The following is a 112,717-nucleotide window of genomic DNA, read 5'->3' as shown; positions in this document are numbered from 1 at the left end:
TCCTGCGCTGGCGGAAATTGCCAGCCTGCTGGCCGCCGCACGCAGCGCCGGCACCGCCATCGTTCACGTCAAGCACCTGGGTATCCCTGGCGGCCTGCTCGATCCCAGCGGCCCGCGCGGCCGTCACCTGCCGGAAGTCGCACCGCTACCGGGCGAGATCGTGGTGGAGAAACGCCTGCCCAACGCCTTCGCCGGTACCGAGCTGCATGACCGCCTGCAGGCGCTGGGGCACCTCGACCTGATCGTATGCGGCTTCATGACCCACTCCAGCGTCAGCACCACGGTTCGTGCCGCCAAGGACTATGGTTATCGCTGCACCATCGTCGATGCTGCCTGCGCCACCCGCGATCTGCCAACCCCAGATGGTGAGGTGATCACCGCAGCGGAGGTGCATCGCATCGAGATGATCGCCCTGGCCGACAACTTCGCCACTCGTGTGCCACAAGCCAAATCGCTGATCTGACGTTCATCACAACAACGGCCGAAGGTGCGGAACCCCAAACAGACTCACCGGTCATACCGCCGATAACCAAAAGGAAATCGGAATGAAGCTGTCCGACGATTTCGACGCACGCCGCCTGCGTCCACGCCAGTCCGGGAACTGGCGTTTACGCCTGGGCGCAGCCCTGGGAGCGCTGCTGGCTGCCTTCGGCATTCTGCTGTCGATGGCGGGTATCGCTTCGCTAGCCGGACGTGCTCCGGTGCTCGGCACGCTCGGCGACTCCAACGGCGAAGCCATCGCCCTGCTCTCGATCGGCCTCGTGCTGCTCTGGCTTGGCATCGTCTTCTGGCGGCGCTGCCGCAGACGCCTGCGCCGACCAAGCGACCTGAGCCTGTCGCCTCATCTGATGAAAAAGCGCGACTGAAAGGCCATAAGCAAGGGTAAAAATAGCCAGGAGCCTTCACCGTCGCGCAGCGACGGCCCGCAGGGTGGCCGGCAGGGGCTGCAGGCCATAAAATACCCGCCTGTTTCGCGGAGCCACCGATGCAAGACGACGACCTTTCCCTGTTCCAGGCCGAGCTGCGCGGCGTCAAGCCGCTCAAGCACGACCGCGCCGACACCGGCAAACCCAAGACCGACCGCAAGCAGTTCACCACCCTGCGCCAAGCTGCGACCATCAGCCAGGGCGAGATCAAGGTGGACGGGCTGTCCGACCAGTTCGTCATCGACGTCGGCGCCGAAGACCCGCTGTACTGGGCCGGCAACGGCGTGCAGGATGGCCAGATGCGCAAGCTCAAGCTCGGCCAAATTGCCTTCGAGGGCAGCCTCGACCTGCACGGCATGAGCGTCGAGAAAGCGCGCGACACCCTGTGGGAGTTTCTCGCCGAAGCCACCAAGCTGGAGATTCGCTGCGTGCGCGTCACCCACGGCAAGGCGGTGCGCATGGATGGCCGCAAACCGATGATCAAGAGCCACGTCAACACCTGGCTGCGCCAGCACCCACAGGTACTGGGCTTCACCTCCTGCCTGGCCAAGCACGGCGGCACTGGTGCGGTGTACATCATCCTCAAACGCACCATGATGGATGGTCGCGACGAATAAGCGCAGACCTGGCGCACTTGTCAGGCCGACATCGGCGCCCTACCCTGCCGCCCACTCGATACCCAACAGGATTTTCCATGTCCCTGGAACAACACTACACCGCAATCCTTGGCCAGCTTGGTGAGGACGTTTCCCGCGAAGGCCTGCTGGACACGCCCAAGCGCGCCGCCAAGGCCATGCAGTATCTCTGCCGCGGCTATCAGCAGACGCTGGAAGAAGTCACCAATGGCGCGCTGTTCAGCTCCGACAACAGCGAAATGGTGCTGGTGAAGAACATCGAGCTGTACTCGCTGTGCGAGCACCACCTGCTGCCGTTCATCGGCAAGGCGCATGTCGCCTACATTCCCAACGGCAAGGTGCTGGGGCTGTCCAAGGTGGCGCGCATCGTCGACATGTTCGCCCGTCGCCTGCAGATCCAGGAAAACCTCAGCCGGCAGATCGCCGAGGCGGTCGAGCAGGTAACCGGCGCCCTCGGCGTGGCGGTGGTCATCGAGGCCCAGCACATGTGCATGATGATGCGCGGCGTAGAGAAGCAGAACTCCTCCATGGTCACCTCGGTGATGCTCGGCGAATTCCGCAACAACCCGGCGACTCGTGGCGAGTTTCTTAATCTGATTCGCTAACAGGCCGTTGAAAAACTACCTGCTGAGCCAAGCCCATCGACGACGGCCGTTCACTGCAGCGAACGGCCGTCGCTATTTTTAGGAGTGAAAACCATGTTGCTCAAAGCCCTTCGTATCGGCCTGGGCCAGATCGTCGTGTTCGCCGATTGGATCAGCCGTCCGCGCAAACTCAAACGCAGCCCAGAGGCCCAGGCCGAAGTGCAACGCGCCACGTCCGACCTGGCGCTGTACCAGTTCCACGCCTGCCCGTTCTGCGTCAAGGTACGGCGCAGCCTGCATCGTCTGAACCTGCCGGTGGAATTGCGCGACGCCAAGAACGATGCCGGGCATCGTCAAGCGCTGGAGCAGCAAGGCGGCCGCATCAAGGTGCCCTGCCTGCGTATCGAGGAGAACGGCCAGAGCACCTGGCTGTATGAATCGAAGGCTATCATCGCCTACCTGGATCAGCGCTTCGCGGGCTGAACTGCATCCAGACGGGCGTAGGAGTGGACTGCGGTGCGCGCGGCGCATCCTACGCGAGGTGCGCCGCGACGGGTATTACTGCTGCAGTTCCTGCTCGGTGAACAGGCCGTCGAACAGCATCGAGGTCAGGTAGCGTTCGCCGGAGTCCGGGAGGATCACCACGATGGTCTTGCCCTGCATTTCCGGCTTCTCGGCCAACCGCACCGCCGCTACCATCGCCGCGCCGCAGGAAATGCCGCAGAGGATGCCTTCCTCGCGCATCAGGCGCAGGGCCATGGCCTTGGAGTCCTCATCGGCCACTTGCTCGACCTGATCGACGATGGAGAGATCGAGGTTCTTCGGTACGAAGCCTGCACCGATACCCTGGATCTTGTGCGGCGCCGGCTTGACCTCATCACCAGCAAGGGTCTGGCTGATCACCGGAGAGCTCACCGGCTCCACCGCCACCGAGAGAATCGGCTTGCCCTGGGTCTTCTTGATGTAGCGCGAGACACCCGTGATGGTACCGCCGGTGCCGACGCCGGCCACCAGCACATCGATGGCGCCTTCAGTGTCGCGCCAGATTTCCGGGCCGGTGGTCTTTTCATGAATGGCCGGATTGGCCGGGTTCTCGAACTGCTGCGGCAGGTAATAGTCCGGGTTGGCGGCAGCCAGTTCGCTGGCCTTTTCGATAGCGCCTTTCATGCCCTTGGCCGGCTCGGTCAGCACCAGTTCGGCACCAAGCGCCTTGAGCACCTTGCGTCGCTCCAGACTCATCGAGGCCGGCATGGTCAGCACCAGCTTGTAGCCGCGTGCGGCGGCGACGAAGGCCAGACCGATGCCGGTGTTACCGGAAGTCGGCTCGACGATGGTCATGCCCGGCTTGAGCACACCGCGCTCCTCGGCATCCCAGATCATGTTGGCGCCGATACGGCACTTGACCGAGTAAGCCGGGTTGCGGCCTTCGATCTTGGCCAGGATGGTCACGCCTTTCGGCCCCAGACGATTGATCATCACCAGCGGCGTGTTGCCGATGGCTTGGGAGTTGTCAGCGAAAATGCGGCTCATGGTGTATCGGTTCCTTGTCATGAGGGAGCCAGTCAGCCTATGCCTGATCCCCCTATGCGTCCAGCATCGATAGGTCGAACTATGCTCTGGCCAGCACAGTCCACTGACCAGGATCAAGCCTGACGGATACGCCCAATGAAACGCCGCTACAGTCTGCCGCTATGGATCTGCCTCAGCCTGCTCGCCCTGTTGCTGCTACTGCACATTGCCCTGCCCTACGTGATCCGCGACTACCTCAACGACAAGCTCGCCGACATGGGCGACTACCGTGGCCAGATCGAGGATGTCGACCTGGCCCTGTGGCGCGGCGCCTACCGCATCAATGGGCTGAGCATCGTCAAGGATGAACGCAATGTGCCGGTGCCTTTCGTCAACGCGCCGCGGATCGACATCGCGCTAAGCGGGGCCGACCTCTGGCGCAAGCGCGCCGTGGTGGCCAAAGTGGTATTCGAGAAACCCGAAGTGAACTTCGTCGACGGTGAAGGAAGCGACGATAGCCAGACCGGTGAAGGCGTGGACTGGCGCGAGCAATTGAACAAGCTGCTGCCGATCACCCTCAATGAAGTGCGCGTAATCGACGGTACGCTGGGCTTCTACAATTTCAACGCCTCACCACCGGTGAAGATCCAGGCCAACGCCATCGAAGCCAGTCTCTACAACCTGACCAACGTGGCCGATGAGCAAGGTAATCGCGTTGCCCGTTTCGAAGGCACCGCCCAACTGCTCGGCCATGCGCCGCTGGAGGCCTCGGCGGTATTCGATCCCTTCCACAACTTCGAAGATTTCGAGTTCCGCGTACGCGCCACCAACATCCAGCTGCCCCGGCTCAACGACCTGGCCAATGCCTACGGCAAGTTCGACTTCAAGAGCGGCAATGGCGATCTGGTGGTCGAAGCATCTGCCGAGGACGCCCAGCTCAGCGGCTATATCAAGCCGCTGCTGCGCAATGTCGAAGTATTCGACTGGCAGCAGGATGTGGAGAACCAGGACAAGGGTTTCTTCCGCTCGATATGGGAAGCCCTGGTTGGCGGCAGCGAGAAACTGCTGAAGAACCAGCGTCAGGATCAGATCGCCACCCGTGTTGAGCTCAGCGGCAGCACGCGACAGCAGAACATCAGTGCCTTCCAGGCCTTCATCGGCATCCTGCGCAACGGCTTCGTCGAGGCCTTCACACCTCGCTACGAACGGCCGCCCCCTCAGCAAGACGGTCGTTAGCGTGTAGTCGAGATCAGCAGTGACCGCCCATTCAGTGACTGAATACTGCGTCTGCGTTCACAGCCACCGGAGCGGCGCGTTATAGTCGCGGTCTGAATTTCTGCTGCGGGTCGGCCCCGCGCGTTACCGTTCCGAGGATTTTCCGATGAAGTTCGAAGGCACCCAGTCCTACGTCGCCACCGACGACCTCAAGCTCGCGGTAAACGCCGCCATCACCCTGCAGCGCCCGCTGCTGGTCAAGGGTGAGCCGGGCACCGGCAAGACCATGCTCGCCGAGCAGTTGGCCGATGCCTTCGACGCCCGCCTGATCACCTGGCACATCAAGTCCACCACCAAGGCGCACCAGGGCCTCTACGAATACGATGCGGTCAGTCGCCTGCGCGACTCGCAGCTCGACTCCGACAAGGTTCACGACGTTCGCAACTACATCAAGAAAGGCAAGCTGTGGGAGGCGTTCGAGTCGGACGAGCGTGTGATCCTGCTGATCGACGAAATCGACAAGGCCGATATCGAGTTCCCCAACGACCTGTTGCAGGAACTCGACAAGATGGAGTTCTACGTTTACGAGACCAACGAGACGATCAAGGCCAAGCAGCGCCCGATCATCATCATCACCTCGAACAACGAAAAGGAACTGCCGGACGCCTTCCTGCGCCGCTGCTTCTTCCACTACATCGCCTTCCCGGATCGCGACACGCTGAAGAAGATCGTCGACGTGCACTACCCCAACATCAGCGGCGAACTGGTGGCCGAAGCGCTGGATGTGTTCTTCGACGTGCGCAAGGTGCCGGGCCTGAAGAAGAAGCCCTCGACCAGCGAACTGGTGGACTGGCTCAAGCTGCTGATGGCCGACAATATCGGCGAAGCCGTACTGCGCGAGCGCGACCCGACCAAGGCCATCCCGCCGCTGGCTGGCGCCCTGGTGAAGAACGAACAGGACGTGATGCTGCTCGAGCGCCTGGCCTTCATGGCACGCCGCGCCTCGCGCTGAAAATCGGGCTGCTGCGCGTCGGCCATGCTGCGTTGGAATCAGGTTCGAAATGCTCATGTACAAAAGTACACTCCGCTTCCTCACCTGATTCCGCCTTGCCTGGCTCTAGCCCGCAATCCCTTGCACCGAGTGATCGAAGAGCCGTTCCCCGGCAATAGGCTCTAGCGCAACGCTCCAGAGCCAATCAATAAACGAGGCCGCAGCCATGCTGCTTAACCTGTTCAACGAAATGCGCGCGGCCAAGGTGCCGGTGTCGGTACGCGAGCTGCTCGACCTGATCAACGCGCTCAAGCACAACGTCGTGTTCGCCGACATGGACGAATTCTATTACCTGGCGCGCGCGATCCTGGTGAAGGACGAACGTCACTTCGACAAGTTCGACCGGGCCTTCGGCGCCTACTTCAAGGGCCTGGAAAACCTCAACGAACACATCGAGGCGATGATCCCCGAGGAATGGCTGCGCAAGGAATTCGAGCGCCTGCTGAGCGACGAGGAGAAAGCGCAGATCCAGAGTCTCGGCGGCCTGGACAAGCTGATCGAGGAGTTCAAGAAGCGCCTCGAGGAGCAGAAGGAAAAGCACGCCGGCGGCAACAAGTGGATCGGCACCGGCGGCACCAGCCCGTTCGGCTCAGGCGGCTACAACCCGGAAGGCATTCGCGTCGGCGATGCCGGCAAGCGCCAGGGCAAGGCTGCCAAGGTATGGGATCAGCGCGAGTACAAGAACCTCGATGACCAGGTCGAGCTGGGCACCCGCAACATCAAGGTGGCGCTGCGCCGCCTGCGCAAGTTCGCCCGCCAGGGCGCTGCCGAAGAGCTCGATCTGGACGGCACCATCGACCACACGGCCAAAGACGGTGGCCTGCTCAACATCCAGATGCGCCCGGAACGACGCAACACGGTCAAGCTGCTGCTGTTGCTGGATATCGGCGGCTCGATGGATGCCCACGTCAAGGTCTGCGAAGAGCTGTTCAGTGCCTGCAAGACCGAGTTCAAGCATCTTGAATATTTCTACTTCCACAACTTCATCTACGAGAGCGTGTGGAAGAACAACATGCGCCGCACCAGCGAGCGCACCTCGACGATGGATCTGCTGCACAAGTACGGCGCCGACTACAAGGTAGTGTTCGTCGGTGACGCGGCCATGGCGCCCTACGAGATCACCCAGGCCGGTGGCAGCGTCGAACACTGGAACGAGGAAGCCGGCCACGTCTGGATGAAACGCTTCACCGAGAAATTCAAGAAGATCATCTGGATCAACCCCTACCCCAAGGACACCTGGAACTACACCGCCTCCACCGGCCTGGTGCGAGAGCTGATGGAAGAGCGCATGTACCCGCTGACCCTGCAGGGACTGGAAGATGGCATGAAGTACCTGTCCAAGTAGGGCATCGAGCCGCAACGAAAAACGCCGCGAAACCTGCAAGGGGTTCGCGGCGTTTTTGTAGCCCGGATACAATCCGGGAGCGCTTGTGAGGCTGGGCCCCGGATTGCATCCGGGCTACGGGTTTTCAGCGCTTGTCCGCATCATCAGGCTTGTTCAGATCCATCACCGTCTGTGCTGGAGCCTGCACCGGCTCCTGCGGCGGAGTCTCGACTGCTGCGGCCGCCACCGGCTCGCTCACAGGCTCGGACACGCTGTCCTTCTTGCGCAGGCCAATACGCTTGAACAGCCATCCGCCCACTACCACCGGGATGAACCAGAACTTCTTCAGCAGTACCAGCAGCATGGCCAGCAGGCCGGTCTTGGCGGCCACCTTGCCAGCGACCAGTGCACCCAGGCCATAAGCGGCGACGGTATCCAGATCCGGGTCGAACTCGGCATAACGCTGCCCCGGGTTGAAGTCGGTCGCCGCCAGCACGGCCGGTACGCTGGCCTCGATTTCAGCCAGTTGATCCATATTGGCGACGAAATTCAGCACCAGCACACCCTTACGGCCAAGCACACGGATGTTGTAGTTCAGGGTGTTGACCTCGCTGTCGCCGAACTTCAGCTCCTTGGCCCAGTGCAGTTTCTTGCCCGCAGCATCGTAGTGCGGTGCGGCGGCCCAGCCGACCAGCTCGACGGCCTCATAGCCGTTTTCCTCACGCCAGGTGTTGGCCTCGCGCATGTCGGCCTGCATGTCCTTGAGCATATCGCTGTAATCGATATCCGCGGCATCCTCGTCGGAGACATAGCCGCTGTCTTCGTACTCGACGGTCACGCCCCAGGATTCGTCGGCCAGTGGCGACACACCAGCCGGCAGGATCATGCCCAGCGGCGGAACATCATCCGGCGGGTTGCCCCAGCCGTCGACGAGCAGACGCTGGGCATTCTCGCCATCGAGAAAAACCAGCGAATCGGGAAGATTGAGGGTGGCCAGGTCATTGCCCAGAACGATGCGCCCGGTCTTGAACTCCAGGCTGGCAACGAATTCTTCGGGGCTGATCCACTGCGCCGACTCATCGGTCTCGACACTTTCCTCGGTGACCACAGCGTTTTCTGGCTCGGTCTCGGGGTTGGCATAGGCGGCGGACGTGAATGGCAGGACAGCAGCCAGCGCGGCTGCCAGGATCGAATCCTTGATCGACATGGAAACTCCAGTAATACGAGGGGTAAATGTAACGTCCTATTACATTAACACGCCCCGCCTCGCATTCAGGCGAACTAGCGCAACTTTTTGCGGGCTGCCATGCACGGAAGGCCACTCTGCGGGCCGTCGCTCCTCGGGCTCAAAGACTTCTCCCGGAAGCTTTTTGCCTTCAGCGCCAGTGTCGCTGCTGCGCTCGCCGGGTTTGCCCAGCCCCGAACATCCAGCTGAACAGCAGCACCAGCAGCTCCGCCAACCAGGCCAGCAGCACGGCGCAGATCACACCCCAGAGAATCGCATCCGGGGTGAACAGCACCTGATAGCGGTACGCCTGCAGGGTTTCGCTGAACAGGTCATGATCGGCGCCCGTCGCCAGATGCCAGGCCTGGGCGTACCAGGGCCCCTGCATGGCCAGCCATTCGCGTTCCAGCAAGGCTGCACGCTGCACCAGATGGCCGACACTGCTGGCATCGCTGCGCATCACCGGATCGTCGCTGACACGGTAATGCGCCACCAGGGCGTCCATATCGCCCTTGAAGAACTTCTGCGCGGTGTCCTGAAAGCCTTTGAGGCTCTGCTGCGACTCCAGGCGATGGGCCTCGACTCGCTTGGCATAGTCATCGATGAAACCCGGCACCTGCACACCGAGCAGCAACCCGAAGGCGAACAACGTCAAACGCAGATAGCTTCTCAGCATGAAGTCAGGCCTTGCCGTGAGTGATGCATTCGCCGCGGCGCCACAGACGCCATTCGCCTGGCTGGTACAGCGACCATTGTTCGTTATCGGTCAACGGCTCGGTAGCGATGACCGTCACCACATCATTGGGTGTGGTTTCCGATTGGAAGTCCACCTTAAGATCGGCGTCCTTGAGCTGCGCCGGGCCGAACGGCGCACGGCGAGTGATGTGCGCCAGCTTGCTCGAGCAGAAACTGAACAACCAGTCGCCATCGCTGAGCAGGCAGTTGAATACGCCGAGCTGGCGGTATGCCGCACACGCGGCGACCAGCACTGGCAGCAGCATTTCCACCGAGACCGGTTCGGGAAAGGCGCGGCGCACCCGGTTGAGCAAGTCGCAGAACGCCGCCTCACTGTCGGTATCACCCACTGGCCGATAGAAGCTGGTCGAGCCCTGCAGCCCAGCCAGTTGGCCGTTATGCGCGAAACACCAGTTGCGCCCCCACAGCTCACGCGTGAAGGGATGGGTGTTGACCAGGCAAACCTTGCCGACGTTGGCCTGACGAATATGACCGATCACTACCTCGCTCTTGATCGGATAGCGCTGCACCAGTTGCGCTACCTCGGACTCGCTGCTCGCCCGCGGATCCTGAAACACGCGCAGGCCACGGCCTTCGTAGAAACCGATACCCCAACCATCGCGATGCGGGCCCGTACGGCCACCACGCTGCATCAGCCCGGTGAAACTGAAAACGATATCGGTGGGGACGTTGGCGCTCATGCCGAGCAATTCGCACATCGGGTCAAATCTCCTTGCTGAGCACAAGACGCAGTTGCTCGGCTTCGGCCTGCAGACGCGCCTCGATTCGCTTGCGGCCCAGTGGCAGAAAACGCACCAGCAAACGCCAGAGCAAGGCTGGCAGATCACCGGGGCGCCGTGGAATCAGGTGCAGATGCAAGTGTGGTACATGCTGGTTGGAATCAGGGCCATCGTTGATCACCAGGTTGATGCCTTCACGACCATAGCCGGCAGTGCGCAAGGCCGCGGTGACTCTGTAGGACAGGGCCAGCAGGCGGTCTCGCACGCCTGCGGGCAGATCCTTGAGAAACGGCGCGTGGGCACGGCTGACGATCAGGACATGTGCAGGGCGCATGGGAAAGATATCCAGCAGGACGATGAAATCATCATCCTGATACAGCTGATGCGCCGGTAATTGGCCGGCGGCAATGGCACAGAACACACAAGTCATGAGGCCTCCATCCGTGATGGCCATCATGCTGAACGGCTAAGCGAATGGCTGCAAGGGGTCAGAGACGCGGTTCGACCCGGCCACCACGTTCGTAGCGGTGCTCCAGACGCTCATCGCCCTGCTCCATCAGCTCACGCAGGGTTCGCGGGTCTTCGTCTTCGGCCACGGGTTGCTCCTGCCGGCCCTGCCACCAACGCTCGATGGGCCAGCGGATGGCGACGAATACCAGATAGACGGCGAAAGCGATCAGGCAATAGAGGGTCAGATCTGCCACCGCCCGCCAGGCGTTGTTGCCCACTTTGAGCAGTACGTCCATGGCCGTGACCGCGATGGACGGCGCGAACAGGTCACGCGACGGATCGACGATGGTCGGACTCAGCAGCAACACCGCGACCAGCACCCGCAGCGGCTCGCGCAGGTAGCGCCACATCCAGCGGGTCATGCGCATCCATACCAGCAGGCAGCCCAGCGCGGCGACGCCGTAGGCGGCCCAGGCCAGGAGGTAGTCGTTTTCGTTCATCATAAGCAGGTGCCGGCATGGCAGGTCTGGCAAAGGGGCGCTTATGATAGCGGCTTTTACTCGGCTCGGCGCCCCTGCCGGGCACTTCTGAAAACCTGGCCGATCCCATGCGCGCGAGTTTCAACGCAGCGATGCCCATGCCGGTTGTTTTTCGAACGTGCCCCGAGCGCCGCCCACCCGCTTTGGAGTTGCGCCATGACCTCTGCCCCCCTCGCCCGCCAGGAAGCCGGTAACGATCCCTATCACTGGCTGGAAAACCGCGACACCGACGAAGTGCTGGCGTATCTGCAGGCGGAAAATGCGTATCTGGATGCCGTGCTGGAACCGCAGCAGGCACTGCGCGAGAAACTCTTCGAAGAGATCAAGGGGCGCATCCGCGAAACCGATCTGTCGCTGCCCACGCCCTGGGGCGATTACCTGTACTACCAGCGCACCACGGCTGGCGACGAGTACCCACGCCATTACCGCTGCCGTCGCCCGTCAGACGGCACCCTGGAGGTCGACGCCGCCAGCGAAAACCTGCTGCTCGACCCCAACGCACTGGCGGACGGCGGCTTCCTGGCCATCGGCGCCTTCAGCATCAGCCCCGATCAGCGGCGCCTGGCATACAGCCTCGACACCAGTGGCGACGAAATCTACCGCCTGTTCGTCAAGGAGCTGGAGGATGACTCGATCAGCGAGCTGCCCTTCGATGACTGCGACGGCAGCATGACCTGGGCGGGCGACAGCCAGACGCTGTTCTTCACCGAACTGGACGACACCCACCGCCCATGCAAGCTGCATCGTCACCGCCTGGGCACACAGGTCGCCGACCTGGTATTCGAGGAAGCCGACGGTCGCTTCTTCCTGCATTGCTACCGCTCCAGCTCCGAACGCCAGCTGATCCTGCAACTGGGCAGCAAGACCACCAGCGAAGTCTGGGTGCTCGATGCAGAGCAGCCGCAGGGCGATTTCATCTGCCTGGCGCCACGCGAAGAGAATCACGAATACGATGCCGACCACGGCATGCTGGACGGTCAATGGTGCTGGCTGATCCGCAGCAACCAGAGCGGCATCAATTTCGCCCTTTACCGCGCAAGCGAAGCGAACCCACAGCGCGCGCACTGGCAGCAGATCCGCGCCCATGATCCGCAGATCATGCTCGAAGGCGCCACCCTCAACCAGCGCGCCATCGTACTCGCACTGCGCGAGGGCGGACTGCCGGTGCTGGAAGTACAACCGCAGTGCGCTGCCAGCTATCGCGTGCAACTACCGGATGCCGCGTACAGCCTCTATGTACAGGACAGCCTGGAGTTTCACAGCGATGTGATTCGCCTGCGCTACGAAGCCCTCGGCCGTCCGGCGCAGGTACGCCAGCTGGAGCTGGCCACAGGTGCACAGCGAGTGCTCAAGCAGACGCCGGTAGAAGGCCCGTTCGACGCGGATGCCTACGAAAGCCGTCGCCTGTGGGCGACCGCGGCCGATGGCACGCAGGTGCCGATCAGCCTGGTGGCGCGCCGCGAGGTATTCGCTGCAAGCACACCGGCACCGCTCTATCTCTATGGCTACGGGGCTTATGGCGAAAGCCTCGATCCATGGTTCTCCCACGCGCGCCTGAGCCTGCTGGAGCGCGGTTTCATCTTCGCCATCGCCCATGTCCGCGGCGGCGGCGAAATGGGCGAGGCCTGGTACCGGGCCGGCAAGCTGGAGCACAAGCAGAACACCTTCGATGACTTCATCGCCTGCGCTGAATGCCTGATCGATGCAGGATTGACCCGCCCGGCGCAGCTGGCGATCAGCGGTGGCAGCGCCGGTGGCCTGCTGATCGGCGCGGTCGTCAACCAGCGGCCAGAGCTGTTCGCCGCGGCGATTGCCGAAGTGCCCTTCGTCGACGTGCTCAACACCATGCTCAACCCGGATCTACCGCTGACGGTCACCGAATACGACGAATGGGGCGATCCGAACCAGAGCGAAGTGTTCCAACGCATCAAGGCCTATGCCCCCTACGAGAACGTGCGCGCGCAAGCCTATCCGGCGATCCTGGCAGTGGCCGGCTACAACGACAGTCGAGTGCAGTACTGGGAAGCCGCCAAATGGGCCGCCAAGTTGCGCGCGAACAAGACCGATGACAACCTGCTGCTGCTCAAGACCGACCTCGGCGCCGGCCACGGTGGTATGAGCGGGCGTTATCAGGGCATCAAGGACGTGGCGCTGGAGTACGCGTTTGTACTCCGCGTACTGGGGATTACCGCCGCAGCGTGACGGGCAGACTGGCAAGCAGCCTGCGCTCGGTCAATCCTGCTTACGCTGTCCATCCAGCCCCTGGCTGTTGCGGCGCAGCTGTTGATCCAGTTGCGGAATCGGCTGATCGCCAGTGGATTTCGGCGCAGCCCCAGGGGGCGTTTGTCCCTGGGGCGGTGGCAAGAGGGGCGCCGATCCCTGGCGCTTGATCGTATTGGGCGTGGACGGCTGGCCGTAAGGCTGTGGCGTCGCAGTGCCCGGCGCACCCGCTCCAGGCGTGGACGGCATACGCATCGGCTCCTGAGCCCAGGCCAGACCGCCAAGGCTGGAGGCCAGCATCATCATGGCGAACAGAGGGAAGCGCATGACATATCTCCTGTGCAGCTGGCTTTCGTTCTATTCTGGCAACATATCCAGCCAAGCGTTCACCTTCAGATAACAGGTTCTGTCATGAGCACCAGCAACAACCGCTACTACCTGTCCGCCCAGGCCGAAGAAGGCTACCGGCAGAAAGCGCTGAAAATGTACCCCCATGTCTGCGGCCGCTGCGCCCGCGAGTTCTCTGGCAAGCGCCTGAGCGAACTGACCGTGCATCATCGCGACCACAACCACCACAACAACCCGGCGGATGGTTCCAACTGGGAGCTGCTGTGCCTGTTCTGTCATGACAACGAACACTCGCGCTACACCGACCAGCAGTATTTCGCCGAAGGCTCCACGGCCAGCCCCCAGTCCGCCAAATCGACCTACAAGGCCTTTGGCGATCTGGCCAGCCTGCTGAAAAAGGACTAGGGCCCGGCAGTCAGCACCGTATAATCGGATCTTTTGCGAGTGCCACCGTGGCCAACAAGAGATACGCCTGCATCGGCCTGTTCAATCCGAAATCGCCGGAAAATGTCGGTTCCATCATGCGTGCGGCGGGCTGCTATGGCGTCAGCTCGGTGTTCTACACCGGCACCCGCTATGACCGCGCCAAGGATTTCATCACCGATACCAAGAAGGTTCACCAGGATATCCCGCTGATCAACATCGATGATCTGCGCAAGATCCTGCCGCTGGGCTGCACACCGGTGGCGGTGGAGCTGGTCGATGACGCCCGCGCCCTGCCCGCCTACACCCATCCCGACCGGGCGCTGTACATCTTCGGCCCGGAAGACGGCTCGCTGCAGCAGGAGATACTCGACTGGTGTGGCGGTGAAGTGGTGTACATCCCGACCCAGGGCTGCATGAACCTTGCAGCCACAGTCAATGTGGTGCTCTATGACCGCTTGGCCAAAGGTAACAACACCCGCTCCGGCCCCTTGTTCTGACTCGAACCGCGGGATAGGGCCGGAACGGTAATGCTCAACGCAACAACCGCGTATCCAGCGTCTTCGACGGCCCACCGATGACGTTCTCGGTGATGTCGATGAAGTCCTTGGTGCTGACCCTGTCCAGGCGCATCAGGCCACGGGTGACGTCGTCCAACGACATGTTCCCCTTCTCCTTGGTCTTCTGGCGAATCTCCCGATCCAGCTCCTGCAACAGCAACACGGCCCGCGCGGTAACGGGGCCACTGGCGTTGTCGGTACGCAGACTGTTGACCGGTTTGCTCCAGCGAATCAGTTGTTCGCGAATCTTCTGATAGCGATCCTCGCTGATCCCCCCCGCACGGCGCATCAACTCGATGGCGTAGTACTCGGCCAGCCCCTCGGCGATCCAGTCACTGCGGTCGCGCCCATAGATGCGGCCGAACACATGCACCAGCTCATGCACCAGCGAACTGGTGCCGTTCTCGCTCACCAGCGGTCGATCCGCGTGCATGAAATAGGAGTTGGACGCAGACAGGCCGCCGCGCCACATCGGATCCCCGGCCCCAACAATCAGCAGCTTATCCGGATCACGCGGGAACACCTGCTGCATCTGCGGCCAGACAAAAGTAAGGAAAGTCATCACGTCCATACGCCGCATGCCCTCGCCCACCGGCGCGGAAATGGCGACCTCGGTGTCGCCCAGACGGGTGCGACGGGTACCCAGTTTGCCAGCGAGCATCCAGCCGGTAGGACGGTCGAACTTGCGCTGCGGGTTGTCGATGCGGAATCGATTATTGCCGATACGCGGCCAGCCGGTTTCCACGCTCTTCCAGCCCTTGGGCAGTTCGAACTGCAGACGCGCCACCAGATCGGTCTTGTCCACCTGGTCGAGCACGGCGGCCGGCACCAGGTCATCTCCACGGAACAACGCCCAATCCGGGGTCATACGGGCGTCAAAACGCCCCGGCTTGCGCTCATGATCGATCTGCACGCGGTAGCTCAACGTGCTCTTGCCCTTGGCTGGCTGCCACTTGCCACGCCCCGGCGCTTCCTCCGACCACTGGCCGTCAGCCTTGAAGTCGCTGTAACGGCCCTGCTCACCCAGGTTGAAGTCCAGACTACGGATTCGCTCGCCTTTTTCCACGGTGATGCTGACCTCGGCCTGAGCGCTCTCCGGCAGGAAGCGCACCTGATAATCCAGATCGACCTTCTGCGTTGCCGCCCAGGTCGGCAGGCTAAGGCTCAATAACAGTAGAGACGAGTACAGAGGCAAACGAGACAAAGGCAGCATGCAGGGCTCCTGATGCGAATGGGCAATTGGCCATAAGACAGCCGCGCTACGGTGCAATTCCGTGGCTGAGCGAGAGAATTGCCACGAAGCCGTGGCGTGAATCAACCCGCGCGAAAAATCAAATGCTCTTCCCAGTCGTCCTCGGCCACGCTGTTCTCACTGAGCATACGCCCGGACTGGGAGATGCGCTCGGCGTGCACGGCGTCTGGGTCGCCACAGACCAGGTGATGCCAGGACGGTAGATCCTTACCCTCGCTGACCAGACGATAGGCGCAGGTCGGCGGCAGCCATTGGAACTGATCGGCCTGCGCTGGCGTGAGCTGGATGCAATCGGGCACGTGCTGGAAACGGTTGGCGTAGTCGCTGCAACGACAGCTGTTGAGATCGAGCAGCTTGCAGGCGATACGCGTGTAATACACGGCGCCATCGTCCTCGTCTTCAAGCTTCTGCAGGCAGCACAGCCCACAGCCGTCGCACAGCGATTCCCACTCCTGCTGATCGAGCTGAGCGAGCGTCTTGTGTTTCCAGAAAGGTTCGACTTGAGCGGCCATGGAGAGAAGTATGGACTCGACGGAGAAAAAGCGCGGCAGTCTAGCCTGAGCGATCAACGCGGCCAAGCTGGCAACGCTGCAATGAAAAAGCCCGATGCGCAGGCATCGGGCTTTTCGGTGTCCCCGCGATCAGCGGTTGGCGGAGCTGCGCCCCGGTTTCTTCTTGGTCTGCAACAGGTGCGAGAACACTGCGTGCAGGTCGTCCGAGGCGCTTTCCTCGTCCAGGTTCAGCTTGCTGTCGATGTGATCCATGTGATGCATCATCAGCTGTACCGCACGCTCGGCGTCACGGGCCTCGATGGCATCGATCAGCTGGTTGTGCTCGTCGTAGGAGCAGTGGGAACGGCTGCCGCTTTCATACTGGGCGATGATCAACGAGGTCTGCGACACCAGGCTGCGCTGGAAACTCACCAGCGGCGCGTTACGCGCGGCCTCGGCCAGCTTGAGGTGGAACTCGCCGGAAAGACGGATACCGGCGCCGCGGTCACCGCGGGAGAAGCTGTCCTGCTCGTCACGCACCATCTGGCGTAACTCGGCCAGTTGCTCGGCGGTGGCATGCTGCACCGCCAGCTCGGTGATGGCGCGCTCGACCAGGCGACGCGCATAGAAGATCTGCCGGGCTTCATCGACGCTGGGGCTGGCCACCACGGCTCCCCGATTCGGGCGCAGCAGTACAACGCCCTCGTGAGCCAGGCGCGAGAGTGCACGGCGGATGATTGTGCGGCTGACGCCGAAGATCTCACCCAGCGCTTCTTCGCTCAACTTGGTGCCAGGCGCCAGGCGCTGCTCGAGAATGGCATCGAAGATGTGGGCATATACGACATCATCCTGAGTCCCGCTACGGCTGCTTTTGCCAGTACGCGGCTGCTTCTTGAGGGGCTGCAATTGATCGTTCATTCTGGCTCGCGTCAATGAGAGTCGCCGACACTGCGACTCTACTGTGTTCTACCCGGTAGCTGACAAGCTCCGGGAGGAAAAACCTCGGAAAAAATTGGGTTAATTGTACACAAACTAATCACGCACTACACCTGTAGTTGTCTGACATCGTAGCTGAGACTGCAAAAACCTCCTCACTGAACCCAGTCATCATTCAAACCCTTTCCTTATATAAGCAGTACTTCTCAGGCCATTAGTAGATAAACGCCTCGAACGCCCCATCTGAAGCGTGCTCCAGCGCTTTTCCTGGCACTCGCACGAAAATCCAGCATCTATCTGTTTTAAAAGCATTTTTAATAAAAACTGAGCAGCGATTGTCGTCAAATCCACGCATTTCCGTGGCAAGAATCGCCCAAAGTTCGATTTCCGCAACAGTGAAAACATTAATTGCATTTTTTGTATACAACAGCATAATCGCGCTCGAGTGACTTCTTGACCGCTCGGTCAACAACTTAGCCAGGAAGCACCGCAAAAACACCGCCTGCCTCAGAGAGCCATTGTCCTTGCGCAACGCTCTGGGCGGTACACAACAAGAGAGATGAGGAGTACCCGCTGTGGAAAGCGTCAAACAAGAACAACACGCGACTCAACTGGAAAGAGCCGGCCTACTCGACCGCCTCTTCAAATTGACCGAGCACCGCACCACCATCAAGACCGAGCTGCTGGCCGGCCTGACGACCTTCGTCACCATGGCCTACATCATCTTCGTCAACCCCAACATCATGGCCAGCGCCGGTATCGACCACGGAGCGGCTTTCGTCGCTACCTGCCTCGCCGCGGCTGTCGCCAGCATCCTCATGGGCCTATACGCCAACTGGCCGGTGGGCCTGGCTCCGGGCATGGGGCTCAACGCATTCTTCACCTACACCGTCGTCGGCGAGATGGGTTACAGCTGGGAAGTGGCACTGGGCGCGGTGTTCATCGCCGGCTTGCTGTTCATGATTCTCAGCCTGTCGCGCATTCGCGAGTGGTTGCTCAACAGCATCCCCACCAGCCTGCGCTTCGCCATGGGTGCGGGGGTCGGTCTGTTCCTCGGCCTGATCGGCCTGAAGACGGCAGGTATCGTCGTCGATAGCCCGGCTACCCTGCTGACCATGGGTTCCTTCCAGCAACCTGCCACCCTGCTGGCAGCAGTCTGCTTCCTGGCCATCTGCGTGCTCAGCCACCGCAATGTGTTCGGCGCCATCCTCATCAGCATGCTCGGTGTCACCGCTATCGGCTGGGCACTGGGCCTGGTGGAGTATGGTGGCGTGATCTCGATGCCACCGAGCCTAGAACCCACCTTCCTGGCGCTCGACATCACCGGCGCGCTGGAGGTGGGCATGATCAGCGTGATCCTGGCCTTCCTCTTCGTGAACATGTTCGACACCGCCGGCACCCTGATGGGCGTCGCCCATCGCGCCAACCTGGTGGATGAGAATGGCCATATCAAGGATCTGTCCAAGGCGCTGAAGGTGGACAGCACCGCAGGTGCATTCGGCGCAGTGGTGGGTTGCCCGCCGGTGACCAGCTACGTCGAGAGCGCTTCGGGCGTTGCCGCAGGCGGCCGCACCGGCCTGACCGCGGTGACCGTTGGCGTGCTGTTCCTGGTGGCGATGTTCTTCGCCCCGCTGGCCGGCATGATCCCCGCGTACGCCACCGCTGGCGCGCTGATCTACGTGGCGATGCTGATGATGAGCGGCATGGCGCACATCGACTGGAAGGATCACACCGATACCATCCCAGCCATCGTCACCGTGGTGATGATGCCGCTGACCTTCTCCATCGCCAATGGTATCGCCCTGGGCTTCCTCACCTACGCCACGCTGAAGCTGCTGACCGGTCAGCGCGACAAGGTATCGCTGAGCCTGTACCTGCTGTGCATCATCTTCATCGCCAAATTCGCCTTCCTCTGACGGCAAGCTGCATGCGCTGATCGAGACCCCGGCCACGTGCCGGGGTTTTCGTTTACCCCATCAACGCCAGACAGAAGAGCCACTTGAATGCAATCCGCAGCCATGTTGCCGCCCCGCCCCGGATTGCATCCGGGTTACGTCGACGTATATCGGTAGGGTGCGCCATGCGCCCCGAGTCCGCACGCAGCACCATGGGATTCATCCAACCCGGTGTGCGCGGCGCACCCTACATACCCATGCCTAGCTCTTGGCCAACGGACATTTACCGACCCACTCCCCTAATTGCATCTGGGCTGCGCCAACGTTCGTCGGTAGGGTGCGCCATGCGCACCGAGTCGGCACGCGACACCATGGGATTCATCCAACATGGTGCGCGCGGTGCCCCCTACGGCACCTGACATCGGGGGTGTCGCTCACCCATACGGCAACCTCGGGCAGGACTTGGCCCTGGCAAAAACATCCGCATAAAAAAGCCCGCAGTGTGAGCGGGCATAGGGACTCAAACGAGTCTGAGGGTGACAAGCATTCGTCTGGCGGGCAGCGCCGCCGTCGCGTCAGCTACCTCGATAGGTGGAGTAGCTGTAGGGGGAAATCAGTAGCGGTACGTGGTAGTGCTCCTGCTCGGCATCGATGCCAAAACGCAGTACCACCACATCGAGAAAAGCCGGTTCCGGCAGGCTGACACCGCGAGCACGGTAGTAGTCGCCAGCGTGGAAATGCAGTTGATAGACACCGCTGCGGTAGTCATCGCCCTGCAATACCGGCGCATCGCAACGGCCATCGTGGTTGGTCGCAACGGTGTTGATCAGCTCCAGCTGCGCGCCTTCGACGCGATACAGCTCGACCTTGATGCCACTCCCCGGACAACCGTGCGCAGCATCCAGTACATGTGTAGTCAAACGTCCCATGGCTCTCGGGCATCCGTCACGGCCAACGGCCTGCGAATACCGCACCTCCTCTGCTCTGTTGAAATCGGCTCGTCGCAGTGCTCCAACGCTTTGGCAGGATAGCACGCGAGGCGAATATAAAACATTTAATGATAAAATTGTACACAATAAAACCGACAAAGATCATGGCAATGGCTCCACCTTCACCAATCCGAACTACTCCGCAGCACAACAGACAAGCCTGTAGAACGCCATATAGCTGACCAATCAGGCAAGTTTCTTGCTTGACTCAGCACGGAAGAGAATGACGAAATTCAGATTTACAAACGACAACTAATTTTGTATACAATTAGCCATCCAGGTCGCGCAGCCATCGATTTCAGGACGCGCAAAGACCGCAACATTCCAGACAGGAAGACTGCAGTGAACGCTGATTACCCACGTGACTTGATCGGCTACGGCGCAAACCCACCTCATCCGCACTGGCCGGACGATGCCCGCGTCGCCTTGTCCTTCGTGCTCAATTACGAAGAAGGCGGTGAGCGCAACATTCTCCATGGCGACAAGGAGTCCGAAGCGTTTCTGTCCGAGATGGTCGCCGCTCAGCCACTGCAGGGCCAGCGCAACCTGTGCATGGAGTCGCTCTACGAATACGGCAGCCGCGCCGGTGTCTGGCGCCTGCTCAACCTGTTCAAGCAGCACGACATTCCGCTGACCGTCTTCGCCGTGGCCATGGCCGCGCAGCGTCATCCCGAGGTGATTCGCGAAATGGTCGCTGCCGGCCACGAGATCTGCAGCCACGGCTACCGCTGGATCGATTACCAGAACACCGACGAAGCCACCGAGCGCGAACACATGCTCGAGGCCATCCGCATCCTCACCGAGCTGACCGGCGAGCGTCCTCTGGGCTGGTACACCGGCCGCCTGGGTCCGAACACCCGACGCATCGTGCGCGAGGAAGGCGGTTTTCTCTACGATTCCGACACCTATGACGACGATCTGCCCTATTGGGATCCGGCCAGCACGCCGGAAAAACCGCATCTGGTGATCCCCTACACCCTGGATACCAACGACATGCGCTTCACCCAGGTGCAGGGCTTCAACAAGGGCGACGACTTCTTCGAATACCTCAAGGACGCCTTCGACGTGCTCTACGCCGAGGGTGAAGCTGGCGCGCCGAAGATGCTATCGATTGGCATGCACTGCCGCCTGCTCGGCCGCCCCGCTCGCCTGGCCTCGCTGGCGCGCTTCCTCGAATACGTGAAGAGCCACGACAAGGTCTGGTGCGCCCGCCGCGTCGACATTGCCAAGCACTGGCACGCCACTCACCCCTTCCGCGCGACCGAATGACAAGAGAGCCGCCCATGAGCCGTTTCCAGACCCTGACGCCCTCCCAACTGAGCCGTGACGCGTTCGTCGCTGCCTTCGCCGATATCTACGAGCACTCGCCGTGGGTCGCCGAAAAAGCCTACGACCTCGGCCTGGACAGCTCCATCGATGAAATCGAGACGCTGCAGCAGCGCATGGCCGACATCCTCCTGTCTGCCAGCCATGATGCGCAGTTGGCACTGATCAATGCGCACCCGGATCTGGCCGGCAAGGCTGCCGTGCGTGGAGAGTTGACGGCCTCCAGCACCGCCGAACAATCAGGCGCCGGTATCCACGAATGCACTGCCCAAGAGTTCGCCCGCTTCACCGAACTCAACGATGCCTACAAGGCCAAGTTCGGCTTCCCCTTCATCAAGGCGGTCAAGGGCAGCAATCGCCACCAGATCCTGGCAGCCTTCGAAGAACGCATTCACAACACGCCGGAGCAGGAATTCCAGACCGCCCTGGCCGAGATCAACAAGATCGCGATGTTCCGCCTGCAGCAACTGTAAGCGCTGCAACCTCCCCTCTCTAACAGAACAAGTAGAACAGCCATGCGTAGCCTGACCATCGAGCCCCTGAGCAAAGAAGCCTTCGCACCCTTCGGTGACGTGATCGAAACCGAAAACAGCGAGTTCTTCATGATCAACAACGGTTCCACCCGCCGCTATCACAAGCTGGCCACCGTGGAGACCGCACAGCCGGAGGACAAGGCCATCATCAGCATCTTCAGCGCCGAATCGCTGCAGATGCCGTTGACCATCCGCATGCTGGAACGCCATCCGCTGGGCAGCCAGGCTTTCATCCCGCTGCTCGGCAACCCCTTTCTGATCGTGGTCGCGCCAGTTGGCGATGTACCTGTATCAGGTTCCGTCCGTGCCTTCCTCAGCAATGGCAGGCAGGGCGTCAATTACCATCGCGGCGTCTGGCACCACCCGGTGCTGACGATCGAAAAGCGGGATGACTTCCTGGTGGTTGATCGCAGTGGTTCCGGCAACAACTGCGATGAGCATTTCTTCAATGAGGACGAGCTTCTTCTCCTCGAACCCCACCAATAAGAGAAGCCCGGGGCTGGCGTGCCTCCCCCGGGAAAGAGGTACAGATCGTGGAAGCACATTTCACCGAATGGCTAAACCTGGGCATCCGCTGGATCCATATGATCACCGGCATCGCCTGGATCGGCGCATCCTTCTATTTCGTCTGGCTGGAAAACAACCTCAACCGTAGCAACCCACGCGAGGGCCTGTCGGGCGACCTCTGGGCGATTCACGGCGGCGGCATCTACCACCTGGAAAAGTACAAGCTGGCTCCGCCGAAAATGCCGGAGAACCTGCACTGGTTCAAATGGGAGGCCTACTTCACCTGGCTGTCGGGCGTCGCTCTGTTGCTGGTGGTGTACTACCTCAACCCCAGCCTTTACCTGATCAAGCCAGGCGTCGAACTGGCCCCCGCCATGGGTATCGCCATTGGCCTGGGCTCGATGCTCGCCGGTTACGTGATCTATCACTTTCTCTGCGACTCGCCACTGGGCAAGCGCCCCGCCCTGCTCGGCGCCGTGCTGTTCGTGCTGATCATCGCCGCGGCGTATGGCTTCAGCCTGATCTTCAGCGGCCGCGCGGCCTACATTCATGTCGGCGCCATCATCGGCACGATCATGGTCGGCAACGTGTTCTTCACCATCATGCCGGCCCAGCGTGCGCTGGTTAAGGCGATCGAGACCAACACCACGCCCGATCCGCTGCTGCCGGCCAAGGGCCTGCTGCGCTCGCGCCACAACAACTACTTCACCCTGCCGGTGCTGTTCATCATGATCAGCAACCACTTCCCGAGCACCTATGGCAGCCAGTACAACTGGCTGATCCTGGCGGGTATCGCGATCCTGGCGGTGCTGGTGCGTCACTACTTCAACACGCGCCACGACAGCAACAAGTTCGTCTGGACACTGCCAGCCGCTGCACTGGGCATGATCTGCCTGGCTTATGTCACCTCCCCGACAAGCCGTGCACCAGCGGTTATTCCGGTCGCTGCTGTGGAACAGCCGGCCAGCACAGACACAGCCCAGGTCGAAGCGAACAATGAAGCGACCCCGACCGAGCCCGTGGCCAGTGAGGCTGCAGCCCCTGCAGCAGGCAATGCTGATTTCGCCAAGGTGGAAAGCGTGATCCATGAGCGCTGCACCGTGTGCCACTCGGTCACCCCGAGCAGCCCGATGTTCAGCGCCCCGCCCGCCGGTTTCATGCTCGACACCCCCGAGCAGATGAAGGCCCAGGCCGCGAAGATTCATGCGCAGACCGTGGCCAGCCAGATCATGCCGCTGGGCAACATCACCCAGATGACCCAGGACGAACGCGACCTGATCGGTAGCTGGATCGCCAAAGGCGCTCAGATCAACTGATTGCCACACATGCCGCGCCCCACGAAGGCGCGGCATCTTTTTACAAGGACGGCACACGGATGCCGTCAAAAGCCGCCGGCAGTGCGAACTGACCGGCGGCTTGTTTTTTGTGCACAATCCTTAAATAAATTGTTTTTAACCCTGTTACCAAGTTGTTATAGTCGCCACATCTTGACCGAGTGGACAGGTTTCATTCGCTCAGGGCAGAGGTGCCGTGAAGCCTCGTGTAAGCCCATGACCGTATAAAAACAAATGGCAGGCTATGACATGACTACCGACCGCAACGCCCCAGCTACGCCCAGCGTCCGCAACGAACTGATCTATCAACTGGACGACACTCCCGCCTTCCTCCCCGCTGTGTTCGCCGCGCTGCAGCATGTGCTGGCCAGCTTCGTCGCCATCATCACTCCTACCCTGATCGTCGGCAGTGTGCTCGGCCTCGGCGCTCACGTGCCCTATCTGGTCAGCATGGCGCTGTTCGTCTCAGGCCTCGGCACCTTCGTCCAGGCCAAGCGCATCGGCCCGGTCGGCTCCGGCCTGCTCTGCCTGCAGGGCACCAGCTTCGGTTTTCTCAGCGTGATCCTCAGCGCCGGTTTCATCGTCAAGGGCCGTGGTGGCAGCGAGGAGGAGATTCTCTCGACCATCTTCGGCGTGTGCTTCTGCGCCGCCTTCGTCGAGATTTTCTTCAGTCAGTTCATTGGCAAGCTGCGCATGGTGATCACTCCGGTGGTCACCGGCACCATCATCTGCCTGATGGGTTTGTCACTGATCAAGGTCGGCATGACCGACTTCGCCGGCGGCTACGGCGCCGAGGATCTGGGCGCGCTGCACCACCTAGCGCTTGGCGCCCTGGTATTGCTGACCATCGTCGTACTCAACCGCTCCTCGTCGCAGATGCTGCGTCTGTCTGCTGTCATCGTCGCCCTGACGCTGGGCTTCGCCGTGGCCTGGCTGACCGGTCGAGTGGATTTCAGCGAGATGGCCGAGGTGCCGCTGATCAGCGTGCCGCAGCCGTTCAAGTACGGCTTCAGCTTCGACCTGGTGGCGTTCATTCCGATTGCGGTGATCTTCCTCATCACCCCGCTGGAAACCGCGGGCGACCTGACCGCCAACTCGATCATCTCCAAGCAACCGGTCAAAGGCCCGCTGTACATGCGCCGAATCAAGTCCGGAGTGCTGGCCGATGGCTGCAACTCGGCGATGGCGGCGATGTTCAACAGCCTGCCGATGACCACTTTCAGCCAGAACAACGGGGTGATTCAGCTCACTGGCGTGGCCAGCCGCCATGTCGCGCTATACATCGCTGCGATCCTCGTTCTGCTTGGGCTGTTTCCCATGGTCGGTGCGGTGCTGCAACTGATGCCCAAACCGGTATTGGGCGGCGCCACCCTGATCATGTTCGGCACCGTGGCTGTGGCCGGCATCAAGATCCTCACCGAGGCGGGCCTGCATCGACGCAACATGCTCATCGTCTCCATTTCCCTCGGCCTGGGGCTCGGCGTGGCAGCAGTGCCCGAGGCACTGGCGCAGATGCCGGAGATGCTACGCAATATCCTCGGCTCGCCGATTGCCATCGGCGCCTTCAGCGCCATCGCGTTGAACGTGTTCCTGCCGGAAGAACCCGTGGCCGAGGATGACTACGACCCCGAGGCGCACCTGCACACCGTGCTGCAGAACCGCCAGGACGACGCCAACGACGACCGCCTGAATACCCTCAGCCGCGACCTCGCCCCAGCGCCACGCTCGAACTGACCCGGTCTTAACCGAACACTCCCGGCGGCATGCCGCCGGGAACAGACGCCTGCACCTCAACAACAAGGAAAATCCATGAAACTCAAGCATCTGCCTCACTGCCTGGCCCTCGCCTGCGGGCTTGGCGCCGCCCAGCAAAGCCTCGCCGGCGACCTGCTTTTCTGGCAGGACAACAGCCTGTCGTACCTGTATGGCGAGAACTTCCAGCGCATGAACTTCAATGGCGAGGAACAGCGTACCCAGACCACCTTCACCTTCGAGCACGCCAGCGGCTGGGCCTGGGGCGATATCTTCTACTTCCTCGACTACATTCGTGCCGACAACGTGCAGACCCGCGGCAGCTTCGATAACGGTAGCTTCCGCCAGCACGACAAGGACTCCTTTTACTACATGGAGTTTTCCCCACGCGTGAGCCTGAGCTGGCTGACCGGGCAGAAGTTGGCCGCCGGCCCGATCAAGGACGTCTTCGCCGCCTTCACCTACGAGAAAGGCAATGGCGGCCCGGGCCCGGAGAACTACCTGTACGGCATCGGCCTGGACTGGGACGTACCCGGCTTCACCTTCTTCAAGACCAACCTGTACCAGGTGAAGATCAACAACCACACCTTCTTCGCCGACGCGGGCAACAACGGCTACGCCACCCAGCTGACCGTCAGCGCGGCATACCCGTTCAGCATCGGTGATCAGGACTTTCTGGTCGACGGTTTCGTCGACTGGCGCTCGCCGTCTCGCGATGCCGGCACCCAGACCTCGGTAGGTTCCTCGATCCAGGTCAAGTGGGATGCGGGCAAGGCGCTGTTCGGCAAGGAGCGCCAGCTCTATGTCGGCACCGAAGTGAACATGTGGCGCGCCAAATATGGGGTCAAGCCAGTGGACGGCTCGGACGATCGCTTCGACCAGACCGCCGTACAGGCCCTGGTCAAGTACCACTTCTGATCACGCATCACGAATCTCTGCGTGACGTCGGATAGGGACGTCATGCCGAGCAAGGGGCAATGACGGTTTCGTCATTGCCCCTTTTCTTTGGATTCACACCTCGGCAGGCGCCCCGACCCAAGTCGTGATAACGCCCCAGACGAGTGCGCAACGCGTCGTGACGGTGCAGAAGTTCGTCACGACAAGCATGAATTTGACCTAAAGGTCAATATTTTGCACCCAATAAAACAACATTTTTGTATCCAAAACGGCATTCAACCATGTTCAAGACACGATTTTATGTGTACAAAGCCAACAGGCTCCTATCCAGATCACTGTTGAAAAAGCTGTATACACAGATTCATTCAACAATCGTCGACAACTTGGAATGGAACCTGCAGACAAATCTCTTCACAGGCTTAGCGGCCACACAACAACATTCGAGAGCTGTCCATGTCCAACGCCGAAGACTTCCACATCAAGCACATCGACCCCTCGTTGCATAACGAGGATCTCGCGCCACTCGCCCCGGAGAAACGCAAATGGGGCTGGTTCGAAATCTTCAACGTCTGGACCAACGACATCCAGAGCCTGTTCGGCTACACCCTGGCCGCCACCCTGTTCATCTCCTACGGCCTCAATGGCTGGGCGGTACTGGCCGGCATCGTGCTGTCGGGCTTCATCGTCATGGGGTTGGTGCAGTTGACGGGCAAGCCGAGCGTCAAGTACGGCATTCCGTTCCCGGTCATGGCCCGCTCGAGCATGGGAGTGCGCGGCGCCAACTTCCCCGCCGTAGTACGCGGCATCGTGGCGATCTTCTGGTACGGTGTGCAGACCTACTTCGCCTCCACGGCGGTAGCGCTGCTGATCACCGCCCTTGCCGGCCCGGGTTCGGAGGCCAAGTTCCTTGGCCTGACCGCCGTAGGCTGGATTTCCTACATCATCGTCTGCGTGTTCCAGGTCGCCTTGTTCATGCGCGGCATCGACTGGGTGGCCAAGTTCCTCAACTTCGCAGGCCCGGTGGTGTACCTGGTGATGATCGCGCTGATGGGCATGATCTGGTACAAGGCCGGCCCGGATCTGCTCGGCGAACTGGGCAACATCTTCCGTGGCACCGGTGAATATGCTGGCGGCCCCATTGCAGCCTTCTTCGCTGTGGTCGGCACCATGGTCGCCTACTTCGCTGCCGTGGTGATCAATTACGGCGACTTCTCGCGCTTCGTGAAAAGCCACAAGCACATGACTGCCGGTAACTTCTTCGGTCTACCGGTCAGCCTGACCTTCTTCTCCATCATCGCCCTGATCATCACCGCCGGCACCGTGGTGGTGTTTGGCGAAACCCTGACCAACCCGACCGAGATCGTCGCCCGCGTCGACAACCTGGCTCTGACCATCATCGCCGCGCTGACCTTCTTCGTCGCCACGGTGAGCATCAACCTGGTGGCCAACTTCATCCCGCCAGCCTACGACATCGCCAACCTGGCACCGGGCCGCATCAGCGCTCGTACCGGCGGCATGATCACCGCAGCCATCGCCTTCTTCATCGGTGCACTGTGGGTGTCGTTCATCAGCAACATGGGCATCGCCGCCTTCGTCGATACGCTGGGTGCGATCCTGGCGCCGCTGTACGGCATCATGGTTGCCGACTACTACCTGATTCGCCGCCAACACCTGAACGTGCAGCACCTGTTCAGTGCCGAACCGGGCTCGACCTACTACTTCAACGGCGGCTGGAACCGCAAGGCGATGATCGCCTTCGGCGTGGCCTCGGTGTTCTCGGTCGCCTCGGTGTGGATGCCAGGCCTAAGCCAACTGGCTGGCTACGGCTGGATTCTCGGCGCCCTGCTCGGCGCTGCCCTGCACTATGGCCTAATGCGCAACCACGCCAGTGCCTTGCAGCGCGCCAACGCCGCTGCCTGATCGGGTCAATCGCTAGTCGAAACCGGCGCCCTGGCGCCGGTTTTGGCTTTCTGGCGTTCAAGAAAATCCACCTTCCAGCGCTCCACGCCGATGTATTCACTGTCCAGATTGGCCTCTACCCCGTGCCTGGCCTTCAGCGCTGCCACCAGCTGCGCGCGCTCGCCAAGGAAGCGGTCGAAGCGTGCCAGCACCTCGGGATAAGCGCTGCTCGACAGGTGGAAAGTGCCGCGGGTATGCGGCAGCGTCGGGTCGAATACCAGAGCGCCTGGCCGGGCGCGGATGTTGTCGAGGTAATAGGTCGCCACCACCACGTTGAAGTAGGCGCCATCACTTTCCTTCCTCAGCGTCTGACGAATCATCTGCCGCAGATCCTCGCTGTAGCGCGGCTGCACTGCTCCGCTGGCGATGCGTTCCTCGTAGCCATGGGGCGTCCAGCCCTGCACCAGCGCCAGACGGCGAATGTTCTCCGGCGCCTGGCCCTGGCGATCGGGTGCCACCAACACACCATCCACGTAGTCGACCACTGCCTGGCTGTAATGCAGCGTCATGCCTGCCTTCTGCGTCTGCGCCCAGAGCGGGCTGTCCGGGTACTTGAAGTCGATCTCACCACGCTGCAGCGCCGGCAACAACTGATCGACCGGCAGAGCCTTGTAACTCAGGCTCAGACCACTGTCGGCCGCGAAGGCATCGAGCAGCTCACGGGCGAAACCCTGATAGCGGCCCTGGGCATCGAGGCTGTAATGCGGCGCGAATGACAGAGCCTCGACACCGACTACTAGCGTCTGGGCGCTGGCCAGCGGAGTCAGCAAAACGGCAGATAACAGACACAGTCGAGCCTGCTGCATACGAGCACTTCCTTTTATTGTTGTATGGATACGCGGGGGATCAGCCGCCGGTCATGCTCATGAAGCGCACCACCTGCACCTGCTCATCAGTAGCGAAGTGATGCCGCTCGGGCTTGAGGCGTAGCGCGCCGATCAGCGCCTGACGCAAACGCTCGTCGTCGCCGGGATGAGCGCGTAGCAGACGCTTGAGATCCAGCGCATCGTCATGACCGAGACAGAGCACCAGCTTGCCCTCGGCAGTGACTCGCACCCGGTTGCAGTCACCACAGAAGTTGTGGCTGTGCGGCGAGATGAAACCGATCTGGGTCTGCGTACCGGCCACCTGCCAATAGCGTGACGGCCCGCCGGTGACCTTGCTGCTGCGCACCAGCGCATGTCGCTGCTCGATGCGCTGACGCACCTCATCGCTGGAGCAGAAGGTCAGTTGCCGCTCGTGGCTGACCACGCTGCCCAGCGGCATCTCCTCGATGAAGCTGATGTCCAGCCCACGTTCGATGGCGAACTCGACCAGATCGAGCACCTCGTCATCGTTGCGACCGCTCTGCACCACGCTGTTGAGCTTGATTCGTTCGAAACCGGCGGCGCGCGCCGCCTCGATGCCGGCCAGCACCTGATCGAGCTTGTCGCGCCGGGTGAAGACAGCGAAGCGCTCGCGTTGCAGAGAATCCAGGCTGATATTCAGACGCCGCACGCCTGCCGCGCGTAGGGGCACTGCCATCTCTGCCAGTTGCGAGCCGTTGGTGGTAATCGCCAGATCCTCCAACTCCTCGCGGCCGCCCAGGCGCTGCAGCAGGCTCAGCAGGTTCTTGCGCACCAGCGGCTCCCCTCCGGTGATGCGGATGCGTCGTACACCCAGCCCGATGAAGGCATCGGCCACGGCGTAAAGTTCTTCCAGACTGAGAATCTGCTGACGCGGCGCGAACTGCATGTCTTCGCTCATGCAGTAGGTGCAGCGGAAATCGCAGCGGTCGGTCACCGACAAACGCAGGTAGGTGATGCGCCGGCCGAACGGGTCGACGAGCTGATGGGGATTCACGGCAGGTCTCCTGGAGCGTCGCGCGCCAAGACTTTTTTGTCATGGATAAGGCTGCGAAGGATAAAAACAGAAAAGCATTTTTTTGTATACATAAATCTGACCTCAAGGTCAGATAGACGCTGTGCAGCCCGTGGCCACTGGCTTGAGCCCCGCGCGAAGCCGGTGCTACCATGCCCGACCGCCGCCCGGCGGCCGAGAAAAACACAGGGCCTTATGACCAGCATACGCGAGCGTAACAAAGAGCTCATTCTCCGCGCAGCCAGCGAAGAGTTCGCCGACAAGGGCTTCGCCGCCACCAAGACCAGTGACATTGCGGCCAAGGCAGGCCTGCCCAAGCCCAACGTCTACTACTACTTCAAGTCCAAGGAAAACCTCTACCGCGAGGTACTGGAAAGCATCATCGAGCCTCTGCTGGCCGCCTCTTCACCCTTCAACCAGCCGGGCCACCCGAGCGACGTGCTGACCGCCTACATCCGCTCGAAAATTCGCATCTCCCGCGAGCTGCCGCACGCCTCCAAGGTGTTCGCCAGCGAGATCATGCACGGCGCGCCGCACCTGTCTCCAGAGCAAACCGAGCAGCTCAATGCCCAGGCCAAGCACAACATCGCCTGCATCCAGCGCTGGGTCGATCAGGGCCTGATGGCGAAAGTCGACCCGCACCACCTGCTGTTCAGCATCTGGGCCGCGACCCAAACCTACGCCGACTTCGACTGGCAGATTTCCATCGTAACCGGCAAGGCCACCCTCGACGACGCCGACTACGAAGCCGCCGCACAGACCATCATCCGCCTGGTGCTCAAAGGCTGCGAAGTCAGTCCAGCGCCGTCGACCGCGTCCGAACTGGTGACCAGCGCCTAACTCGAACCCACGGCATATGCCGAACCCGTAGGGTGCGCCATGCGCACCGAGTTTACGACGCGGACGTTCGGGAAGCCCGGTGACCAGCGCCTAAACGCCGACGCCTAGTCGGGGCGATTCGGTAGGGTGCGCCGCGCTCACCACGGTCAAGGGCCGTTTCGGAGATCGCAGGACAGTTCGCTGGTTACCGACCCACCCGCCCTGGTGGATGCAAAAAGCGACATCCCCCCTACCCCGACTCAAAGGCGGCGAAGTCAGCCGGTGCGCACGGCGCACCCTACCCCCACGATACCCTACGCCCCCGCGTCGGCCTGCAAGCCCAATGACTCCAGTGCACTGACTGCACACTGCTCGTCGATGTCCGAGGTATCACCGGTGATGCCGACAGCACCGATCACATCGCCGCGCTCGTCGCGAATCAACACGCCACCCGGCGCAGGCACCAGGCTGCCCTGAGCCAGGTTGTTGACCGCCCCGATGAATGCCGGGCGCTGCAGCGCATCGCTAGCGATCAGTCGCGAGCCCTTGCCCAGTGCCAACGCACCCCAGGCCTTGCCGATGGCGATCTGCGGACGCAACAGACTGGCACCGTCCTCACGTTGCAGACTGATCAGATGGCCGCCGGCATCCAGCACCGCGACGGTCAGCGGCGCGGCAGATCGGTCACGCCCCGCAGCCAGGGCATTGAGTGTGATGTTCAGGGCGATGTTCAGGTTAAGACTACTCACAGAGGCGATCTCCAAAACTGCAGAAAAGGCATCCACGCACACAAGTGCGCGGCATCAGAAAACGCCCTATGAAATAGCCGAACAGAAAGCGGATTACAATCATTGATCACAATTAAAATAAATTTTGTGCACAAAAAATAAAATCAAATAACTCAATCAAAGTATCGAATAAACACTCAGGCGTTGCGTGCCTCCCAGTAGCCCGGGGTGTTGTAGATACCCTTCAGATAATCGATGAAGAAGCGCACCTTGGCCGGCAGATAGCGCTGCTGCGGGTACACCGCCTGAATGTCGTAGGCCGGCAGTGCGTATTCGTCGAGCACCGTCACCAGCTCACCGGCCTTGAGCTCGGCCTGGATCTCCCAAGTGGAGCGCCAGCCAATCCCCAGCCCCTGCTTGACCCAGTTGTAGAGCAGTTCACCATCGTTGCAGTCGAGGTTGCCGGCGACCTTCACCGCCACCTGCCGACCTTCACGCAGGAACGTCCAGCCGCGCTGCTGGCCGCCCTGCATGTTGAACGCCAGACAGTTGTGCCGCACCAGGTCGTCCGGTGTGCGCGGCACGCCATACAGCTCGAAATAGCGCGGTGCCCCGCAGACCACGCGGCGATTGGGAAACAGCTTGATCGCCACGTAGTTGGGGTCGGTGACCTCACCGATACGGATGCCCATGTCGTAGCCCTGACGCACCAGATCGACCACGCTGTCGGTGAAGTTGAATGACAGCTTGAGGTCGGGGTAGCGCGCCAGAAACGCCGGCGCATGGGGCGCGATATGGCGCCGGCCGAACGCCGCCGGCGCAGAAACCACCAGATGCCCACGCACCGATTTGCCGCCGCGAGCGACGCTGGCATCCGCCTCGTCGAAGTCCTTGAGCAGGCTGCGGGCACGCTCCAGGTACTGCTCGCCAAGGTCGGTCAGTTGCAGCCCGCGCGTGGAGCGATGCATCAGCTTGACGCCCAGGTGTTGCTCCAACGCATCCAGCCGCCGGCCCATCACCACAGGCGTTACACCTTCACTGAGAGCGGCCGAGGCGAAGCTGCCGTTGTCGGCCACCAGAACGAAACTACGGATAAGGGTATGACGATCCATTCGATACTCCAGATATCGACAGAACTGAAGTATCCATCAATTCCCCCGCTTTCGCCCAGCCGTCATCCTCACCTCAACAGAAAAACAACCGACTCGAGAGGAATGGCCATGGCCAGAATGAGAGCAATCGAGGCCGCCGTACTGGTGATGCGCCGTGAAGGCGTTGATACCGCATTCGGCGTCCCCGGCGCTGCCATCAACCCCCTGTATGCCGCACTGAAGAAACTCGGTGGCATCGATCACGTCCTGGCCCGTCACGTCGAAGGCGCTTCGCACATGGCCGAGGGTTACACCCGCACCAACGCCGGCAACATCGGCGTGTGCATCGGCACCTCCGGCCCTGCCGGCACCGACATGGTCACCGGCCTGTACTCGGCGTCCGCCGACTCCATTCCGATTCTGTGCATCACCGGGCAGGCACCACGTGCGCGTATGCACAAGGAAGATTTCCAGGCCGTCGACATCACCAGCATCGTTGGCCCGGTCACCAAGTGGGCGACCACCGTGATGGAGCCTGGCCAGGTGCCGCGCGCATTCCAACGCGCCTTCCATGAAATGCGCAGCGGCCGTCCCGGCCCGGTGCTGATCGACCTGCCGTTCGACGTGCAGATGGCCGAAATCGAATTCGACATCGACGCCTACGAGCCGCTGCCAGTAGCCAAGCCGACCACCTCCCGCGTTCAAGCGGAGAAAGCCATCGCCCTGCTCAACGACGCCGAGCGCCCGCTGCTGGTCGCCGGTGGTGGCATCTTCAATGCCGATGCTGCAGACAAGCTGGTCGAGTTCGCCGAACTGACCGGCGTGCCGGTAGTGCCGACGCTGATGGGCTGGGGCGCGATTCCCGATGATCACAGGCTGATGGTCGGCATGGTCGGCCTGCAGACCTCGCATCGCTACGGCAACGCCACCCTGCTCGCCTCCGACCTGGTGTTCGGCATCGGCAACCGCTGGGCCAACCGCCACACCGGTTCGGTGGACGTGTACACCGAAGGCCGCAAGTTCATCCACGTAGATATCGAACCGACGCAGATCGGCCGCGTGTTCAACCCGGATCTGGGCATCGCCTCCGACGCTAGCAGCGCGCTGGATGCGTTCCTTGAGGTAGCCCGTGAATGGAAAGCCGCCGGCAAACTGAAAGACCGCAGCGCCTGGGTCGAAGCCTGCCGCGAACGCAAGCGCACCCTGCAGCGCAAGACCCACTTCGACAACGTGCCGGCCAAGCCGCAGCGCGTGTACGAGGAAATGAACGAAGCCTTTGGCAAGGACACCTGCTACGTCAGCACCATCGGTTTGTCGCAGATCGCCGGCGCGCAGTTCCTGCACGTGTACAAGCCGCGCCACTGGATCAACTGCGGCCAGGCCGGTCCGCTGGGCTGGACCATCCCGGCCGCCCTCGGCGTGGTCAAGGCCGACCCGCAGCGCCAGGTCGTGGCGCTGTCCGGCGACTACGACTTCCAGTTCATGATCGAAGAGCTGGCCGTCGGCGCTCAGTTCAACCTGCCGTACATCCACGTGCTGGTGAACAACGCCTACCTGGGCCTGATCCGCCAGGCGCAGCGCGGCTTCGACATCGATTACTGCGTGCAACTGGCGTTCGAGAACATCAACGCAGAGGAGCTGGGCGGTTACGGCGTCGACCACGTCGCCGTGGTCGAGGGCCTGGGTTGCAAGGCGATCCGCGTGTTCGACCCGAACGAGCTGCAGAACGCCTTCGCCGAAGCCAAGCGCCTGATGGCCGAGCATCGCGTGCCGGTGGTGGTCGAGATCATCCTGGAGCGTGTCACCAACATCTCCATGGGCACCGAGATCAACGCCATCAACGAGTTCGAGGAACTGGCCGAGCGCGGCGTCGACGCCCCGACCGCCATCGCCCTGCTGGATTGACCCGTAGGGTGCGCCGCGCGTACCGCTGGTGCGCACGGCGCACCCTACCTCGGCGACGTAGCCCGGATGCAATCCGGGAAATACCGCAACACCCCGGATTGCATCCGGGCTACGACAAATAGGAGCGACACCATGCCCCGTTTTGCTGCCAACCTGTCCATGCTGTTCACCGAGGTGGACTTCCTGGATCGTTTCGCCGCCGCTGCCGACGCCGGTTTCAGCGGTGTGGAATACCTCTTCCCCTATGACTTCGCGGCAGAAAAGATCAAGGCCCGCCTCGACGCCAACAAACTGGAACAGGTGCTGTTCAACCTGCCGGCCGGCGACTGGGCCAAGGGCGAACGCGGCATCGCCTGCCACCCGGATCGCGTCGAGGAGTTCCGTGCCGGCGTCGACAAGGCCATCGCCTACGCCAAGGTGCTGGGCAACAAGCAGATCAACTGCCTGGCCGGCATCCGCCCGCAGGACGCGGACTGCGCCAGCGTGGAAAAGACCTTCGTCGACAACCTGCGCTATGCCGCCGACAAGCTGGCCGGCGCCGGTATCCGCCTGGTCATGGAAGCCATCAACACCCGCGACATTCCCGGCTTCTACCTGAACAACACCAAGCAGGCATTGGAGATCCGCGACAAGGTCGGCAGCACCAACCTGTACCTGCAGTACGACATCTATCACATGCAGATCATGGAAGGTGACCTGGCCCGCACGGTTGAAAGCAACCTGGCCGCCATCAATCACGTACAGCTGGCAGACAACCCGGGCCGCAACGAGCCGGGCACTGGCGAGATCAACTACCGCTTCCTTTTCGAGCACCTGGATCGCATCGGCTACCAGGGTTGGATCGGCTGTGAATACAAGCCGGCAACCACCACCGCTGCCGGCCTCGGCTGGATGAAAAGCCACAACGCAATCTGACGGACTGCACCCATCCGTAGGAGCGGGTTCACCCGCGAAGCAGGCACCGCGCTGCATGGCACCGGCCTCGCCGGTGTTCGCGGATCAATCCGCTCCTACAGGCTCACCACCTACATCGAGGTTATCTCTCATGGCTAAAATCGGATTCATCGGCACCGGCATCATGGGCAAACCCATGGCGCAGAACCTGCAGAAAGCCGGCCACACCCTGTTCCTCTCCGAGCACCACGACCCGGCTCCGGCCGACCTGCTTGCAGCCGGCGCCATCGCCCTGGCCAACCCGCAGGAAGTCGCCCAGGAAGCCGAATTCATCATCGTCATGGTGCCGGATACCCCACAAGTCGAAGACGTGCTGTTCCGCGCTGATGGCGTTGCCGCTGGCGTTGGCGCCGGCAAAGTGGTGATCGACATGAGTTCGATCTCCCCCACCGCCACCAAGGCCTTCGCCGACAAGATCAAGGCCACCGGCGCCGCCTACCTGGACGCACCGGTGTCCGGCGGTGAAGTCGGGGCCAAGGCCGCGACCCTGTCGATCATGGTCGGTGGTTGCCCGAACGCCTTCGAGCGCGCCCTGCCGCTGTTCCAGGCCATGGGCAAGAACATCACCCGTGTCGGCGGCAATGGTGACGGCCAGACGGCCAAGGTGGCCAACCAGATCATCGTCGCGCTGAACATCCAGGCAGTGGCCGAAGCCCTGCTGTTCGCCGCCAGGAACGGCGCCGATCCAGCCAAGGTGCGTGAAGCGCTGATGGGCGGTTTCGCCGGTTCGAAGATTCTCGAAGTACATGGCGAGCGCATGATCAAGGGCACCTTCGACCCGGGCTTCCGCATCAGCCTGCACCAGAAGGATCTCAACCTGGCGCTGTCCGGCGCGCGCGAGCTGGGCCTGAACCTGCCCAACACCGCCAATGCCCAGCAGGTCTTCAGCACCTGCGCAGCCCTCGGCGGCAGCGGCTGGGATCATTCGGCTCTGATCAAGGGCCTGGAGCATATGGCCAACTTCAATATCCGCGGCGAGTAACAGAGCACCCTCTCCCCCGGCCCCTCTCCCGCACGCGGGAGAGGGGAGCAACAGCGCGGCACCGATCTCAAGCCTGCGCTGCGAACAGTCCCCTCTCCCACTTGTGGGAGAGGGCTAGGGAGAGGGGCTTTGCTTCTGGCCCACCCTTTCGACCTTCCTGGCAGGAGGTGTCACGGCCCGATTGCCAGGTTGGTCGATTCCACTCCCCAGGCGCTGCACGCGGCGCCTGCGGACTGGAATCGATCCGCAAGAGAACATCACCATGACCTTCGATCCGCAACGCCTGCTGCGCGACCTGTTCGCCAGCGCCATCGCTGCTGCCCATCCACGCCAGGTGCTGGCCGACCACCTGCCTGCCGACCGCAGCGGCCGCGTCATCGTCATCGGCGCCGGCAAAGCCGCCGCGGCCATGGCCGAGGTGATCGAGCAACAGTGGCAAGGCGAAGTCAGCGGCCTGGTGGTGACACGCTACGAACACGGCGCCGACTGCAGGAAGATCGAAGTGGTGGAAGCCGCCCACCCGGTGCCGGACGACGCCGGCGAGCGTGTCGCCCGCCGCGTGCTTGAGCTGGTGTCGAACCTCAGCGAAGACGACCGGGTGATCTTCCTCCTCTCCGGCGGCGGCTCCTCGCTGCTGGCATTGCCGGCGGAAGGCATCGGCCTCAAGGACAAGCAAGCGATCAACAAGGCCCTGCTCAAATCCGGCGCCACCATCGGCGAGATGAACTGCGTGCGCAAGCACCTCTCGGCGATCAAGGGCGGCCGCCTGGCCAAGGCCTGCTGGCCGGCCACCGTCTACACCTACGCCATCTCCGACGTGCCCGGTGACGAAGCCACGGTGATCGCCTCCGGCCCCACCGTAGGCGACCCGACCACCTCGGCCGACGCCCTGGCGATTCTCGCCCGCTATGAAATCGACATCCCGGCCAACGTGCGCAGCTGGCTGCAAGACCCACGCTCGGAAACGGTCAAGCCGGGCGACCCGGTGCTCGCCCGCAGCCATTTCCAATTGATCGCCACACCGCAGCAATCACTCGACGCCGCCGCGGCCAAGGCAGAAGCGGCCGGTTTGCCGGTGCTGATTCTCGGCGACCTGGAAGGCGAAGCACGTGACGTCGCCAAGGTACATGCCGGCATTGCCCGCCAGGTGCAGTTGCATGGCCAGCCGATCAAACCGCCATGCGTGATCCTCTCCGGCGGCGAAACCACCGTCACCGTGCGCGGCAAAGGCCGTGGCGGGCGCAACGCCGAATTCCTTCTCAGTCTCACCGAAAGCCTCAAGGGCCTGCCTGGCGTCTATGCGCTGGCCGGCGACACCGACGGCATCGACGGCTCCGAAGACAACGCCGGCGCCATCATGACGCCCTACAGCTACGCCCGTGCCGGCATCAAGGGCCTGAGCGCCCGCGACGAACTGGACGACAACAACGGCTATGGCTACTTCGCCGCCCTCGACGAGCTGATCGTCACCGGGCCGACTCGTACCAACGTCAACGACTTCCGCGCCATTCTGATTCTCGAGAACCCTACCCAATGAACGCCGACAAGAAAGTGAAAATCCTCGCCACCCTCGGGCCGGCGATTCGCGACGCCGCACACATCCGCCAACTGGTGGAAGCCGGGGTCAACCTGTTCCGCCTCAACTTCAGCCACGGCGAACACGCCGACCATGCCCAGCGCTATCAATGGGTGCGCGAGGTGGAGCGTGAACTGAACCAGCCAATCGGCATCCTCATGGATCTGCAGGGGCCGAAGCTGCGCGTGGGCCGCTTCGCCGAAGGCAAGGTGCAACTGGTCAATGGCCAGAGCCTGCGCCTGGATCTGGACGCCACGCCCAGCGACGCCAGCCGGGTCAATCTGCCCCATCCGGAAATCATCGAGGCCCTGCAACCGGGCATGAGCCTGCTGCTCGACGACGGTCGCCTGCGCCTGAAAGTGACCGCCAAGCAGAATGATGCAGTGATCACCGAAGTGATCGCCGGTGGCGAACTGTCCGACCGCAAGGGCGTCAACGTGCCCGAAGCGGTGCTGCAACTGTCGCCGCTGACCGAGAAGGATCGCCGTGACCTGACCTTCGGCCTGGAGCTGGGCGTGGACTGGGTGGCGCTGTCGTTCGTGCAGCGCCCCGAGGACATCGTCGAAGCACGCGAGCTGATCGGCGGTAAAGCCTTTCTCATGGCCAAGATCGAGAAACCTTCGGCGGTGGCCCACCTGGAAGAAATCGCCAAACTGTGCGACGCCATCATGGTCGCCCGTGGCGACCTGGGCGTGGAGGTGCCGGCTGAAAATGTGCCGCGTATCCAGAAGGACATCGTGCGCACCTGCCGCCAACTGGGCCGCCCGGTGGTCGTGGCCACGCAAATGCTCGAATCCATGCGTTTTTCCCCGGCACCGACCCGCGCCGAGGTCACTGACGTGGCCAACGCCGTGGCCGAAGGCGCCGATGCGGTGATGCTGTCTGCCGAAACCGCCTCCGGCGACTACCCGCTGGAAACCGTGCAGATGATGAGCAAGATCATCCGCCAGGTGGAAAACGGCCCGGACTACCAGAGCCAACTCGACGTCGGTCGCCCGCAGGCCGAGGCCACCGCCAGCGACGCCATCAGCTGCGCCATTCGCCGTATCAGCTCGATCCTGCCGGTGGCCGCGCTGGTCAACTACAGCGAATCCGGTGCCAGCAGCCTGCGCGCCTCGCGCGAGCGACCCAAGGCGCCGATCTTGAGCCTGACGCCGAGCCTGACCACCGCGCGGCGCCTGACCGTGGCCTGGGGCATCTACTCGGTGGTCAACGAGCGCCTGCGCAAGGTCGAGGAAGTCACCAGCACCGCGCTGGAAATCGCCCAGGCCCAGGGTATGGCCAAGCGTGGCGAAACCGTGGTGATCACCGCTGGCGAACCTTTCGGCCAACCCGGCAGCACCAACAGCCTGAGGATCGAAACGCTGCATTGAGCCGACAATTCTCAACGCAATGAAAGAACCGTAGCCCGGATGAAATCCGGAGGAATGCTCGGTTCCTGATTCCCGGATTTCATCCGGGCTACGCATAAAGCCAACGTAGGATGTCGCGGGGCCGCCTAGGTCATGCGCACCTTATATGGCAAAGCGGTTGTGGTGCGCACGGCGCACCTACGTAACGCCTCCAAGCGACACGGACAGCTCCCCTCTCCCGCTTGCGGGAGAGGGGCTGGGGGAGAGGGCCCTCTTGGCACAGACATCATGCCTCCACTACCAACCTCACACCCTGCCCTGCAAAGCCTGCGCGCCCTGCTCTGCGGCTTCGCCCAAATCTTCCTGCAGCAACACCCCGGCTGCGGCCTGCTGGTGCTGCTGGCGATCCTCATCGGCGCCCCTGATCTGCTGGTCGGCGCCCTGCTCGGCGGTCTGACCTCGATGCTGATCGCACGACGTTGCGGCTACCCGTCAGCGGACATCGCCATCGGCCTGTACGGCTACAACGGTATCCTGCTCGGCCTGCTGCTCAGCCTGAAACTGCCGTGGACACCGCTGTTGCCGCTGCTGATCATCACCAGCGCAGCCCTTTCCAGCCTGCTGCTGGCACCCTGGATGCAGCGCATGCGCAAGCATGGCTGGCTGCCCGCGCTCACCTTTCCCTTCGTACTCCTCGGTTGGCTGTTGCTGACTCTGGTCGCCCAGTTGGAGCTGCCACTCGCAACGCCAGCCAGCGCGCCAGGTGCACCGGAACTGAGCGCCCTGCAGTTGATGCTCGCCGTGCTACGTGGCCTGGGCCAAGTGATCTTTCTCGACTCAGCACTGGCTGGTCTTTGCCTGCTGCTCGGCCTGCTGCTGGCCGATTGGCGCTCAGCCCTGTGGGCCGCACTGGGCTCCAGCAGCGCCTCGGCCCTGGCCCTGTTCTATGGCTGGCCCAGCGATAGCGCACTGGCCGGCCTCTACGGCTACAACGCCACTCTCGCCGCCATCGCCCTGGCGCAGACCCACCGCTGCCCACTGGTACCGGTCTTCGGCATCCTCCTCGCGCTACTGCTGCAGCCGGGCTTCAGCACCATTGGCATGCCCGCCCTGACCATGCCATTCATATTGGCCTGCTGGCTGATCCGCGCCGGTGCTCACAGCTGGCGGCGCGCCGTGCACGACAGCACCCCGACGAATTGAATCTGTCACATAGTCGTCACTCCACTGTCATCCCCGTGCCCTAGCGTCCCTGCGCATCCAAAGCAGGAGCTACCGTGATGCATGACAATCAGTTGACCGATCTCGAATGCCTGACCCTTTCCCGTCGCCGCTTCATCGGTGCGGGCGCCCTGACCGGTGCCGCGCTGTTTCTCGGCGGCGGCCTGCTGGGCCGCAGCGCCCTGGCCGAGGCAATCGCCCCCATCAGCGCTAGCCCGTTGCTGGGATTCGCCAACATCGCGGCGTCCAGCGCCGACACCATCACCCTGCCGCCCGGCTACTCGTTCAGCACGCTGATCAGCTGGGGCCAGCCGCTGCACGCCAGCGGCCCGGCCTTCAAGGGCGATGGCAGCAACAACGCCGCCGAGCAACTGCTGCAGTTCGGCGACAACACCGACGGCATGAGTTTCTTCCCCTGGCCAGGTGACGCGGATCGCGCGCTGCTGGCGATCAACAACGAGTACGTCAACTACCGCTACCTGCTGCCGCACGGCGAACTGCCGAAATCCGCCGAGGACGTGCGCAAGGCGCAGAACGCCGAGGGCGTGACGGTGATCGAAGTGCGCCGGCACAACGGTGCCTGGAGTTTCGTTCAGGGCTCGCCCTACAACCGCCGTATCCACGCCAACCTGCCCATCGAGGTCAGCGGCCCGGCGCGTGGCCATGACCTGCTCAAGACCCAGGCCGACCCGGCCGGTATCGAGGTGCTCGGTACCTTCCAGAACTGCTCCAGCGGCCAGACCCCATGGGGCACCTACCTGACCTGCGAAGAGAACTTCAGCGACTGCTTCGGCAGCAACGACGCCAACCTGCAGTTCAGCCCCGACCAGAAGCGCTTCAGCGTGGTACACGCCAGCGTCGACAACCAGTGGCACCGCTTCGATCCCCGCTTCGACCTGGCCAAGACTCCGAACGAGTTGCATCGCCACGGCTGGATCGTCGAGATCGACCCGTTCGACCCCACGTCCAAACCGATCAAACGCACCGCCCTGGGCCGCTTCAAACACGAGAACGCCGCGCTCACCACCACCCGCGACGGCCGCGTGGTGGTGTACATGGGCGACGACGAGCGTGGCGAATTCATCTACAAATTCATCACCCGCGACCGCCTGAACCGCAGCGATGCCAAGGCCAACCGGCATATCCTCGACCACGGCACCCTCTACGTGGCGCAGTTCGATGGGGGTAACGGCGACACCGACCAACCGCGCGGCCAGGGCCGCTGGATCGAACTCAGCGCCGGCAAGAACGGCCTGACCGCCGAGAACGGCTTCGCCAACCAGGCCGAGGTAGTGATTCGCGCTCGACAGGCCGGCAGCCAGGTCGGTGCCACGCGCATGGATCGCCCCGAGTGGATCACCGTCAGCCCGCAGGATGGCCAGGTCTATTGCACCCTGACCAACAACAGCAAACGCGGCGAGGACGGCCAGCCCGTCGGCGGCCCCAACCCGCGCGCCAACAACCTCTACGGGCAGATCCTGCGCTGGCGTGAGGCGGCCGATGACGCGGCGGCCGACACCTTCGCCTGGGATCTGTTCGTGGTCGCCGGCAACCCGGTGGTACATGCCGGCAAACCCGAAGCCGGCAGCCACGCGATCAACGCCGACAACATGTTCAACAGCCCGGACGGCGTCGGTTTCGATGGCGGCGGCCGACTGTGGATTCAGACCGACGGCAAGTACAGCAACGAGGGCGACTATGCCGGCATGGGCAACAACCAGATGCTCTGCGCCGACCCGCATAGCGGCGAGATTCGCCGCTTCATGGTCGGCCCGGTGGGCTGTGAAATCACCGGCCTGGCCTTTTCGCCGGACTTCCGGACGATGTTCATCGGCATCCAGCATCCCGGCGAAACGGGTGGCTCGTCCTTCCCCGACCACCAGCCCGGCGTACACCCGCGCTCGACAGTGGTGAGCATCACCCGCGACGATGGTGGCGTTATCGGCGCCTGAGGCGGATCTTGCATCATCGGGTTGAACGCCTGTACACGCGTTCAACCCGAAGCAGGCCCAGAGGGTATGATCTGGGCCGAATCATTCCCGCACGGCCAGCATGAACATGCCGCTCACTGAACTCCCCAACCTTCCCTGGCAAACCGCATGACTGCGGGTTGGCAGGGGCGTTTGTGGCTGGCCAAGGACTATTGCCTGCTCGACGGCTGTGCGGGCGATACCCACACGCACGCGCATTACGCCCACCAGTTGATGCTGGCCCACGACGGCGAGCTACGCCTGATGGTCGATGGCCAGCCACTACAGGGCCGACGCCTGCTGGTACCCTCGATGCAGCCGCATGCCTTCATCAAGCCGGGCCAGCCGATGCTGGCGTTGTACGCCGAACCCCTGGCGTTCCAATTGGCGCAACTGCAGGGCTGGCAAATCGAAGCGCCAGCAACGCCGCAGGCACTCATCGAGCAATTGCAGCACTGGCCGAGGCCAGCACTGGATCGCCGGGTTAAACAGGCGCTGCTCGGCATCGATGCACTGTTGCTAGAAAAGATCGATGCCCTCGACCTGGCGAGCCAGGTTCGCTTGTCGCTCAGCCAACTGGAGCGCCTGTTCGGTGATCAGGTCGGTCTCTCCATCCGTCGACTGGTGCTTTGGCGGCGCCTGCGCCTGGCGCTAGCCATGGTGCTGCGGGGCAGCAGCCTCACCGACGCTGCCCATGCGGCGAACTTCGCCGACTCGGCACACTTCTCTCGCACGGTGCGCAGCCTGTTCGGCATCCAGGCGCGGACGCTGCACAACCTGCAGCTACAGCTGATCGACTGAGCGGCGCAAACCGAGCGGCAGAACGGGCGCAGCGACATGCCCGGCGCGATCAACGAAGGGCTCAGCCAACTGCGCCAGATAATCGTCCGGGTAGTCCGGCTGGCTACCGATCCCGAGATCATCACTGGCCACCTGGTAATCGGCGTGAAAGGCCGTGCCCAGCAAACGATCCCAGAAACTGAAGAACAGCGCGAAGTTCACATCCCCAGCCCGGCCATAACGCAGGTGGTGGAAACGGTGCACGGGTGCCCAAGCAAACAAGTGGCGCAACGGGCCGATCCGCATGTCGACATTGCTGTGCTGCAACAGCAGTTGCACGCCGATGGCGAATGCCAGTACGCCTGCAATATCCACCGGCATACCCAGCAGTATCAGCGGCAGCGTGCCGGCCAGTGCTTCCAGTCCCTGATGCAGCGGGTGCTTCATCAATCCGTTGAAGCCATACATGCGCCGCACCGAGTGATGCACGGCGTGCAGGCGCCAGAGCCAGGCACTGCGGTGGCTGAGCCAGTGCATCAGAGTGATGCCAAGGTCGGCGACAACGATCGCCATCAGCACCTGCAACCAGAACGGCCAGGTATGTGGCCAGAGCTCTAGGGCGGGCAGCAGCGTTGCGAGCAGCGGGATGCTCAGTACGCCCAGGATGTTCAGTGTTTCGTTGACCAGTGCATGCCAGCGGTCACGCCATGCATCGTGGTGCGGCTGGTTCCATTCGGGTTGATAAGGCACCTGCGCCTCGGCCAGCGCAGACAGGCCGATGGCCAGCAACAGCAGAACCGGCAGGCACCACAGGCCCAGGTGCCAGTAGCCCACCAGGCAGATCGCCAGGGCGCTCAGGCCGAGGCTGAAACAGGGGGCGTAGAGATAACGAAGCAGTGCAGCACGCATGGTGTTCTCCTCAATGATCGGAGCACACAGCCTGCCGCCATGAGTACCCTTGGAGCTTGAACAAACCACGCATCCTTGAAGCCGGTCATACCGAAGGCAGCCGCTGCCCGCTATAGTCGCGGCGACCGCTTGAAGGCTGCCACCAAGGGACGACACATACATGAAAGGATGGATGCTGGGCCTGAGCCTGCAACTGCTGGCCGCACCGCTGCTGGCCGATGAAGTGATGACTGTGATCGGGCCAGTGGAGCAGATCGAAGTCCTCGAGATTGGCCAGGGCCCCAACACGGCCGTGGACAGCTGCAAGGACTACAGCGTGAGCGCGGAGGAAGTCGCCGATTTCCTGAGCAACGCCATCGTCATCACCAACCGCCAGGAACACGACTGGTACCTCTACGGCCCCTGTTACGCCACTGGCACACTGACCAGCCGCTACGGCCAATGGCAATGGCTGCTGCGCAACATGGGCACGGGCTGGCTGACGGCGGTTACCGGCGAAACCTTCGTGCTCGGTGATCCTCGGGAGGAATCGTCGCTGGAGGGGGACTAGGCGGAAAGATGACCAGGGCAGGATCCCTAGCCCAAGGCATCCAACCGACTTCGACCACTGACAGGTCTCAGGGCCAATCACAAAATGGACAGCGCTTCTGGTCGCCAAACTAGATGGCCTCGCCCCTACAAACACATGATCGCCGCACTTTCTCCCATTAAACGAACAACGGCGCCCAAGGCGCCGTTGAATGAAGCAGGCAGAGCAGAGCCCTCAGCGGTTCTGATACTGACGAAACAACCCAGGCGGAATCCCCGAGCTGTCCGTCTCCTGCCAAGGCCCTGCCGGCCGTGGCGACCAGCTCCAGCCGCCATCGAAGCGATAGAAGATACGCTCGCGGTAGTACAGATCGCGCGCACCTTCGACCACGTAGACACCCAACGCCGGGTTCCAGTGGCTCTTGACCCCAGGCGGCGGTGCGTAGCGCGGGTGCGAGGGTTGCTGTGCCGGTGGCAGCTCACCGACTGGCGCGCTCGGCTGTTGCAGGACACAGCCGCTGAGGCCGAGCCCAAGCACGCAGAGCAGCGCCAGGCGCTTCATTGGGCTTGCCCGTCGCGGCTGTCGATCAGCAGCGCCTGGGTGTCACGGGCAATGTTGGAGACCGGGCCGCTCTGGCCGATCCACTCGCCCTTGGTAGCGTTGCCTTCGCGAGAAACGCGGGCCACCAGTTGTACCTGGTCGAAACGAGACAGTTTGAGCTCGGGCATCATCGCATCCACATCGGAAAGGCTGATCTGGGTCGGCAGGTCAGAGACCTTCAGTCGTTTGACCGCCAACGGCATCGGCGGACCACTGAGGGCGCGAGCGAAGACGAAGACGGCATCGTCAGGCTGCACCTGGGCCTGCACTTCAGGCGTCAGCGACACACTCACCTCCAGCGCATGGACCTTGGCAGTCGGTTCGGCTGCAGCACTCGGGCTCTCGCCTTCGCCAATCTGCTGACGGGCACGCTCGATACCACTGGCAATCGCCATGCGCGATGGGTCCTGCTCCGGCAGCACGGCAACCAGGCGCTCCCAGTAGCGTACGGCATCGGCATAGCGCTGGCTTTCATAGGCCGCGATACCGAGCAGGCCGAGGCTGGTGACCTCTTCAGGATCTGCCTTGAGCGCCTCGTCGGTCAACGCCTGCAGCTCGCCGCTCCATTGTTTGTCGCGGGCGAAATACAGGGCCTGAGCCCACTGACCGAGCAACTCCGGCGCACGACCAGCCAGGTTCACCGCCTGCTCGAAGGCCTTGGCCGCGTCGTTCGCACGCTCCTGAGCCATGTAGGTACGGCCGAGGAAGTACCAGGCTTCGGCCGACTCGGGCTGATCCTTGACGGTCTGTTCCAGACGCGCGGTCATCTCTTCGATGCTCTGCGGTTGCTGAGCAGCCATTTGACGCGTCATCTCGACCTGATCGATGGCACCCCAGTGCAGGTACAGCGCAACGCCCAGCACCGGCACCAGCAATGCCGATACCAATGGAATCTTGCCACCGAGCACGCTGCTGCGGCGCTGCACGCCCTCGGTGTCATCCAGCAGCTCGCGAGCGGCCTCGGCGCGGCCGGCTTCGAGCTGGGCGTCATCGAGCACGCCAGCCTGGCGTTGGGTTTCCAGCTCCTGCAGACGTTCCTGATAAAGCGTGACGTTGAGTGCGGTGCGGTCTTCTTCAGCCTGCAGCTTGCGAATACGCAGCACCGGAATCAGCAGAAATGCCAGGGCAGTCAGCAACAGCAGCCCGGCGGGCAACCAGAAATCGATCATCGGTCTTTCTTGTCCTGAGAGGCTTGGTCGAGCAACGCGGCGAGGCGCTGTTGCTCATCAGCGGAGAGGCCTGCGGCCGAACGGCTTTTCTGCTGCCCGCGGCGGCGCAGCAGAATCACGCCAAGCACGCCGAAGCCGATCACCAGCAGGCCGGCCGGGCCGTACCAGAGCAGCAGCGTGCGACTGGTCAGCGGTGGCTTGTAGAGCACGAAGTCGCCATAGCGCGAGACCAGGAAATCGATGATTTCCTCGTTGCTCTTGCCCTCTTCCAGCATGCGGTAGATTTCGCCGCGCAGATCCATGGCAATCGGCGCATCGGAGTCGGCGATGTTCTGGTTCTGGCATTTCGGGCAGCGCAGCTCTTCGACCAGGTTGCGATAACGCTGGCGCTCAGCCTCGTTGGCGAACTCGAAGGTATCGATGGCGGCATGAGCGCTGGCCAGCAGACCGAGCGCCAGGCCGACGGAAATCAGCAGGCGCTTCATGGCTGAGCCTCGTCGACCAGTTCCTGATAGACCGGCGCCAGTTTTTCACGCCAGATACGCTCGTCGATGGCTCCGACGTACTTGTGGCGGATGATGCCCTTGGCGTCTATGAAGAAGGTTTCCGGTGCACCGTATACACCCAGGTCGAGACCGAGGCTGCCCTTGGCGTCCTCGATATTGAGCTGGTAGGGATTGTGCAGATCACGCAGCCATTTCTGCGCCGGCTCACGCTGATCCTTGTAGTTGATACCGTGGATCACCACACCGGCTTCGGCCAGCTTGTTCAGCACCGGGTGTTCGTGACGGCAGGCCGGGCACCAGGTGGCCCAGACGTTGACCAGGGCCGGCTTGCCCTTGAGGTCGTCCTGGGTCAGGGTGCGCTCGGGGTTGTCCAGCGCCGGCAGGCTGAAGGCCGGGAACGGCTTGCCGATCAACGCCGAGGGCAGCTCCGACGGATCGAGGAACAAGCCGCGGTAGAGAAATACCGCGATGCTGAGAAAGGCCAGCAGCGGCAAAAGCAGCAGCAAACGTCTCATGCGTTGGCCTCCTGCAAGCCCAGAGCATCACGCACGCGGGTTCTGACCTTGATCCGGTAGCGCTTGTCGGCTGCAGCGAGGAAGCCGCCGAAGGCCATCAGCAAGCCGCCGAGCCAGATCCAACGGACGAAGGGCTTGATGTGAATGCGCACGGCCCAGGCACCCTGCTCCAGCGGCTCACCCAGGGCGACGAACAGGTCACGGGTGAAACCGGCATCGATGCCTGCCTCGGTCATGGTCGACTGCTGCACGGTGTACAGGCGCTTCTCCGGATGCAGCACCTTGATCTGGCGCTCACCGTCGAAGATCCGCACCGTGCCCTTGTCGGAGATGAAGTTGGGGCCTTCATGATGCACCGCGCCCTCGAACTGGAAGCGATAACCAGCCAGTTCTACCGAGTCACCCGGCGCCATGCGCAGGTCGCGCTCGTAGCTGCCCAGGCTGGTCAGCACCACACCCAGAGCGCACACGGCAAAGCCCAGGTGCGCCATCTGCATGCCCCAGTAACTGCGAGTCAGGCTCGGCAGGCCCTTGATCAAGCCCTTGTGGCGCGTCTTGTCGAGGATGTCGCGCACACCCGCCAGCACCACCCAGAAGGCCAGCAGACAGACCGCCAGCACCGCCCAGTGGAAGTCGCCGTGAACGAAGGTGGCGATCAGCGCCAGTACCACGCTGGCCACCAGCACCGGGGCCAGCATGCGGCCCAGCCAGTTCAGCGGCGTGTCCTTCCAGCGCACGATGACGCCGACCGCGATCACCGCCATCAGCAGCGCCATCAACGGCAGGAACAAGGCATTGAAGTAAGGCGGGCCGACAGAGAGCTTGGCGCCGGTCAGGGCATCGAGCACCAGCGGGTAGAGCGTGCCGAGCAGGATCATCGCAGCCGCCACGATGAGCACGATGTTGTTGACCAGCAGCAACGTCTCACGCGACCACAGACCGAAACCGACCTGGCTCTTGACCACAGGCGCGCGCAGGGCGAACAGCGCCAGCGAACCACCGACCACCACCAGCAGGAAGGCGAGGATGAACACGCCGCGCTCCGGATCGGTTGCGAAGGCGTGTACCGAGGTCAAGACGCCAGAACGAACCAGGAAGGTGCCCAGCAGACTGAGGGAGAACGCTGCGATGGCCAGCAGCACCGTCCAGCTCTTGAACACGCCACGCTTCTCGGTCACCGCCAGCGAGTGAATCAACGCGGTACCCACCAGCCAGGGCATGAAGGAGGCGTTCTCCACCGGATCCCAGAACCACCAGCCGCCCCAACCCAGCTCGTAATAGGCCCACCAGGAACCCAGGGCGATACCGATGCCGAGGAAGGCCCAGGCAATGATCGTCCACGGACGCGACCAGCGTGCCCAAGCGGCGTCGAGCTTGCCGCCCAGCAGCGCGGCGATGGCGAAGGCGAAGGCCACCGAGAAGCCGACATACCCCATGTACAACATCGGCGGATGCACGATCAGGCCGAAGTCCTGCAGCAGCGGGTTGAGGTCACGACCGTCGACAGGCGAGTTCGGCAGCAGACGCTCGAAGGGGTTGGAGGTGACGATCAGAAACAGCAGGAAGCCGACGCTGATCATGCCCATCACCGCCAGCACGCGGGCGAGCATCTCTTCCGGCAGGTGGCGCGAGAAGATCGCCACAGCAAAGGTCCAGCCCGCCAGGATCAGCGCCCACAACAACAGGGAGCCTTCGTGCGCGCCCCATACGGCGCTGAACTTGTAATACCAGGGCAGCGCCGTGTTGGAGTTGTTGGCCACGTAGGCGACGGAAAAATCGTCGACCATGAAGGCATAGGTCAGGCACAGAAAGGAGAACAGCAGGAAGGCGAATTGCCCCCATGCCGCCGGCTGCGCCAGGCTCATCCACTGGTGGTCGCCACGCCAGGCGCCGATCAGTGGCAGGGTCGCCTGCACCAGGCACAGGCACAACGCCAGGATCATCGCCAGATGGCCGAGCTCGGGAATCATTGCGCGCTCTCCTGCTGATAGCCCTGCTTGGCGGCCTTGGCCTCATCGTGCTTCTGCATCATTCCGCTCTTTTCCAGCGCCTGCATGACTTCAGGCGGCATGTAGTTCTCGTCGTGCTTGGCCAGTACCTCGTCGGCCACCAGCACGCCCTCTTCGTTGACCCGGCCCAGGGCGACGATGCCCTGCCCTTCACGGAACAGATCCGGCAGGATGCCCTGATAGCGAATGGTCACACCGTGCGCGCCATCGGTGACGATGAAGTCCACTTCCAACGAATCGGCCGAACGCTTCACCGAGCCCTCCTCCACCAAACCGCCAGCGCGGATACGCGTATCGACCGGCGCCTCACCATTGGCGATCTGGCTTGGGGTGTAGAACAGGTTGATGTTCTCCTGCAATGCGGTCAGCGCCAGCGCTACGGCGATACTGACGCCGCAGAGGATGGCCAGGACGATGTACAGACGTTTCTTGCGAACCGGATTCACTTCGACTTCTCCCGGCGCAAACGACGCGCCTCGTCTTGCAGGTAACGGCGGCGCGCCAGGATCGGCAACGCCACATTCAACGCCAGGATCGCCAGGCTGATGCCGTAGGCGCTCCAGACGTAGGGGCCATGGGTGCCCATGGCAAGGAACTCGGCAAAGGACGAGAAACTCATGCTTTGCCCTCCACCAGGTTCTGCACTTCGGCTTTCACCCAGCTGCTGCGCGATTCACGCTTGAGCACTTCCAGGCGCATGCGATAGAGCAGCACAGCGCCAAAGAAACAGTAGAAACCCAACACCGCGAGCAGCAGCGGCAGCCACATCTCGACGGGCATCGCGGGCTTCTCGGTGACCTTGAAAGTGGCGGTCTGGTGCAACGAGTTCCACCACTCCACCGAGTACTTGATGATCGGGATATTCACCACGCCGACAATAGCCAGCACGGCGCAGGCCTTGGCGGCACTGTCGCGGTTGCTGATGGCGTTGCCCAGGGCGATGACACCGAAGTAGAGGAACAGCAGGATCAGCATCGAAGTCAGGCGCGCGTCCCAGACCCAGTAGGTGCCCCAGGTCGGCTTGCCCCAGATGGCGCCGGTGAGCAGTGCGATGGCAGTCATCCAGGCGCCGATGGGCGCGGCTTGCTGCAGCGCAACGTCGGCCAGTTTCATCTTCCACACCAGGCCGACCAGACCGGCAATGGCCAACGTGACGTAGATGGACTGAGCGAGAAAGGCCGCAGGAACGTGGATGTAGATGATGCGAAAGCTGTTGCCCTGCTGGTAGTCCGGCGGCGCGAAAGCCAGCCCCCAGACCAGCCCAACGGCGATCAGCAATACGGCAGCGATGCTGAGCCAGGGCAGCCAGCGGCCGCTCATCTCATAGAACCACTTGGGCGAACCCCATTTGTGAAACCACGTCCAGTTCATGCTCGACTCATTATTCAGGCCTGATCCGGCGGCTATCCGGTCAGATGTCAGTCACGGTTCGTTCTTATTCGCCGACGCTGATGGTCAGACCGGCGGCAATCGCAAAAGGTGTCAGGGTCACCGCCAAGGCGGTGAGGCTGGCCAGCCACAACAGATGACCGGTCGCCGGCAGTCCTTGCAGGGCCGCCTGCAACGCCCCGCTGCCCAAGATCAGCACCGGGATGTACAGCGGCAGAATCAGCAGCGCCAGCAGCAGGCCGCCGCGCTTGAGGCCCACGGTGAGCGCCGCGCCCACCGCGCCGAGCAGGCTCAGCACCGGGGTGCCAAGCAGCAGGGAAATCAGCAGAACCGGCAGGCAACGCCCTGGCAAACCGAGCATCAGCGCCAGCAAGGGCGCCAGCAAAACCAGCGCCAGCCCACTGAACAGCCAGTGTGCCAGCACCTTGGCCAACACCAGAAGAGGCAGGGGGTGCGACGAAAGGACCCACTGCTCGAGCGAGCCGTCCTCGAAATCACTGCGGAAAAGCCCGTCCAGCGAGAGCAGCACGGCCAAAAGCGCCGCTACCCAGACCAGGCCCGGAGAAAGGGTTTGCAACAATTGCGTCTCCGGCCCCACCGCCAATGGAAACAGGGCGATGACGATGGCGAAGAACACCAGGGGGTTGGCCAGATCGGACGGGCGGCGCGCCAACAGGCGCATCTCGCGCGACAGCAGCTGAGTGAAGACGTTACTCATGCGGCGTGTTGCCCCAGATCCAGGTCGCGATAGGTCACCGGCTTGTGCTGCAGGCTGTGGTGAGTGGTCAGCACCACCACACCACCGCGTTCGCAGTGCCCGGCCAAGTGCGCTTCGAGTTGCGCCACACCGCTCTTGTCCAAAGCGGTGAAGGGTTCATCGAGCACCCACAGCGGCGGCGTATCGGCAAGGTACAGGCGCGCCAGGGCCACGCGGCGCTGCTGGCCAGCAGACAGGGTGTGACAGGGAACGTCCTCAAAACCACGCAGACCGACCGCCTCAAGCGCCTGCCAGATCGCCTCGCGGCTGGAAGGACGGTGCAGCGCGCAGAGCCAGGCCAGATTCTCTTCGGCAGTCAGCAGGCCCTTGATGCCGGCGGCATGACCGATCCACAGCAGGTTGCGCGCTAGCTCACTGCGTTGCTCGGACAAGGCCTTGCCCTGCAGCAGGATATCGCCGGCGGTCGGCTGGCGCAGACCGGCAATCAGGCGCAGCAGGCTGGTCTTGCCGCTGCCATTGGGCCCACTGATCTGCAGCATGTCGCCAGCGTCGAGGCGAAACGCCAACTGCTCGAAAAGCATGCGCCAATCCCGCTCACAGCTGAGCGCCACGGCTTCTAGAAGGGGAACGGGACGGGTCATCGATACCTGGCAGGGTTAAAGTCGACGGTGCTCCGGCCGCTATACTGACGCATGCCGGAGGTACTATGCGCAGCGGGGCGGCATTATACATGGCGCGCCACTGTCCCCGCAGTCAGCATTTTCGACAGGGTGTGAATCGCGTAGGGTGCGCAGTATGTAACGCCAGCCGACGCACGGCGCCCCCTACGGCACCTTCGATGGACGGAGCCTATACGAGAGCCCATGAGCGAAATCAGCAGCCCACGCCCGCTTCCCCCTTCGGCGCCGGTCATCCGCAGTACGGCGACGGCCGCCGATATGGCCGTGCGCCTGCTGCAACCGCTGGAAGGCATGCTGGCCGCCGGTGAAAGTGCCAAGGCCGAAGTGATCGCCGTACGCGAGCAAGCGCAGAGCTTTCAATTGCTGCTCAAGCTGACGCTGGAGGGCGGCCGCCAGGCGACCGTGCAGGCGGACAGCTCGCGGCCGCTGGCGCAGGGCACTGCCCTGACCGTTACTGCACTGTCTGACACGCGCCTGAGCGTGCTGCTGCAACCCGGTGGCGACAAGGCCCTGACCAAGCTCGACCTGCAGCAACTACCACCCGGCACGCTGGTACAGGGCAAGGTCATCAGCAATGCCCCGATGCCTGCGCAGAATGCACAAACGATCTATCGCCTGGTGGTCAACCTGCTCAACACACCGCTGGCCGGCAACAAGCTGGCCATCGACAGCCCCCTGAACCTGCCGCTCGGCAGCCTGCTCAGCGCCCAGGTACAAGGCAGCCAGAGCCTCGCCTTTCTACCGCTCAGCGGCCGCCTCGATCAGTTGGTTCTAGGCCAGCAACTGGCCGCCCAGCAAAACCGCCAGGCCTCGCTGGAAGGCTTGTTCAAAGGCTTGCAAGGACTGGCCGGTACTGACGACGCGCTGCGCGGCAGTATCGACAAGCTGCTCGGCGCCCTCCCCGACAGCAGCCAACTCAGCACCGCCAAGGGCCTGGCGCAGGCGCTCGAAGGCAGTGGCCTACTGCTTGAGGCCAAACTGCTACAAGGCCAGACCAGTGGCCTGGCGCAGGATCTCAAAGCCAACCTGCTGCGCCTGATCGCGCAACTGGCCCCACAACTGCCCGGCGGCGCCGGCACCCTGAGCGGCCTGCAGAACGCCCTCAGCCAGAATCTGCCGAACCTGGCCAGGCAACTACTCGGCGTCAACGCCAACGGTACGGCCCGCCAGCAGGCACTAACCTTTCCCCTGCCCTCACGACTGCTGCAGAACATGGACGGTGAGGCCGACCTGGAAACCCTGCTCAAGCTCGCCGCTGCTGCCATATCCAGGCTGCAGACCCACCAGCTATCGAGCCTGGCGCAGACTCAGGTAGACGCCAACGGCAACCTGCTGACCACCTGGCAGCTTGAGCTGCCGATGCGCCATCAACAGGAAGTGATTCCGCTGCAGATCAAGCTGCAGCGCGAGGAACAGAACGCCAAGGGCGAGAAGAACGAACCCAAGGAAACCCTCTGGCGAATCGACCTGGCCTTCGATCTGGATCACCTGGGCCCGCTGCAGGTTCGTGCCCAGCTACTGCGCGGCAGCCTCTCCAGCCAGCTGTGGGCCGAGCGCGCCGATACCGCATCGCTGATCAGCGCCGAGCTGGGCAACCTGCGTGAGCGCCTGCAGTCTGCTGGCTTGGAGGTAGGCGAGTTGGCCTGCAGTCAGGGCATGCCGCCCCAGGGGCCGAAGACCTCGCTGGAACAACGCTGGGTGGACGAAACCGCATGAGCCGTAAAGCGCCCCCCGAAGCTCGCCAGGCCATCGCCCTCAATTACGACGGGCAGAGTGCGCCGATACTCAGCGCCAAGGGCGATGACGAGCTGGCCGAGGCCATCCTCGCCATCGCCCGCGAGTACGAAGTGCCAATCTATGAAAATGCCGAACTGGTACGCCTGCTGGCGCGCCTGGAACTGGGCGACGCGATTCCCGAATCATTGTATCGCTGCATCGCCGAAATCATTGCCTTCGCCTGGTACCTGCAAGGCAAGGCGCCCGAGGGTTTCACTCCCGGGGAAGAAGCCGAGCGCGACGTCACGCCGCCGCTGCCTCGCCTAAGCGGGCCAACTCGCTGAAGTAGGGAAAAGATGCGGTTGAACTATTGCGTCTTGGGCCGATGCAAGCGACTGATCAGCTCGGCTTCGGCCGTGCTCAGGCCGCAGGACTGGGTGAGGTCATCGACGCTGGCGCCCATCCCCACCAGCCGGGCAGCCTGAGTGAAGGACAGGCTGTCCGGATCACGCTGCTCGATCTGGCTGACCTTGTCAGGTAGCGGCGCCACCACCCGGCGCAACTCGTGCAGTTCCTCGCCCATGCGAATGCTGCCAGTCAGGTAGGCATCCAGGCGCTTGCTGAGTTCGCGGATCCGACTGTCACGCACTGCATCGCGCTTGGCCTGCTCCGCCAGCATGCGCTGCTGATTGCGATACAGGCCGTTGCAGACGATGCCCAGTGCCACGCATAGCAGCACCACGAAGGCCAGGGCCGCAGCAAGCATGGCAAACTCGGACATGGCTCAGATGCTCTCCAGCTCCGACCATTCTTCCTCGGACATCATCTTGTCCAACTCGACCAGGATCAACAGCTCGCCGTTCTTGTTGCACACGCCCTGGATGAACTTGGCCGACTCGTCGTTGCCGACATTCGGCGCGGTCTCGATCTCGGACTGACGCAGGTAGACCACTTCGGCCACGCTATCGACCAGGATGCCGACCACCTGCTTGTCCGCCTCGATGATGACGATGCGAGTGTTATCGGTGACCGGCGCAGAACCCAGGCCGAAACGCTGGCGGGTATCGATCACGGTGACCACGTTGCCACGCAGGTTGATGATGCCCAACACGTAGCTCGGCGCACCCGGCACCGGGGCAATCTCGGTGTAGCGCAGCACTTCCTGCACCTGCATCACGTTGATGCCATAGGTTTCGTTATCCAGGCGAAAGGTCACCCACTGCAGAATCGGATCTTCGGCACCTTGTGCAGAACTTTTCTTCATGTCCCTAGCCTCGTCAAAAACCGCTCAGTGCGGCATGCGCGGGTCGACCCGCTTGTCATCAACTATAGAGCCCGCTGACGCAGGCTCACCAATTCTCAATGCAGTTTTCCTGCGGCCAGGCGTTTGGCACCACCGCTGGCGATCAACTCGGCCAAGGCCGCGACGTCGAGCAGTGCGCACATATGCTCGATCACCGTGCCCGCCAGCCAGGGCCGCTGGGTCCGCTGACTGCGCCACTTGACCTCACTCGGATCAAGGCGAATCGAGCGGCTGACCTGATGCACGGCCAGCCCCCACTCGTAGCCTTGTACCGAAATCACGTACTGCAAGCCATCGCGAAAATCATCGCGATAGCGATCAGGCATCACCCAGCGCGCGGTATCCAGCACTTTCAGGTTGCCGGCCTGGCTCGGCAGGATGCCGAGGAACCATTCCGGCTGGCCGAACAACGGCGTCAGCTCCTGTCCTTCCAGCGGATAGATCGACCCCAGGCAGATCAGCGGTACCGCCAGGGTCAACCCGGCGACATCGAACAACAGGCATTCGAACGGCTCTTCAGCCCAGGTCGGCCGCCCATCCGCCAGAACACCAGCAGGTTGCGTGGCGAAATCCACCACAGCGGCAACCACAGGGGGCGCGATGTCCTCGACGGCAGGCGCTTGCACCGGCGCAAGCAACTCGACTGGCGCGACCTCCACTGCTGCGAGCACCGGTGGTTCGACGATCTCGGCAAACGCGACGGGCTCGATCAGACGCGCATCGCGCACCTGCTCCTCGAGCACCGCAGCCTCGAACTCGTCGAGACTGACGGACATCTCCAACTCGGCAGCAGCCTCCTGCAGCAGACCATCTAGGTATGACTGCAAGGCCAGCTGGGAACGCGTGGCTGTGGCGAGGTTACGACTCATGACTGAAACCCGGAATGGAAAGCTTCATAGCCTATCGGCCGCAGCACGGCCCGACTTGAGCACAGTTCAACACAGACGTTCATTTCAGGCTACCTGCGCCGCTGGCTGATGAGTCAGCAGGTGTTTGAGCAGGGCACGATAGGCGATCACGCCGCGGCTATTGGCGTCGAACTGGGATGGCGTGCGGCCGGCGCGACTGGCATCACGCAAGCGCGTATCGACCGGAATGTACGCCGGCCACAGATGCTCGGGATAGGTATTGCGCAGCACGCGCAAGGTGCTCATGGACGCCTGGGTACGGCGATCGAACAGCGTTGGCACGATAGTGTAGGGCAAGGCCTGCTTGCGCGAACGATTGATCATCGCCAGGGTGCTGATCATGCGCTCCAGGCCCTTGACCGCCAGGAACTCGGTCTGTACGGGGATAACCAACTGCTGGCTGGCCGCCAGGGCATTGACCATCAGCACGCCGAGCAAGGGCGGACTGTCGATAACGGCGTGATCGAAATCGCCCCACAGCTGCGCCAGGCTCTTGGCGATCACCAAGCCCAGGCCGTTCTGCCCAGGTGATTGGCGCTCGAGCGTGGCCAGCGCGGTGCTCGATGGCAACAGGGAAATACTTTCATGGCTAGTGCTGTGTAGCAACTGCTTGGGCAAGCCTTGCGGCACATTGCCTTGGTGCAGAAACAGGTCGAAGCAACTGTGCTCCAGCGCATCGGGATCATGGCCGAAATAACTGGTCATCGATCCATGCGGATCGAGGTCGACCACGACCACACGTTTGCCCGCATCGGCCAACAGGCCTGCCAGGGCGATGGAGGTGGTGGTCTTGCCGACCCCACCTTTCTGATTGGCTACTGCCCAGACTTTCATGTTCTCTCATCCTCCCGGCAAGAGGCGCTCAGGCCGAGAATGGCTGTCGCACGCACGCAGCAGGCGACTGGGATTTGACGGCTCACGACTGTGGAACCCCCGACGCAGACGCCGGTGCAGGTTGCGTGCCAGCCTCGGACTGCTGAGTCGCAGCGCTGCCATCACTACGGCGGGTTTCGAGGTTGCGCGAAATCACCAGCACCACCCGGCGATTGCGCCCCCTACCCTCCGCCGTGGCATTGTCGGCCACCGGCTGGAACTCACCGTAACCGACAGCCGCCAAACGCGAAGGGTCGACGCCATCCATAGCCAGCATACGCACGATGCTCGCCGCGCGCGCCGAAGACAACTCCCAGTTGGTTGGGTACTGGGCGGTCTGAATCGGCAGGTTGTCAGTGAAGCCTTCGACTTTTACCGGATTCTGATACGGTGCCAGAATCTTGGCGACCTTCTCGATAATGTCGAATGCCTGATTGTTCGGAATGGCGTCGCCGCTGGGAAACAGCAGACTCGAGCTCAGCTCGATCTCGATCCACATCTCGTTGCCGCGTAGGGTCAACTGGTCGCTCTGGATCAACTCGCCGAACACTTCGCGCACACTGGAGGCAATGCTCTGCAAGGTGGCGTCCGAGCTGGGATCGTCCAGTGCGGTGTTGTCGGGCTCGCTGGTGCGTGGCCGCTCTTCACCCACCGGAATGGGCTTGATCGCGCGGTCAGGCTGGTTGAATACGCCTGTCAGCGACTCCGAGAGGATCTTGTACTTGCCTTCGTTGATCGAGGAGATCGAATACATCACCACGAAGAAGGCGAACAGCAGCGTGATGAAATCGGCGTAGGAAACCAGCCAACGCTCATGGTTCTCATGTTCTTCCTGGTGCCGCCTGCGTGCCATGCCATTCCTCCATCAGTCCATGAAGCCTTGCAGCTTCAGTTCGATGGAGCGCGGGTTCTCACCCTCGGCGATGGACAGGATGCCCTCCAGCAACATCTCGCGATAGCGCGACTGGCGCAACGCAATGGACTTGAGCTTGTTGCCGATCGGCAACAGCAACAGGTTGGCGAAGCCGACGCCATAGATGGTGGCGACGAAGGCCACGGCGATACCGCTGCCGAGCATGCTCGGGTCAGCCAGGTTACCCATCACGTGGATCAGGCCCATTACCGCACCGATGATGCCGATGGTCGGCGCGTAGCCGCCCATGCTCTCGAATACCTTGGCCGCCTGGATATCGCGTGCTTCCTGGGTGTAAAGATCGACCTCCAGGATGCTGCGAATGGATTCCGGCTCGGCACCGTCGACCAGCAATTGCAGGCCCTTGCGCGCATAGGGATCGGGCTCGGCATCGGCCACCGACTCGAGGCCGAGCAGACCTTCCTTGCGCGCCACCATGCTCCAGCCAACGACCCGGTTGATGCCACCCACCAGGTCTATGCGCGGCGGAAAGAAGATCCAGCGCACGATACCCATGGCGCGCTTGAACACGCTGACGGGTGCCTGCAGGAACGCCGCGCCCAAGGTGCCGCCGATAACGATCAGGGCCGCCGGGCCATTGAGCAGAGCCCCGGCGTTGCCACCTTCCAGATAGTTGCCACCCAGTATCGCGACGAACGCCAGGATGACGCCGATTAGGCTCAATACATCCATGCAGACACGCTCGACTCAGCCTTCATCATTGGCAGGCCTCGGTCAGATGCCGACCGATGTCATCCAGGCTGTAGATCGCATCGGCGAGGCTGGCCTTGACCACGGCCATCGGCATGCCATAGATCACGCAACTGGCTTCATCCTGCGCCCAGACCTGGCTGCCACCCTGCTTGAGCAGACGCGCACCTTCACGGCCATCGGCACCCATGCCGGTCAGTACCACGGCCAGTACCTTGTCGCCATAGGACTTGGCCGCCGAACCGAAGGTGATATCCACGCAAGGCTTGTAGTTGAGGCGCTCGTCGCCCGGCAGAATCTTCACCACGCCACGGGCATCGACCATCATCTGCTTGCCGCCAGGAGCCAGCAGCGCCAGGCCAGGGCGTAGTACATCGCCATCCTCGGCTTCCTTGACCTGGATGCGGCAGAGCTTGTCCAGGCGCTCGGCAAAGGCCTTGGTGAAAGCTGCCGGCATATGCTGGATCAACACCAGCGGTGCCGGGAAATTGGCCGGCAATTGCGTCAGTACACGTTGCAGTGCCACCGGGCCGCCGGTGGAGGTACCAATGGCCACCAGTTTGTAAGACTTGCGCTTGGGCGCAGCCGAACTCGGCGCGGCACTGGAAGTGCTTGGAGTCGGTGCAGTACGCGGCGTGACGGCGGGCGTGGCCGGACGTACTGGAGCAACAGCAGGACGACTAGTCGGCGCCGCTGCCGGACTGGCCGCAGTCGGCGCTACTGCGGCCGAGCTGAAACGGCGATTGCTGCGCGCGATGGTATGCACCTTCTCGCACAGCATCTGCTTGACCTTCTCGGGATTGCGCGAGATGTCCTCGAAATTCTTCGGCAGGAAGTCCACTGCCCCGGCATCCAGCGCATCGAGGGTGACACGAGCGCCTTCATGAGTCAGCGAGGAAAACATCAATACTGGCGTCGGGCAGCGCTGCATGATGTTTCGTACCGCAGTGATGCCGTCCATCATCGGCATCTCGTAATCCATGGTAATCACGTCGGGCTTGAGCGCCAACGCCTGATCGATGGCTTCCCGCCCATTGGTGGCTGTGCCCACGACCTGAATACTGGGGTCAGCAGACAGAATTTCCGAAACGCGCCGGCGGAAAAAACCGGAGTCGTCCACCACCAGAACCTTAACTGCCATACACACTCCTAGCCAGCGCAGGCCTCGCCTGCGCCGCAACCATCAGAAACGCCGAGCATAGCGCTTGAGCATGCTCGGTACGTCGAGAATCAACGCGATGCGTCCATCACCAGTGATCGTGGCGCCGGACATCCCGGGCGTGCCCTGAAGCATCTTGCCCAGTGGCTTGATTACCACTTCTTCCTGACCGACCAATTGATCGACGACAAAGCCGATGCGTTGGCTGCCGACGGTAAGGATCACCACATGCCCCTCGCGCTGTCCTTCGTGGAAAGCCTGCGGCACCAGCCAGCGCTTGAGATAGAACAGTGGCAGCGCCTTGTCACGCACGATCACCACTTCCTGGCCATCGACCACGTTGGTACGCGACAGGTCGAGGTGGAAGATTTCGTTGACGTTGACCAGCGGGAAAGCAAAGGCCTGATTCTCCAGCATCACCATCAGCGTCGGCATGATCGCCAGGGTCAATGGCACCTTGATGATGATTTTCGAGCCCTGGCCCTTCTGCGAGAACACGTTGACCGTGCCGTTGAGCTGAGAAATCTTGGTTTTCACCACATCCATGCCAACGCCACGGCCGGACACATCGGAAATCTCGGTCTTGGTCGAGAAGCCCGGAGCGAAGATCAGGTTGTAGCACTCGAATTCGTTCAGACGGTCGGCCGCGTCCTTGTCCAGCAGGCCTTTTTCGACGGCCTTGGCGCGCAGCACGTCGGCATCCATGCCTTTGCCATCGTCGGTGATCGACAGCAGGATGTGATCGCCCTCCTGCTCGGCGGACAGCACCACACGGCCCGCGCGAGCCTTGCCAGCCTTCTCGCGCTCTTCCGGGGTTTCCACACCGTGGTCGACGGCATTACGTACCAAGTGCACCAGTGGGTCGGCGAGCGCCTCGACCAGGTTCTTGTCGAGATCGGTTTCTTCACCCACCAGCTCGAGGTTGATTTCCTTCTTCAGGCTGCGCGCCAAATCGCGCACGAGGCGAGGGAAGCGACCGAAGACCTTCTTGATCGGCTGCATACGGGTCTTCATCACCGACGTCTGCAGATCCGCAGTCACCACGTCGAGGTTCGACACGGCCTTGGACATGGCCTCGTCGCCGCTGTTGAGCCCCAGGCGTACCAGGCGGTTACGCACCAGCACCAACTCGCCGACCATATTCATGATCTCGTCGAGGCGCGCGGTATCGACGCGCACGGTGGTCTCCGCCTCGCTCGCAGGCGCTGCCGCTTTGTCCACGGCCGGTGCTGGAGCAGCCGGGGTACGCGCAGCGGCAGGCTCGGCCTTGGCGGCGGGCTTGGGCGGAGCGACCTTGGCTGCAGCAGGCTTGGCTACCGCAGCAGGTGCCGGCGCCGGCTCGCTCGGAGGAACGAATTTGCCTTTGCCATGCAGCTGATCGAGCAGGGATTCGAACTCGTCATCGGTAATATCGTCACTGACCGGCGCAGCAGCTTCGGCAGTCGCGGCGACTGGAGCGGCCACTTCAGGTGCAGCGGAAAACTGGCCCTTGCCGTGCAACTGATCGAGCAGAGCCTCGAATTCGTCGTCGGTAATATCGTCCCCAGTCGGAGCTGCGGCCGGTACAGCCGCGACGGCAACGTCAGCCGAAGCCTCGACCGTGCCGGTGAACTGCCCCTTGCCATGCAACTGATCGAGCAGAGACTCGAACTCGTCGTCGGTAATTTCATCACCAGCCGCGACGTTTTCGCTTGCCGGCGCATCGCCCAGGGCATCGAGCAGTTGCTCGAACTCACTGTCGGTGATATCGCCAGGAGCGGCAGCCACAGCAACCGGCTCGGGCGCTGCTACAGGCTCAGGCTCACGTGCAGGAGCTGGAGCAGGAGCCGAATCGGCACCCGCCGGCTCAGCCAGGCGCGCCAATGCAGCCAGCAGCTCAGGAGAGGCAGGTGTCGGCTCGCGGCGCTCACGCACCTCGCCGAACATGCCATTGACAGCATCAAGAGCCTCGAGCACCACATCCATCAATTCCGAATCGACGCGACGCTCACCCTTGCGCAGGATGTCGAAGACGTTTTCGGCGATATGGCAGCACTCCACCAACTCATTGAGCTGGAGGAAGCCCGCTCCGCCCTTGACGGTATGGAAACCGCGAAAGATGGCGTTGAGCAGGTTCATGTCGTCCGGTCGGCTTTCCAGCTCGACTAATTGTTCGGACAACTGTTCGAGAATCTCGCCGGCCTCTACCAGGAAATCCTGGAGGATCTCTTCATCGGCGCCGAAGCTCATATTGTGTGCTCCTTAGAACCCTAGGCTGGACAGCAGGTCGTCGACATCGTCCTGGCTGGAGGCAACGTCATCACGCTTATCGGCATGAATCTGCGGACCTTCACCCCGCGATGGCTCTTTTAATTTTTCCTGTTCGGCGCGCAGCACTTCGTGATCGTGCTGAATACCGGCAAAACGGTCGACCTGACTGGCCATCAACATCAGCTTGAGCAGGTTGCTTTCCACCTCGGTCACCAGTTGGGTGACACGTTTGATCACTTGGCCAGTCAGATCCTGGTAGTCCTGCGCCAGCAAAATGTCGTTGAGATGGCTGGAGAGCTTGTTGCCATCACGCTCGCTGCGAGCGAGGAACAGTTCGATACGCTTGGCCAACTCACGAAAGCCATCGGCGCCCATTTCACGACGCATGAAACGGCCCCACTCAACGCTCAGACTCTGCGCCTCATCGCTCAGGTCATTGACCAGCGGCGCGCTCTGCTCCACCAGATCCATGGTGCGGTTGGCAGCCTTCTCGGTCATGGTGACCACATAATTCAGGCGTTCGGTGGCATCGGCGATCTGCGACAGCTCCTGGGCATGCGGCATACGCGGATCAAGCTGGAAATTGACAATGGCATTGTGCAGCTCACGGGTCAGCTTGCCGACCTCGTGATACAGGCCACGATCACGAACCTTGTTGAGCTCATTAATCAGTTGTACCGCGGCGCCGAAGTTGCCTTGTTCGAGGCTATCGACCAGATCGCGGGCGTTGCTTTTCAGGGTCGACTCAAGGTCACCCAGCGTGGAGTCATCGTGTTCCATAGCACCCTCGCGGCCGACATCAGCCGTTGACCCGCTCGAAGATCTTCTCGATCTTTTCCTTCAGCACCTGGGCAGTGAAGGGTTTGACCACATAGCCGTTCACACCGGCTTGGGCCGCCTCGATGATCTGATCGCGCTTGGCTTCGGCCGTCACCATCAACACCGGCAGGTGCTTCAGACGTTCGTCGGCGCGCACGGCACGTAGCAGGTCGATGCCGGTCATACCGGGCATGTTCCAGTCGGTCACCAGAAAGTCGAAGCTGCCGCTTTGCAGCATCGGCAGCGCCGAGGTGCCATCGTCGGCTTCTGCGGTGTTGGTGAAACCCAAATCCCGCAAGAGGTTCTTGATGATCCGTCGCATCGTCGAGAAATCGTCAACGATGAGGATTTTCATGTTCTTGTCCAAGTCGACCTCCGTACAGTCCCAAACGTATTGCGCTCGCAACCACGTCCTTTAATCATGAAACCGTTAACAGGCCGTTTAAGCCTGCGAATACGCTGTTCAGCCAGCGCGCCATTCACTTAGCCGCGAACGCAGACGCGCTGCGCACTGGCTATGCAACTGGCTGACGCGTGACTCGCTAACCCCCAGCACTTCGCCGATTTCTTTCAAGTTCAGTTCTTCGTCGTAATACAGCGCCAGCACGAGACGTTCACGCTCCGGCAAACCAGCGATGGCATCGGCCAAAGCCGCCTGGAAGCGTTCGTCTTCGAGGTCCCGCGAAGGTTCGAGGTGGGTGTGCCCGGCGTCTTCGTGCAACCCGCCATGCTCGCCGTCCTGCAACAGGTCGTCGAAGCTGAACAGGCGGCTGCCCAAAGTGTCGCCAAGAATGCCGTAGTAATCCTCCAGACTCAATTGGAGTTCGGCCGCAACTTCGTGATCTTTAGCGTCACGCCCCGTTCTGGCTTCAACAACACGAATCGCATCGCTGACCATACGGCTGTTGCGGTGTACCGAACGCGGCGCCCAATCCCCCTTGCGCACCTCATCGAGCATGGCACCACGAATACGGATACCGGCGAAGGTTTCGAAGCTGGCACCCTTGCTGGAGTCGTATTTGCGCGAGGCTTCGAGCAGGCCGATCATGCCGGCCTGGATCAGGTCATCGACCTGCACGCTGGCCGGCAGACGGGCCAATAAGTGATAGGCAATCCGCTTGACCAGCGGCGCATAGCGTTCGATCAGCTGATGCTGGGAATCCTGCGCCTGAGCCTTGTTGTACATACGAAGTCCAGAGGCTGCTGTCATACGGCCGAGTCTGCAGTCGGTTGATGCACCAGACGCTCGACGAAAAATTCCAGATGGCCACGGGGATTGGCCGGCAACGGCCAGGTGTCGACCTTCTGAGCTATCGCCTTGAACGCCAGGGCGCACTTGGATCGTGGGAAGGCTTCATAGACGGCACGCTGCTTCTGCACGGCTTTACGCACACACTCATCGTAGGGCACGGCACCGACATACTGCAGGGCGACATCGAGGAAACGATCCGTCACCTTGGTCAGCTTAGCAAAGAGATTGCGCCCTTCCTGCGGGCTGTGGGCCATGTTGGCCAACACGCGGAAGCGGCTGATACCGTGGTCACGATTGAGCAATTTGATCAGCGCGTAGGCGTCGGTGATCGAGGTCGGCTCATCGCACACCACTACGAGAATTTCCTGCGCCGCGCGAACGAAGCTGACCACCGCATCGCCAATACCGGCCGCAGTATCGATCACCAGTACGTCCAGGTTTTCGCTGATATCGCTGAATGCCTGGATCAGGCCGGCGTGCTGCATCGGCGTAAGACTGACCATGCTCTGCGTACCGGACGCCGCCGGCACGATACGGATGCCGCCCGGCCCCTGCAGCAGCACGTCACGCAGATCGCATTCACCTGCGATCACATCGGCCAGGGTGCGCTTGGGCGTCAGGCCCAACAGAACGTCGACGTTGGCCAGGCCAAGGTCAGCGTCCATCAGCATCACCCGACGGCCGAGATCGGCCAGGGCCATGGACAGATTGACCGACACGTTGGTCTTGCCGACGCCACCCTTGCCGCCAGTCACCGCAATCACCTGTACGGGATGCATACCCATGTTATTTCTACACCTTGTCTAACTTCGACTTGGCCATTTGGCCGTTCACTCCCGCCAACCACGCGGGAGGATGCACTGTTCTCGTCGCTTCAGCCGGCACGTGCCGGACTGTGGTATAGCCCGGCGAACATCTGCGCCATGGCATCTTCGCTCGGCTCCTCGGCGGCCTGCAAACCTACCGCGCGACTGACCAGTTGATGACTGCGCGGCACCTGCAGATCGTCCGGAATACGCGGCCCGTCCGTGACATAGGCTACCGGCAGATGCTGGCCTATAGCCAGACCTAAAACCTCGCCCAGGCTCGCCGCCTCGTCCAGTTTCGTCAGTATGCAGCCTGCCAGTCCACAACGCTTGTAACTATGGTAGGCCGCCTTGAGCACTTGGCTCTGACTTGTTGCAGCCAGAACCAGATAATTTTTCGCATTGATACGCGCCGAAGCCAGGCTTTCCAGTTGCAGACGCAGTGCGGGATCGTTACCCGGCAGGCCCGCAGTATCGACGAGCACCACACGCTTTTTCGCCAGCGGAGTCAGCGCCTGCAGCAACGACTGACCAGGATCGACCTGAGTCACCGATACCCCCAGGATACGCCCCAGGGTCTTGAGTTGCTCCTGCGCGCCAATACGGTAACTGTCCATGCTCACCAGAGCGACCTGCTGCGCGCCGTACTTAAGCACGTAACGCGCGGCCAGCTTGGCTAGGGTGGTGGTCTTGCCCATGCCAGCCGGGCCGACCAAGGCAATCACCCCGCCCTCCTCCAGCGGTTCTACCTTCGGCGTTCTGATCGCGTGGGCCAGGTGCGCCAGCAGCATGCGCCAGGCCTGACGCGGCTCGGCCACGCCTGCCACCTTGCTCAGCAGCGCCTGCGACAGCTCGGCAGACAGGCCCATGCGCTGCAGGCGACGCCACAGATTGGCTTGTTGCGGACGACGATTTTGCAGTTGGCCCCAGGCAATGGAGCCCAGTTGCACTTCGATCAGCTCACGCAGGCCGTGCAGCTCGAAACGCATGGCATCCAGCGCTCGGGGGTCGACAGCCGGCGTAGCAGGCACTGCGGCCTCGACCGGGCGCTGCGGCTTGACCGGAGTGGCCGGCAGCTCGGGGGCCAGCAGAGATTCGTTGGCGAACAGCTGACGATCCTTGCCGGCGTCCTGCTCGGCACGGGTGGCGAGCTCGGCCTGGGCACTGGCGATGCGCGCCTGGGTCTTGCGCAGCTCGGCCTCCAGCGCCGGGTTCGGGCGCACCGGAGCCGGCGTCACCTGATAGTCCAGCGCGGCAGTCAGCTCGACACCACCGGCCACGCGGCGGTTGCCGATGATCGCAGCATCGGCACCCAGCTCGTCACGCACCAGTTTCATGGCGGTTCGCATATCGGCGGCGAAGAAGCGTTTGACCTGCATGACCCTTTACCTCAGTTCTGGCCCACAGTGGCGACTATGGTGACCTGCTTGTTGTCCGGAATTTCCTGGTAGGCCAACACGTGCATGCTGGATACCGCCAACCGCGCGAAGCGCGACAGCATCGCCCGGATCGGGCCGGCCACCAGCAGAATCACCGGCTTGCCGAGCATTTCCTGGCGCTGCGCCGCTTCCACCAGGGAACGCTGCAGCTTCTCGGCCATGCCCGGTTCCAGGAGGATGCCATCCTCACTGCCCTGACCGGCCTTCTGCAGACTATTGAGCAATATCTGTTCCAACCTCGGTTCGAGGGTGATCACAGGCAGCTCCGGCTCTAGTCCCACAATGCTTTGCACGATTGCGCGGGCCAACGACACACGTACGGCAGCGACCATAGCGGCGGGATCTTGACTCTTCGGCGCCACGTTGGCGATGGCTTCGGCGATGGTGCGGATATCGCGCACCGGCACCTGCTCCTGCAACAGCGCTTGCAACACCTTGAGCAGGGTCGACAGCGACACCAGCCCCGGCACCAGCTCCTCGGCCAGCTTCGGCGAACTCTTGGCCAGCAATTGCATGAGCTGCTGCACTTCCTCATGCCCGAGCAGCTCGTGAGCGTGCTTGTGCAGGATCTGGTTGAGATGAGTGGCAACCACGGTACTGGCATCGACCACGGTATAACCGAGCGACTGCGCCTGATCACGCTGAGTGGGGTCGATCCATACGGCTTCCAGGCCGAACGCCGGATCCTTGGCGGCGATGCCATTGAGGGGACCAAACACCTGCCCGGGGTTGATCGCCAATTCACGATCCGGGTAGACCTCGGCTTCGGCCACGCTGACACCCATCAGCGTCAAACGGTAGGCGTTGGGCGCCAGGTCGAGGTTATCGCGGATGTGCACCGAAGGCATGAGAAAGCCCATCTCCTGCGACAGCTTCTTGCGTACGCCCTTGATCCGCGCCAGCAATTGCCCGCCCTGATTGCGATCGACCAGCGGGATCAGGCGATAGCCAACTTCCAGGCCGACCATGTCCACAGGCATGACGTCGTCCCAACCCAGCTCTTTGACCTCCTGCGCCTTCTGCGCCGGAATCAGCTCCTGTTGACGCTGCACCTCCTGCTGCTCGGCCTCCTGAGCCCTGCGCTTCTTGTTGGCGATCCAGTAAGCGCCACCGGCAGCGATCAGGCCCAGGCCAATGAAGGAGACATGCGGCATACCCGGCACCAGGCCCATGACGATCAGGATGATCGCCGCCACAGCCAGCGCACGCGGCGAAGCGAACATCTGCCGGTTGACCTGCTGACCCATGTCTTCGGAACTGGATACGCGGGTGACCATGATGGCTGCGGCGGTGGACAGCAGCAGCGAGGGAATCTGCGCCACCAGGCCGTCACCGATCACCAGCAGTGCGTAGATCTTGCTCGCGTCGGCAAAGCTCAGGCCATGCTGCAGCATGCCGATGGCCATACCGCCGATCAGGGTGACGAACATGATCAGCAGGCCGGCGATGGCATCGCCGCGAACGAATTTGCTGGCACCGTCCATCGAACCGTAGAAGTCCGCTTCCTGAGCGACTTCGGAGCGACGCTTCTTGGCTTCGGCCTGGTCGATCAGACCGGCGTTCAGATCCGCGTCGATGGCCATCTGCTTACCGGGCATGGCATCGAGGGTGAAACGCGCGCTGACTTCGGAAATCCGCCCGGCACCCTTGGTGACCACCACGAAGTTGATGATCACCAGGATGGCGAAGACCACCACGCCGACCACGTAGTTACCGCCAATCACCACCTCGCCGAAGGCCTGGATCACCTTGCCCGCGGCGTGCGGGCCTTCCTGACCGTGCAGCAGTACGACACGCGTGGAGGCGACGTTGAGCGCCAGGCGCAGCAAGGTGGCGACCAGCAGGATGGTGGGGAATACGGCAAAGTCCAACGGGCGCAGCGCATAGACCGCGACCAACAGTACGACGATGGACAAGGCGATGTTGAACGTGAACAGGGTGTCGAGCAGCAGCGGCGGCACCGGCAGCGTGACCATGCCCAGCAGCGCCAGCAACAGCAGCGGGATACCCAGACTGCCCTGGCGCAGGCCGGCCAGGTTGCCACGAGCGTCCCCGATGATTTGCGAGCGGTTGATGTTGAATGCCACGTGACTACCCCAGCCAATTCAATCTTTTGACGCAGAGCTGCGCCTTACAGGGGTAATGGCAAGAAGCGTTCCAGAAACGCCGGCGCAAACGAAAACAGCGCCACGCTGATTATGAGCTCCGCAGGGCGTACCGGGCGGCGATCCGTCCGCGAAGCAGTACGCCGCTGGATTTGTGCCGCGCCCAAACACGGCGGACTGTTCGCTGGCGCTCCTGAGTCAGCCCTACGAGCGGCCAGCGGCCCGATCCGCCCTACGAATCGCGACGCAAATCCGGCGGAATCGGCAGATCGGGCAGTGGCGCTGGCCGCTTGCCCTTGCCGGCGCGGTACTGGCGCAACTGGTAGACGTAGGCCAGCACTTGCGCCACGGCGAGATACAGACCGGCAGGAATCTCCTGTTCGAGTTCCGTGGAGTAGTACACCGCCCGAGCCAGAGCCGGCGACTCCAGCACCATGACCTGGTGCTCCTGAGCGATCTCGCGAATCTTCAGCGCCAGGAAATCGCCACCCTTGGCCAACAGCACCGGCGCGCCGCCATTGTCCGGGTCATACTTGAGCGCCACGGCAAAGTGGGTCGGGTTGGTGATGACCACATCAGCCTGGGGCACGGCCTGCATCATGCGGCGCTCGGCCATCTCACGTTGCAGCTGACGAATACGCCCTTTGACCTCCGGTTTGCCCTCGGTGTCCTTGTACTCGTCACGCACTTCCTGCTTGGTCATCTTGAGCTTGTTCTTGTGGCTCCACAGCTGGAACGGCACGTCCACCGCCGCGATCAGGATCAGCCCGCACGACAGCCACAGCGCGCTCCAGCCCACCACCTGCAAGCTATGCAGGATGGCGGGCTCCACCGGCTCATTGGCGATGGAGAGCAGATCGTCCTGATCCATCGATAGCACCAGCAAGGCCACGGCGAGGATCACCAGAAACTTGGCCAGGGCCTTGAGCAGTTCCACCAGCGCCTGCACCGAGAACATCCGCTTGAGTCCGGCCAGCGGATTCATGCGACTGCCCTTGGGCTGCAACGCCTCGACCGAGAACAACCAGCCGCCCAAGACGATGGGGCCGGCGATGGAGGCGATCAACAGGGCGATGAGGAACGGCAACATGGCCTGCAAGGCATGCTTGCCGGACGCAAGCAGGTACAGCGCCATGCTGCCTTCGTTCATCAGCACGTCACGTGACAGGCTGAAGTTGCCGCGCATCAGATCGAGCATGGCGTCCCCCATCTGCGCGCCGAAGATCATCAGCGCGATGGTGCCGGTCAGGGTCACCGCCAGGGTATTGAGCTCCTTGGAGCGAGCGATCTGGCCTTTTTTCCGCGACTCTTCGAGCCGCTTACCAGTGGGTTCCTCGCTCTTGTCGGCGCCGCTTTCGCTCTCGGCCATAGCTACCTCGTCCGGGCGAATTCGCCCAGTTGCTGCAAGGCTTCACTGGCCAACCCCTGGAACAGGTTGCCGAAGTCGGAAAGCCCCACCCAGAAGATCACCAGGCCCAGGGCCAGGGTCAGGGGGAAGCCGATGGAAAAGATGTTCAGCTGCGGCGCAGCGCGGGTCATCACACCGAAGGCCAGGTTGATCACCAACAGCGCAGTGACCATTGGCAGGGTCAACAACAGCCCTGCGCCGATCACCCAACTCAGCTTGCCTGCCAGCTCCCAGTAGTGGTTGACCATCAGGCCCTGCCCGGAGGGCAAAGCGACGAAGCTCTCAGCGAGAATCTCCAGCGCCACCAAGTGGCCATTGATGGCCAGAAACAGCAAGGTCACCAGCATCAGCATGAACTGGCCAAGCACTGGAACGGAGACACCGTTGGTTGGGTCGACCATGGAAGCGAAACCCAGGCCCATCTGCATCGCAATGATTTGTCCAGCCACGGCGAACAGGTGGAAAAACAGCTGCAGAATGAAACCGAACATGGCGCCAATCAGCACCTGCTCGAGGATCAGCAACAGGCTACGCAGGCTCAGCGCATCCACTTGCGACATGGGCGGCAGGGTGGGCACCAGCACGACGCTGATGGCCAGAGCCAGGTACAGCCGCACACGGGTCGGCACCAGTTGGGTGCCGATGATCGGCATCACCATCAACATCGCGGCGATACGGAACAACGGCAGCAGAAACTGGCCGACCCAGCCACTGATCTGCTCGTTGCTCAATTCCAGCATCGCGCCCTGCCCCTCAACCTATGAGGTACGGAATGTTCTGAATCAGCGTCTGGGTGTACTCCATCAGCTGACTCACCAGCCAGGGGCCGGCCCAGATCAGGGTGATCAGCATCACCATCAGGCGCGGCAGGAAGCTCAGGGTCTGTTCGTTGATCTGCGTGGCGGCCTGGAACATGGCGACCACCAGGCCCACTAGCAGGCTCGGCACCACCGCCAGGCCGACGATCAGTACGATCAGCCAGAGCGCTTCGCGAAACAGGTCAACTGCCACCTCGGGAGTCATCGTGAGCCTCGCTATATCGTGCCGAAACTGGCGGCCAGGGTGCCCATGATCAGCGCCCAGCCGTCGACCAATACAAACAGCATGATCTTGAACGGCAAGGAAATGATCAGGGGCGAGAGCATCATCATGCCCATCGCCATGAGGATACTGGCGACCACCATGTCGATGATCAGAAACGGGATGAAGATCATGAAGCCGATCTGGAACGCCGTCTTCAGCTCCGAGGTGACGAAGGCCGGCACCAGGATGGTCAAGGGTACGTCTTCGACACCCGCCAGGTCAGTGCGCTTGGACAGGCGCACGAACAGCGCCAGATCGCTCTCACGGGTCTGCGCCAGCATGAAGTCGCGAATGGGCACCTCGGCCCGCTTCAAGGCCTCCTGCGCGACGATCTCCTCGTTGAGGTACGGCTGCAGCGCACTGGTATTAATCCGATCGAAGATCGGCGCCATGATGAACATGGTCAGGAACAGGGCAAGGCCGACCAGAATCTGGTTCGACGGCGTCTGCTGCAGGCCCAGAGCCTGACGCAGGATGGAAAAGACGATGATGATCCGGGTAAAGCTGGTCATCAGCATGACGAACGCCGGAATGAAGCTCAGCGCGGTCATGATCAGCAGAATCTGCAGGCTGACCGAATATTCCTGCTGGCCTTCTGCGTCCGTCGACAAAGTGATGGCTGGTATCGACAACGGGCTATTGCCCTGCTGGATCAGCGAACTGCCTGTCGGTGGATCTTCGGCAAAAGCCAGTGAAGCGGCCAGGCTGAGCAGCACCACCAGCAACAAACGCAGCATCAGGATTTGTCCTTCTGATCCTTGCCCAGCAGCTCCATCAGGCGCTGGGCGAACTCCGGCGTGGCCGGTTCGGCATCAGCCAGGTGCACCGGCTCCTTGAGCACGTGCAGCGGCGTGATGCGTCCGGCGGACAGGCCCAGCAGAATTTGCTCGTTGCCCACCTGCACCAGCACCAGGCGATCACGCGGGCCGAGCGCCTGGGTCGAGAGCAGCTTGATCACCTGCCCGCCCCGCGGGTTCAGTTGCTGAACACGACGCAGCAGCCAGGCCAACAGGAAGATCAGGCCGATTACCAGCAACAGGCCAAGCAGCAGTTGACCGAGCTGGCCGGCGATGTCGCTGCCCGCCATCGGCGTGGCTGCCTTGCCGACAGGTTCGGCGGCCAGTACGGCACCAGGCAGCGCCAGCAGCAATGCGAGAAGTCGAGCCATGATCAGCGCAGCTTCTTGATACGTTCGCTGGGGCTGATCACGTCGGTGAGACGGATGCCGAACTTCTCGTTGACCACCACCACTTCACCATGGGCGATCAGCGTGCCATTGACCAGCACATCGAGTGGCTCACCAGCCAGGCGATCCAGTTCGATCACCGAGCCCTGATTGAGCTGCAACAGGTTGCGGATGGTGATATCGGTGTTGCCCACTTCCATGGAAATGGATACCGGAATGTCCAGAATCACATCCAGATTGGGCCCTTCCAGATTCACGGGTAGGCTCATGGCAGGCGGTGCGCTGCCGAACTCTTCCATCGGCGCTCGCGGCGCCGCAGGTGCTGCAGGCTGAGCAGCGCTCTGCCCGGCCAGCATGGCATCGATATCGTCCTGGTCGGCATCGCCCGCCTCGGCCAGCGCAGCTGCCCACTCATCGGCCAGTGCCTGCTCCTCGGGGGAGGTGTTTTCTTCATCTGCCATCGTCTTTCCTCGCCTGGCTTCAGCTATTCGTTCGCATCGGGCCCAATGGCCCTCTTGGAGTTACCAGCGCCTCAGCGCTGGCGTTCGATCGGTTCGAGCACTTGCAGGGCCAGATTGCCCTTATGGGCGCCCAGCTTGACCTTGAAAGTCGGTACGCCATTGGCGCGCATGACCACGTTCTCCGGCAACTCGACCGGAATCACGTCGCCCGGCTGCATGTGCAGGATGTCACGTAGCTTCAACTGCCGACGCGCCACGGTGGCGCCCAGCGGTACGCTGACGTCGAGGATGTCCTCACGCAGCGCCTTGATCCAACGCTCGTCCTGATCGTCGACGTCGGACTGGAAACCGGCATCGAGCATCTCGCGGATCGGCTCGATCATCGAGTAGGGCATGGTGATGTGCAGGTCACCACCGCCACCATCCAATTCGATGTGGAAGGTGGACACCACCACCACTTCGCTGGGGCTGACGATATTGGCCAGCGCCGGGTTGACCTCGGAGTTGACGTACTCGAAGTTGATGTCCATCACCGCATGCCAGGCTTCGCGCAGGTCGACGAAGGCCTGGTCGAGCACCATGCGCACCACGCGCAGTTCGGTCGGAGTGAATTCGCGGCCTTCGATCTTGGCATGGCGCCCATCGCCGCCGAAGAAGTTGTCCACCAGCTTGAACACCAGCTTGGCGTCGAGGATGAACAGGCCGGTGCCACGCAGCGGCTTCATCTTCACCAGGTTGAGACTGGTCGGTACGTAGAGCGAGTGAACGTACTCGCCGAACTTCATGACCTGCACGCCGCCGACCGCCACGTCAGCCGACCGGCGCAGCAGGTTGAACATGCTGATGCGGGTGTAACGGGCAAAACGCTCGTTGATCATCTCCAGGGTCGGCATGCGCCCACGGACGATACGATCCTGGCTGGTCAGGTCATATTGCTTGACGCTACCGGGTTCCGCGGCGTCTTCGGTCTCAACCAGGCCGTCATCGACGCCATGCAACAGCGCATCGATCTCGTCCTGGGAAAGCAGATCCTGCACGGCCATGTTCAGCTCCCGGCTACTGCAAAACGAAGTTGGTGAAGAGCACCTGCTCGACCACGGTGCTGCCGGTTTCCGTCTGAGCCAGTTCCTGCACGCTGGCCAATGCCTGCTGCAGGAGCATCTCCTTGCCCAAAGGTGTCTGCAGGGCTGCGAAATCCTGGCCGGACAGCAACATCACCAGACGGTTACGCAGCACCGGCATGTGAACCTTGAGTTTCTCCATGCCGGCGGCATCGCGACTCATCAGCGCCATGCTCACCTGCAGGTAGCGGGTACGGTTCTGGTAATTGAAATTGACCACGAAGGCCGGCTGCAGATCCTGGTAGATCGCGGGCTGCCGCACTGGTGTCGTGCTGGCCGCTTCTGCCGGCTTGGCCTCCTCGCTCTTGTCACCCTTGCTGAGAATGAACCAGGTACCGCCAATGGACAGACCTATAGCCAGGAGCAAGCCCACGACGATGAGGATGATGAGCTTGAGTTTGCTCTTGCCGGCCGGCTGCCCGTCGGCGGCCGGTGCTGCTTCTTTCTTAGCCATGCCAATAATCCGTCACTGCCTACGTTCTTTCCGCTTTCAAAGGGTTAAGAGCAAGTGTTATGCCAGCATATGAGCAGGCTTGTCTAACTCTGGGCTGCGGATTTAACAGGGCCGCGCCCTTGCTGTCACCCAAAATGCATTCGCCCAGGCGGCCTATCGACCACCCGGGCGAATGCAAGTCTAGCGGAGTAACGCCGACCAGCGGAGATCGAGCGCTTTCTGTGCGCCTCAGTCCTCACCAGGCAGCCGAAGTGGGTGGCACGTCAATCACCCACACCACAGTGCCTCAGGCGTAGTAGTCGACAAGACCACGTCCCGAGCTCAGGTGCTCGCTGCGAACCTCCTGATGTACACCTGGCAACGCCTCGTCGGCAACCAGGCGCCCGTCAGCAGAACCCGCCCCACCACGACCGCCCTCACCTTGCCCCTGTCCCTGCCAGCCACGATTGAGCGACTGATCAGAAACATTGGCGTCGGCCAGGTTCATCCCCTGCTGAGCGAACAGCTCGCGCAGCCGATGCATCTGCCCCTCCAGCGCTTCACGCACACCGGCGTTGGGACTGGCGAAGGTCACCTGAGCCTGATCCTGGGACAGGTTCACCCGTACCTCAAGGCGTCCCAGTTCTGCCGGATCAAGCTGGATCTCGGCCGACTTGAGGTTCTGGCTGGACAACCACATGACGCGATCAACCACCGCCTCGCTCCAGCCCCCCTGATGCATGGGCACCGGCTGGCCCGGCACCAACGGCAAGCGAGGTGCCGCCGTGGTCTGCTGATTGAGCGCCTGGGTCAACGCGTTGAGCTTGCTGACGAACTGGTCGGGGCGAGTGGGTTGCACGCTGTCCTTGAGACTTTCCAGCGCGTCCTTGGCCAAGTCATCGAGTGGCAACTCCAGGCTCACCTCGTCGCTGGCCTTGGTCTTCTCCTCACCCTTGCCCATGGCCGCCATCGCAGCCGCGAAGTCGGTGCTGTTCGCGCGCGAATTCTTGCTCACGCTCTCCTGGGCCACCTGCGCCTTGCTGTCCTCTTCCGGCAGCTGCTTGAGCATGGCCATAGGGTCGAGTGAGTCGTCCTCCAGCACTGGCTCCGGCTCATCCGTCACGTTGTTGGCAAGGCCACTGATGATCAGTGCTGGCGCCTCCAGAGCATCCTCGGTAGGCGGCGCCTCCTCAGGCTGCGTCTGAATCCCCCCCAGCGCCATGGCCAGCAGCGGATCGATGGCTTCAGGGGCCTGCTCATCGCTCGGCAAGGAATTGCCGGAGGCGGCAACATCCGCCTCTTCGGCGGCAGCGCCGGGGGAGTCGGTAGCGGGCTTTGCCGGCTCCTGATTGCTTTGTGCAGAGCCATTGGCGCGCTCGCCAGGTTTGCTCTGGCGCTCTTTGGCATACACCTCGGCAAAGCTCGAAGCCCCGTTCTTGCTGGGCTCTGGCGCTTTGGCGGGTGGCTGCGCTTTGCTCTTCACCTCAGGCGTGGCCTGCAGGCGTAGGTCGGGCAACGCGGACATGGACGCTCTCCGTCTATTGGGTCGTGACGGTATCAGAGCAAAGGATGGGCCAAGTCGAGCAGAGGGCACCTCTAAAAACTACCTGCGTTGCCATCGCGGCGTTAAAAACATGCTCAAAATGCTCATTTACAGCACGTAAACTCCGCTTTTTCGCCTGTTTTTGCCTTGCGCTGGCTGCCTCGCCTACGTTTTTAGAGGCGCCCCCAGAATACCTATAACGAAGGTCAGACGCGGTAACGCTGGCGCTCGGATTTGAACAGGATGCGGACGATGGCGAACTCGCGCTCGATCTGCTCGATCAACGCTGGCGCCAGCTCCAGGGTCTCACGTCGTCCGGCATCCTCAAGCTGCTTGCACAGGCCGGCGAGCATCACCGCTCCCATGTTACTGCAACTGCCCTTGAAGCTGTGCGCGGCCAGGCGCAGTCCCTGCGCGTCACCTTCAGCTTCGGCCTGATGCAGAAGACGCAGGCGCTCTTCAGAATCGGCTACGAAGGTATCGAGCAGAATGGGGTATTCGTCTTCCATGACGTCCTGCAGGGCAGCCAGGACGGCATCGTCGAGATGGATATCGGACACCGAGAAACTCCCTGAACGACAACGATGTCTGCTCTGGCTTCAGCACGAGTAACGCCGCTGAGCCTGATACAGAACCTGCATATTATGCCTCAGCGGCCCAACAAAACTCCACGCTGACGCCCTGCCCGTCAGGCCAGCCCTGGAATCCATCGCTGAGTTCACGCACCAGCGTCAGGCCACGACCACACAGCGCTTCATCCTGAGACGTGAGGATGGTTGCCGGATCGAACCCCGGGCCACTGTCCTCGACCCGTACGATCAGACGACCACCACCCGCCTCCGGCAGCAACTGCAAATGGAAACGTACATAACCATCGCTCAACGCCGCCAGACGCAGGCGCCGTTCTCGATAGTACTCGGCAAAACCGCTGGAATCCTGTTTGAGCGACGAGTCCAGGCCCATCACGCCATGCTCCAGCGCATTGGAGTAAAGCTCGGCCAGCACCGTGTAGAGTTCTCCACCACGCGGTCTGAGCGCCTGTACATCCAGCAGTAATTGCAGCAGGAACGGCAAGGGATTGAAGTGACGCAGACTCTGCGCACGAAATTCGAAACTCGCCGACCAGTCCAGCGGACTGCTGTGGCCGCTATCGGCGAAGGCCAGCGGCCGGGGATGCTCGTCGTCCTCGGCGAGGCCGACCTGAAGCATGCTGACGTCGTCCTGTTGCTCACCACGAAACGCCACCAACGCCTGCTGGATTTCCTCGAACAGGGCCTGAGGCTGGCGATTGGCATCGAGCAAGGCCAGTAACCGAGCTTCACCAAACAACTCACCCTGTTGATTGCTGGCCTCCAGCACGCCATCACTGAGCAGAAAGATGCGATCACCCGGTGTCAACGGATAGATTTCGCAACGGTCGCTGAACGCTGCGGGCTCAAGAATGCCCAGCGGCAAGTGACGCGATACCAGCGCCTGGCGAGGTCGCCCGTCGCCGTGCAACAGGTGCCCGTCGGGCAGCCCGCCGTTCCACACCTCCAGCAACCCGCGCTTGCTGCTGATATTGAGCAAGGTGGCGCAGCAGAACACACCTACCGGCAGGATGCGTTTGAGCTTGGCGTTGATCTCGCGAAGAATTTCGGCCAGGGCATGGCCCTTGGCAGTCATGCCGTAGAACACCTCGGCCAGCGGCATGGCACCAATTGCCGCTGGCAGGCCATGACCGGTGAAGTCGCCGAGCATCACGTGCATGCCGCCCGAAGGCTTGTAGGCAGCCAGCAGCAAATCGCCGTTGAACAGCGCATAGGGCGATTGCAGGTAACGAATGTTCGGTGCATCCAGACAGCCGGAATGCGCCACCTTGTCGAATACCGCCTTGGCCACACGCTGCTCACGCAGCAGGTGCTCGTTGTGCCGGGCGATCAGATCACGCTGCTGCAGCACGGTGTCCTGCAGACGACGCAGGCGATCCATGGCGCCGATCTTGGCTTCGAGTATCACGCGGTTATAGGGCTTGGCGAGAAAATCGTCGCCACCAGCTTCCAGGCAGCGAACCAGCGCTTCACCTTCGGTCAACGAGGTGAGAAAGATGATCGGTACCAGCGCCTCGCCGGCCTGCTGCTTGATCCTGCGCGCCGCCTCGAAGCCGTCCATTACCGGCATCAGAGCATCCATCAAGACCAGTTGCGGACGCTCCTGCTCGAACAATGCAACGGCCTCCAGGCCATTGCTGGCGGTGAGCACACGGTGCCCCTGGCGGCTGACGATGGTGGACAGCAGCATACGGTCGGCCGCGTTGTCCTCGGCGATCAGGATCGACAGACGCTCAGGCATGCTCAGTTGATCTGAAACAGTTGCTCGAAGTTGGAAATCGCCAGAATCTTGCGTACGTCGCTGCTGCAATTGAGCAGGCGAATCTGTGCCGCATCACCACCGGCATGATCACGCAGCAACAGGAGCATGCCTAATGCCGAGCTGTCCAGATAGCTGGTGTCCTGCAGGTCGACCTGGTAGCGCTTCGGTGTGATGCTGATGCGTTCGTAGGCGTCGCGAAACTCCTGGTGAGAGGCGAAATCGAATCGCCCTCGAATCACGATGGTCAGCTCTTGCCCGTCCGCGGACGGTTGCGAGGTGATGGCCATGTCTGCTCCTTAGTCGAGACCTTGCCGGATTAGTCGGCGTACGCTCAAGGTGTAGCATTTGGCAGAAAGCGAGACAACTGCTATCAGGGTTCGCCGCGATCCGTCAGGCGTTGCGCAAGCTCGTCGAGCAGCTTCTGCTCCCGTTTATCCTCGGCCAGCCGCGCCTCGGCTATGTAGCGCTGTACCAACTTACGCAGGCCCTCCAGACGTGCATATCGTTGCTGCCAGATGGCGCGAACCTTCTCCAGATTGGCACGATGCCATTCGATGCTCTGCTGCTGCTGGGCGACGGCCGTTTCCAGCTGTGAAAGGAAACGCTGATAGTTCATCAGCCACTGCCCGGATACGCCCTTGCTGCCTTCGCTGATCCACTGCTGCTGGTAATCGCCACGAAAACGCTCCAGCTCGCCCAGTTTGGCCTCGGCCTGGCCCACCAGCCCCTGACAATGCCCCATCTGGCGCGCGGCCTCTCGCTCGGCCTTTTCCGCCATATCGACGACAGGTTGCAGGCGCTTGGCGCGACTCAGGCTCATCCGCACCTCGGAGGGCGGGAGCAACCCGGCAGTTCACCCTGGCGGGCGTCACCCGCCCCATGGCCCCAGGTCACTGTCCCAGCACCCCGGCCAATTGATCGCGGCTTTGCACCATCCCTACGCTTTCACTGAGCCCCTGACGCAGGTATTGAGCCATCACCGGCTGACGGGCAATGGCCAGATCGGTATCAGCATCACCGCCAGGCACATAGGCACCGACGCTGATCAGGTCGCGACTCTGCTGATAACGTGCCCACAACTGCTTGAAGCGCTGCGCCTGCTTCAACTGCTCGGGCGGCACCACCTGCGGCATCACCCGGCTGATGGAGGATTCGATGTCGATGGCCGGGTAATGTCCCTCCTCAGCCAACCGACGCGACAATACGAAGTGCCCGTCGAGTACGCCACGTGCGGCATCAGCAATGGGATCCTGCTGATCGTCCCCCTCGCTGAGCACGGTGTAGAACGCAGTGATCGACCCGCCGCCAGCCTCGGCGTTACCGGCACGTTCCACCAGCTTGGGTAGCTTGGCGAACACCGAAGGCGGATAGCCCTTGGTCGCAGGCGGCTCGCCAATGGCCAGGGCGATCTCCCGCTGAGCCTGGGCATAGCGGGTCAACGAATCCATCAACAGCAAGACGTTCTTGCCCTTGTCACGAAAGTATTCGGCGATGCGCGTGCAGTATTGTGCCGCGCGCAGGCGCATGAGCGGCGCATCGTCGGCCGGTGACGCCACGACCACCGAGCGCTTGAGGCCTTCCTCACCGAGAATCTCGTCGATGAACTCCTTGACCTCGCGACCCCGCTCGCCGATCAGGCCGACCACAATGATCTCGGCCTCGGTAAAACGGGTCATCATGCCCAGCAGCACCGACTTGCCCACCCCGGTACCGGCGAACAGGCCCAAACGCTGGCCACGCCCCACGGTCAGCAGGCCATTGATCGAACGAATGCCAACATCCAGTGGCTGGCTGATGGGATCACGATTGAGCGGGTTGATGGCCGGCCCATCCATCGGCACCCAATCCTCGGCCTTCATGCCGCCCTTGCCATCCAGCGCGCGGCCCGCGCCATCGAGAACCCGCCCCAACATGGTCATGCCCATGGGCAAACGTCCGGCGTCTGGCAATGGCACCACGCGTGCACCCGGCGCGATACCGGCCAGGCTGCCGACCGGCATCAGGTAGATCTTGCCACCGGAAAAGCCCATGACCTCGGCTTCCACCTGCACCGGGTGATAGCTGTCGCTATTGATCACCAGACAACGACTGCCAATGGCAGCGCGCAGTCCTTCGGCCTCCAGGGTCAGGCCGACCATGCGCAACAGACGGCCTTCGAGTATAGGCTGACTGGGTAGGCTGATCGCGTCGCTATAGCCCTCCAGGCGCCGGGCGAAACTCACGCGATCAAGGCGCATCGGGGTTGTCCAGATCCAGGCTTATGTCCGCCTCCGGCGGCTCGGTGATCTGCGCCCGCTGCTGCTCGAACAACTGCTTGAGCGCCTGGGCCATGCGGGTTTCGACACTGGCATCGATCTGGCTGTGTTCTGCCTCGATGCGGCAACCGCCCGGCAGCAGGCTCTCATCTTCGAGAATGCGCCAGCTTTCCTCATGGCGCTCGCGCAGTGCCTTGACGGTTTCGAAGTCTTGCGGATTGATCTGAATGCGCACGTTGCCCGCGCCCATCGGCAGCAGCTTGAGCGCCTCGCGCAATACCTGGCGGATCTGGCTGGAGTCGGTGCTCAGCTCGCGCTGAATGACCTCGCGCGCCATGTGGCTGACCAGGCGCACCAGAGCGACCTCCAGTTGCTGATCCTGCTCGGCGATGGGATCGAGCAACTGCGCCATGAGTTTTTCCAGGCCATTGACCTTGACTGCCAAGGCGGCGTCGGCCTCTTGCTTGGCCTTGATCTGGCCAGCGTGGAAGCCATCTTTCTCGCCGGTGGCGAAACCTTCGTTGTAGGCGTCCTGGCGGATAGCCTCGAGCTCATCGAGCGTCAGCGGCTTGACGTCCTCGAGCGCGACTTCCTCGATTTGCCCGGCTTGCTCGGGCTCGACAGGAGTGGTGGCAGGCTCGGCCAGTACTTCTTCGACCTCGACCGGCTCGGCACCTGGCTCGTCGAAGCTGGGCAGCGCCCAGCGGTCGAACATGCCGAGATCCTTGGCGCGAATCAGCTCGCTTTCCGGCTCCTTGGCAGCCATGCGTCAGCTCCTAGACCATCTCTTCGCCGCCCTTGCCGCCGAGCACGATCTCTCCGGCTTCGGCCATGCGACGGGCGATGGTGAGGATTTCCTTCTGCGCAGTCTCGACATCGCTGACACGTACAGGCCCTTTGGCCTCCAGGTCGTCGCGCAACAGTTCGGCCGCGCGCTTGGACATGTTCTTGAACACCTTGTCCTTGATCGCCTCGTCGGCGCCCTTGAGCGCCAGTACCAGCACTTCGGAGGAAACCTCGCGCAGCAGCGCCTGGATGCCACGGTCGTCGACGTCGGCCAGGTTGTCGAAGACGAACATCAGGTCTTCGATCTGCGTCGACAGGTCTTCGTCCACTTCGCGGATCGAGTCCATCAACTGGCCCTCAACCGAGCTGTCGAGGAAGTTCATGATGTCCGCCGCCCGCTTCACGCCGCCCATCGAGGCGCGCGTGGTATTGGCGCTGCCGGAGAACTGCTTCTCGAGGATCTGATTCAATTCCTTGAGGGCGGACGGTTGCACGGTGTTGAGCGAGGATACGCGCAGGATGATGTCCAGGCGCACCTTGTGATCGAAGTGGCTGAGCACTTCACCGGCCTGATCCGGATCGAGGTAGGCCACAACGATGGCCTGGATCTGCGGGTGCTCGTAACGGATCACGTCGGCCACGGCACGCGGCTCCATCCACTTGAGGCTGTCCAGGCCACTGGTGCTGCCGCCAAGCAGAATACGGTCGATCAGGTTGCCGGCCTTGTCCTCGCCCAATGCCTGGGTGAGCATCTTGCGGATATAGCCATCGGCGCCGACGCCAAGGCTGGTCTGGTCGCCGACGATATCGACGAACTCGGCCATCACCTGCTCCACCTGTTCGCGGTGGATGTTGCGCATGCCCGCCATTGCCACGCCGACGCGCTGCACTTCCTTCGGCCCCAGGTGCCGCAACACCTGAGCGGCGTCCGTCTCGCCGAGCGATAGCAAGAGAATGGCGGCCTTGTCGACCTTGTTCAGCTTGGTAGCGGTGCGATTATCACTCATCGGCGTTGATCCACTCTTTCACGACCTGCGCTACGCGGCCAGGATCTTCCGCTACCAGACTCTTGATAGCGTTCAGTTGTGCATCATACCCCTCGCTGGGGCTAGGCAACATGATGCTCTGCGGTCCGCCGAGGCTGACCCGATCATCGGACAGCTCGCCGCCCAGCCCCCCCATCTCACCTAGCTCGACATCGCCAGAGCCCGCCAGATCCTTGCCTCTGCCACCACCCGTGATGTTGTTGAGCACCGGGCGCAGCACGCCGAATACCAGCACCAGGATGAACAGCACGCCGAGCACTTGCTTGACGATGTCCCAGAACCAGGGCTGGGTGTAGAACGGAATGTCCGGAATTTCCTCGCCCAGCGAAGCGGTGAACGCGGTGTTGATCACGCTGACGCTGTCGCCACGGCTGGCGTCGAAGCCCACCGAATCCTGCACCAGGCGGGTGAAACGCGCCAGATCATCGGCAGTCCATGGCACTCGGCTGGACTCGCCAGTGGCTGGATCGACACGCACCTGATCATCCACGACCACCGCCACCGACAGGCGACGCAGACGCCCCTGCTGCTGACGGGTGTAGCTGATGGAGCGATCCAGCTCAAAGTTGCGGGTGGACTGCTCGCGCTTGTCCGCCGGATACGGTGCCAGCATCGGCTGCCCCGTCGCCGGATCCATGATCTGCTGGCCATTGGCATCGACCAGCGGTTGGCCGGCGGCAATAGGCCCAGCAGGTGGTGCGGCGCCAGCAGCCTGCTGCGGAGCGGCAGCCGGGCCTGGAGGCTGGTTGGAAAGCGCGCCGGGGACGCCTTGCGGCGGCAGGCTGCTCTGGCGCTGCTCGTTGACCTGTTGTTCGCTGCGCAGCGCTGGTTGATCCGGGTTGAACATCTCGGAGGTGGACTCCACCGCGCTGAAATCGACGTCGGCGGAGACTTCTGCCTTGTAGCGACCAGTGCCCAGCACCGGCTGCAGAATGTTGTGCACGCGCTGGGTGAACAGGGTTTCCATGCGGCGGGTGTAGTCGAACTGCTTGCCAGCCATGGTCAGCTCGGACAGCTCCTGCTGATCGGACAGCAGGTTGCCCTTCTGGTCGACGACGGTGACCTGGCCCTTGTCCAGCTCCGGAACACTGGTCGCCACCAAATTGACGATGGCCATCACCTGACTCGGCTCCAGGTTGCGGCCCGGATAGAGTTCCACCAGTACCGAGGCGCTGGGCTTGCGCTCGTCACGCACGAAGACCGATGCCTTGGGCATGGCCAGGTGCACGCGCGCAGCCTTGACGTTGTTGAGGCTGGCCACCGTACGTGCAAGCTCGCCTTCGAGGCCACGGCGATAACGGGTCGCCTCCATGAACTGGCTGGTACCCAGGCCCTGCTCACGATCGAGAATCTCGAAGCCGACGCTAGTGTCGGTCGGTGCCACGCCAGCAGCAGCCAGACGCATGCGCGCCCGAGCCAGGTCGTCGGCCTTGACCAGCAATGCACCGGAGTTGGGTTCGATGGTGTAGTCGATGCCGGAGGTGGTCAGGGTGTCCACCACCTGAGTCGCATCCATGCCATTGAGGCTGCCATACAGCGGGCGGTAATCCGGCTGCTGCGACCAGAGCACCACGGCAAAACCGATTGCCACGCTGGCTGCCAGGCCGACCAGCAGACCGAGCTGACGCAGCACCGACATCTCGGCGAGGTTCTCCAGAAAGCTCAACCCGAACAGCGGCCCCTTGGGCTCGCCTGGGGCGGCTTTGGCCGGTACGTTTGCTACTGCTGCTTCAGCCATGAATCAATCCTCAGACCGGCATCTGCATGATGTCTTGATACGCCTGAACCAGCTTGTTACGCACCTGGGTCATGGCCTGAAAGGATACGCTGGCTTTCTGCGAGGCGATCATCACGTCGGTCAGATCGACCCCGCTCTGCCCCATCTCGAAAGCGGTAGCCAGTTTATTGGAAGCCTGCTGGGTCTCATTGACGTTGTTCACCGCCTGGCCGAGCATTTCCGAGAAACTCGGCGCCCCTTGCACTGGCTCGCTCACAGCAGGTTTCTGACGCGCCATGGCCTCAGCCTGCATGGAACGCATTTCCAGCATCAAGCGATTGAATTCGACACCTTGGCTCATGACTTCCTCCACTGCCCGCTTTTTGACGCTAGCGGCGCTATGCAGGGGTATCTGCAACAAGGGTGCCAGAAAATTCAGCGATAGAAATTCGAAACGCAGATATCAAGGAAGCGAGGACATACGATAACAAGAATAGCTACTGTCATCCCCGCGCAAGCGGGGATCCAGGCAGCCATGTTAGGCACCCCTACAGCGCCTTAAACCCAGCAAAGCTAGCTGGCGTAGAGATAAGCCTCGACATCCATACCGGCATCACGCATCTGCGCCAGCTTGTAACGCAGGGTGCGCGGACTGATGCCCAGACGCTCGGCAGCCTCCTTGCGACGCCCACGTTCGGCCCGCAAGGTATCGATGATCACCTGGAATTCACGACGCCGAAGATCCTCGCCCAGCGCCCCGGAATCAGCGGCATTAGGCGACTCGACGACCTGCGGCAGAGGCGAAGTGACACTGGGCACCACGGCCAGACGCGGCGCCGCACTCTGCACCGTCTGACCGATGGGCGCATGCAAGCAGAGATCCTGCGCCTGAATCACCCCGCCCTGCTGCAAGATCAATGCGCGCTGAATGGCGTTATCCAGCTCGCGCACATTGCCCGGCCATTGATGCTGCACCAAGCTCTGCGCGGCGGACGTGGACAGCCTCACTTGAGCCTGATTCATTTTTTTGACGTGCTTGGCCAGCAGCCGTTCGGCCAGCGGCAGAATGTCGGCAGGACGCTCCCGCAGCGGTCTCCAGGCCAACGGGAATACCGACAGGCGATAATACAGATCCTCGCGGAAACGCCCGGCCGCCACCTCACTGGCCAGATCACGGTTGCTGGTCGCCAGCACGCGAATGTCCAGATTGATCGGCTTGCGCGCCCCCACCCGCTCCACTTCACGCTCCTGCAGCACGCGCAGCAACTTGGCCTGCAGCCCCAGCGGCATTTCAGAAATCTCGTCGAGCAGAATGGTGCCGCCACCGGCCAGTTCGAACTTGCCCGGCTGAGCGGTGACAGCCCCGGTGAAGGCCCCTTTCTCATGACCGAACAGCGTGGCCTCGAGCATGTTGTCGGGAATCGCCGCGCAGTTGATGGCAATGAATGGGCCGGATGCGCGCGGCGACTGCTGATGGATATAGCGCGCCAGCACTTCCTTGCCGGTACCGGACTCGCCGGTAATCATCACCGTCGAATCGCTCTGCGCCACACGGGCTGCCAATTCCAGCAATTGCACGCTGGCCGGTTCGAGCGCCACCGGGCCGTCACGATCCCCTGCTGTCAACTTTCCAAGCGCGTGCTTGGCCACCAGTTCGAGCAGCGTACGCGGCTCGAATGGCTTGACCAGGTAATCGGCAGCCCCCTGGCGAATGGCATCCACCGCACGCTCGACCGCGCCGAAAGCCGTCATCAACAACACAGGCAGTTGCGGGTAGCGGCTGCGAATCTGCGCCAGCAACTGATGTCCGTCCATGCCAGGCATGTTGACGTCGCTGACCACCAGCCCAAAAGGCTCCTCGGTCAGCGCGACCAGTGCCGCCTCGGCACAATCGACAGCCCGATAATCATGCCCACCCAGGCACAGGGTGTCGGCCAGGGCTTCGCGCAAGGCGCGATCGTCTTCGACCAGCAGGACTTTGGCAGCCATGGGTTACTCCTGATTCGAATGAGGCGCTGCACCTTGCAGCGGCAGAGAAACGATGGCGCAGGTTCCACGACCCGCGCGCGATTGCAGCAGCAGTTGGCCCTGATGGGCGCGCGCCACTGCCTTGACCACGGCCAGGCCGAGACCAGTCCCGGTGGTCTTGGTGGTAAAGAAAGGCTCGCCCAGTCGCGCCAGGGTTTCCTTGTCCATCCCTGGCCCGTTGTCACTGACGCACAGGCGCAACTGGTTAGCGCGGCGATACAGGTGGATCTTCAGGCGCGCATCGCGCCCAGCGGCCTGAATGGCGTTGTCGATCAGGTTGAGCACAGTGCCGACCAAGGTGTCGCGGTTGCACAGCAACTCGCCGTCGCGCACATCGCACTGCCAACGCACGGCCATATCGCCCACGTGAGCCTCGGCTGCAGCACGCAAGGCGCCAAACAACACCACTGGCGACAAACGATCCGGCAGCGGCAGTTCGCCACGGGCAAAGATCAGCATGTCGCGCACCTGATTTTCCAGCTCGTGCAGGCGCTCCTTCAAACGGCCAGCAAAGCGCTGCTGCTGTTCGGCAGGCAGCACCTGCTCGTTCAGATGACTGGCATAGAGCAGCGCAGCAGAGAGAGGCGTACGAATCTGATGCGCAAGGGAGGCGACCATGCGCCCCAGGGCGGAGAGGCGTTCATGGCGAGACAGTTGATCCTGCAGGCGACGGGTTTCTGTCAGGTCAGTCAAAAGCACGAGCTGCCCCGGCTCTCCGTGCAGGGAACGGGTGGCAATGGATAGACGACGGCCGTCACGCATGGAAATTTCGTGACCATCGTCTTCACGCGGCGCGAAGTTGCGAGCAATCACCTGACGCCAGAGCATGCCAACCAACGGCTGCCCGAGCAGCGCCCGGGCCACGGGGTTGGCTTCACGCACCACGCCCTGACCATCGATGACGATCACCCCACCAGGCAGCAGATCCAGCAGGCTTTGCAGGCGATGAGCCAGTCGCTCCTTCTCCGCCAGTTCCTGCATGCGCTGGGCACTGACCAGCGCCAATTGCCCCTTCAGTTCATTGACTCGCGCCTCGAGCAAACTGTAGGACTCGCTGAGCTGGCTGGACATCTGATTGAACAGAGCAAAAGCCTGCTCCAGCCCGGCACGACTGGCTTGTTCGAGGGGTGCCGAGACACTTGGTTCGGCTGACTCGGAGGGACGAAGGTTGGCTGCCATCTGCTTCTCTCGCATGACGCACCGTCAGAAGACGGTCGGATACAAGAGCCTTAGCAATACCCGTGCCTAATTTTTTATGCTTATTTTTCAATGGCTTGAAAAAACAAAGCCGGAGCTTGCGTCAAAGCTCCGGCTTTCCTTCTGCCATTTACCACGAGGCCGTGGGATCAATCCTCGTCCTGGCCATCCTCTTCACGGCGGCTCATACCGTACTTGCGCATCTTCTCGACCAGTGTGGTACGGCGAATACGCAGGCGCTCGGCAGCACGCGCCACTACTCCACCGGCATCATCCAGCGCCTGCTGGATCAACCCCTGCTCCAGATTGCCGAGGTAGTCCTTCAGATCCAGACCTTCCGGCGGCAGCATGGCAGGCGTATCGAGACCCGGCAGGCCGGCCATGATCGCAGCACGCTCTTCCATCTCATCGCGCAGGCTGGCGGCCAGTTGTTCATCCTCGTCATCGACATGACGGAATTTCTTCGGTAGCTCGCCCACACCGATCACGCCATAGGGATGCATGATCGCCATGCGCTCCACCAGGTTGGCCAGCTCACGCACGTTGCCCGCCCAGTCATGCCGGCACAGCGACATGATCGCCGCCGAGTTGAACCGTATGGAGCCACGCTTTTCGTGCTCCATACGCGAAATCAGCTCGTTCATCAGCAGTGGAATGTCTTCGATGCGTTCACGCAGCGGTGCCATCTCGATCGGGAAGACGTTGAGGCGATAGTACAGATCCTCACGGAAACTGCCGTCCTCGATCATCTTCTCCAGATTCTTGTGCGTGGCGGCGATGATGCGCACATCGGCCGTCTGCGTCTTGTTGCTGCCCACACGCTCGAAGGTGCGCTCCTGCAGCACGCGCAGCAGCTTGACCTGCATCGGCAGCGGCATGTCGCCAATTTCATCGAGGAACAGCGTGCCGCCGTTGGCCAGTTCGAAACGCCCTGCCCGGCTGGTGATGGCGCCGGTGAAAGCACCCTTTTCATGCCCGAACAGCTCGCTCTCCAACAACTCGGCAGGAATCGCACCGCAGTTGACCGGCACAAACGGCGCTTCGCGACGCTTGGAGTGGTAGTGCAGGTTACGCGCCACCACTTCCTTGCCGGTTCCGGACTCACCGAGAATCAGCACGCTGGCCTCGGTATCGGCAACCTGCTGCATCATCTGCCGCACCTGCTGGATGGCGCGGCTGGTACCGACCAGGCTGCGGAACAGGTTGGGCTCGCGCTGCCGACCACGATCACGGGCCTGGTCGTACATCTCGCGATAGACCTGGGCACGGTGCAGGGAATCGAGCAGCTTATTGTAGCTGAGCGGGGTCTCCAGACTGGCCAGCACACGCCTGCGCAGATCTTCCGGCCATTCACTGGCGGTGGACTCGCCCACCGTCAGCAGCGGCAGAAACTCATCCCAGCCAGCAATATGCTTGGTCAGCTCGAGTGCGCCACCCTTGGACTCGACATCCCCCAGCAACACACTCAGTACTTCACGACTCGAACCCAATTCGGCAACCGCGTTGCGCCAATCCTGGCTCGTGCAGGCCAGATGCTCCTCCCCGAGAAAGCTCAGAATAATCGCCAACTCGTGGCGGCGCGCAGCATTGTCATCGATCAACAGGATTTTGGTTTCACGCCACATCTTGTGTTTGTCTGACCCGAGGAGTGAAAGAAATTGCGCGCCAGATCTTCGGCGCACACCGGCAATTGGCCACTAGTAAAGTCAAAAAATTGGATTCAGTCAATTTTATGGCGTAACTTTTTTGCCCGTTAATGACATTAGCTAAGCAGCTGTTTGCATTATCGGGTAGCGAAATCCGATAAAAAGAGAACGTTACTAGAGGCGGGAGAAGGGAGAAACCGAGCCGAACCTGTCGGCTAAGCTCGGAAACTGCGATGAAATCAGCCGAACAGCTGATAGACCTTGGCACCTTGATGTGACTGATTGAGTTGAATCAGCTCACCGGCCAGACGCTGTTGCTCTGCCTGACAAACGGTCACCAGTTCACGGTAAAGCGCCAGCAGATTTTCCATACTGCTGCGTAGCTCTTCTTCGTCACGGCTGTCGACCATAGCAGCATCGACCGCAAGGCGGCACTGCAGATCCAGCTCGCCAATGGCCGCCCAGTCCTGCTTGGCCAGAGCATCACGCATTGCTGAGCCGGTCGCATCCAAACGCTGGACAGATGAACTCATTCGCTTCTCCTCCGATGCTCGCTCATTACTGAGCGATGGCATCCCAACCCTGCTTGACGTTGCGCAGCAAAACCGACACTTCTTCCAGAAGCTCCGGCTCGTTGCTGACATTGGCTTCAGTCAAACGGGCGATCATGTATTCGTAAAGGCTATCGAGGTTACCGGCCAGTTCGCCACCTTGCTGATGATCGAGACTCTCGCGCAGTCCCGCAACGATGGCAATACTCTTGCCGATCAACTCGCCTTTCAACGCAGTCTGTCCACGCTCCATCGCACCACGTGCCTGGGCGATGCGAGACAGCCCGCCCTCCATCAGCATCTGAATCAGACGATGAGGGCTGGCCTCTGCAGCCTGCGCTTGGTTGTTGACGGTCTGATACTGCTTGAGGGCCGCCATTGCGTTCATAGTCGCTCTCGCTCTACCGGTGGGCTGATACTCTGGGTATCGGCTCCGGCGCTTAAAGCTTTAGCGCTTTTGTCGCTCAAAACGGCCTAGAAAGCCGGCTTTGTACGATCAATCAGGCAGCAGGTGCCGGCTCGACCTCAGGGCCGATGGCATCCCAGGCACTTTTGATATCAGCCAACAGCGCCTGAACCTCTTCCAGGGTACGCGGCGTATCATCCAGGGCCACACCCGCCAGACGCCGGGTCATGTAATCGTAGAGCGCGTCCAGATTCTCGGCGATCTCACCGCCCAGCTCTTTGTCCAGAGCGGCCTGCAGCACACCAAGGATGGTGATGGTGCTGCCTACCGCCATGCCGCGAATCTCGGTATCGCCTTCAGCCTGCGCATGCTTGGCCAACATCACGCGCTGCAGTGCACCTTCGAGCAACAGTTGCACCGTACGGTACGGGGATACCTCCTGGCTGGTCTTGACCTGCTTGTAGGCATCGATGGGATTCTTGCTCATGAATTACTTATCCTTTCTGACGAAGCCCGGCAGGTTGGCGAGCATGCCGCTCAAGCTATCACTGGTACGTGAAAGCTGGCCTACCAGGGAATCCATTGCGTTGTACTGAGCATAAAGACGGTCTTGCAGGCTGGTGACGCGCTTGTCGAGCGACTCACGTTGCTTGTCGATGTCCTTCAGCGTGCCACGCAAGGCGCTGTCGCGCTGCTTCAGGACGCCGTCGGTGCCTACATAATCCGAAACGAAACCGGAAAGACGCCCCATCAGGCCGTCCGTACCGGTGAGGTAGCTGCCCACCTGATCGAAATTGCTGTCGAGGGCCTTGGTCAGCGTGGTGTCATCGATCGCCAGCTTGCCGTCCTTGCCTGTGGTGATACCCAAGTCGGCCAAGGCGCGTACGCCCGTATCACCACCACTGGTCATCTTGACGATCTCATTGCGCAGACCCGCTAGAACGCTGCGCACCGTGGAATCGCCAACCAGCGGGCCTGCCACTGGCTTGGAACCCTCCACTTCGACGACCGCAGTGAGCTGGGCCGAAGACGTGATCAAGGCGTTGTAGGCGTCGACGAACTTTTGCAGGTTGCTCTTCACACTGGACTTGTCGACGCCGACGGTCAGGTTGATGGTCTTGCCATCCGTCAGATCAGCGGCGCTCTGTACGGCGACCAAGTCGAGCGTAACACCCTCGAGCGCATCCTCGATCTTGTTACTGTTACGCACCAGTTGCAGGCCATCGATGGTCAGTTTCGCAGACTTGGCTTGGCTGATTACCCCACCCGCACCACTGTCCGAGCTTGGCTTGAGGAAAGCGCCAGCATTATCAGGATCAGCTTCTGGCGTGAACGCTTGAGTAGTCAGGGCATTGCCGCCGGTCGTTTCACCATCTTCGGTAACCGCTACCTTGATGTCATTGCCTTCGCCAGTCTTGGTCGAACTCAGTACTAGGCGGGAACCAGAATCATCGGTAATGATGGTGGCGCTTATACCACTGCTTTTCCCGGCTTCGTTTATCGCGTCACGCATACCGGTAAGCGTGTTGTTGGCCGCTGTGACATCAACACTGATGCTGGTGTTGCCGGCGGAAATTTCCAGCGTACCGCTGTTGAAAGTAGCCGGGGCATCACCCACACGCGAGACGGACTGCAGGGCAACCTTGCTGCTGGCAGCCAGTTGCTGAACCTGAACGCTGTAGGTGCCTGCGGGCGCTGTAGGAGTGGCAGTGGCTTTGAGCACACTGCTGTTGGAGGTGCTGGCAGTGCGCGACTCGAACAAGGCAGGCTTGTTGAGAGCATCGAGGGCCGTCTTGAAGGAGTTCATCGCCCCCGTGAGCGTACCGATCGCCGAAATACGGGTGGTGGTCTTCTGCTCGAGACTGTCGAGTTGGTTGGTCTTTGGCGCTTTCTCGGCATTGACCAACGCCTTGACGATATCGTCAATGTTGAGACCCGAACCGATTCCCGTAATACCTGCCATGATCTTGCACCTCGTCAAAAATCCGACTGCACCCTGTCGATTGAAGGGTATCAGTCAAAACTCATGCCAAGACGTGTCGTTATGCCTCGGCCTTGAACAAAAGGCTGCGCACTTCTGACAGATTCTCTGCCAACTTCAACGCTTCCTCCGACGGAATCTGGCGGATCACATCGCCCGATCCAGCATCCGTCACCTTGACAACCACACGCCCAGAGCCGTCATCGACTGCAAAGTTGATGCTGCGACGAACCGACTGCACGAATTCCTGAATGGTCGCTACCGCATCCTCGACCTGTTCACGGCTGACATCCTGAGCAGGTGTAACTGCTCGGGCCGCGGCCTGTTCGTCAGTATTCGAAACTGTCGCGATAGTCGAGAGACCTTGCTTCTGCCGAGTCTCGGCAGCATTGGAGACGCCACCATCGCGGACAACCGTGGAATTGACCTGGGGCTTAATTGAGCTGACGTCCATAAATTTCTCCTCAGAATGAGGTAACGGGGAGAAGAGCCAGGCCCTTCCCCCCGTAGTCTAGCGCCTTTGACCTTAGCCCAGCAGGCTGAGTACGGCCTGCGGCAGCTGGTTGGCCTGGGCCAGGATAGCGGTACCGGCTTGCTGCAGGATCTGATTCTTGGTCAGTTCCGAAGTTTCGGCAGCAAAGTCGGTGTCACGGATCCGGCTACGAGCAGCGGAAGAGTTCTCAGCGATGTTCTGCAGGTTCGAGATGGTGTTCTCGAAGCGGTTCTGCACGGCACCGAGCTGAGCACGCTGGCTGTCGATGTTAGAGATCGCACCGTTGATGATACCCAGAGCACTCTGCGCCCCCGTCGCCGTACTGATGTCGATGGTGTTCACCGCATCCAGTTCACTGAAGCCATCGTCACCCAGACCGCCAGTCATGCCAGTAACCTGGAAGGCATCGGCTGCCTCGAGTTGTACCTGACCGTCGGCGCGAGCACCGCCACCGGCGGCGATGGTGGCCACAGCACCCACATCGTCTTCGCCATCGAAGCTCTTGGCCTGCAGAGTCGCACCACCCGAACCAGCGTAGTTGGTGATCTGGATAGCATCACCACGCGAGCTGACCAATTCGATGGTGTCGCCTTTGGAAACAGCCGAGATACCGGTTTTGCCAGTTTCACGGTTGATGGCGTCAGCCAGCGAGGACAGGTTGGAGAGATCGGTTACCACAGCGGACACGGTGGCAGCGTCGGCCTCCAAAGACTTGCTGGTAAGACCAGACAGGTTGAAGGAGACGGTACCCGAAGCAGTAATGCCGCCGAGCGTTGCCACGGTACGGGCGTTGGCGGTCACGCCAGTTTCATCACTCTTAGCATTGATGGCACGAGCCACGTCGCTGGCAGAACCGCTGGCTGCACCAGCGATCGCGACATCGCCGTCGGACAGCTTGGAGTTGATGTTGAACGAAGCACTGCTGTAGGCGCTGCCCGAGGTGGCACTGAAAGCGGCACCGGAAGCGATGGCCTGAGCGGCCCCACCGGAAGTGGTGACGCGGTTGATACCGATACGATCAGTAGCAGCGGAGCCGATGGAAACGCTAATGGTTTCGTAGGCGTTGGCACCCACCTGGAAACTCTGCGAACCGAAGCTGCCGTCGAGGATCTTGCGGCCGCCGAAGCTGGTGGTATCAGAGATACGGTTCAGCTCTTGTTGCAACTGAGCGACTTCACCCTGAAGGGCGGAACGCTCGATGGCACCGTTGGAACCGTTGGCCGATTGCAGAGCCAGGTCACGCATACGCTGCAGGATGCCAGTGGACTGCTGCAGGGCACCTTCAGCGGTTTGCGCGAGGGAGATACCGTCGTTGGCGTTACGGGTCGCTACGCCCAGGCCAGTGATCTGGCTGGTCAGGCGGTTGGCGATCTGCAGGCCAGCAGCGTCGTCTTTGGCACTATTGATGCGGTAGCCAGTAGACAGGCGCTGGAGGGAAGTATCCAGGCCTTTGGACGAGGTGTTCAGGTTACGCTGAGTGTTGAGGGACGCAACGTTAGTGTTGACTGTAAGGGCCATGGTATTGCCTCCAGATGACCTTAGAACCGTTTGTCTGAGCTTGCGAGCTCGGGCCTGCATGCTCAGACGCCCAGAGAGTTCGCATTCGATCTCTTTATCGGCGCTTGCCTAAGGAGCTTTAGAGGGAATTTTCAGGTTTTTTTTATTCTTTACAGTCAGTCACTTAACCAGTCACTCACGTTCTATGGACGTCTTTGACTGAAATCCGTCGAGCACTATTGCAGCACTCGACGGTTTTTGCGGCACATTCAGTCCGGCATCCACGCCCTGCGCCAGCGCTCCAGGTTCTCGCCTTCGAGCATCCAGTCACGATAAACGGCTTCACGTAGACGATCACCGGCCTGGGCGGCCGCATCCAGATCACTGATGTGCATGCGGATGGCGTCGACCCAATCGCGGAAGCGGTTTTTCACCCGCGTCACAGGAAGGTCACCGCGATAGCACACCAGATCACTGCAGATCACTGGAAAGCCGCAGGCACCATACTCCAGCAGACGCAGGTTGCTTTTACATTCGTTGAACAGGTTCTGCTCTACCGGTGCAAGCGCCAGATCGAGATCCAGGCTCGCCAGAGCAGCCGGGTAGCTCTCGATATCAACACCGCCGTGAAATTCAGTAATGAAGGGCCGGATCGCATCCGGGCACATGCCCATGAATACCCACTCGACCTCTCCCGCCAACTCGCGGACGACATCGACGATCAGATCCAGATCGCCGGTATGACTAACTCCACCGGCCCAGCCGACCCGAGGTTTTCGGCCTCTCCTACGTCGGCTGGACAGCCCTTTCCACCACTCCACCGGCAAGCGGTTCTCGACCACACGGATATCTTCATGCAGCCCTGCAAAGGCTTCCGCCAGCGGCTGCGTGGAAACGACGAAGCGGTCTACAAAACGCAGCCCCTGCCTCAACGACTTGAGAATGTCTTTCGGCATATGTTCACGGTGGAGGCTTTTCAATGGCAGGTTGGGTAGATAGTCATCCAACTCGTATACCTTGAACGCCCGCGAGAAGGCCTTGATACGTCGCATGGCCTCCTGACGCTCATCGCCGATTTGCCGTTGCAGGATCACTACGTCAGGGTCATAGCGAGCCAGATCAACAACCTGAAGTAGTCCATCAGACATCATTCCATCGACCAGCCCTTCGCGCCTTAGAGCTTCGAAAGGACGAATCACGCGGTAGTTTCCACAACCCCATGGGTCGGCCGGATGGGCCAAGACCGTTGGCAAAGGACGCCAGGTCAATGGTCGCCAGGTCAGATTGCTGTCCGTCTCCAGTTCGAACCCCTTACCGTTCAAAGCAAGGTTACGGTTATAGGCAGGGTCATTCGCCAGCACGGATAACCACTTCTCATACATCGCATCTTGCTCTGCCATGAAGCGCTTGCGCTTCATGGCGTGAGCGGCCGTATCGACATGGGTCTGGCTCACACTCCCTTCATGCATGACGATCGAATAAGGAGTCCATACAATCAGATAACCGGCCTCGCGAACTTTCAGGCACAGGTCTACATCGTTGTAAGAAACCTTAAAGGCCTCCTCATCCATCCCCCCCAACTGATCGTAGATCGATTTGCGAATCATCAGGCAGGCTGCTGTAACCGCACTGTAGCCCTGGTCGACCTGCAAACGCTGCATATACCCCGGAGCATCTATAGGTTCGCCAATGAAAGGGTGGTCTGCCGGACCACGCAGCCCCAGTATCACTCCCGCGTGCTGAATACTGCCATCGGGATAAAGCAACTTGGAGCCGACTATGCCAACCTCTGGACGCTGCGCATGATTGAGCAGCGCGTCCAACCAGTCCTCCTGAATGATCGCAGTATCGTTGTTCAACAACACCAGATATTCGCCCCTGGCCTGAGCAGCCGCCGCATTGTTGATCGCCGAAAAATTGAATGGATGCGGATAACGCAGCACTCTCACCTTATCCGCCCCAAGACCCTCTATTTGCGCCAGCCAGTCACAGGCCTCAGGAGTTTCACTATTGTTATCAACGATCAACACTTCGTAGTGCTGATAGCGGGTTTTCTCCAATAAACTTTCAACGCAGCGCGTGAGTATCGGCAGTTGATCCTTGGTAGGAATGATGATGGAAACCAATGGCTGCGCTTGATGACCATAATTAATTCGGTAACGCCCAGGCAACTTGGCTGATACAGTCCCCTGGTACCCACGCCACGCCAGGTGTCGTTCAATGACCAGACGTTCCTGAGAATTATCCCGCAATATAGGAGCGTCAGTTATCAATAACGGCTCATCGATATGACCGATACCCTGCCCCCCTTCCTTTTCGATCAGCCGTACCAGCAGCTCGAACGCCAGTGCATCGTCAAACTCCGGGTCGAAACCACCAAGCTCTAGAAACGCATCACGTCGGATCAACCAATGGCTGGCCATGCCCGTGGGGAATGCGAGCAGCATGTCCAAATTGAAAGCCGGTCGGAACGCCCCCCCCAAATCGCCATTCGGCAAACGCTGCAATTCATCACCATAAACCGCCCGGCAGTCCGGTGCAGCAACCAGCTCCAAAGCCAGCATCATCAGGCCAGCCGGCGTGAACTCATCTCCTGCGTTGACCAGCATGATCCAATCAAAGCTGCTCTGCTCTACCACCTGATTGAGTCTTGCCACGTACTCATGCGCATTGATCTTTATGAAATGCAACTTACCCTGAGCTGAAGTAGCCGGCACGTCATTTACCGACAACACGACAATATTCACGGTGGCATAAAGGTTCTTTTCCAGCCGTAGGCTTGCAATAGTCGCTGCAAGTTTCTTACTACTGCCAGACAGATCGAGAATCAGAATTCCGATCAAAGGCCCGCCAGCATGCTGTTGCAGGTAATCACCTATCAAACGGTTCTGTACTGATGTTGGTAATCGTTTCGCGAGCCAACGATTCAATTCATATCGGCCAGGACGAACCTGATTCTCGGCAGCGGCCCTCTGGGTTATCTCGATAAAACGATCCAGCGCAAGCCAGAATTCCTCTTGCTTGCGAAGCTGATACTCTCTCAACTTAGGCATGCTGGCACGGGCCTGTGCCAGCTCCTCTATGCTGAGATCTTTAGCAACACCAAAACCGCTATTCTGGAGATGCCCCACTGTACCAGGTGCATGCTTGCTAGCCATGATGACGGTCAAACAGCCACATAAAACAGCCTCACCCGCCAAGGCCGAAGCTTCCCCACAATAGAAATACTCACAGCGCTGAAAAATATCTGCGAGCTCCTCCCAAGTAGCGGGAAAGTTAGGTGTGATCTCGATGGCGCCCTCAGGCAGCAAAGCCTGATCAATATGAGCAGCCCCTTCTCGCCCTTGATAGAAACATACTAGCCCCGGCTCACGCTTACTAGGGTCGTCAGAGAGCTTAAAAACCTCCAAGTCTATTGCTGGCAAATACAGCACATGATCAAGAGGCATACCTGGTTGTAGTAGGGCTTCTTTAAATGCAAACAACAAATCGCTTTCTTCATACTCACCAGTCCCCTTAAGAAATCCCGGCTTATTCAGAAGATAGCGAACTACCGTCTCACCATTCAGGGGATTACCGTCGATAACCTCCGGATAAACCATAACGGGTTTTATCCCCTGAGCCTTGTGATATTCAATCACCTCATCACTCAGCATTGGGGTAATCAGCTTCGACGAGATATTCCTGGCAACTACATATGCTTCTTGCCCTGATCGGTTCAAAGCATCACACAGCATATGTAAAACCCGAACCCCTGCCGAGTTGCGTCGATAATCGTATGAGTAAATATAATAAGGATGGGGCCGTCTGGAAAATAGTTTGCGCATCGCCTTCACTCCCAAGTACCGCTATGACGATAAAAATCAAGCACCAATTGCGCCCGGACCACCCTATAAAGCTCGCTGTGATTTCACTATCAGCATATGAGCATTATAAAAACCAGCCTTAAGGCTCTAGAAGCCCCGCCCCCAATGAGCCATGCTGTCTATAGAGACATCGAGTGTTGTCCACACATCAAGCCCCAGCCCTCGGGCGCGGCTGATATCGGGCACATAGAACGACCGATCAGACGTATTAGCCTGCCCAAGAATGCAAACAGGCTTGTATGGAGCGATTCTGGCAGCGACAAGATGGGCTAGATCGGCAATGCTGATCGCATGATCTGAACCAACGTTGTAAGCCTGACCACTTTCTCCATGCAACAGCAAGGTAAGCAACCAACCAGCCAGATCAGCACCGTGCAGGTAACTACGCATTGCCTGACCACTGGAGTTCAGCACGATGGCATCAGCATAAAGGGCATCTCGCACAAAGTTGCCGATCGCAAAATGCCCATCCAGCGGCAAGCCAGGCCCAGAGAATGCAAAACAGCGCGCCATAATTACGTCGATGCCATAGTCTTTTGCATAAATCGAGCCTAGAACCTCTTGGGCACGTTTAGCTTCCGCATAAGCGTTACCGGCATAAGTGCTATCACACCCCCCCAGAAAGTCCTCAGTCACCGGGAGGCCGGCAGGTATCAAACCGTACTGAGCACCGGAGCCGATCAGCAGGACACGCCGAGCACCGCACTCTACCGCCAGTTTACAAACGCGCCGTGCACCCTCGGTAATGATATCGAACAACTCGAGGGAGTCACGCTGGCCAACTGCCGAGGTATCTGCGGCTGCATGCACTACCAGATCGATGGACAGACTGGAGGGAATAAGGCGCACATCGCTGGCAACCCAGTGCAACCAGCGACAGCCGCGAAACGTTGGCCAGTGCATGAGAAAGCGTTCAGGGTCACGTGAAACGACAGTGACCTCAAACCTAGCCCCTCTCGATTGCAGGGTCTGGAAAAGCGCCAACAACCAACGCCCAAAGAAACCAGTTCCTCCGGTCACCAGAAGATGACGTCCTTCAAGTGCGTCAGTCAGCGATTGAAGTATGGGCAGATTATCCACAGAGAAAATGGCCGATGAATCCGAACAAGTGCCCTGATAGTCCATACCGGATTTCCCCATCTCATAGAGCTGATCATGCGTCACGGGGAACACCTACAGCTTTTGATAATTGATTTCCTCGACCTGATCCTGAGGCACTTCCCGAATGCCTTGATACTCACTGAACGACATGTTTTGCTTGGGCTTTCGCCAATCGCCGTAAATGAAATCCAGATAGCCGGTGGGATTGACTGGGGTTTTGAAGCGACGACCAAAGAACTCAACCGTGTCATGGCCTTCGAAGAATGACGCAGGACAAAAGAACTCAAGCATCTTACCCGACATCACCGATTGGCCATCGCGCACCACCCGGTTCGTCACCGCCAACTCCAGCGGCAGTACACAGCGCTCCCCCGGCGCATTATCGAACGAGATCAAGACGCCAAGCCGGTGAGTTCCTGCTGTCACTACCTGGACGGACCATTCGACACCGTGATACTGCGGCAGCCAACTCTTGTCCTTCTGGACAAGCACAAGCAGCGCATCCAACTGCTCGTCTTTGACGGACATGTCGATATCGTCATCCCAGGCAATAAAGTCCTGCTCGCGAAATGCTCCGAGCAAGGTTCCGTAATCCAGGTAAAGATCCACATCGGCACGACTTGCCAGTTCATTAAGGGCAACGATCAGTTCACGCGCGATCTGTTTGGTCAACGGATGGCTGAAGGGATGGTTCTGGGTCCCCTTGAGCACTGCCTTGTCGGGGGTAATCAGAGGAATGTCGCCCAAGCCCAGAGAGGTCAGTTGCTCGACGATACGCTGGGTTGGGCAGACGGTCGTAACGACGATGGCCTCACAACCAGACTCGGCGATTCGCTCCGGGGCAATGATCGGAAAGCCCATTAGCTGCTGCCCTTGCTTCTTGACGTCATTGTCCGCGAAGGCCAGAACCTCAAGCCCCTTGGCATTTTCAGCGAAGATTTCACCGCTGCGTCCCGCCCCGAAGAGCACCAGTTTCTTACCTTTCAGTTCCTGCATGGGCGCTCTCCACTAGGCTAACGAGGCGTTACGAATCGCGATACAGCGACCTACCAGGGCATCTTCTTCACGGTACTTGGCGAACCCCCGCCCTTCAATCTCATAGACAGTGGCGAAGCCAGCGGCGGTAATCCGGGCCAGAGTTGCCCGATGATCGAGGTAACGCCTGTAGTGACTTTCTCCGAATATCTTGTGTTGATCCGCATCAGCGGTCGTGCGGTACTCGAGAAAAAGTGGCGTACCCTCCGGCAAGGTAGCTTGCAATAACGCCAGAAGGCTGTGCTCGTCTTCTTCGCTGATCGCGTGCAGGAAAAACCTCGCATACACGGCTACACGGCTGTGCTGCTCAGCAAATACCTCTACAGCCTCCCGAGCCTGACGCGCTGCACAACACTCAAAACGGGCATGGCCGGGAAGACCTGCCCCCCTGCAGAGCCCAATCGCCTCGATCGACTCATCAAGACCCAAGACAGATAGGCCATGGGCTGCGAACAACTGGCTGTCGCGTCCGTTTCCGCAACCAAACTCGATGACACCATCGATCTGCCCCATAGGCGAGTCGGGGGTCAACATCTCGCCCAGCGCAAACGCAGCAAACTGCGACGGCAGGCGCGGTGCAGCAGCATGACCTCGCTGGTAAAAGTCGTTCCAGTAGCTCGGGTGCTCTCGATACGACACGGAGGAATCCATGGTTAGTCCTTGGCTAGGCTGTCGTGTACTCATGGCGACAGCATCTCAATAAAAATACAGCGTGGTGTCGTCGATGATGTCCGAGTAGTGTCGAACACCCACCCGATAATCGCCCCGTAGAGCCAATACCGTATCGATCAGCCGCCACAGATCGTCGCTGCGATGATAGGCACACACGCAGAGTTTGGGTCGCTCACGCAGGAGCACCTGACGTGCGCCGCGCAGTGCAGAGCCCTCGGCACCCTCGATATCGAGCTTGATGAGGCTGACGGCACCCACCGCCACCTCGTCCAACGGCAAGCCCGCGACATCCGCCATGGGCTGCACATCGCCGGCAGCCAGTTGCCCGAGCACGTCACAACTGTTGGCGCGTGGTGCCGGAATCCAGCACGGCGTTTCACTCATCGCCGCCTGCAACACTTTGACCGCCTTGCGATCAGCAAACCTGCGCTGGCAAGCCTCGAAAGCGCGCTGCTCTGGCTCAAACAAATAAGCATTCTGCGCTGCCCCCAAGCGTGACTCCAACCGCGCGAGCGTGTCGCCATCGTAGGCACCGGCATCGACATAGAAACGGATGTCCTGTGCTTCGATAAAGTCGGGCTCGATGTACTCGAGTCGGAAATCGGATCGGATTGAGGCAGCCGCGTTGTCCAGCTCAAGACGCATACGAATAAGTCCGTCATACACTTCGCGCGAGCGCTCGTCTTCCAGGCAGAGGAAAGCACTCACAAATGCAGAGGCCTGATTGAATAGCACCGAGTGATAGTTCCGAAAACTGTCCTCGGTGATATAAGGCGCATCGATCGCAGCCAGAAATGCCTGCATGGTCATCACGTTGATCCAGCCCTTGGTCGCAAGATCAACGCGAATCGTCTCGCTGTAACGCCCACTCCCCAAGACCACGAGTGCACCTGGCGCCATGGTTGAACGGTCGAAGCCCTGCACGGGAATACCTTCAATGATCGCGCCGTGCTTGCGCTTGTCGTTATCCAGGAAAGCGCGAACGCGACCACCGCGTGCCTGGAACAGGCGAGCCAACAGTACACCCACCTGATGAGCGCCAAAAATGTAGACCTCGTCGCCAACCTGTCGCTCCAGCACGGAATAGTCACAGGGTATCGCAGCGCCCTGCAATAAGCGCAACATCGCCGGGTAGCGTGCGATCTGACGCAGCACCGTGAGACGCGCGCCGTCACGTAGGAGAAGCCCCTGCTCTGGGTCGATAGTTCCATGAGGATCGAAACGGAAGCAGACCTCGCAGGTTTCGGCGTCAGGCAGCATGATTGGCAACTTATAACTGGAGCCAGCCACCAGTTCATGTCCAGCTAGGTGCTCCGCTGATCGATAACCGCTCATACGTCACCTATAGGGGGCTGGGGAACGACAGCAATATCCGGCACGGCATAAAGCACGGTATCGAACGAACTGTAGGCATGGCAACGCAGGTAGAAGCGATAGCCCAGATCCAGCGCGTGCAATTGTTCGAATACACTCCAAAGGTGCTCCGCACGATGGTAGACGCTGACCGCGAGGCCTGGGCGAAAGGCACGCAGCAACCCCTCGGCTCCTCGCAGCGCTGCCGGCTCCTCGCCCTCGATATCCATCTTGATCAGATTAGGGGCAAAGCCGGGTAAGGCATCATCCAGGCGCACGCAAAAAACGGGTTCGCCCCCCTGCTCCGATAGGTGACCACCGGCCCCAAGAGAGCTGTCGAAGCCTGCCAAACGGTTGCTATCGGATACGCCACAGGGAAAATGGCTCGCCTGCCTGCCAGAGAGTGTCTGCACAAGCACGCGGTAATGGTCGAGATTGGGCTCGAAGGTCGCTATTGCATCGAATCGCAACCCAGACTCGCTCATTTCCTGAATCGTATCTCCGACGTAGGCACCGCAGTCAATGAACCGCAGCGGCTGAGGCCACGCCGGCAGATCATCGGGATGATACTGGCGCGTATCCGGCTCTGGCAGGCAACGATAGTCACCACCGGTGCGAAACTCGACAATCCGATCAAGCAAGGCTCGGCTCTGCTCATCAGCTAAGTGACGCCTCAGGTTCGCTATACGATCCGCGTGCCGCTCATAGAAAGAAGGTTCGACAAGCCAATAGCGAAATGGCTGATCCTCAGGGTGATCTCGCACGAACTCGACGAGGCTTACGATCTCCCCGTAGCCGAGCGCCTCAAGCTGATCGACTATGGCCCCGACGTTCACATGATTGTTGAACAGCCCGATGATCACGCAGGCCTTGGCCGGATCATGGTGCAGGGCCCAGTCCTCGCACGAGTGAACAGGAACGTCGCCTACACTCCGCAGTGTCCTGTCGCGATCCAGGAAAGCACTCAGCTTGACCCCCATGCGTGCCAGATACGCCTGCACCTGTTGACCCGCCAACCGGGCGCCATAGACAAGAACGTACTCGGAGCCAAGATTGACCATCAGGCACTACCTCTTGGGATATGAACCAGCACGCCATGACCGTTGAGGTTGTGAAAGAAGCGGAACTGCGGATTGTCCAAGACGAACTCATTGACCAAGCGCGTTACGCCTTCACATCCATGAAAGCCATAGTCGTCGAAAATGACCACAGCCCCCATGACCAGTCGCGGCAGCGCCCAAGTCAGGACACCGAGAGCCGACTCGTAGACATCCACATCGATATGCAAGAGCGCGATGCGCTCATCCACCTGTTCGGCATTCTGCTCCGGGAACATCCCCACAAGCACCTGCGCCTCATGCAAACCATTACGTGACAGCAATGCCCTGACTTCATCGACAGTCGTATCGGCATGCTCGCCCCCCTTATATCGGGTATCACGCTCACCGACCTTCACGACGCCGGCAAAAGTATCGGCCAGAAATAGGCGGCGCCCCGGGCGCCGACTCGCAAGTCCGAGCAAGCAACCCGACCCGCCCCGCCATACCCCTACCTCAAGGAATGCACCCTCCAGATGATCCATCTGGCGAGCCAATTGCCAAAGTTCGTAGAGGCGATAGATGTCCACGAGGGTATGCTCACGAACCCGCTCATATACATCTAGGAAGTCGGCATTGCCCACCCAGGGAGCGTAACTGGCATAAGGTAGCACCCGCGAGTGACGAAGCTCCTGTGCCTGCGAATGCGCCCAGTCGCCCTGGCTACGCAGATAGCCATAGCAAAAGCCGGTCAAGCGCCGCTTGATCCAGCCAGTCATTCAGCACACCCGAAGGAAACCGCCATTTGTTCTGCCAGCTCCTCACGCGGAAGGAAGGGATACAAGTCCTCCAGAGCGCCGGTTACAGGCTTGCCGTTTTCATCAATACGGGTCATGACACGTGGCACCCGCGGTTCTTCGACCTGCACCAGTACCTCGCAGATCACAGGCCCTTCAATGTCCAGCACCGCCTGTAGACGAGCCTGCAGATCGGCGTGCGAATCGACGCGCGCATACCCCACTCCATAGGCACCGGCTAGTTGCGCCAGATCCGGCAACTGCAGACCGCTCGTGGAGTCGGCCCCGACCAGCAGCTTGAAGTGGGTGTTTTGCGAAGTACGAATCGAAGCATAACCCTGGTTGTTGATGACGAAGCATTTGACCGGCAGCCGCTGCGCAGCGAGCGTCGCCAACTCCTGAACGTTCAACTGCAGACCACCGTCACCCTCGACACATACGGTCGGCCGACGCCCGGATGCCAGGCACGCACCAATCGCCGACGGAATCCCGAACCCCATTGAACCGGTACCGCGATTATGGAAGCAACGTTGGCCCTTCTTCAGCCGTAGGTTGAGCAAGAACAACTCGGAAGCGAATCCCGAACTACCCGGCGCGATCACATCCCCCTCGTTGAGCAGCGAGGAAAGCTGGTCAGTGAAGTAGTACATGCTGACACCTTGGCTGTCGTCGGCGTGCTCCTCCTGCAGAAGCGGGTACTGTCTGCGCCACTCGCCGATACGCGTCAACCAGTCGGCGTAAGACGGCAGGCGCCCACGGGATGACTGCAACGCCAGCGCTTCGATAAAGGGTTTGACGTCGGAGACTACCGATACCTCGATGGGCATCTGCAACTTGGCGATTTCCGCCGGATCGATGTCCACCACCACCTTCTTCGCATACGGTGCAAAATGCGCGTGATTGTATGCCGTCAGTGCCATGTCCAGACGCGAGCCGAGAACGATCAGCAAATCGCAGTTCTGCAGGGCGAAGTTGGCCCAACGCGGCGCAATCGAACCAGGGCGTCCAGCATAGAGCGGATGCTCATCGTCGATGATGTCCATGGCCAGCCAGGTTGGCATGATCGGCACGCCCACGGCCGCGATCATCTGGTGGAATGCGTCAACAGCGCCGGCCATGCGGATGCCGCTACCGGCAATGATCCCCGGTCGCTTGGCCTCACGCAGCAGTCTCACGGTTTGCTCCACAGCCGCGCTGACATCCGGTTGTTCGATCGTTACTGGCGGTTTTGCCCGACGCAGAGTGGCGGGATCGACCTGCGCAGCCTGCACGTCCAACGGCACATCCAGCCACACCGGCCCACGACGCCCGCTGAGCGCAGCGTGTTCGAGCCGGTCGAAGACCTCCGCAACCGCTTGCGGATCGGTCAAGGTGATAGCCCACTTGGTGATCGGCTGGACGATAGAGACGATATCGGCTTCTTGCACACCCAACATGCGCAGGCCGGTACCGGCTTTGAGATCGGCACTTTTGACCTGGCCGGAGACGAAGAACACGGGGGTGGAATCCAGCCAGGCACCGAGCACCGCAGTCACGGTATTGGTCGCTCCCGGACCACAGGTGGTCATACAGGCAGCGGGCCCACCGGTGAGCTTGCCGGCGGCTTCGGCAGCGATGGCGGCCGCCTGCTCATGCAGGCACAACACTGGCTCCAGTTCGGGGTGGCGTCCCAACGCGTCATTGAGGTGCATGGCGCCACCGCCCGGCAGGAAATAGACCTGTTTCACCTGCAAGCGCGCCAGGCGCTCCATGATGTAATCCGCTACACGGATAGTCTGAGTCATGTTGAAGACCTCTCGAAACCGGCGCTTAAGCGAGCCGCGTCAAAAATTGCAGCGCCGACCAAAAGCCAGCACCATGATCCTTGTGCCCCTGCCAAACCTCGGGGATAAAGCTGACCTGCGGATGCTGACGAATCTGCGCCCAGGTGGCTCGCCAGTCGATATCGCCGGTGCCCATCAACACGCCTTCGCCATTGGTGCCCTTGGCATCGGCCACGTGCAGGTGCGCCGAATGCGGCAGCAGCAGCGCCAGTGCCTGTTGGAAATCGAGGCCGAAGTGGAAGCAGGTCATCTGTAGGTGCGACAGATCCAGGCACAGGCGCAAGCCATGATCACGCGCCTGGGCGGCCAGCTCCTCGGGCATCATGAAGATGTTCTGGTGGCGCTGGCCGCCGAAGTGCCAGGGGAACGGCGCCATGTTCTGCGGAATCAGTTCGGTGCCGGCGAAATCCACCTGGCGGCAGGCTTCGTGGAAGCGCTCATAAAGTTCCGGGCGCATGGCCAGCGGGCGCGGCTCGTCGGCGGAGAAGCCACCGATATTGGCGACGATCAGCCGCGCATCAGCATTGGGGAAGAATTCGCCGATTTGCAAGGTGGCATCCACTACGCGCTGCAGGTTGTCGATGGAGCGTTGGCGATAGGCAGGATCATTCGACGCCAGATCCAGCAGCTCGCTGTTCTCGAACAGCTCCGGCGCGTGCACCACCAGGCGCGAACAGTCGACCTCAGCGAGAAACGGCCGCGGCTGGAGGCTAAGGTCGCGGTAGGACAGGTGGAACTCGAACAGATCCGGGTTGATTCGCCGGCGGTAGTCGAGGAAGTCGTGATAGCGCACCGGCACACCCCAGCGGATCGGCAGGTCGAACGTATGACGCTGCTCCTGGATCTGCTCGCTCAGGTCACTATCGAAGAGAAAATCGCCCTGGGCGATATCGCGACCGGCCAGCTTGCCCAGCAGCTCCGGCAAACGGTAAGGCGGCAGGCCCTGGCCAGGGCTGGCGATACGCAGCATCGACGCGTCCATTACAGTGCCACGGGCGATGTCACATGCGGCAATCACGCTCTTGCCGAGGTTCTCGCGGTTTAGCAACTCGCCCTGGCTGGCATGGCGACCCGGGCCTTGCCAAGGCAATGCCAGTTCCAACTGACGAATGCCGTCGACCAGTTGACGGAACTCGCCCGGCTCCAGACTGGCCAGATGATCCGGCCCCTCCATACCCCGATCCAGGGTGATGTGCCGTTCCACCAGCTTGGCACCCAGCGCCACTGCGCCCAGGGTAATGGCGACGCCACGCTCATGGCCGGAATAGCCGATCAGGCCGTGCAGCTCCTGCAGGCGACGCAGATAACCGAGCTGGATATCGGCCTCGGGGGCCGGGTAGGCGCTGTTGCAATGCAGCAGGGCGAACGGCGTGCCGAGTGCCTTGAGCTGTTCGATGGCACGCACGATCTCATGCTCGAAGGACATGCCGCTGGACAGGATCAGCGGCTTGCCCAAGCTCGCGGCCTTGGCGATCAGGTAGGGGTTGCACAGATCCGCCGAGGCGATCTTAAGCGCCGCCACGTCGAAGCTGACCAGCGCATCGACACTGGGTTCGTCCCAGGGCGTACACAGGTAGGTGATGCCCTTCTGCGCGCAATAGGCGCGCACCTCGCGGTGTTCGTCGAGGCTGAGTTCCACCTTGTCCAGCAAGTCCTGAATGTATTCCACGCCCAGGTCTTCGGCACGAGAGCCATCAGCCTTGCTCCGGTAGAGTGCCTCTCGGTTACGCAGTTGAAACTTGACGCAATCGGCGCCGGCTTCGATGGCTGCATCGACGAGTTGTCGCGCCAGTTCCAGCGAGCCGTTGTGATTGTTGCCGACTTCGGCAATGACGTAGACGCGCTCGCCGCCAACCGGGAAGCCGTCGATGTGAAATGAGGTCATTGAATTTTCGTTCGCCATGAGGTCACGCCGCTCGATTCGAAGCGGAAGTTCTGGGTCTGACAGCCCAGCGCGCCGACGGCGTTAACCACGCGCTGACGATGCTGGGGCTGGACGTAAAACAGGAAAAAACCGCCGCCGCCGGCGCCCAGCAGCTTGCCGCCGCAGGCCCCGGCAGCCATTGCGGCTGCATAGATGTCATCGAGCCGACCATCGCTGATGGCCGAGGAAAAACGCTTCTTCAACTGCCAGGCTTCGTCCAGGCAAGTGCCGAACGCCTTGAGCTCACCCCGGATAAGAAAGTGGTGCATGCGCCGACACAGGGTGACACTGGCACTGAGCAGCTCGGTTTGCGACAGCTCGGCCTCGATCTCCTCGCGCTGCAGTTCGTGCAGGCGCCCGGAGTCATGCGAGATGCCGGTGTCGCACAAGACCAGGCAGGACTCCAGCTCATTTCGGATCGAGTCTTCCAGGCGAATGGGATGGACAAGATTGCGCTGGTTCTCGAACTCGATCAGGTTGAAACCGCCGAAAGCCGAGGCGTACTGATCCTGCCAACCACCAGCGATACCGAAGCACAGGCGCTCGGCCTGGAACGCCAGTTCGGCGATCTCGTAGGTGTTCCAACGATCCTGGCGCAGCTCGTTGAACACCGCGATGGTTGCGGTGGTGGCCGCCGACGAGCCGCCCAGGCCAGAGCCCACGGGAAAGTCCGACCGCAGGTAAAGGTCGAAGCCGTACTTGGGCTTGATCACCGCAACGATGGTGGCCAGCAGGCTCTTCTCCGGCGCGGCCAGCAACTCGGCCAGGGAGCTGTAATGCTCCTCGCGCCCGAGGTCTTCTGCGAAGATGCTGATGCGGCTATCGTCACGCGGGATCAGAGTGGCATGGGCATACAGGCCCACAGTGCAACTGAGCACGGCTGCCGAGTGATCGATGAAGAAATAGGTGAGATCCGCACCGCCGCCGCAGAAACTCATGCGCACGGGCGCACGGGCACGGGCCAGTACGGGCACCTCGACGCTGGCAGCCATCTGCCGGGTGTACACCTCCACCAGACGGCCCTGTTCATCCAGGCCTGGTAGAGCGATGCAGCCCAGATCAAACGCCTTGAGCAGATCCTCACGCGGCGCGCCTATGCGCACCGAACGAAACTCCTCATTCATGCAAGCGGTCACTGGCTCGTCCGTCTTGCCACCCTGCAGCAAGTGGCGACGCACGTCACCGTTGGTCACCACCCCCAGCAAACGCATGTGCTCGTCCACCACGAAAACGATCTGCAGGGCGCCGGCCTCGATGCATTCGACAGCGTCGAGGATGCTCTGCTGTTCACGGATACTGAGGGTTTGCACGAGCAGACTCATGATCGAGGTTCCATCCGAAAATCATTGGCATATCGGTCAAGCGACTCCGGCGTGCCGATATCGATGAATCGACCGCTATACTCGATGACGTTCACGGCTTCGCGCGCCAGCAACTCGGGCAGTAGCTCCTGCTCCATCGAGCACGCACGCACATCGGCGCTCGCGAAGGTTTCGCAGGTAAAAGCGTAGACGCCCGCGTTGATCAAACCCGCCCCCTCACACCCTTTCTCCAGCAGAGCCTGCAACCGACCACTGACGTCGACTTCGAGACTACCGTAGCGGCTACGGTCATCCACCCGTACACCCAGCAGTGCATTGCCCTGCCCCTGCCCCATCAGTCCGTATCCATCGGCATCGAGGAAGGTGTCGGCGTTGAGCACCAGATACCGCCCCTGTGGCGGTTGCTCACGCAGCGCATTGAGCAGGGCACCGCCCGTGCCCATCGGGCTGTGTTCGACCACCAGCATAAGTTGCAGTCCGGCATCCTGCGCCAGAGCCGCCAGTTGTTCAGCGACCTGCTCGGCGCGGTAGTACGCGCAAAGTACGGCCTCACTGATGCCTGCCCTCGCCAATTGACGCAGCACGCGGGCCAGAAAAGGCTCGCCATGCACCGGCACCAGCGCCTTCTGCGTATCCGTCACGCTACGCAGGCGCGTGCCGAAGCCACCGCAGAGCACGTAGGCGCGCATCAGCGCAGCCTCCGCACATAAGCTTCCAGGCTGCGCGCCGCATGTTCCAGATGATCCTCGGACAGCCCCGGCCACAAGCCAATCCAGAAGGTGTCACGCATCGCTTTGTCGGTCATTGTCAGCTCACCGCAAACGCGGTACTCCTGACCCTGCATGTACGGCTGGCGCGTCAGGTTGCCAGCGAACAGCAGGCGCGTACCCACGCGTTGCTCGTCCAGATAACGCAGCAGTCCAACCCGTTCGATGCCGCAACCATCACGCAGGGTCAGTGGGAAGCCGAACCAAGACGGATCACTGCCAGGCGTCGCCTGCGGTAGAATCAACTGCTCGGCACAGCCGGCCAGGCGCTCGCTGAGCCAGGCAAAATTGCGCTTACGCGCGGCGATGAAGTCATCGAGACGATCCATCTGCGCCAGGGCGCAGGCGGCCTGCATGTCGGTGATCTTGAGGTTGTAGCCCAGGTGCGAGTAGGTGTACTTGTGGTCGTACCCTTCCGGCAGGTCACCCAGTTGCCAGCAGAAGCGCTTGCCACAGGTATTGTCCTCGCCGGGTGCGCAATAGCAATCACGGCCCCAGTCGCGGAACGACTCGACGATACGTTTGAGCAGCGGCGAGTCAGTGAACACCGCCCCGCCCTCGCCCATGGTGATGTGGTGCGCGGGGTAGAAGCTCAGCGTACCGAGATCGCCGAAACTGCCCACCTGGCGGCCTTCGTAGGTCGAGCCGAGGGCGTCGCAGCAATCCTCGATCAACCACAGGCCGTAGCGATCACAGAGCTCACGAATGACCTTGAGGTTGAATGGGTTGCCCAGCGTGTGGGCGAGCATGATGGCCTTGGTACGTGGCCCGATGGCAGCTTCGATCAAAGCCGGATCGATGTTGTAGGTGCCCAGTTCGATATCGACGAACACCGGCACCGCACCGAACTGCAGGATGGGGTTGACGGTGGTCGGAAAACCGGCGGCAACGCCGATCACTTCATCGCCCTTGCGAATCGCCCGGTCGCCCAGACGCGGGGAGGTCAAGGCAGAAAAGGCCAGCAAATTGGCCGAGGAGCCGGAGTTGGTGGTCAGCACGCAGCGGCGCCCCAGATAGCGCGCCAGGCGCTTCTCGAAGGCCTGGTTGAAGCGGCCGGTGGTCAACCAGCCGTCAAGCACCGCCTCGGTCATGTTCTGTAGCTCACCGGCTCCGATCACCTTGCCTGAGGGCGGCACGGCATCACGGCCAGCCTCGAAGGCGGCAGGTGCCAGTTGCAGCGCGGCATAACGCTCCACCAGCTCGGCAATCTGCCGACGCAGCGCTTGCGCCGTCTGTTCACTCATGGGTTTCGCCTTGATAGGCCGCTATCTGCGCGCGGCTGAATGTCTGCATGTCCTCGCCGGCCTGCCAGGCCTGGTGCCAGTCGAGGGTTCGTTCGATGGCCAACTGCAACGTCCAGCGTGGTCGCCAGCCCAGGCGAGCCCGTGCCTGGCTGGAATCCAGCGCGAGCAAACCGGCCTCGTGAGGTTGTCCGTTCGCCTCGACCGTCCAGGGCGCCTGGCCTGGCCAGCGCTGTGCCAGTCGTTCAACCAGTTCGCCGACGCTGACCAGCCCCTCGTTATCGGGGCCGAAGTTCCACGCCGACGCCACGGCTTCACCCTGCTCAACCAGTGCCTGCGCAAGACGCAGATAGCCGTGCAGAGGTTCGAGTACGTGCTGCCAGGGGCGCACGGCCTTTGGGTAACGCAGCGTCAGTGACTGACCTGCCTGCCAGGCACGCAGAATGTCGGGCAGCAGTCGGTCGCTAGACCAGTCGCCGCCGCCGATCACATTACCGGCCCGGGCCGTGGCCAGGGCAATGCCGGATTCACGCAGGAAAGACTCGCGCCAGGACGCGCACAGCAACTCCACACAGGCCTTGCTGCTGCTGTAAGGATCATGCCCGCCAAGGCCATCACTTTCGCGGTACGGCCAGAGCCATTCACGGTTTTCGTAGCACTTGTCGCTGGTCACCACCAACACCGCACGTACGCTGTCGCAGCGGCGTAGCGCTTCCAGCAAATTGGCCGTGCCCATGACGTTGGTGGCATAGGTATCAGCCGGTGCACGGTAGGACTCACGCACCAGTGGCTGAGCCGCCAGGTGTAGGACGACTTCCGGGCGAAAAGCTGCAACGGCCTCGGCAACGCGCTGAGCGTCTCGGATATCGGCCAGGGTGCCAGGTACACGCTCTGCCAGGTGGGCGACCTGCCAGAGCGACGGCTCAGCAGGCGCCGGCAAGGCATAACCGCAGACCTCGGCGCCCAGCTCCTGCAGCCACAGCGCCAGCCAGCCGCCCTTGAAACCGGTATGCCCGGTCAACAGGACTCGGCGACCGGCCCAGAACGCCGCACTCACGGCCATACACGCCACTCCGCCTGGCCGCTCTTCCAGCGTTCTTCGAGCAGCACCCGGTCGCGCAAGGTGTCCATCGGTTGCCAGAAGCCACGGTGCAGGTGACTCATCAGTTGTCCCTGTTCGGACAGTTGGCGCATCGGCTCGTATTCCCAGGTGGTGCCGTCACCCTCGATGTAATCGAGTACCCCCGGTTCAAGCACGAAGAAGCCGCCGTTGATCCAGCCACCGTCGCCTTGGGGTTTTTCCTGGAATCCCTGCACCTGCTGCCCCTGTACGTCCAGCGCACCGTAGCGGCCGGGCGGCTGCACGGCCGTCACCGTTGCCAGCTTGCCGTGGCTGCGATGGAAATCGATCAATTGCGGGATGTCGATGTCAGCGACGCCGTCGCCGTAGGTCAGGCAGAAAGTCTCGTCGCCCAGGTAATCACGTACGCGCTTGAGGCGGCCGCCCGTGGCAGTGCTCTCCCCCGTGTCGACCAGGGTCACGCGCCACGGTTCGGCATGGCGGTTGTGAATGTGCATCTGGTTTTCCGCCATGTCGAAGGTCACGTCCGACATGTGCAGAAAGTAGTTGGCGAAATACTCCTTGATCACATAGCCCTTGTAGCCCAGGCAGATCACGAAGTCGTTGATGCCGTGATGGGAGTAGATCTTCATGATGT

At 61.4% G+C, this 112,717-nt stretch carries 112 protein-coding genes and 1 pseudogene (2 of these 113 only partly in view); 31 read left to right on the top strand and 82 right to left on the bottom strand.

Annotation, left to right across the window (positions count from 1 at the left end; translation table 11 throughout):
• The 5 genes from C7A17_RS20980 to C7A17_RS20960 form a co-directional block, all read left to right on the top strand.
• On the top strand, positions 1 to 463 hold the 3' portion of the coding sequence (locus C7A17_RS20980; protein WP_106740063.1) for a cysteine hydrolase family protein. 134 nt of this gene lie to the left of the window's left edge; 463 of the gene's 597 nt are visible here — the last part of the coding sequence; the start codon falls outside the window, past its left edge; its stop codon occupies positions 461 to 463.
• An 82-nt stretch (positions 464 to 545) separates the two neighbouring features.
• Positions 546 to 866: a hypothetical protein gene (locus tag C7A17_RS20975; RefSeq protein WP_106740060.1), complete on the top strand. Its 321-nt coding sequence runs from the start codon at positions 546 to 548 to the stop codon at positions 864 to 866.
• 119 nt (positions 867 to 985) lie between these two features.
• Positions 986 to 1,543, top strand: a complete 558-nt coding sequence (locus tag C7A17_RS20970) for a Smr/MutS family protein (RefSeq protein WP_106740058.1) — start codon at positions 986 to 988, stop codon at positions 1,541 to 1,543.
• Between the two features lie 77 nt (positions 1,544 to 1,620).
• Positions 1,621 to 2,166, top strand: coding sequence for a GTP cyclohydrolase I FolE (folE, locus tag C7A17_RS20965; RefSeq protein ID WP_106740055.1), 546 nt, complete (start codon positions 1,621 to 1,623; stop codon positions 2,164 to 2,166).
• Positions 2,167 to 2,259: 93 nt separating this feature from the next.
• Positions 2,260 to 2,628, top strand: coding sequence for a glutathione S-transferase N-terminal domain-containing protein (locus C7A17_RS20960; RefSeq protein WP_106740053.1), 369 nt, complete (start codon positions 2,260 to 2,262; stop codon positions 2,626 to 2,628).
• Between the two features lie 75 nt (positions 2,629 to 2,703).
• Here the strand turns inward: C7A17_RS20960 and cysK are convergent, their stop codons facing one another.
• The gene (gene cysK / locus C7A17_RS20955) at positions 2,704 to 3,675 is read right to left on the bottom strand and encodes a cysteine synthase A (protein WP_106740051.1); all 972 of its coding nucleotides are present in this window, start codon (positions 3,673 to 3,675) and stop codon (positions 2,704 to 2,706) included.
• A 135-nt stretch (positions 3,676 to 3,810) separates the two neighbouring features.
• On the opposite strand from cysK, the gene C7A17_RS20950 reads away from it, so the two are divergent.
• The 3 genes from C7A17_RS20950 (at position 3,811) to C7A17_RS20940 (ending at position 7,265) form a co-directional block, all read left to right on the top strand.
• Complete coding sequence (locus C7A17_RS20950) at positions 3,811 to 4,890, top strand: DUF748 domain-containing protein (protein ID WP_106740048.1); 1,080 nt, start codon at positions 3,811 to 3,813, stop codon at positions 4,888 to 4,890.
• A gap of 145 nt (positions 4,891 to 5,035) precedes the next feature.
• Entirely contained in the window at positions 5,036 to 5,881 is an 846-nt protein-coding gene (locus C7A17_RS20945) for an AAA family ATPase (RefSeq protein WP_106740045.1), read from the top strand.
• A 205-nt stretch (positions 5,882 to 6,086) separates the two neighbouring features.
• Entirely contained in the window at positions 6,087 to 7,265 is a 1,179-nt protein-coding gene (locus C7A17_RS20940; protein WP_106740043.1) for a vWA domain-containing protein, read from the top strand.
• A 124-nt stretch (positions 7,266 to 7,389) separates the two neighbouring features.
• Here C7A17_RS20940 and C7A17_RS20935 read toward each other — a convergent pair whose 3' ends face one another.
• From C7A17_RS20935 to C7A17_RS20915, 5 genes are all read right to left on the bottom strand, one after another.
• On the bottom strand, positions 7,390 to 8,451 hold the full coding sequence (locus C7A17_RS20935; protein WP_106740040.1) for a DUF2167 domain-containing protein: 1,062 nt from the start codon (positions 8,449 to 8,451) through the stop codon (positions 7,390 to 7,392).
• A 169-nt stretch (positions 8,452 to 8,620) separates the two neighbouring features.
• Positions 8,621 to 9,145, bottom strand: coding sequence for a DUF2937 family protein (locus C7A17_RS20930; protein ID WP_106740038.1), 525 nt, complete (start codon positions 9,143 to 9,145; stop codon positions 8,621 to 8,623).
• Between the two features lie 4 nt (positions 9,146 to 9,149).
• Positions 9,150 to 9,923, bottom strand: coding sequence for a class II glutamine amidotransferase (locus C7A17_RS20925; protein WP_106740036.1), 774 nt, complete (start codon positions 9,921 to 9,923; stop codon positions 9,150 to 9,152).
• Between the two features lie 4 nt (positions 9,924 to 9,927).
• Positions 9,928 to 10,374 (bottom strand): HIT family protein, encoded by a 447-nt coding sequence (locus C7A17_RS20920; RefSeq protein WP_106740033.1) that lies wholly within the window; start codon positions 10,372 to 10,374, stop codon positions 9,928 to 9,930.
• Between the two features lie 58 nt (positions 10,375 to 10,432).
• The gene (locus tag C7A17_RS20915) at positions 10,433 to 10,897 is read right to left on the bottom strand and encodes an MFS transporter (RefSeq protein ID WP_106740030.1); all 465 of its coding nucleotides are present in this window, start codon (positions 10,895 to 10,897) and stop codon (positions 10,433 to 10,435) included.
• Positions 10,898 to 11,089: 192 nt separating this feature from the next.
• On the opposite strand from C7A17_RS20915, the gene C7A17_RS20910 reads away from it, so the two are divergent.
• Positions 11,090 to 13,135 carry a S9 family peptidase gene (locus C7A17_RS20910; RefSeq protein ID WP_106740027.1) on the top strand — a complete coding sequence of 682 codons (2,046 nt, stop codon included), beginning with the start codon at positions 11,090 to 11,092 and terminating at the stop codon, positions 13,133 to 13,135.
• Positions 13,136 to 13,165: 30 nt separating this feature from the next.
• Here the strand turns inward: C7A17_RS20910 and C7A17_RS20905 are convergent, their stop codons facing one another.
• Positions 13,166 to 13,480 carry a hypothetical protein gene (locus tag C7A17_RS20905; protein ID WP_106740025.1) on the bottom strand — a complete coding sequence of 105 codons (315 nt, stop codon included), beginning with the start codon at positions 13,478 to 13,480 and terminating at the stop codon, positions 13,166 to 13,168.
• A 126-nt stretch (positions 13,481 to 13,606) separates the two neighbouring features.
• Between C7A17_RS20905 and C7A17_RS20900 the strand changes: the two are divergent.
• Positions 13,607 to 13,906, top strand: a pseudogene (locus C7A17_RS20900) (YajD family HNH nuclease); the annotation flags it as partial.
• A gap of 47 nt (positions 13,907 to 13,953) precedes the next feature.
• Positions 13,954 to 14,424 carry an RNA methyltransferase gene (locus C7A17_RS20895; protein ID WP_106740020.1) on the top strand — a complete coding sequence of 157 codons (471 nt, stop codon included), beginning with the start codon at positions 13,954 to 13,956 and terminating at the stop codon, positions 14,422 to 14,424.
• Positions 14,425 to 14,458: 34 nt separating this feature from the next.
• Here C7A17_RS20895 and C7A17_RS20890 read toward each other — a convergent pair whose 3' ends face one another.
• The 4 genes from C7A17_RS20890 to C7A17_RS20875 all read right to left on the bottom strand — a co-directional run bounded on the left by C7A17_RS20890 (position 14,459) and on the right by C7A17_RS20875 (position 17,596).
• Entirely contained in the window at positions 14,459 to 15,697 is a 1,239-nt protein-coding gene (locus C7A17_RS20890; protein ID WP_394337049.1) for a hypothetical protein, read from the bottom strand.
• 101 nt (positions 15,698 to 15,798) lie between these two features.
• Positions 15,799 to 16,248 (bottom strand): YcgN family cysteine cluster protein, encoded by a 450-nt coding sequence (locus C7A17_RS20885; protein WP_106740017.1) that lies wholly within the window; start codon positions 16,246 to 16,248, stop codon positions 15,799 to 15,801.
• A 129-nt stretch (positions 16,249 to 16,377) separates the two neighbouring features.
• On the bottom strand, positions 16,378 to 17,145 hold the full coding sequence (locus tag C7A17_RS20880; RefSeq protein WP_106740015.1) for a GntR family transcriptional regulator: 768 nt from the start codon (positions 17,143 to 17,145) through the stop codon (positions 16,378 to 16,380).
• 232 nt (positions 17,146 to 17,377) lie between these two features.
• Complete coding sequence (locus C7A17_RS20875) at positions 17,378 to 17,596, bottom strand: hypothetical protein (protein WP_106740012.1); 219 nt, start codon at positions 17,594 to 17,596, stop codon at positions 17,378 to 17,380.
• 142 nt (positions 17,597 to 17,738) lie between these two features.
• Between C7A17_RS20875 and C7A17_RS20870 the strand changes: the two genes are divergently transcribed.
• Positions 17,739 to 19,079, top strand: coding sequence for an NCS2 family permease (locus tag C7A17_RS20870; protein ID WP_106740010.1), 1,341 nt, complete (start codon positions 17,739 to 17,741; stop codon positions 19,077 to 19,079).
• 554 nt (positions 19,080 to 19,633) lie between these two features.
• Here C7A17_RS20870 and uraH read toward each other — a convergent pair.
• Positions 19,634 to 19,987, bottom strand: coding sequence for a hydroxyisourate hydrolase (gene uraH, locus C7A17_RS20865; RefSeq protein WP_106740008.1), 354 nt, complete (start codon positions 19,985 to 19,987; stop codon positions 19,634 to 19,636).
• A 402-nt stretch (positions 19,988 to 20,389) separates the two neighbouring features.
• Between uraH and puuE the strand changes: the two genes are divergently transcribed.
• From puuE to C7A17_RS20830, 7 genes are all read left to right on the top strand, one after another.
• Complete coding sequence (puuE, locus tag C7A17_RS20860; protein ID WP_106740005.1) at positions 20,390 to 21,316, top strand: allantoinase PuuE; 927 nt, start codon at positions 20,390 to 20,392, stop codon at positions 21,314 to 21,316.
• A 14-nt stretch (positions 21,317 to 21,330) separates the two neighbouring features.
• A complete protein-coding gene (gene uraD / locus C7A17_RS20855) occupies positions 21,331 to 21,846 on the top strand; it encodes a 2-oxo-4-hydroxy-4-carboxy-5-ureidoimidazoline decarboxylase (protein ID WP_106740003.1) in 516 nt (171 codons plus the stop codon).
• Between the two features lie 42 nt (positions 21,847 to 21,888).
• Positions 21,889 to 22,392 (top strand): ureidoglycolate lyase, encoded by a 504-nt coding sequence (locus tag C7A17_RS20850; protein WP_106740001.1) that lies wholly within the window; start codon positions 21,889 to 21,891, stop codon positions 22,390 to 22,392.
• Between the two features lie 47 nt (positions 22,393 to 22,439).
• Positions 22,440 to 23,729 carry a urate hydroxylase PuuD gene (locus C7A17_RS20845; RefSeq protein ID WP_106739999.1) on the top strand — a complete coding sequence of 430 codons (1,290 nt, stop codon included), beginning with the start codon at positions 22,440 to 22,442 and terminating at the stop codon, positions 23,727 to 23,729.
• A gap of 267 nt (positions 23,730 to 23,996) precedes the next feature.
• Positions 23,997 to 25,481, top strand: coding sequence for a uracil-xanthine permease family protein (locus C7A17_RS20840; RefSeq protein WP_394337048.1), 1,485 nt, complete (start codon positions 23,997 to 23,999; stop codon positions 25,479 to 25,481).
• A gap of 75 nt (positions 25,482 to 25,556) precedes the next feature.
• Positions 25,557 to 26,417, top strand: coding sequence for an outer membrane protein OmpK (locus C7A17_RS20835; protein ID WP_106739994.1), 861 nt, complete (start codon positions 25,557 to 25,559; stop codon positions 26,415 to 26,417).
• Positions 26,418 to 26,849: 432 nt separating this feature from the next.
• Positions 26,850 to 28,316 (top strand): NCS1 family nucleobase:cation symporter-1, encoded by a 1,467-nt coding sequence (locus C7A17_RS20830; protein WP_106739992.1) that lies wholly within the window; start codon positions 26,850 to 26,852, stop codon positions 28,314 to 28,316.
• A 5-nt stretch (positions 28,317 to 28,321) separates the two neighbouring features.
• On the opposite strand, the gene C7A17_RS20825 is transcribed toward C7A17_RS20830, so the two are convergent.
• Both C7A17_RS20825 and moaA read right to left on the bottom strand, forming a co-directional pair.
• Positions 28,322 to 29,161: a transporter substrate-binding domain-containing protein gene (locus C7A17_RS20825; protein ID WP_106739989.1), complete on the bottom strand. Its 840-nt coding sequence runs from the start codon at positions 29,159 to 29,161 to the stop codon at positions 28,322 to 28,324.
• A gap of 40 nt (positions 29,162 to 29,201) precedes the next feature.
• Entirely contained in the window at positions 29,202 to 30,197 is a 996-nt protein-coding gene (moaA, locus tag C7A17_RS20820) for a GTP 3',8-cyclase MoaA (RefSeq protein ID WP_106739987.1), read from the bottom strand.
• A 213-nt stretch (positions 30,198 to 30,410) separates the two neighbouring features.
• Between moaA and C7A17_RS20815 the strand changes: the two genes are divergently transcribed.
• Complete coding sequence (locus tag C7A17_RS20815) at positions 30,411 to 31,055, top strand: TetR/AcrR family transcriptional regulator (RefSeq protein ID WP_106739984.1); 645 nt, start codon at positions 30,411 to 30,413, stop codon at positions 31,053 to 31,055.
• Positions 31,056 to 31,348: 293 nt separating this feature from the next.
• Here C7A17_RS20815 and C7A17_RS20810 read toward each other — a convergent pair whose 3' ends face one another.
• Both C7A17_RS20810 and C7A17_RS20805 read right to left on the bottom strand, forming a co-directional pair.
• The gene (locus C7A17_RS20810; RefSeq protein ID WP_106739982.1) at positions 31,349 to 31,783 is read right to left on the bottom strand and encodes a GlcG/HbpS family heme-binding protein; all 435 of its coding nucleotides are present in this window, start codon (positions 31,781 to 31,783) and stop codon (positions 31,349 to 31,351) included.
• Between the two features lie 176 nt (positions 31,784 to 31,959).
• Positions 31,960 to 32,874 carry a LysR family transcriptional regulator gene (locus C7A17_RS20805; RefSeq protein WP_106739979.1) on the bottom strand — a complete coding sequence of 305 codons (915 nt, stop codon included), beginning with the start codon at positions 32,872 to 32,874 and terminating at the stop codon, positions 31,960 to 31,962.
• Between the two features lie 108 nt (positions 32,875 to 32,982).
• On the opposite strand from C7A17_RS20805, the gene gcl reads away from it, so the two are divergent.
• The 8 genes from gcl to C7A17_RS20765 all read left to right on the top strand — a co-directional run bounded on the left by gcl (position 32,983) and on the right by C7A17_RS20765 (position 43,614).
• Entirely contained in the window at positions 32,983 to 34,758 is a 1,776-nt protein-coding gene (gene gcl, locus C7A17_RS20800) for a glyoxylate carboligase (RefSeq protein ID WP_106739977.1), read from the top strand.
• Between the two features lie 132 nt (positions 34,759 to 34,890).
• Positions 34,891 to 35,673 (top strand): hydroxypyruvate isomerase, encoded by a 783-nt coding sequence (hyi, locus tag C7A17_RS20795; protein ID WP_106739975.1) that lies wholly within the window; start codon positions 34,891 to 34,893, stop codon positions 35,671 to 35,673.
• 130 nt (positions 35,674 to 35,803) lie between these two features.
• Positions 35,804 to 36,694: a 2-hydroxy-3-oxopropionate reductase gene (locus C7A17_RS20790; RefSeq protein ID WP_106739972.1), complete on the top strand. Its 891-nt coding sequence runs from the start codon at positions 35,804 to 35,806 to the stop codon at positions 36,692 to 36,694.
• 262 nt (positions 36,695 to 36,956) lie between these two features.
• A complete protein-coding gene (locus C7A17_RS20785; protein ID WP_106739970.1) occupies positions 36,957 to 38,231 on the top strand; it encodes a glycerate kinase type-2 family protein in 1,275 nt (424 codons plus the stop codon).
• Positions 38,228 to 39,643: a pyruvate kinase gene (gene pyk / locus C7A17_RS20780; RefSeq protein WP_106739967.1), complete on the top strand. Its 1,416-nt coding sequence runs from the start codon at positions 38,228 to 38,230 to the stop codon at positions 39,641 to 39,643. The genes C7A17_RS20785 and pyk overlap by 4 nt, the downstream gene beginning before the upstream one ends.
• 267 nt (positions 39,644 to 39,910) lie before the next feature.
• A complete protein-coding gene (locus C7A17_RS20775; RefSeq protein ID WP_106739965.1) occupies positions 39,911 to 40,825 on the top strand; it encodes an urea transporter in 915 nt (304 codons plus the stop codon).
• A gap of 77 nt (positions 40,826 to 40,902) precedes the next feature.
• Positions 40,903 to 42,795, top strand: coding sequence for a PhoX family protein (locus tag C7A17_RS20770; RefSeq protein WP_106739963.1), 1,893 nt, complete (start codon positions 40,903 to 40,905; stop codon positions 42,793 to 42,795).
• 147 nt (positions 42,796 to 42,942) lie between these two features.
• Complete coding sequence (locus C7A17_RS20765) at positions 42,943 to 43,614, top strand: helix-turn-helix transcriptional regulator (RefSeq protein WP_106739960.1); 672 nt, start codon at positions 42,943 to 42,945, stop codon at positions 43,612 to 43,614.
• Here the strand turns inward: C7A17_RS20765 and C7A17_RS20760 are convergent.
• Positions 43,597 to 44,502, bottom strand: a complete 906-nt coding sequence (locus C7A17_RS20760) for a sterol desaturase family protein (protein WP_106739958.1) — start codon at positions 44,500 to 44,502, stop codon at positions 43,597 to 43,599. The two genes, C7A17_RS20765 and C7A17_RS20760, sit on opposite strands and share 18 nt — an antisense overlap.
• A 160-nt stretch (positions 44,503 to 44,662) precedes the next feature.
• Between C7A17_RS20760 and C7A17_RS20755 the strand changes: the two genes are divergently transcribed.
• Positions 44,663 to 45,052 carry a hypothetical protein gene (locus tag C7A17_RS20755; protein ID WP_106739955.1) on the top strand — a complete coding sequence of 130 codons (390 nt, stop codon included), beginning with the start codon at positions 44,663 to 44,665 and terminating at the stop codon, positions 45,050 to 45,052.
• 213 nt (positions 45,053 to 45,265) lie between these two features.
• Here the strand turns inward: C7A17_RS20755 and C7A17_RS20750 are convergent, their stop codons facing one another.
• From C7A17_RS20750 to ccmA, 10 genes are all read right to left on the bottom strand, one after another.
• Positions 45,266 to 45,592, bottom strand: coding sequence for a glycoside hydrolase family protein (locus C7A17_RS20750; protein WP_106739953.1), 327 nt, complete (start codon positions 45,590 to 45,592; stop codon positions 45,266 to 45,268).
• Positions 45,589 to 46,800, bottom strand: a complete 1,212-nt coding sequence (ccmI, locus tag C7A17_RS20745; protein ID WP_106739950.1) for a c-type cytochrome biogenesis protein CcmI — start codon at positions 46,798 to 46,800, stop codon at positions 45,589 to 45,591. Before ccmI ends, C7A17_RS20750 begins: the two co-directional genes overlap by 4 nt.
• The gene (locus C7A17_RS20740) at positions 46,797 to 47,285 is read right to left on the bottom strand and encodes a cytochrome c-type biogenesis protein (RefSeq protein ID WP_106739948.1); all 489 of its coding nucleotides are present in this window, start codon (positions 47,283 to 47,285) and stop codon (positions 46,797 to 46,799) included. Before C7A17_RS20740 ends, ccmI begins: the two co-directional genes overlap by 4 nt.
• Positions 47,282 to 47,821, bottom strand: coding sequence for a DsbE family thiol:disulfide interchange protein (locus C7A17_RS20735; protein ID WP_106739946.1), 540 nt, complete (start codon positions 47,819 to 47,821; stop codon positions 47,282 to 47,284). Before C7A17_RS20735 ends, C7A17_RS20740 begins: the two co-directional genes overlap by 4 nt.
• Complete coding sequence (locus C7A17_RS20730; RefSeq protein WP_106739944.1) at positions 47,818 to 49,791, bottom strand: heme lyase CcmF/NrfE family subunit; 1,974 nt, start codon at positions 49,789 to 49,791, stop codon at positions 47,818 to 47,820. Before C7A17_RS20730 ends, C7A17_RS20735 begins: the two co-directional genes overlap by 4 nt.
• Positions 49,788 to 50,276, bottom strand: coding sequence for a cytochrome c maturation protein CcmE (ccmE, locus tag C7A17_RS20725; protein ID WP_106739942.1), 489 nt, complete (start codon positions 50,274 to 50,276; stop codon positions 49,788 to 49,790). Before ccmE ends, C7A17_RS20730 begins: the two co-directional genes overlap by 4 nt.
• Positions 50,273 to 50,449 (bottom strand): heme exporter protein CcmD, encoded by a 177-nt coding sequence (ccmD, locus tag C7A17_RS20720; protein WP_106739940.1) that lies wholly within the window; start codon positions 50,447 to 50,449, stop codon positions 50,273 to 50,275. The genes ccmE and ccmD overlap by 4 nt, the downstream gene beginning before the upstream one ends.
• The gene (locus tag C7A17_RS20715; RefSeq protein ID WP_106739939.1) at positions 50,446 to 51,201 is read right to left on the bottom strand and encodes a heme ABC transporter permease; all 756 of its coding nucleotides are present in this window, start codon (positions 51,199 to 51,201) and stop codon (positions 50,446 to 50,448) included. Before C7A17_RS20715 ends, ccmD begins: the two co-directional genes overlap by 4 nt.
• A gap of 64 nt (positions 51,202 to 51,265) precedes the next feature.
• Positions 51,266 to 51,937 (bottom strand): heme exporter protein CcmB, encoded by a 672-nt coding sequence (gene ccmB / locus C7A17_RS20710; protein WP_037002833.1) that lies wholly within the window; start codon positions 51,935 to 51,937, stop codon positions 51,266 to 51,268.
• Complete coding sequence (gene ccmA, locus C7A17_RS20705; RefSeq protein ID WP_106739937.1) at positions 51,934 to 52,578, bottom strand: cytochrome c biogenesis heme-transporting ATPase CcmA; 645 nt, start codon at positions 52,576 to 52,578, stop codon at positions 51,934 to 51,936. Before ccmA ends, ccmB begins: the two co-directional genes overlap by 4 nt.
• Positions 52,579 to 52,800: 222 nt before the next feature.
• Between ccmA and fliK the strand changes: the two genes are divergently transcribed.
• Both fliK and C7A17_RS20695 read left to right on the top strand, forming a co-directional pair.
• Positions 52,801 to 54,333: a flagellar hook-length control protein FliK gene (gene fliK / locus C7A17_RS20700; RefSeq protein ID WP_106739935.1), complete on the top strand. Its 1,533-nt coding sequence runs from the start codon at positions 52,801 to 52,803 to the stop codon at positions 54,331 to 54,333.
• Positions 54,330 to 54,677 carry an EscU/YscU/HrcU family type III secretion system export apparatus switch protein gene (locus tag C7A17_RS20695; protein WP_106739932.1) on the top strand — a complete coding sequence of 116 codons (348 nt, stop codon included), beginning with the start codon at positions 54,330 to 54,332 and terminating at the stop codon, positions 54,675 to 54,677. Before fliK ends, C7A17_RS20695 begins: the two co-directional genes overlap by 4 nt.
• A gap of 23 nt (positions 54,678 to 54,700) precedes the next feature.
• On the opposite strand, the gene C7A17_RS20690 is transcribed toward C7A17_RS20695, so the two are convergent.
• The 55 genes from C7A17_RS20690 to rfbF all read right to left on the bottom strand — a co-directional run.
• Positions 54,701 to 55,114 carry a DUF2802 domain-containing protein gene (locus tag C7A17_RS20690; protein WP_106739930.1) on the bottom strand — a complete coding sequence of 138 codons (414 nt, stop codon included), beginning with the start codon at positions 55,112 to 55,114 and terminating at the stop codon, positions 54,701 to 54,703.
• A 3-nt stretch (positions 55,115 to 55,117) separates the two neighbouring features.
• A complete protein-coding gene (locus tag C7A17_RS20685) occupies positions 55,118 to 55,597 on the bottom strand; it encodes a chemotaxis protein CheW (protein WP_003243242.1) in 480 nt (159 codons plus the stop codon).
• Positions 55,598 to 55,692: 95 nt separating this feature from the next.
• Positions 55,693 to 56,505 carry a CheW domain-containing protein gene (locus tag C7A17_RS20680; protein ID WP_106739928.1) on the bottom strand — a complete coding sequence of 271 codons (813 nt, stop codon included), beginning with the start codon at positions 56,503 to 56,505 and terminating at the stop codon, positions 55,693 to 55,695.
• Between the two features lie 84 nt (positions 56,506 to 56,589).
• Positions 56,590 to 57,378, bottom strand: coding sequence for a ParA family protein (locus C7A17_RS20675; RefSeq protein ID WP_106739926.1), 789 nt, complete (start codon positions 57,376 to 57,378; stop codon positions 56,590 to 56,592).
• 82 nt (positions 57,379 to 57,460) lie between these two features.
• Positions 57,461 to 58,270 (bottom strand): flagellar motor protein MotD, encoded by an 810-nt coding sequence (gene motD / locus C7A17_RS20670; protein WP_106739923.1) that lies wholly within the window; start codon positions 58,268 to 58,270, stop codon positions 57,461 to 57,463.
• Between the two features lie 12 nt (positions 58,271 to 58,282).
• Complete coding sequence (locus C7A17_RS20665) at positions 58,283 to 59,023, bottom strand: flagellar motor protein (protein ID WP_106739921.1); 741 nt, start codon at positions 59,021 to 59,023, stop codon at positions 58,283 to 58,285.
• 25 nt (positions 59,024 to 59,048) lie between these two features.
• Positions 59,049 to 60,182, bottom strand: coding sequence for a protein-glutamate methylesterase/protein-glutamine glutaminase (locus tag C7A17_RS20660; protein WP_106739918.1), 1,134 nt, complete (start codon positions 60,180 to 60,182; stop codon positions 59,049 to 59,051).
• A gap of 42 nt (positions 60,183 to 60,224) precedes the next feature.
• A complete protein-coding gene (locus C7A17_RS20655; protein WP_106739916.1) occupies positions 60,225 to 62,429 on the bottom strand; it encodes a chemotaxis protein CheA in 2,205 nt (734 codons plus the stop codon).
• Positions 62,430 to 62,441: 12 nt separating this feature from the next.
• On the bottom strand, positions 62,442 to 63,230 hold the full coding sequence (locus C7A17_RS20650; RefSeq protein WP_106739913.1) for a protein phosphatase CheZ: 789 nt from the start codon (positions 63,228 to 63,230) through the stop codon (positions 62,442 to 62,444).
• A gap of 19 nt (positions 63,231 to 63,249) precedes the next feature.
• A complete protein-coding gene (locus C7A17_RS20645; protein WP_169968482.1) occupies positions 63,250 to 63,624 on the bottom strand; it encodes a chemotaxis response regulator CheY in 375 nt (124 codons plus the stop codon).
• Positions 63,625 to 63,732: 108 nt separating this feature from the next.
• Positions 63,733 to 64,479, bottom strand: a complete 747-nt coding sequence (gene fliA, locus C7A17_RS20640) for an RNA polymerase sigma factor FliA (RefSeq protein WP_170965121.1) — start codon at positions 64,477 to 64,479, stop codon at positions 63,733 to 63,735.
• Entirely contained in the window at positions 64,476 to 65,306 is an 831-nt protein-coding gene (fleN, locus tag C7A17_RS20635; RefSeq protein WP_199796349.1) for a flagellar synthesis regulator FleN, read from the bottom strand. Before fleN ends, fliA begins: the two co-directional genes overlap by 4 nt.
• A gap of 89 nt (positions 65,307 to 65,395) precedes the next feature.
• Complete coding sequence (flhF, locus tag C7A17_RS20630) at positions 65,396 to 66,706, bottom strand: flagellar biosynthesis protein FlhF (RefSeq protein ID WP_106739909.1); 1,311 nt, start codon at positions 66,704 to 66,706, stop codon at positions 65,396 to 65,398.
• Positions 66,707 to 66,717: 11 nt separating this feature from the next.
• A complete protein-coding gene (gene flhA, locus C7A17_RS20625) occupies positions 66,718 to 68,841 on the bottom strand; it encodes a flagellar biosynthesis protein FlhA (protein ID WP_106743074.1) in 2,124 nt (707 codons plus the stop codon).
• 262 nt (positions 68,842 to 69,103) lie between these two features.
• Positions 69,104 to 70,240, bottom strand: a complete 1,137-nt coding sequence (gene flhB / locus C7A17_RS20620) for a flagellar biosynthesis protein FlhB (RefSeq protein ID WP_106739907.1) — start codon at positions 70,238 to 70,240, stop codon at positions 69,104 to 69,106.
• Between the two features lie 2 nt (positions 70,241 to 70,242).
• Entirely contained in the window at positions 70,243 to 71,019 is a 777-nt protein-coding gene (gene fliR / locus C7A17_RS20615) for a flagellar biosynthetic protein FliR (protein ID WP_106739904.1), read from the bottom strand.
• A 13-nt stretch (positions 71,020 to 71,032) separates the two neighbouring features.
• A complete protein-coding gene (fliQ, locus tag C7A17_RS20610; protein WP_017679172.1) occupies positions 71,033 to 71,302 on the bottom strand; it encodes a flagellar biosynthesis protein FliQ in 270 nt (89 codons plus the stop codon).
• A gap of 11 nt (positions 71,303 to 71,313) precedes the next feature.
• Positions 71,314 to 72,099 (bottom strand): flagellar type III secretion system pore protein FliP, encoded by a 786-nt coding sequence (gene fliP, locus C7A17_RS20605; RefSeq protein WP_106739901.1) that lies wholly within the window; start codon positions 72,097 to 72,099, stop codon positions 71,314 to 71,316.
• A complete protein-coding gene (gene fliO / locus C7A17_RS20600) occupies positions 72,099 to 72,530 on the bottom strand; it encodes a flagellar biosynthetic protein FliO (RefSeq protein ID WP_106739898.1) in 432 nt (143 codons plus the stop codon). The genes fliP and fliO overlap by 1 nt, the downstream gene beginning before the upstream one ends.
• A 2-nt stretch (positions 72,531 to 72,532) precedes the next feature.
• Positions 72,533 to 73,009, bottom strand: coding sequence for a flagellar motor switch protein FliN (fliN, locus tag C7A17_RS20595; RefSeq protein ID WP_106739896.1), 477 nt, complete (start codon positions 73,007 to 73,009; stop codon positions 72,533 to 72,535).
• Positions 73,010 to 73,080: 71 nt separating this feature from the next.
• A complete protein-coding gene (gene fliM, locus C7A17_RS20590) occupies positions 73,081 to 74,052 on the bottom strand; it encodes a flagellar motor switch protein FliM (protein WP_106739893.1) in 972 nt (323 codons plus the stop codon).
• A 13-nt stretch (positions 74,053 to 74,065) separates the two neighbouring features.
• The gene (fliL, locus tag C7A17_RS20585; protein WP_106739891.1) at positions 74,066 to 74,584 is read right to left on the bottom strand and encodes a flagellar basal body-associated protein FliL; all 519 of its coding nucleotides are present in this window, start codon (positions 74,582 to 74,584) and stop codon (positions 74,066 to 74,068) included.
• 286 nt (positions 74,585 to 74,870) lie between these two features.
• Entirely contained in the window at positions 74,871 to 76,088 is a 1,218-nt protein-coding gene (locus tag C7A17_RS20580) for a flagellar hook-length control protein FliK (RefSeq protein ID WP_106739888.1), read from the bottom strand.
• 224 nt (positions 76,089 to 76,312) lie between these two features.
• A complete protein-coding gene (locus C7A17_RS20570) occupies positions 76,313 to 76,666 on the bottom strand; it encodes an Hpt domain-containing protein (RefSeq protein ID WP_106739885.1) in 354 nt (117 codons plus the stop codon).
• A gap of 82 nt (positions 76,667 to 76,748) precedes the next feature.
• Positions 76,749 to 78,437 (bottom strand): fused response regulator/phosphatase, encoded by a 1,689-nt coding sequence (locus C7A17_RS20565; RefSeq protein ID WP_106739883.1) that lies wholly within the window; start codon positions 78,435 to 78,437, stop codon positions 76,749 to 76,751.
• Positions 78,438 to 78,439: 2 nt separating this feature from the next.
• Positions 78,440 to 78,745 (bottom strand): STAS domain-containing protein, encoded by a 306-nt coding sequence (locus C7A17_RS20560; RefSeq protein ID WP_106739881.1) that lies wholly within the window; start codon positions 78,743 to 78,745, stop codon positions 78,440 to 78,442.
• Between the two features lie 83 nt (positions 78,746 to 78,828).
• On the bottom strand, positions 78,829 to 79,278 hold the full coding sequence (fliJ, locus tag C7A17_RS20555) for a flagellar export protein FliJ (protein WP_106739878.1): 450 nt from the start codon (positions 79,276 to 79,278) through the stop codon (positions 78,829 to 78,831).
• A gap of 70 nt (positions 79,279 to 79,348) precedes the next feature.
• The gene (fliI, locus tag C7A17_RS20550) at positions 79,349 to 80,695 is read right to left on the bottom strand and encodes a flagellar protein export ATPase FliI (protein WP_106739875.1); all 1,347 of its coding nucleotides are present in this window, start codon (positions 80,693 to 80,695) and stop codon (positions 79,349 to 79,351) included.
• On the bottom strand, positions 80,685 to 81,479 hold the full coding sequence (gene fliH, locus C7A17_RS20545; RefSeq protein WP_106739873.1) for a flagellar assembly protein FliH: 795 nt from the start codon (positions 81,477 to 81,479) through the stop codon (positions 80,685 to 80,687). Before fliH ends, fliI begins: the two co-directional genes overlap by 11 nt.
• 10 nt (positions 81,480 to 81,489) lie before the next feature.
• A complete protein-coding gene (fliG, locus tag C7A17_RS20540; RefSeq protein ID WP_106739871.1) occupies positions 81,490 to 82,506 on the bottom strand; it encodes a flagellar motor switch protein FliG in 1,017 nt (338 codons plus the stop codon).
• A complete protein-coding gene (fliF, locus tag C7A17_RS20535) occupies positions 82,499 to 84,283 on the bottom strand; it encodes a flagellar basal-body MS-ring/collar protein FliF (protein ID WP_106739868.1) in 1,785 nt (594 codons plus the stop codon). Before fliF ends, fliG begins: the two co-directional genes overlap by 8 nt.
• A gap of 10 nt (positions 84,284 to 84,293) precedes the next feature.
• Positions 84,294 to 84,623, bottom strand: a complete 330-nt coding sequence (gene fliE, locus C7A17_RS20530; protein WP_106739866.1) for a flagellar hook-basal body complex protein FliE — start codon at positions 84,621 to 84,623, stop codon at positions 84,294 to 84,296.
• Between the two features lie 212 nt (positions 84,624 to 84,835).
• Positions 84,836 to 86,251 carry a sigma-54-dependent response regulator transcription factor FleR gene (gene fleR / locus C7A17_RS20525; protein WP_106739863.1) on the bottom strand — a complete coding sequence of 472 codons (1,416 nt, stop codon included), beginning with the start codon at positions 86,249 to 86,251 and terminating at the stop codon, positions 84,836 to 84,838.
• A 3-nt stretch (positions 86,252 to 86,254) separates the two neighbouring features.
• Complete coding sequence (locus C7A17_RS20520) at positions 86,255 to 87,469, bottom strand: sensor histidine kinase (protein ID WP_106739861.1); 1,215 nt, start codon at positions 87,467 to 87,469, stop codon at positions 86,255 to 86,257.
• Between the two features lie 167 nt (positions 87,470 to 87,636).
• On the bottom strand, positions 87,637 to 89,112 hold the full coding sequence (locus tag C7A17_RS20515; protein ID WP_106739859.1) for a sigma-54 dependent transcriptional regulator: 1,476 nt from the start codon (positions 89,110 to 89,112) through the stop codon (positions 87,637 to 87,639).
• Positions 89,113 to 89,372: 260 nt separating this feature from the next.
• Positions 89,373 to 89,666: a flagellar protein FliT gene (gene fliT, locus C7A17_RS20510; RefSeq protein WP_106739856.1), complete on the bottom strand. Its 294-nt coding sequence runs from the start codon at positions 89,664 to 89,666 to the stop codon at positions 89,373 to 89,375.
• A gap of 25 nt (positions 89,667 to 89,691) precedes the next feature.
• On the bottom strand, positions 89,692 to 90,072 hold the full coding sequence (gene fliS / locus C7A17_RS20505) for a flagellar export chaperone FliS (RefSeq protein WP_017361938.1): 381 nt from the start codon (positions 90,070 to 90,072) through the stop codon (positions 89,692 to 89,694).
• Between the two features lie 112 nt (positions 90,073 to 90,184).
• A complete protein-coding gene (gene fliS / locus C7A17_RS20500; RefSeq protein WP_106739853.1) occupies positions 90,185 to 90,577 on the bottom strand; it encodes a flagellar export chaperone FliS in 393 nt (130 codons plus the stop codon).
• A gap of 3 nt (positions 90,578 to 90,580) precedes the next feature.
• Positions 90,581 to 92,053 (bottom strand): flagellar filament capping protein FliD, encoded by a 1,473-nt coding sequence (gene fliD / locus C7A17_RS20495; RefSeq protein ID WP_106739851.1) that lies wholly within the window; start codon positions 92,051 to 92,053, stop codon positions 90,581 to 90,583.
• 79 nt (positions 92,054 to 92,132) lie between these two features.
• Positions 92,133 to 92,525 (bottom strand): flagellar protein FlaG, encoded by a 393-nt coding sequence (locus C7A17_RS20490; RefSeq protein WP_106739849.1) that lies wholly within the window; start codon positions 92,523 to 92,525, stop codon positions 92,133 to 92,135.
• 72 nt (positions 92,526 to 92,597) lie between these two features.
• Complete coding sequence (locus tag C7A17_RS20485; protein ID WP_106739847.1) at positions 92,598 to 94,082, bottom strand: flagellin; 1,485 nt, start codon at positions 94,080 to 94,082, stop codon at positions 92,598 to 92,600.
• Positions 94,083 to 94,330: 248 nt separating this feature from the next.
• Positions 94,331 to 97,888: a glycosyltransferase gene (locus C7A17_RS20480; RefSeq protein ID WP_106739844.1), complete on the bottom strand. Its 3,558-nt coding sequence runs from the start codon at positions 97,886 to 97,888 to the stop codon at positions 94,331 to 94,333.
• 126 nt (positions 97,889 to 98,014) lie between these two features.
• A complete protein-coding gene (locus C7A17_RS20475) occupies positions 98,015 to 99,091 on the bottom strand; it encodes an NAD-dependent epimerase/dehydratase family protein (protein ID WP_234035826.1) in 1,077 nt (358 codons plus the stop codon).
• Positions 99,092 to 99,100: 9 nt separating this feature from the next.
• On the bottom strand, positions 99,101 to 100,024 hold the full coding sequence (locus tag C7A17_RS20470; RefSeq protein ID WP_106739842.1) for a LicD family protein: 924 nt from the start codon (positions 100,022 to 100,024) through the stop codon (positions 99,101 to 99,103).
• 12 nt (positions 100,025 to 100,036) lie between these two features.
• The gene (locus C7A17_RS20465; RefSeq protein WP_106739840.1) at positions 100,037 to 100,714 is read right to left on the bottom strand and encodes a class I SAM-dependent methyltransferase; all 678 of its coding nucleotides are present in this window, start codon (positions 100,712 to 100,714) and stop codon (positions 100,037 to 100,039) included.
• Between the two features lie 45 nt (positions 100,715 to 100,759).
• On the bottom strand, positions 100,760 to 101,995 hold the full coding sequence (locus C7A17_RS20460; protein ID WP_158704693.1) for an FkbM family methyltransferase: 1,236 nt from the start codon (positions 101,993 to 101,995) through the stop codon (positions 100,760 to 100,762).
• Between the two features lie 71 nt (positions 101,996 to 102,066).
• Complete coding sequence (locus C7A17_RS20455) at positions 102,067 to 103,149, bottom strand: FkbM family methyltransferase (RefSeq protein ID WP_106739835.1); 1,083 nt, start codon at positions 103,147 to 103,149, stop codon at positions 102,067 to 102,069.
• The gene (locus C7A17_RS20450) at positions 103,149 to 103,904 is read right to left on the bottom strand and encodes a TylF/MycF/NovP-related O-methyltransferase (protein WP_106739832.1); all 756 of its coding nucleotides are present in this window, start codon (positions 103,902 to 103,904) and stop codon (positions 103,149 to 103,151) included. The genes C7A17_RS20455 and C7A17_RS20450 overlap by 1 nt, the downstream gene beginning before the upstream one ends.
• Positions 103,901 to 105,706, bottom strand: coding sequence for a thiamine pyrophosphate-binding protein (locus tag C7A17_RS20445; protein WP_106739830.1), 1,806 nt, complete (start codon positions 105,704 to 105,706; stop codon positions 103,901 to 103,903). Before C7A17_RS20445 ends, C7A17_RS20450 begins: the two co-directional genes overlap by 4 nt.
• Positions 105,707 to 105,731: 25 nt before the next feature.
• Positions 105,732 to 107,630, bottom strand: coding sequence for an N-acetylneuraminate synthase family protein (locus C7A17_RS20440; RefSeq protein WP_106739828.1), 1,899 nt, complete (start codon positions 107,628 to 107,630; stop codon positions 105,732 to 105,734).
• Complete coding sequence (locus C7A17_RS20435; RefSeq protein ID WP_106739825.1) at positions 107,627 to 108,991, bottom strand: GHMP family kinase ATP-binding protein; 1,365 nt, start codon at positions 108,989 to 108,991, stop codon at positions 107,627 to 107,629. Before C7A17_RS20435 ends, C7A17_RS20440 begins: the two co-directional genes overlap by 4 nt.
• Positions 108,988 to 109,680 carry a sugar phosphate nucleotidyltransferase gene (locus C7A17_RS20430; protein ID WP_106739823.1) on the bottom strand — a complete coding sequence of 231 codons (693 nt, stop codon included), beginning with the start codon at positions 109,678 to 109,680 and terminating at the stop codon, positions 108,988 to 108,990. The genes C7A17_RS20435 and C7A17_RS20430 overlap by 4 nt, the downstream gene beginning before the upstream one ends.
• Positions 109,680 to 111,002 (bottom strand): lipopolysaccharide biosynthesis protein RfbH, encoded by a 1,323-nt coding sequence (gene rfbH / locus C7A17_RS20425; RefSeq protein WP_106739820.1) that lies wholly within the window; start codon positions 111,000 to 111,002, stop codon positions 109,680 to 109,682. The genes C7A17_RS20430 and rfbH overlap by 1 nt, the downstream gene beginning before the upstream one ends.
• Positions 110,995 to 112,062 (bottom strand): CDP-glucose 4,6-dehydratase, encoded by a 1,068-nt coding sequence (rfbG, locus tag C7A17_RS20420; RefSeq protein WP_106739818.1) that lies wholly within the window; start codon positions 112,060 to 112,062, stop codon positions 110,995 to 110,997. Before rfbG ends, rfbH begins: the two co-directional genes overlap by 8 nt.
• Positions 112,053 to 112,717 carry the 3' portion of a glucose-1-phosphate cytidylyltransferase gene (rfbF, locus tag C7A17_RS20415; RefSeq protein WP_106739815.1) on the bottom strand. It continues 106 nt past the right edge of the window, so the window shows 665 of its 771 coding nt (coding positions 107-771); its start codon lies off the right edge, out of view; it ends in the stop codon at positions 112,053 to 112,055. Before rfbF ends, rfbG begins: the two co-directional genes overlap by 10 nt.

This window comes from Pseudomonas mendocina, from assembly GCF_003008615.1.
Lineage (GTDB): Bacteria > Pseudomonadota > Gammaproteobacteria > Pseudomonadales > Pseudomonadaceae > Aquipseudomonas > Aquipseudomonas mendocina_C.
This window is presented reverse-complemented; position numbering and strand designations above follow the sequence as displayed.

What these genes read in the sequence shown, in the direction of transcription:
- C7A17_RS20455 (WP_106739835.1), bottom strand. Translation starts at nt 103,149, where the DNA reads ATGGTCAATCTTGGCTCCGAGTACGTTCTTGTCTATGGCGCCCGGTTG.
- C7A17_RS20440 (WP_106739828.1), bottom strand. Translation starts at nt 107,630, where the DNA reads ATGACCTCATTTCACATCGACGGCTTCCCGGTTGGCGGCGAGCGCGTC.
- C7A17_RS20580 (WP_106739888.1), bottom strand. Translation starts at nt 76,088, where the DNA reads ATGTCCGCGTTGCCCGACCTACGCCTGCAGGCCACGCCTGAGGTGAAG.
- ccmB (WP_037002833.1), bottom strand. Translation starts at nt 51,937, where the DNA reads ATGAGTAACGTCTTCACTCAGCTGCTGTCGCGCGAGATGCGCCTGTTG.
- folE (WP_106740055.1), top strand. Translation starts at nt 1,621, where the DNA reads ATGTCCCTGGAACAACACTACACCGCAATCCTTGGCCAGCTTGGTGAG.
- C7A17_RS20970 (WP_106740058.1), top strand. Translation starts at nt 986, where the DNA reads ATGCAAGACGACGACCTTTCCCTGTTCCAGGCCGAGCTGCGCGGCGTC.
- C7A17_RS20690 (WP_106739930.1), bottom strand. Translation starts at nt 55,114, where the DNA reads ATGTCCGAGTTTGCCATGCTTGCTGCGGCCCTGGCCTTCGTGGTGCTG.
- C7A17_RS20920 (WP_106740033.1), bottom strand. Translation starts at nt 10,374, where the DNA reads ATGACTTGTGTGTTCTGTGCCATTGCCGCCGGCCAATTACCGGCGCAT.
- rfbG (WP_106739818.1), bottom strand. Translation starts at nt 112,062, where the DNA reads ATGGCCGTGAGTGCGGCGTTCTGGGCCGGTCGCCGAGTCCTGTTGACC.
- fliG (WP_106739871.1), bottom strand. Translation starts at nt 82,506, where the DNA reads ATGAGTGATAATCGCACCGCTACCAAGCTGAACAAGGTCGACAAGGCC.
- flhF (WP_106739909.1), bottom strand. Translation starts at nt 66,706, where the DNA reads ATGCAGGTCAAACGCTTCTTCGCCGCCGATATGCGAACCGCCATGAAA.
- C7A17_RS20470 (WP_106739842.1), bottom strand. Translation starts at nt 100,024, where the DNA reads ATGCAGGAACTGAAAGGTAAGAAACTGGTGCTCTTCGGGGCGGGACGC.
- pyk (WP_106739967.1), top strand. Translation starts at nt 38,228, where the DNA reads ATGAACGCCGACAAGAAAGTGAAAATCCTCGCCACCCTCGGGCCGGCG.
- C7A17_RS20460 (WP_158704693.1), bottom strand. Translation starts at nt 101,995, where the DNA reads ATGCTGCCTGACGCCGAAACCTGCGAGGTCTGCTTCCGTTTCGATCCT.
- C7A17_RS20660 (WP_106739918.1), bottom strand. Translation starts at nt 60,182, where the DNA reads ATGGCAGTTAAGGTTCTGGTGGTGGACGACTCCGGTTTTTTCCGCCGG.
- hyi (WP_106739975.1), top strand. Translation starts at nt 34,891, where the DNA reads ATGCCCCGTTTTGCTGCCAACCTGTCCATGCTGTTCACCGAGGTGGAC.
- C7A17_RS20765 (WP_106739960.1), top strand. Translation starts at nt 42,943, where the DNA reads ATGACTGCGGGTTGGCAGGGGCGTTTGTGGCTGGCCAAGGACTATTGC.
- C7A17_RS20975 (WP_106740060.1), top strand. Translation starts at nt 546, where the DNA reads ATGAAGCTGTCCGACGATTTCGACGCACGCCGCCTGCGTCCACGCCAG.
- uraD (WP_106740003.1), top strand. Translation starts at nt 21,331, where the DNA reads ATGAGCCGTTTCCAGACCCTGACGCCCTCCCAACTGAGCCGTGACGCG.
- C7A17_RS20925 (WP_106740036.1), bottom strand. Translation starts at nt 9,923, where the DNA reads ATGTGCGAATTGCTCGGCATGAGCGCCAACGTCCCCACCGATATCGTT.
- C7A17_RS20930 (WP_106740038.1), bottom strand. Translation starts at nt 9,145, where the DNA reads ATGCTGAGAAGCTATCTGCGTTTGACGTTGTTCGCCTTCGGGTTGCTG.
- C7A17_RS20685 (WP_003243242.1), bottom strand. Translation starts at nt 55,597, where the DNA reads ATGAAGAAAAGTTCTGCACAAGGTGCCGAAGATCCGATTCTGCAGTGG.
- ccmD (WP_106739940.1), bottom strand. Translation starts at nt 50,449, where the DNA reads ATGAGTTTCTCGTCCTTTGCCGAGTTCCTTGCCATGGGCACCCATGGC.
- fliH (WP_106739873.1), bottom strand. Translation starts at nt 81,479, where the DNA reads ATGGCTGCCAAGGAGCCGGAAAGCGAGCTGATTCGCGCCAAGGATCTC.
- C7A17_RS20805 (WP_106739979.1), bottom strand. Translation starts at nt 32,874, where the DNA reads ATGGATCGTCATACCCTTATCCGTAGTTTCGTTCTGGTGGCCGACAAC.
- C7A17_RS20940 (WP_106740043.1), top strand. Translation starts at nt 6,087, where the DNA reads ATGCTGCTTAACCTGTTCAACGAAATGCGCGCGGCCAAGGTGCCGGTG.
- rfbH (WP_106739820.1), bottom strand. Translation starts at nt 111,002, where the DNA reads ATGAGTGAACAGACGGCGCAAGCGCTGCGTCGGCAGATTGCCGAGCTG.
- C7A17_RS20450 (WP_106739832.1), bottom strand. Translation starts at nt 103,904, where the DNA reads ATGACTGGCTGGATCAAGCGGCGCTTGACCGGCTTTTGCTATGGCTAT.
- fliM (WP_106739893.1), bottom strand. Translation starts at nt 74,052, where the DNA reads ATGGCCGTGCAGGATCTGCTTTCCCAGGACGAGATCGATGCGCTGTTG.
- uraH (WP_106740008.1), bottom strand. Translation starts at nt 19,987, where the DNA reads ATGGGACGTTTGACTACACATGTACTGGATGCTGCGCACGGTTGTCCG.
- fliF (WP_106739868.1), bottom strand. Translation starts at nt 84,283, where the DNA reads ATGGCTGAAGCAGCAGTAGCAAACGTACCGGCCAAAGCCGCCCCAGGC.
- C7A17_RS20790 (WP_106739972.1), top strand. Translation starts at nt 35,804, where the DNA reads ATGGCTAAAATCGGATTCATCGGCACCGGCATCATGGGCAAACCCATG.
- C7A17_RS20715 (WP_106739939.1), bottom strand. Translation starts at nt 51,201, where the DNA reads ATGAACTGGACGTGGTTTCACAAATGGGGTTCGCCCAAGTGGTTCTAT.
- C7A17_RS20935 (WP_106740040.1), bottom strand. Translation starts at nt 8,451, where the DNA reads ATGTCGATCAAGGATTCGATCCTGGCAGCCGCGCTGGCTGCTGTCCTG.
- C7A17_RS20480 (WP_106739844.1), bottom strand. Translation starts at nt 97,888, where the DNA reads ATGCGCAAACTATTTTCCAGACGGCCCCATCCTTATTATATTTACTCA.
- C7A17_RS20515 (WP_106739859.1), bottom strand. Translation starts at nt 89,112, where the DNA reads ATGTGGCGTGAAACCAAAATCCTGTTGATCGATGACAATGCTGCGCGC.
- C7A17_RS20445 (WP_106739830.1), bottom strand. Translation starts at nt 105,706, where the DNA reads ATGACTCAGACTATCCGTGTAGCGGATTACATCATGGAGCGCCTGGCG.
- C7A17_RS20880 (WP_106740015.1), bottom strand. Translation starts at nt 17,145, where the DNA reads ATGAACGATCAATTGCAGCCCCTCAAGAAGCAGCCGCGTACTGGCAAA.
- C7A17_RS20825 (WP_106739989.1), bottom strand. Translation starts at nt 29,161, where the DNA reads ATGCAGCAGGCTCGACTGTGTCTGTTATCTGCCGTTTTGCTGACTCCG.
- fliN (WP_106739896.1), bottom strand. Translation starts at nt 73,009, where the DNA reads ATGGCAGATGAAGAAAACACCTCCCCCGAGGAGCAGGCACTGGCCGAT.
- motD (WP_106739923.1), bottom strand. Translation starts at nt 58,270, where the DNA reads ATGGCACGCAGGCGGCACCAGGAAGAACATGAGAACCATGAGCGTTGG.
- C7A17_RS20890 (WP_394337049.1), bottom strand. Translation starts at nt 15,697, where the DNA reads ATGCTGCCTTTGTCTCGTTTGCCTCTGTACTCGTCTCTACTGTTATTG.
- C7A17_RS20950 (WP_106740048.1), top strand. Translation starts at nt 3,811, where the DNA reads ATGAAACGCCGCTACAGTCTGCCGCTATGGATCTGCCTCAGCCTGCTC.
- C7A17_RS20960 (WP_106740053.1), top strand. Translation starts at nt 2,260, where the DNA reads ATGTTGCTCAAAGCCCTTCGTATCGGCCTGGGCCAGATCGTCGTGTTC.
- fliT (WP_106739856.1), bottom strand. Translation starts at nt 89,666, where the DNA reads ATGAGTTCATCTGTCCAGCGTTTGGATGCGACCGGCTCAGCAATGCGT.
- C7A17_RS20835 (WP_106739994.1), top strand. Translation starts at nt 25,557, where the DNA reads ATGAAACTCAAGCATCTGCCTCACTGCCTGGCCCTCGCCTGCGGGCTT.
- ccmA (WP_106739937.1), bottom strand. Translation starts at nt 52,578, where the DNA reads ATGACCCGTCCCGTTCCCCTTCTAGAAGCCGTGGCGCTCAGCTGTGAG.
- C7A17_RS20490 (WP_106739849.1), bottom strand. Translation starts at nt 92,525, where the DNA reads ATGGACGTCAGCTCAATTAAGCCCCAGGTCAATTCCACGGTTGTCCGC.
- fliL (WP_106739891.1), bottom strand. Translation starts at nt 74,584, where the DNA reads ATGGCTAAGAAAGAAGCAGCACCGGCCGCCGACGGGCAGCCGGCCGGC.
- fliS (WP_017361938.1), bottom strand. Translation starts at nt 90,072, where the DNA reads ATGAACGCAATGGCGGCCCTCAAGCAGTATCAGACCGTCAACAACCAA.
- fliA (WP_170965121.1), bottom strand. Translation starts at nt 64,479, where the DNA reads ATGACAGCAGCCTCTGGACTTCGTATGTACAACAAGGCTCAGGCGCAG.
- fliQ (WP_017679172.1), bottom strand. Translation starts at nt 71,302, where the DNA reads ATGACTCCCGAGGTGGCAGTTGACCTGTTTCGCGAAGCGCTCTGGCTG.
- C7A17_RS20770 (WP_106739963.1), top strand. Translation starts at nt 40,903, where the DNA reads ATGCATGACAATCAGTTGACCGATCTCGAATGCCTGACCCTTTCCCGT.
- C7A17_RS20815 (WP_106739984.1), top strand. Translation starts at nt 30,411, where the DNA reads ATGACCAGCATACGCGAGCGTAACAAAGAGCTCATTCTCCGCGCAGCC.
- fliI (WP_106739875.1), bottom strand. Translation starts at nt 80,695, where the DNA reads ATGCGCCTTGATCGCGTGAGTTTCGCCCGGCGCCTGGAGGGCTATAGC.
- fliE (WP_106739866.1), bottom strand. Translation starts at nt 84,623, where the DNA reads ATGAGCCAAGGTGTCGAATTCAATCGCTTGATGCTGGAAATGCGTTCC.
- C7A17_RS20740 (WP_106739948.1), bottom strand. Translation starts at nt 47,285, where the DNA reads ATGAAGCGCCTGCTGATTTCCGTCGGCCTGGCGCTCGGTCTGCTGGCC.
- C7A17_RS20760 (WP_106739958.1), bottom strand. Translation starts at nt 44,502, where the DNA reads ATGCGTGCTGCACTGCTTCGTTATCTCTACGCCCCCTGTTTCAGCCTC.
- fleN (WP_199796349.1), bottom strand. Translation starts at nt 65,306, where the DNA reads ATGGGTATGCATCCCGTACAGGTGATTGCGGTGACTGGCGGCAAGGGT.
- fliO (WP_106739898.1), bottom strand. Translation starts at nt 72,530, where the DNA reads ATGGCTCGACTTCTCGCATTGCTGCTGGCGCTGCCTGGTGCCGTACTG.
- C7A17_RS20655 (WP_106739916.1), bottom strand. Translation starts at nt 62,429, where the DNA reads ATGAGCTTCGGCGCCGATGAAGAGATCCTCCAGGATTTCCTGGTAGAG.
- C7A17_RS20650 (WP_106739913.1), bottom strand. Translation starts at nt 63,230, where the DNA reads ATGGAACACGATGACTCCACGCTGGGTGACCTTGAGTCGACCCTGAAA.
- fliK (WP_106739935.1), top strand. Translation starts at nt 52,801, where the DNA reads ATGAGCGAAATCAGCAGCCCACGCCCGCTTCCCCCTTCGGCGCCGGTC.
- fliJ (WP_106739878.1), bottom strand. Translation starts at nt 79,278, where the DNA reads ATGAGCCTGAGTCGCGCCAAGCGCCTGCAACCTGTCGTCGATATGGCG.
- C7A17_RS20675 (WP_106739926.1), bottom strand. Translation starts at nt 57,378, where the DNA reads ATGAAAGTCTGGGCAGTAGCCAATCAGAAAGGTGGGGTCGGCAAGACC.
- ccmI (WP_106739950.1), bottom strand. Translation starts at nt 46,800, where the DNA reads ATGATCGATTTCTGGTTGCCCGCCGGGCTGCTGTTGCTGACTGCCCTG.
- C7A17_RS20485 (WP_106739847.1), bottom strand. Translation starts at nt 94,082, where the DNA reads ATGGCCCTTACAGTCAACACTAACGTTGCGTCCCTCAACACTCAGCGT.
- C7A17_RS20665 (WP_106739921.1), bottom strand. Translation starts at nt 59,023, where the DNA reads ATGGATGTATTGAGCCTAATCGGCGTCATCCTGGCGTTCGTCGCGATA.
- fliS (WP_106739853.1), bottom strand. Translation starts at nt 90,577, where the DNA reads ATGAGCAAGAATCCCATCGATGCCTACAAGCAGGTCAAGACCAGCCAG.
- C7A17_RS20730 (WP_106739944.1), bottom strand. Translation starts at nt 49,791, where the DNA reads ATGATTCCCGAGCTCGGCCATCTGGCGATGATCCTGGCGTTGTGCCTG.
- gcl (WP_106739977.1), top strand. Translation starts at nt 32,983, where the DNA reads ATGGCCAGAATGAGAGCAATCGAGGCCGCCGTACTGGTGATGCGCCGT.
- fliD (WP_106739851.1), bottom strand. Translation starts at nt 92,053, where the DNA reads ATGGCAGGTATTACGGGAATCGGTTCGGGTCTCAACATTGACGATATC.
- fliR (WP_106739904.1), bottom strand. Translation starts at nt 71,019, where the DNA reads ATGCTGGAATTGAGCAACGAGCAGATCAGTGGCTGGGTCGGCCAGTTT.
- C7A17_RS20830 (WP_106739992.1), top strand. Translation starts at nt 26,850, where the DNA reads ATGTCCAACGCCGAAGACTTCCACATCAAGCACATCGACCCCTCGTTG.
- C7A17_RS20945 (WP_106740045.1), top strand. Translation starts at nt 5,036, where the DNA reads ATGAAGTTCGAAGGCACCCAGTCCTACGTCGCCACCGACGACCTCAAG.
- C7A17_RS20695 (WP_106739932.1), top strand. Translation starts at nt 54,330, where the DNA reads ATGAGCCGTAAAGCGCCCCCCGAAGCTCGCCAGGCCATCGCCCTCAAT.
- fliP (WP_106739901.1), bottom strand. Translation starts at nt 72,099, where the DNA reads ATGCTGCGTTTGTTGCTGGTGGTGCTGCTCAGCCTGGCCGCTTCACTG.
- C7A17_RS20645 (WP_169968482.1), bottom strand. Translation starts at nt 63,624, where the DNA reads ATGAAAATCCTCATCGTTGACGATTTCTCGACGATGCGACGGATCATC.
- C7A17_RS20905 (WP_106740025.1), bottom strand. Translation starts at nt 13,480, where the DNA reads ATGCGCTTCCCTCTGTTCGCCATGATGATGCTGGCCTCCAGCCTTGGC.
- C7A17_RS20885 (WP_106740017.1), bottom strand. Translation starts at nt 16,248, where the DNA reads ATGGCCGCTCAAGTCGAACCTTTCTGGAAACACAAGACGCTCGCTCAG.
- flhB (WP_106739907.1), bottom strand. Translation starts at nt 70,240, where the DNA reads ATGGCCGAGAGCGAAAGCGGCGCCGACAAGAGCGAGGAACCCACTGGT.
- C7A17_RS20750 (WP_106739953.1), bottom strand. Translation starts at nt 45,592, where the DNA reads ATGAAGCGCCTGGCGCTGCTCTGCGTGCTTGGGCTCGGCCTCAGCGGC.
- C7A17_RS20915 (WP_106740030.1), bottom strand. Translation starts at nt 10,897, where the DNA reads ATGATGAACGAAAACGACTACCTCCTGGCCTGGGCCGCCTACGGCGTC.
- C7A17_RS20910 (WP_106740027.1), top strand. Translation starts at nt 11,090, where the DNA reads ATGACCTCTGCCCCCCTCGCCCGCCAGGAAGCCGGTAACGATCCCTAT.
- C7A17_RS20680 (WP_106739928.1), bottom strand. Translation starts at nt 56,505, where the DNA reads ATGAGTCGTAACCTCGCCACAGCCACGCGTTCCCAGCTGGCCTTGCAG.
- C7A17_RS20735 (WP_106739946.1), bottom strand. Translation starts at nt 47,821, where the DNA reads ATGAGACGTTTGCTGCTGCTTTTGCCGCTGCTGGCCTTTCTCAGCATC.
- cysK (WP_106740051.1), bottom strand. Translation starts at nt 3,675, where the DNA reads ATGAGCCGCATTTTCGCTGACAACTCCCAAGCCATCGGCAACACGCCG.
- C7A17_RS20465 (WP_106739840.1), bottom strand. Translation starts at nt 100,714, where the DNA reads ATGGATTCCTCCGTGTCGTATCGAGAGCACCCGAGCTACTGGAACGAC.
- C7A17_RS20520 (WP_106739861.1), bottom strand. Translation starts at nt 87,469, where the DNA reads ATGGCAGCCAACCTTCGTCCCTCCGAGTCAGCCGAACCAAGTGTCTCG.
- fleR (WP_106739863.1), bottom strand. Translation starts at nt 86,251, where the DNA reads ATGGCTGCCAAAGTCCTGCTGGTCGAAGACGATCGCGCCTTGCGCGAA.
- C7A17_RS20560 (WP_106739881.1), bottom strand. Translation starts at nt 78,745, where the DNA reads ATGGCCATCACCTCGCAACCGTCCGCGGACGGGCAAGAGCTGACCATC.
- C7A17_RS20785 (WP_106739970.1), top strand. Translation starts at nt 36,957, where the DNA reads ATGACCTTCGATCCGCAACGCCTGCTGCGCGACCTGTTCGCCAGCGCC.
- C7A17_RS20755 (WP_106739955.1), top strand. Translation starts at nt 44,663, where the DNA reads ATGAAAGGATGGATGCTGGGCCTGAGCCTGCAACTGCTGGCCGCACCG.
- C7A17_RS20435 (WP_106739825.1), bottom strand. Translation starts at nt 108,991, where the DNA reads ATGAGTCTGCTCGTGCAAACCCTCAGTATCCGTGAACAGCAGAGCATC.
- C7A17_RS20840 (WP_394337048.1), top strand. Translation starts at nt 23,997, where the DNA reads ATGACTACCGACCGCAACGCCCCAGCTACGCCCAGCGTCCGCAACGAA.
- C7A17_RS20875 (WP_106740012.1), bottom strand. Translation starts at nt 17,596, where the DNA reads ATGCTGTTGTATACAAAAAATGCAATTAATGTTTTCACTGTTGCGGAA.
- C7A17_RS20430 (WP_106739823.1), bottom strand. Translation starts at nt 109,680, where the DNA reads ATGCGCGCCTACGTGCTCTGCGGTGGCTTCGGCACGCGCCTGCGTAGC.
- C7A17_RS20565 (WP_106739883.1), bottom strand. Translation starts at nt 78,437, where the DNA reads ATGCCTGAGCGTCTGTCGATCCTGATCGCCGAGGACAACGCGGCCGAC.
- C7A17_RS20775 (WP_106739965.1), top strand. Translation starts at nt 39,911, where the DNA reads ATGCCTCCACTACCAACCTCACACCCTGCCCTGCAAAGCCTGCGCGCC.
- C7A17_RS20850 (WP_106740001.1), top strand. Translation starts at nt 21,889, where the DNA reads ATGCGTAGCCTGACCATCGAGCCCCTGAGCAAAGAAGCCTTCGCACCC.